This is a genomic window from Mycolicibacter sp. MU0083, from assembly GCF_963378075.1.
Taxonomy (GTDB): domain Bacteria; phylum Actinomycetota; class Actinomycetes; order Mycobacteriales; family Mycobacteriaceae; genus Mycobacterium; species Mycobacterium kokjensenii.
This window is the reverse complement of record NZ_OY726394.1, coordinates 1-114,188: the sequence shown is the minus strand read 5'-3', so window position 1 is coordinate 114,188 and position 114,188 is coordinate 1. Positions and strand designations below refer to the sequence as shown.

At 68.3% G+C, this 114,188-nt stretch carries 110 protein-coding genes, 3 tRNA genes and 1 pseudogene (1 of these 114 running past the window's edge); 52 read left to right on the top strand and 62 right to left on the bottom strand.

Annotation, left to right across the window (positions count from 1 at the left end; all coding sequences use genetic code 11):
- On the bottom strand, positions 1-370 hold the beginning of the coding sequence (locus RCP38_RS00570; RefSeq protein WP_308474778.1) for a DUF2786 domain-containing protein. The gene continues 383 nt to the left of window position 1, outside the view; the window shows 370 of its 753 coding nt (coding positions 1-370); its start codon is at positions 368-370; the stop codon falls past the left edge of the window.
- 98 nt (positions 371-468) lie between these two features.
- Positions 469-1,308, bottom strand: a complete 840-nt coding sequence (locus RCP38_RS00565; RefSeq protein WP_308474777.1) for an alpha/beta hydrolase — start codon at positions 1,306-1,308, stop codon at positions 469-471.
- Between the two features lie 48 nt (positions 1,309-1,356).
- Between RCP38_RS00565 and RCP38_RS00560 the strand changes: the two genes are divergently transcribed.
- Together RCP38_RS00560 and RCP38_RS00555 are read left to right on the top strand one after the other, a co-directional pair.
- Entirely contained in the window at positions 1,357-2,100 is a 744-nt protein-coding gene (locus RCP38_RS00560; RefSeq protein ID WP_308474776.1) for a glucose 1-dehydrogenase, read from the top strand.
- A gap of 21 nt (positions 2,101-2,121) precedes the next feature.
- Positions 2,122-2,844: a pirin family protein gene (locus RCP38_RS00555; RefSeq protein ID WP_308474775.1), complete on the top strand. Its 723-nt coding sequence runs from the start codon at positions 2,122-2,124 to the stop codon at positions 2,842-2,844.
- Positions 2,845-2,941: 97 nt separating this feature from the next.
- On the opposite strand, the gene RCP38_RS00550 is transcribed toward RCP38_RS00555, so the two are convergent.
- On the bottom strand, positions 2,942-3,613 hold the full coding sequence (locus RCP38_RS00550) for an Mce protein (protein WP_373692415.1): 672 nt from the start codon (positions 3,611-3,613) through the stop codon (positions 2,942-2,944).
- 84 nt (positions 3,614-3,697) lie between these two features.
- Positions 3,698-4,270, bottom strand: a complete 573-nt coding sequence (locus RCP38_RS00545) for a hypothetical protein (protein ID WP_308474774.1) — start codon at positions 4,268-4,270, stop codon at positions 3,698-3,700.
- Positions 4,271-4,669: 399 nt separating this feature from the next.
- On the opposite strand from RCP38_RS00545, the gene RCP38_RS00540 reads away from it, so the two are divergent.
- Genes RCP38_RS00540 through RCP38_RS00495 form a run of 10 tightly spaced genes read left to right on the top strand, consistent with a single transcriptional unit; the run spans position 4,670 to position 15,109 of the window.
- Entirely contained in the window at positions 4,670-5,539 is an 870-nt protein-coding gene (locus RCP38_RS00540) for an MlaE family ABC transporter permease (protein WP_308474773.1), read from the top strand.
- Positions 5,540-5,542: 3 nt separating this feature from the next.
- Positions 5,543-6,400: an ABC transporter permease gene (locus tag RCP38_RS00535; protein ID WP_308474772.1), complete on the top strand. Its 858-nt coding sequence runs from the start codon at positions 5,543-5,545 to the stop codon at positions 6,398-6,400.
- Between the two features lies 1 nt (position 6,401).
- Positions 6,402-7,985 (top strand): MlaD family protein, encoded by a 1,584-nt coding sequence (locus tag RCP38_RS00530; protein ID WP_308474771.1) that lies wholly within the window; start codon positions 6,402-6,404, stop codon positions 7,983-7,985.
- A complete protein-coding gene (locus RCP38_RS00525) occupies positions 7,982-9,067 on the top strand; it encodes an MCE family protein (protein WP_308474770.1) in 1,086 nt (361 codons plus the stop codon). The genes RCP38_RS00530 and RCP38_RS00525 overlap by 4 nt, the downstream gene beginning before the upstream one ends.
- Positions 9,060-10,109: an MlaD family protein gene (locus tag RCP38_RS00520; RefSeq protein ID WP_308474769.1), complete on the top strand. Its 1,050-nt coding sequence runs from the start codon at positions 9,060-9,062 to the stop codon at positions 10,107-10,109. The genes RCP38_RS00525 and RCP38_RS00520 overlap by 8 nt, the downstream gene beginning before the upstream one ends.
- Complete coding sequence (locus RCP38_RS00515; protein WP_308474768.1) at positions 10,106-11,239, top strand: MCE family protein; 1,134 nt, start codon at positions 10,106-10,108, stop codon at positions 11,237-11,239. Before RCP38_RS00520 ends, RCP38_RS00515 begins: the two co-directional genes overlap by 4 nt.
- Positions 11,240-11,241: 2 nt before the next feature.
- On the top strand, positions 11,242-12,498 hold the full coding sequence (locus tag RCP38_RS00510) for an MlaD family protein (RefSeq protein WP_308474767.1): 1,257 nt from the start codon (positions 11,242-11,244) through the stop codon (positions 12,496-12,498).
- Entirely contained in the window at positions 12,495-13,745 is a 1,251-nt protein-coding gene (locus RCP38_RS00505) for an MlaD family protein (protein WP_308474766.1), read from the top strand. Before RCP38_RS00510 ends, RCP38_RS00505 begins: the two co-directional genes overlap by 4 nt.
- Before the next feature lie 19 nt (positions 13,746-13,764).
- The gene (locus tag RCP38_RS00500; RefSeq protein WP_373692413.1) at positions 13,765-14,301 is read left to right on the top strand and encodes an Mce protein; all 537 of its coding nucleotides are present in this window, start codon (positions 13,765-13,767) and stop codon (positions 14,299-14,301) included.
- Positions 14,302-14,311: 10 nt separating this feature from the next.
- Positions 14,312-15,109, top strand: coding sequence for a mannan-binding family protein (locus RCP38_RS00495; protein ID WP_308474765.1), 798 nt, complete (start codon positions 14,312-14,314; stop codon positions 15,107-15,109).
- Positions 15,110-15,116: 7 nt separating this feature from the next.
- Here RCP38_RS00495 and RCP38_RS00490 read toward each other — a convergent pair whose 3' ends face one another.
- From RCP38_RS00490 to RCP38_RS00415, 16 genes and pseudogenes are all read right to left on the bottom strand, one after another.
- Positions 15,117-15,785, bottom strand: a complete 669-nt coding sequence (locus tag RCP38_RS00490; RefSeq protein ID WP_308474764.1) for a YoaK family protein — start codon at positions 15,783-15,785, stop codon at positions 15,117-15,119.
- A 21-nt stretch (positions 15,786-15,806) separates the two neighbouring features.
- Positions 15,807-16,532 carry a mammalian cell entry protein gene (locus RCP38_RS00485; protein WP_308474763.1) on the bottom strand — a complete coding sequence of 242 codons (726 nt, stop codon included), beginning with the start codon at positions 16,530-16,532 and terminating at the stop codon, positions 15,807-15,809.
- Positions 16,499-17,044 carry a mammalian cell entry protein gene (locus tag RCP38_RS00480; RefSeq protein WP_308474762.1) on the bottom strand — a complete coding sequence of 182 codons (546 nt, stop codon included), beginning with the start codon at positions 17,042-17,044 and terminating at the stop codon, positions 16,499-16,501. Before RCP38_RS00480 ends, RCP38_RS00485 begins: the two co-directional genes overlap by 34 nt.
- On the bottom strand, positions 17,041-17,991 hold the full coding sequence (locus RCP38_RS00475; protein WP_308474761.1) for an RDD family protein: 951 nt from the start codon (positions 17,989-17,991) through the stop codon (positions 17,041-17,043). Before RCP38_RS00475 ends, RCP38_RS00480 begins: the two co-directional genes overlap by 4 nt.
- Positions 17,988-18,596 carry an Mce protein gene (locus RCP38_RS00470; RefSeq protein ID WP_308474760.1) on the bottom strand — a complete coding sequence of 203 codons (609 nt, stop codon included), beginning with the start codon at positions 18,594-18,596 and terminating at the stop codon, positions 17,988-17,990. The genes RCP38_RS00475 and RCP38_RS00470 overlap by 4 nt, the downstream gene beginning before the upstream one ends.
- The gene (locus RCP38_RS00465) at positions 18,566-20,158 is read right to left on the bottom strand and encodes an MCE family protein (protein ID WP_308474759.1); all 1,593 of its coding nucleotides are present in this window, start codon (positions 20,156-20,158) and stop codon (positions 18,566-18,568) included. The genes RCP38_RS00470 and RCP38_RS00465 overlap by 31 nt, the downstream gene beginning before the upstream one ends.
- Positions 20,152-21,303 (bottom strand): MCE family protein, encoded by a 1,152-nt coding sequence (locus RCP38_RS00460; protein WP_308474758.1) that lies wholly within the window; start codon positions 21,301-21,303, stop codon positions 20,152-20,154. Before RCP38_RS00460 ends, RCP38_RS00465 begins: the two co-directional genes overlap by 7 nt.
- A gap of 17 nt (positions 21,304-21,320) precedes the next feature.
- Entirely contained in the window at positions 21,321-22,883 is a 1,563-nt protein-coding gene (locus tag RCP38_RS00455; protein ID WP_308474757.1) for an MCE family protein, read from the bottom strand.
- Positions 22,880-24,483 (bottom strand): annotated as a pseudogene (locus RCP38_RS00450) (MCE family protein). The gene RCP38_RS00455 and the pseudogene RCP38_RS00450 overlap by 4 nt, the downstream one beginning before the upstream one ends.
- Positions 24,480-25,508, bottom strand: coding sequence for an MCE family protein (locus RCP38_RS00445; protein ID WP_308474756.1), 1,029 nt, complete (start codon positions 25,506-25,508; stop codon positions 24,480-24,482). The pseudogene RCP38_RS00450 and the gene RCP38_RS00445 overlap by 4 nt, the downstream one beginning before the upstream one ends.
- Positions 25,505-26,716 carry an MCE family protein gene (locus RCP38_RS00440; protein WP_308477444.1) on the bottom strand — a complete coding sequence of 404 codons (1,212 nt, stop codon included), beginning with the start codon at positions 26,714-26,716 and terminating at the stop codon, positions 25,505-25,507. Before RCP38_RS00440 ends, RCP38_RS00445 begins: the two co-directional genes overlap by 4 nt.
- A gap of 5 nt (positions 26,717-26,721) precedes the next feature.
- Complete coding sequence (locus RCP38_RS00435; protein ID WP_308474755.1) at positions 26,722-27,591, bottom strand: ABC transporter permease; 870 nt, start codon at positions 27,589-27,591, stop codon at positions 26,722-26,724.
- 1 nt (position 27,592) lies between these two features.
- Positions 27,593-28,330 carry an MlaE family ABC transporter permease gene (locus RCP38_RS00430; protein WP_308477443.1) on the bottom strand — a complete coding sequence of 246 codons (738 nt, stop codon included), beginning with the start codon at positions 28,328-28,330 and terminating at the stop codon, positions 27,593-27,595.
- Between the two features lie 335 nt (positions 28,331-28,665).
- Positions 28,666-30,258 carry a fatty-acid--CoA ligase FadD5 gene (gene fadD5 / locus RCP38_RS00425; RefSeq protein ID WP_308474754.1) on the bottom strand — a complete coding sequence of 531 codons (1,593 nt, stop codon included), beginning with the start codon at positions 30,256-30,258 and terminating at the stop codon, positions 28,666-28,668.
- Between the two features lie 46 nt (positions 30,259-30,304).
- Positions 30,305-30,745, bottom strand: a complete 441-nt coding sequence (locus tag RCP38_RS00420) for an SRPBCC family protein (RefSeq protein ID WP_308474753.1) — start codon at positions 30,743-30,745, stop codon at positions 30,305-30,307.
- Positions 30,746-30,781: 36 nt separating this feature from the next.
- Positions 30,782-31,258: an acyl-CoA thioesterase gene (locus RCP38_RS00415; protein ID WP_308474752.1), complete on the bottom strand. Its 477-nt coding sequence runs from the start codon at positions 31,256-31,258 to the stop codon at positions 30,782-30,784.
- Between the two features lie 14 nt (positions 31,259-31,272).
- Here RCP38_RS00415 and RCP38_RS00410 point away from each other — a divergent pair, with 14 nt between their 5' ends.
- Positions 31,273-32,388 carry an alcohol dehydrogenase catalytic domain-containing protein gene (locus RCP38_RS00410; RefSeq protein WP_308474751.1) on the top strand — a complete coding sequence of 372 codons (1,116 nt, stop codon included), beginning with the start codon at positions 31,273-31,275 and terminating at the stop codon, positions 32,386-32,388.
- Here RCP38_RS00410 and RCP38_RS00405 read toward each other — a convergent pair.
- From RCP38_RS00405 to RCP38_RS00370, 8 genes are read right to left on the bottom strand one after another with little or no spacing between them, the layout of a single operon-like run.
- A complete protein-coding gene (locus RCP38_RS00405) occupies positions 32,369-33,277 on the bottom strand; it encodes an alpha/beta hydrolase (protein WP_308474750.1) in 909 nt (302 codons plus the stop codon). The genes RCP38_RS00410 and RCP38_RS00405 overlap by 20 nt on opposite strands.
- Complete coding sequence (locus RCP38_RS00400) at positions 33,270-34,748, bottom strand: flavin-containing monooxygenase (protein WP_308474749.1); 1,479 nt, start codon at positions 34,746-34,748, stop codon at positions 33,270-33,272. Before RCP38_RS00400 ends, RCP38_RS00405 begins: the two co-directional genes overlap by 8 nt.
- Complete coding sequence (locus tag RCP38_RS00395; protein WP_308474748.1) at positions 34,730-35,461, bottom strand: SDR family NAD(P)-dependent oxidoreductase; 732 nt, start codon at positions 35,459-35,461, stop codon at positions 34,730-34,732. Before RCP38_RS00395 ends, RCP38_RS00400 begins: the two co-directional genes overlap by 19 nt.
- Complete coding sequence (locus RCP38_RS00390; RefSeq protein ID WP_308474747.1) at positions 35,458-36,204, bottom strand: HpcH/HpaI aldolase family protein; 747 nt, start codon at positions 36,202-36,204, stop codon at positions 35,458-35,460. The genes RCP38_RS00395 and RCP38_RS00390 overlap by 4 nt, the downstream gene beginning before the upstream one ends.
- On the bottom strand, positions 36,204-37,172 hold the full coding sequence (locus RCP38_RS00385; protein WP_308474746.1) for a zinc-binding dehydrogenase: 969 nt from the start codon (positions 37,170-37,172) through the stop codon (positions 36,204-36,206). Before RCP38_RS00385 ends, RCP38_RS00390 begins: the two co-directional genes overlap by 1 nt.
- A 4-nt stretch (positions 37,173-37,176) precedes the next feature.
- Entirely contained in the window at positions 37,177-38,349 is a 1,173-nt protein-coding gene (locus RCP38_RS00380) for a cytochrome P450 (protein WP_308477442.1), read from the bottom strand.
- Between the two features lie 50 nt (positions 38,350-38,399).
- Positions 38,400-39,116, bottom strand: coding sequence for an NIPSNAP family protein (locus tag RCP38_RS00375; protein ID WP_308474745.1), 717 nt, complete (start codon positions 39,114-39,116; stop codon positions 38,400-38,402).
- A complete protein-coding gene (locus RCP38_RS00370; protein ID WP_308474744.1) occupies positions 39,116-39,670 on the bottom strand; it encodes a hypothetical protein in 555 nt (184 codons plus the stop codon). The genes RCP38_RS00375 and RCP38_RS00370 overlap by 1 nt, the downstream gene beginning before the upstream one ends.
- Positions 39,671-39,803: 133 nt before the next feature.
- Here RCP38_RS00370 and RCP38_RS00365 point away from each other — a divergent pair, with 133 nt between their 5' ends.
- The gene (locus RCP38_RS00365; protein WP_308474743.1) at positions 39,804-40,481 is read left to right on the top strand and encodes a DUF427 domain-containing protein; all 678 of its coding nucleotides are present in this window, start codon (positions 39,804-39,806) and stop codon (positions 40,479-40,481) included.
- Here the strand turns inward: RCP38_RS00365 and RCP38_RS00360 are convergent.
- Positions 40,478-41,368, bottom strand: a complete 891-nt coding sequence (locus RCP38_RS00360; RefSeq protein WP_308474742.1) for an acyl-CoA thioesterase — start codon at positions 41,366-41,368, stop codon at positions 40,478-40,480. The two genes, RCP38_RS00365 and RCP38_RS00360, sit on opposite strands and share 4 nt — an antisense overlap.
- 79 nt (positions 41,369-41,447) lie before the next feature.
- On the opposite strand from RCP38_RS00360, the gene RCP38_RS00355 reads away from it, so the two are divergent.
- Positions 41,448-42,284, top strand: a complete 837-nt coding sequence (locus RCP38_RS00355; RefSeq protein ID WP_308474741.1) for an SMP-30/gluconolactonase/LRE family protein — start codon at positions 41,448-41,450, stop codon at positions 42,282-42,284.
- A 10-nt stretch (positions 42,285-42,294) separates the two neighbouring features.
- The gene (locus RCP38_RS00350) at positions 42,295-43,101 is read left to right on the top strand and encodes a thioesterase family protein (protein ID WP_308474740.1); all 807 of its coding nucleotides are present in this window, start codon (positions 42,295-42,297) and stop codon (positions 43,099-43,101) included.
- Here RCP38_RS00350 and RCP38_RS00345 read toward each other — a convergent pair.
- Positions 43,098-43,751 carry an SDR family NAD(P)-dependent oxidoreductase gene (locus RCP38_RS00345; RefSeq protein WP_308474739.1) on the bottom strand — a complete coding sequence of 218 codons (654 nt, stop codon included), beginning with the start codon at positions 43,749-43,751 and terminating at the stop codon, positions 43,098-43,100. The two genes, RCP38_RS00350 and RCP38_RS00345, sit on opposite strands and share 4 nt — an antisense overlap.
- Positions 43,752-43,856: 105 nt before the next feature.
- Here RCP38_RS00345 and RCP38_RS00340 point away from each other — a divergent pair, with 105 nt between their 5' ends.
- Entirely contained in the window at positions 43,857-44,393 is a 537-nt protein-coding gene (locus RCP38_RS00340) for a TetR/AcrR family transcriptional regulator (RefSeq protein ID WP_308474738.1), read from the top strand.
- 6 nt (positions 44,394-44,399) lie between these two features.
- On the opposite strand, the gene RCP38_RS00335 is transcribed toward RCP38_RS00340, so the two are convergent.
- From RCP38_RS00335 to RCP38_RS00325, 3 genes are read right to left on the bottom strand one after another with little or no spacing between them, the layout of a single operon-like run.
- A complete protein-coding gene (locus RCP38_RS00335; protein ID WP_308477441.1) occupies positions 44,400-44,966 on the bottom strand; it encodes an AAA family ATPase in 567 nt (188 codons plus the stop codon).
- On the bottom strand, positions 44,963-45,352 hold the full coding sequence (locus RCP38_RS00330) for a TA system antitoxin ParD family protein (RefSeq protein ID WP_308474737.1): 390 nt from the start codon (positions 45,350-45,352) through the stop codon (positions 44,963-44,965). Before RCP38_RS00330 ends, RCP38_RS00335 begins: the two co-directional genes overlap by 4 nt.
- A 56-nt stretch (positions 45,353-45,408) precedes the next feature.
- The gene (locus RCP38_RS00325; RefSeq protein ID WP_308477440.1) at positions 45,409-46,737 is read right to left on the bottom strand and encodes an FAD-binding oxidoreductase; all 1,329 of its coding nucleotides are present in this window, start codon (positions 46,735-46,737) and stop codon (positions 45,409-45,411) included.
- Positions 46,738-46,807: 70 nt separating this feature from the next.
- Here RCP38_RS00325 and RCP38_RS00320 point away from each other — a divergent pair, with 70 nt between their 5' ends.
- The 3 genes from RCP38_RS00320 to RCP38_RS00310 all read left to right on the top strand — a co-directional run bounded on the left by RCP38_RS00320 (position 46,808) and on the right by RCP38_RS00310 (position 50,353).
- Positions 46,808-47,707 (top strand): alpha/beta hydrolase, encoded by a 900-nt coding sequence (locus tag RCP38_RS00320; RefSeq protein WP_308474736.1) that lies wholly within the window; start codon positions 46,808-46,810, stop codon positions 47,705-47,707.
- A 32-nt stretch (positions 47,708-47,739) separates the two neighbouring features.
- Entirely contained in the window at positions 47,740-49,308 is a 1,569-nt protein-coding gene (locus RCP38_RS00315; protein ID WP_308474735.1) for an HNH endonuclease signature motif containing protein, read from the top strand.
- A gap of 109 nt (positions 49,309-49,417) precedes the next feature.
- Positions 49,418-50,353: a hypothetical protein gene (locus RCP38_RS00310; protein WP_308474734.1), complete on the top strand. Its 936-nt coding sequence runs from the start codon at positions 49,418-49,420 to the stop codon at positions 50,351-50,353.
- Between the two features lie 191 nt (positions 50,354-50,544).
- Here RCP38_RS00310 and RCP38_RS00305 read toward each other — a convergent pair whose 3' ends face one another.
- From RCP38_RS00305 to RCP38_RS00295, 3 genes are all read right to left on the bottom strand, one after another.
- Positions 50,545-50,778 (bottom strand): type II toxin-antitoxin system Phd/YefM family antitoxin, encoded by a 234-nt coding sequence (locus RCP38_RS00305; RefSeq protein WP_308474733.1) that lies wholly within the window; start codon positions 50,776-50,778, stop codon positions 50,545-50,547.
- A gap of 67 nt (positions 50,779-50,845) precedes the next feature.
- The gene (locus RCP38_RS00300) at positions 50,846-51,376 is read right to left on the bottom strand and encodes a hypothetical protein (protein WP_308474732.1); all 531 of its coding nucleotides are present in this window, start codon (positions 51,374-51,376) and stop codon (positions 50,846-50,848) included.
- Positions 51,373-52,572 (bottom strand): DUF4226 domain-containing protein, encoded by a 1,200-nt coding sequence (locus RCP38_RS00295; RefSeq protein WP_308474731.1) that lies wholly within the window; start codon positions 52,570-52,572, stop codon positions 51,373-51,375. Before RCP38_RS00295 ends, RCP38_RS00300 begins: the two co-directional genes overlap by 4 nt.
- A 148-nt stretch (positions 52,573-52,720) precedes the next feature.
- Between RCP38_RS00295 and eccB the strand changes: the two genes are divergently transcribed.
- The 12 genes from eccB (at position 52,721) to eccA (ending at position 69,555) form a co-directional block, all read left to right on the top strand.
- On the top strand, positions 52,721-54,220 hold the full coding sequence (gene eccB, locus RCP38_RS00290) for a type VII secretion protein EccB (RefSeq protein WP_308474730.1): 1,500 nt from the start codon (positions 52,721-52,723) through the stop codon (positions 54,218-54,220).
- Between the two features lie 3 nt (positions 54,221-54,223).
- A complete protein-coding gene (gene eccCa, locus RCP38_RS00285; RefSeq protein ID WP_308474729.1) occupies positions 54,224-58,432 on the top strand; it encodes a type VII secretion protein EccCa in 4,209 nt (1,402 codons plus the stop codon).
- A gap of 102 nt (positions 58,433-58,534) precedes the next feature.
- The gene (locus tag RCP38_RS00280) at positions 58,535-58,837 is read left to right on the top strand and encodes a PE domain-containing protein (protein WP_308474728.1); all 303 of its coding nucleotides are present in this window, start codon (positions 58,535-58,537) and stop codon (positions 58,835-58,837) included.
- Positions 58,838-58,840: 3 nt separating this feature from the next.
- Complete coding sequence (locus RCP38_RS00275; protein ID WP_308474727.1) at positions 58,841-60,016, top strand: PPE family protein; 1,176 nt, start codon at positions 58,841-58,843, stop codon at positions 60,014-60,016.
- A 115-nt stretch (positions 60,017-60,131) separates the two neighbouring features.
- Positions 60,132-60,449, top strand: coding sequence for a WXG100 family type VII secretion target (locus RCP38_RS00270; protein WP_308474726.1), 318 nt, complete (start codon positions 60,132-60,134; stop codon positions 60,447-60,449).
- Between the two features lie 45 nt (positions 60,450-60,494).
- Positions 60,495-60,779, top strand: a complete 285-nt coding sequence (locus RCP38_RS00265) for a WXG100 family type VII secretion target (RefSeq protein WP_308474723.1) — start codon at positions 60,495-60,497, stop codon at positions 60,777-60,779.
- Positions 60,780-60,875: 96 nt separating this feature from the next.
- Positions 60,876-61,724, top strand: coding sequence for an ESX secretion-associated protein EspG (locus tag RCP38_RS00260; RefSeq protein ID WP_308474721.1), 849 nt, complete (start codon positions 60,876-60,878; stop codon positions 61,722-61,724).
- A 94-nt stretch (positions 61,725-61,818) separates the two neighbouring features.
- On the top strand, positions 61,819-62,832 hold the full coding sequence (locus tag RCP38_RS00255) for a MinD/ParA family protein (RefSeq protein ID WP_308474719.1): 1,014 nt from the start codon (positions 61,819-61,821) through the stop codon (positions 62,830-62,832).
- A 5-nt stretch (positions 62,833-62,837) separates the two neighbouring features.
- Positions 62,838-64,436 (top strand): type VII secretion integral membrane protein EccD, encoded by a 1,599-nt coding sequence (gene eccD / locus RCP38_RS00250; protein ID WP_308474717.1) that lies wholly within the window; start codon positions 62,838-62,840, stop codon positions 64,434-64,436.
- Positions 64,421-66,100, top strand: coding sequence for a type VII secretion-associated serine protease mycosin (gene mycP, locus RCP38_RS00245; protein ID WP_373692410.1), 1,680 nt, complete (start codon positions 64,421-64,423; stop codon positions 66,098-66,100). Before eccD ends, mycP begins: the two co-directional genes overlap by 16 nt.
- Positions 66,097-67,656: a type VII secretion protein EccE gene (gene eccE, locus RCP38_RS00240; protein WP_308474715.1), complete on the top strand. Its 1,560-nt coding sequence runs from the start codon at positions 66,097-66,099 to the stop codon at positions 67,654-67,656. Before mycP ends, eccE begins: the two co-directional genes overlap by 4 nt.
- A 99-nt stretch (positions 67,657-67,755) precedes the next feature.
- Positions 67,756-69,555 carry a type VII secretion AAA-ATPase EccA gene (gene eccA, locus RCP38_RS00235; protein WP_308477438.1) on the top strand — a complete coding sequence of 600 codons (1,800 nt, stop codon included), beginning with the start codon at positions 67,756-67,758 and terminating at the stop codon, positions 69,553-69,555.
- A 15-nt stretch (positions 69,556-69,570) separates the two neighbouring features.
- Here eccA and RCP38_RS00230 read toward each other — a convergent pair whose 3' ends face one another.
- From RCP38_RS00230 to RCP38_RS00200, 7 genes are all read right to left on the bottom strand, one after another.
- Positions 69,571-69,885 (bottom strand): DUF2710 family protein, encoded by a 315-nt coding sequence (locus tag RCP38_RS00230; RefSeq protein WP_308474713.1) that lies wholly within the window; start codon positions 69,883-69,885, stop codon positions 69,571-69,573.
- Positions 69,886-69,928: 43 nt separating this feature from the next.
- Positions 69,929-71,038, bottom strand: a complete 1,110-nt coding sequence (locus RCP38_RS00225) for a DUF5631 domain-containing protein (RefSeq protein ID WP_465270694.1) — start codon at positions 71,036-71,038, stop codon at positions 69,929-69,931.
- Positions 71,039-71,434: 396 nt separating this feature from the next.
- Positions 71,435-71,749: a DUF2694 family protein gene (locus RCP38_RS00220; RefSeq protein WP_308474709.1), complete on the bottom strand. Its 315-nt coding sequence runs from the start codon at positions 71,747-71,749 to the stop codon at positions 71,435-71,437.
- Positions 71,746-72,063 (bottom strand): ESX-1 secretion-associated protein, encoded by a 318-nt coding sequence (locus RCP38_RS00215; protein WP_308474707.1) that lies wholly within the window; start codon positions 72,061-72,063, stop codon positions 71,746-71,748. Before RCP38_RS00215 ends, RCP38_RS00220 begins: the two co-directional genes overlap by 4 nt.
- Before the next feature lie 3 nt (positions 72,064-72,066).
- Positions 72,067-73,422 (bottom strand): DUF4226 domain-containing protein, encoded by a 1,356-nt coding sequence (locus RCP38_RS00210; protein ID WP_308474705.1) that lies wholly within the window; start codon positions 73,420-73,422, stop codon positions 72,067-72,069.
- Positions 73,423-73,545: 123 nt separating this feature from the next.
- Positions 73,546-74,379 (bottom strand): C40 family peptidase, encoded by an 834-nt coding sequence (locus tag RCP38_RS00205; protein ID WP_308477437.1) that lies wholly within the window; start codon positions 74,377-74,379, stop codon positions 73,546-73,548.
- A 2-nt stretch (positions 74,380-74,381) separates the two neighbouring features.
- Entirely contained in the window at positions 74,382-75,152 is a 771-nt protein-coding gene (locus RCP38_RS00200; RefSeq protein WP_308474703.1) for a helix-turn-helix domain-containing protein, read from the bottom strand.
- 149 nt (positions 75,153-75,301) lie between these two features.
- Between RCP38_RS00200 and RCP38_RS00195 the strand changes: the two genes are divergently transcribed.
- The 3 genes from RCP38_RS00195 (at position 75,302) to RCP38_RS00185 (ending at position 77,407) form a co-directional block, all read left to right on the top strand.
- Positions 75,302-75,718, top strand: a complete 417-nt coding sequence (locus tag RCP38_RS00195) for a WhiB family transcriptional regulator (RefSeq protein ID WP_308474702.1) — start codon at positions 75,302-75,304, stop codon at positions 75,716-75,718.
- Positions 75,719-75,778: 60 nt separating this feature from the next.
- Complete coding sequence (locus tag RCP38_RS00190; protein WP_308474700.1) at positions 75,779-76,744, top strand: pirin family protein; 966 nt, start codon at positions 75,779-75,781, stop codon at positions 76,742-76,744.
- 363 nt (positions 76,745-77,107) lie between these two features.
- The gene (locus tag RCP38_RS00185) at positions 77,108-77,407 is read left to right on the top strand and encodes a ribbon-helix-helix domain-containing protein (RefSeq protein WP_308474698.1); all 300 of its coding nucleotides are present in this window, start codon (positions 77,108-77,110) and stop codon (positions 77,405-77,407) included.
- A gap of 30 nt (positions 77,408-77,437) precedes the next feature.
- Here RCP38_RS00185 and RCP38_RS00180 read toward each other — a convergent pair whose 3' ends face one another.
- The 3 genes from RCP38_RS00180 to fadD1 are packed head-to-tail and all read right to left on the bottom strand — an operon-like array spanning position 77,438 to position 80,851.
- Complete coding sequence (locus RCP38_RS00180) at positions 77,438-78,463, bottom strand: zinc-binding dehydrogenase (RefSeq protein ID WP_308474697.1); 1,026 nt, start codon at positions 78,461-78,463, stop codon at positions 77,438-77,440.
- Between the two features lies 1 nt (position 78,464).
- Positions 78,465-79,244 carry an SDR family NAD(P)-dependent oxidoreductase gene (locus RCP38_RS00175; RefSeq protein ID WP_308474695.1) on the bottom strand — a complete coding sequence of 260 codons (780 nt, stop codon included), beginning with the start codon at positions 79,242-79,244 and terminating at the stop codon, positions 78,465-78,467.
- Positions 79,245-79,246: 2 nt separating this feature from the next.
- Entirely contained in the window at positions 79,247-80,851 is a 1,605-nt protein-coding gene (gene fadD1 / locus RCP38_RS00170; protein ID WP_308474693.1) for a fatty-acid--CoA ligase FadD1, read from the bottom strand.
- A gap of 102 nt (positions 80,852-80,953) precedes the next feature.
- Here fadD1 and RCP38_RS00165 point away from each other — a divergent pair, with 102 nt between their 5' ends.
- The 4 genes from RCP38_RS00165 (at position 80,954) to RCP38_RS00150 (ending at position 85,049) form a co-directional block, all read left to right on the top strand.
- Positions 80,954-81,568 (top strand): TetR/AcrR family transcriptional regulator, encoded by a 615-nt coding sequence (locus RCP38_RS00165; RefSeq protein WP_308474691.1) that lies wholly within the window; start codon positions 80,954-80,956, stop codon positions 81,566-81,568.
- A gap of 159 nt (positions 81,569-81,727) precedes the next feature.
- A complete protein-coding gene (locus RCP38_RS00160; RefSeq protein WP_308477436.1) occupies positions 81,728-82,942 on the top strand; it encodes an acetyl-CoA C-acetyltransferase in 1,215 nt (404 codons plus the stop codon).
- 1 nt (position 82,943) lies between these two features.
- Positions 82,944-83,720 (top strand): enoyl-CoA hydratase/isomerase family protein, encoded by a 777-nt coding sequence (locus tag RCP38_RS00155; RefSeq protein WP_308474689.1) that lies wholly within the window; start codon positions 82,944-82,946, stop codon positions 83,718-83,720.
- Positions 83,721-83,750: 30 nt separating this feature from the next.
- Complete coding sequence (locus RCP38_RS00150; RefSeq protein ID WP_308474687.1) at positions 83,751-85,049, top strand: acyl-CoA dehydrogenase family protein; 1,299 nt, start codon at positions 83,751-83,753, stop codon at positions 85,047-85,049.
- On the opposite strand, the gene RCP38_RS00145 is transcribed toward RCP38_RS00150, so the two are convergent.
- Both RCP38_RS00145 and RCP38_RS00140 read right to left on the bottom strand, forming a co-directional pair.
- Positions 85,046-86,011 carry a phosphotransferase family protein gene (locus RCP38_RS00145; RefSeq protein ID WP_308474685.1) on the bottom strand — a complete coding sequence of 322 codons (966 nt, stop codon included), beginning with the start codon at positions 86,009-86,011 and terminating at the stop codon, positions 85,046-85,048. The genes RCP38_RS00150 and RCP38_RS00145 overlap by 4 nt on opposite strands.
- On the bottom strand, positions 86,004-86,789 hold the full coding sequence (locus tag RCP38_RS00140; protein WP_308474683.1) for an SDR family NAD(P)-dependent oxidoreductase: 786 nt from the start codon (positions 86,787-86,789) through the stop codon (positions 86,004-86,006). The genes RCP38_RS00145 and RCP38_RS00140 overlap by 8 nt, the downstream gene beginning before the upstream one ends.
- A gap of 125 nt (positions 86,790-86,914) precedes the next feature.
- Between RCP38_RS00140 and RCP38_RS00135 the strand changes: the two genes are divergently transcribed.
- From RCP38_RS00135 to RCP38_RS00125, 3 genes are all read left to right on the top strand, one after another.
- Positions 86,915-87,766 (top strand): LLM class flavin-dependent oxidoreductase, encoded by an 852-nt coding sequence (locus RCP38_RS00135; RefSeq protein ID WP_308474682.1) that lies wholly within the window; start codon positions 86,915-86,917, stop codon positions 87,764-87,766.
- Between the two features lie 68 nt (positions 87,767-87,834).
- Positions 87,835-88,164, top strand: a complete 330-nt coding sequence (locus RCP38_RS00130) for a hypothetical protein (protein WP_308474680.1) — start codon at positions 87,835-87,837, stop codon at positions 88,162-88,164.
- A 64-nt stretch (positions 88,165-88,228) separates the two neighbouring features.
- Complete coding sequence (locus RCP38_RS00125; protein ID WP_308474678.1) at positions 88,229-88,825, top strand: TetR/AcrR family transcriptional regulator; 597 nt, start codon at positions 88,229-88,231, stop codon at positions 88,823-88,825.
- Here RCP38_RS00125 and RCP38_RS00120 read toward each other — a convergent pair.
- Entirely contained in the window at positions 88,791-89,714 is a 924-nt protein-coding gene (locus RCP38_RS00120) for an alpha/beta hydrolase (RefSeq protein ID WP_308474676.1), read from the bottom strand. The genes RCP38_RS00125 and RCP38_RS00120 overlap by 35 nt on opposite strands.
- Positions 89,715-89,961: 247 nt before the next feature.
- Positions 89,962-90,044: transfer RNA gene (locus RCP38_RS00115), tRNA-Leu, on the bottom strand.
- 259 nt (positions 90,045-90,303) lie between these two features.
- On the opposite strand from RCP38_RS00115, the gene RCP38_RS00110 reads away from it, so the two are divergent.
- The 7 genes from RCP38_RS00110 (at position 90,304) to pknB (ending at position 99,883) form a co-directional block, all read left to right on the top strand.
- Entirely contained in the window at positions 90,304-91,788 is a 1,485-nt protein-coding gene (locus tag RCP38_RS00110; protein ID WP_308474674.1) for an FhaA domain-containing protein, read from the top strand.
- Between the two features lie 135 nt (positions 91,789-91,923).
- Positions 91,924-92,391, top strand: a complete 468-nt coding sequence (locus tag RCP38_RS00105) for an FHA domain-containing protein FhaB/FipA (RefSeq protein WP_308474672.1) — start codon at positions 91,924-91,926, stop codon at positions 92,389-92,391.
- A complete protein-coding gene (locus tag RCP38_RS00100; RefSeq protein WP_308474670.1) occupies positions 92,388-93,884 on the top strand; it encodes a PP2C family protein-serine/threonine phosphatase in 1,497 nt (498 codons plus the stop codon). Before RCP38_RS00105 ends, RCP38_RS00100 begins: the two co-directional genes overlap by 4 nt.
- A complete protein-coding gene (locus RCP38_RS00095) occupies positions 93,881-95,290 on the top strand; it encodes an FtsW/RodA/SpoVE family cell cycle protein (RefSeq protein WP_308474668.1) in 1,410 nt (469 codons plus the stop codon). Before RCP38_RS00100 ends, RCP38_RS00095 begins: the two co-directional genes overlap by 4 nt.
- The gene (gene pbpA, locus RCP38_RS00090; RefSeq protein WP_308474666.1) at positions 95,287-96,765 is read left to right on the top strand and encodes a D,D-transpeptidase PbpA; all 1,479 of its coding nucleotides are present in this window, start codon (positions 95,287-95,289) and stop codon (positions 96,763-96,765) included. Before RCP38_RS00095 ends, pbpA begins: the two co-directional genes overlap by 4 nt.
- A complete protein-coding gene (locus tag RCP38_RS00085) occupies positions 96,762-98,012 on the top strand; it encodes a serine/threonine-protein kinase (RefSeq protein WP_308474664.1) in 1,251 nt (416 codons plus the stop codon). Before pbpA ends, RCP38_RS00085 begins: the two co-directional genes overlap by 4 nt.
- The gene (gene pknB, locus RCP38_RS00080; protein WP_308474662.1) at positions 98,009-99,883 is read left to right on the top strand and encodes a Stk1 family PASTA domain-containing Ser/Thr kinase; all 1,875 of its coding nucleotides are present in this window, start codon (positions 98,009-98,011) and stop codon (positions 99,881-99,883) included. The genes RCP38_RS00085 and pknB overlap by 4 nt, the downstream gene beginning before the upstream one ends.
- On the opposite strand, the gene RCP38_RS00075 is transcribed toward pknB, so the two are convergent.
- Both RCP38_RS00075 and RCP38_RS00070 read right to left on the bottom strand, forming a co-directional pair.
- Positions 99,884-100,561: an aminodeoxychorismate/anthranilate synthase component II gene (locus tag RCP38_RS00075; RefSeq protein WP_308474661.1), complete on the bottom strand. Its 678-nt coding sequence runs from the start codon at positions 100,559-100,561 to the stop codon at positions 99,884-99,886.
- Positions 100,562-100,599: 38 nt separating this feature from the next.
- Positions 100,600-101,361 carry a DUF881 domain-containing protein gene (locus RCP38_RS00070; RefSeq protein WP_308474659.1) on the bottom strand — a complete coding sequence of 254 codons (762 nt, stop codon included), beginning with the start codon at positions 101,359-101,361 and terminating at the stop codon, positions 100,600-100,602.
- Between the two features lie 93 nt (positions 101,362-101,454).
- Between RCP38_RS00070 and crgA the strand changes: the two genes are divergently transcribed.
- Both crgA and RCP38_RS00060 read left to right on the top strand, forming a co-directional pair.
- Positions 101,455-101,736, top strand: a complete 282-nt coding sequence (crgA, locus tag RCP38_RS00065; RefSeq protein ID WP_308474657.1) for a cell division protein CrgA — start codon at positions 101,455-101,457, stop codon at positions 101,734-101,736.
- Between the two features lie 96 nt (positions 101,737-101,832).
- Entirely contained in the window at positions 101,833-102,264 is a 432-nt protein-coding gene (locus tag RCP38_RS00060) for a PH domain-containing protein (protein WP_308474656.1), read from the top strand.
- A gap of 20 nt (positions 102,265-102,284) precedes the next feature.
- On the opposite strand, the gene RCP38_RS00055 is transcribed toward RCP38_RS00060, so the two are convergent.
- On the bottom strand, positions 102,285-102,815 hold the full coding sequence (locus RCP38_RS00055) for a peptidylprolyl isomerase (RefSeq protein ID WP_373692409.1): 531 nt from the start codon (positions 102,813-102,815) through the stop codon (positions 102,285-102,287).
- A gap of 58 nt (positions 102,816-102,873) precedes the next feature.
- Here RCP38_RS00055 and cwsA point away from each other — a divergent pair, with 58 nt between their 5' ends.
- The gene (gene cwsA, locus RCP38_RS00050; RefSeq protein WP_308474652.1) at positions 102,874-103,167 is read left to right on the top strand and encodes a cell wall synthesis protein CwsA; all 294 of its coding nucleotides are present in this window, start codon (positions 102,874-102,876) and stop codon (positions 103,165-103,167) included.
- Between the two features lie 48 nt (positions 103,168-103,215).
- Here cwsA and RCP38_RS00045 read toward each other — a convergent pair.
- The 9 genes from RCP38_RS00045 to dnaA all read right to left on the bottom strand — a co-directional run bounded on the left by RCP38_RS00045 (position 103,216) and on the right by dnaA (position 114,140).
- A tRNA-Ala gene (locus RCP38_RS00045) sits at positions 103,216-103,288 on the bottom strand.
- A gap of 12 nt (positions 103,289-103,300) precedes the next feature.
- Positions 103,301-103,374 (bottom strand) — tRNA-Ile (locus RCP38_RS00040).
- Between the two features lie 73 nt (positions 103,375-103,447).
- A complete protein-coding gene (locus RCP38_RS00035) occupies positions 103,448-104,293 on the bottom strand; it encodes a DUF3566 domain-containing protein (RefSeq protein WP_308474650.1) in 846 nt (281 codons plus the stop codon).
- Positions 104,294-104,349: 56 nt separating this feature from the next.
- Complete coding sequence (gene gyrA / locus RCP38_RS00030) at positions 104,350-106,845, bottom strand: DNA gyrase subunit A (protein ID WP_308474648.1); 2,496 nt, start codon at positions 106,843-106,845, stop codon at positions 104,350-104,352.
- Positions 106,846-106,916: 71 nt separating this feature from the next.
- Positions 106,917-108,977 (bottom strand): DNA topoisomerase (ATP-hydrolyzing) subunit B, encoded by a 2,061-nt coding sequence (gene gyrB, locus RCP38_RS00025; RefSeq protein WP_373692408.1) that lies wholly within the window; start codon positions 108,975-108,977, stop codon positions 106,917-106,919.
- Positions 108,978-109,168: 191 nt separating this feature from the next.
- A complete protein-coding gene (locus RCP38_RS00020; protein WP_308474645.1) occupies positions 109,169-109,747 on the bottom strand; it encodes a DUF721 family protein in 579 nt (192 codons plus the stop codon).
- Positions 109,744-110,904, bottom strand: coding sequence for a DNA replication/repair protein RecF (gene recF, locus RCP38_RS00015; protein WP_308474644.1), 1,161 nt, complete (start codon positions 110,902-110,904; stop codon positions 109,744-109,746). Before recF ends, RCP38_RS00020 begins: the two co-directional genes overlap by 4 nt.
- 37 nt (positions 110,905-110,941) lie before the next feature.
- Entirely contained in the window at positions 110,942-112,138 is a 1,197-nt protein-coding gene (dnaN, locus tag RCP38_RS00010; RefSeq protein WP_308474643.1) for a DNA polymerase III subunit beta, read from the bottom strand.
- Positions 112,139-112,673: 535 nt separating this feature from the next.
- On the bottom strand, positions 112,674-114,140 hold the full coding sequence (gene dnaA, locus RCP38_RS00005; protein WP_308474641.1) for a chromosomal replication initiator protein DnaA: 1,467 nt from the start codon (positions 114,138-114,140) through the stop codon (positions 112,674-112,676).
- Positions 114,141-114,188 lie beyond the last annotated feature (48 nt).

The window sequence follows — 114,188 nt, the reverse complement described above, 5'->3', positions numbered from 1 at the left end:
TCACCAGGCTGGCGTACAGCGCATGGGTGGCGTCGATGTCCTCGGCGAATCCGTAGGCGTAGACGTAGGTCGAGTTCATCGCCACGTCGCAGCGCACATCGTTGGCCGCGGCGATGCCCACGAACAACTGAACGTAGGTGCGCAGCCCCTTGCTGCCCGCCTCGCCGATGGTGATGGTGCGCTGCACCGGTGCGGTGGCCGCCGTCCGAGTCGCCGAGTGCGCACGCGCCACCGCCAGGTCGATGGAGGTCGCGGTGGCCAGGCGTTGCGCCGCCGCCATGAACGCGTCGGCTTCATGGGCGTTGTCGGTGCCTTCGGCCTGGCGCAGCAGTGCGGCGATCCGCGCCAACATCTTGTCGTCGCTGCTCATGGCCGCCGACCCTCCGCATCGCTGCGCTCTGCCTCGTTGTCGTCGGTGCTCATGGCGGCCACGCTAACCGAACTCGGCGACAGCGCGCCGACGGTCATTCACAGGCGCGCGTCGATCCAGCCCACCACGTCGTCGAGCACCTGTGCACGCTCCGGCTCGTTGAACACCTCGTGGTACAGGCCCGGATACACGGTGCGCTGCACATCATCGGAGCCGACGCAGCCCACCAGTCGCTCGCTGCCCTCGGCGGGCACCAGGCCGTCGTCGGCGCCGTGCACCACCAGCAGCGGTGCCGTCAGCGCGGCAGCCCGCGCCGGCATGGTCTCGCCGACCTTGATCAGCGCCCGCGCCACGCCGGCCGGCACCCTCCCGTGATGCACCAGCGGATCGGCGTTGTAGGCGGCCACCACCGCCGGGTCCCGCGACACCAGGGCACTGTCGAGTTTCTCCACCGGCAGGCCGGGGGCGACGGCGCCCACCACTTTGGCGATGAACGCCAGCCCCGGCGACACCGTGTCGACCATGTCCACCGCGGGCCCGGACAGCACCATCAACCGGTAGTCGTCGGGACGGTCGACGCCGTAGCTGAACACGATCGCCCCGCCCATGCTGTGCCCGAGCACCACCCGCGGCAGACCCGGGTGCTCGCGGTCGGCGATACCGGCCAGGCTGTGGAAGTCGCCGGTGTATTCGGAGATGTCCCGGCACAGCACCCGCTTGCCACCCGAGCGGCCGTGCCCGCGGTGGTCCAGCGCGTAGGTCACCAGTCCGGCCGCACCGAAGCGCTCCGCGACATGGTCGTAGCGGCGGGCGTGCTCGCCGAAACCGTGCGAGAGCACCACCACGGCGCGGGGGACACCGTCGGGCGTCCAGGTGTCGTAGACGATCGGCACCCCGCGTACGCCTTCGAAGGTTCGCTCGGTACGGGTGACGGCCATCAGGGCAGCCTAACGGGCAGCGTCGCCGCCCAGGTAACGTCGCCGATCATGGGACGACTCGAAGGCAAAGTTGCGCTGATCAGCGGCGGCGGTCGGGGCATGGGCGCCGCGCACGTACGGGCCCTGGCGGCCGAGGGCGCCAAGATCGTGATCGGCGACGTCCTGGAGGAGGAAGGCGCCAAGCTCGCCGATGAGCTGGGCGCCGACACCGCCCGCTTCGTGCGTCTCGACGTCACCTCGGCCGAGCAGTGGCAGGCCGCCACCGAGGCCGCCGTCGCGGCGTTCGGCAGCCTCGACGTGCTGGTGAACAACGCCGGGATCGCCAAGTACAACACCCTGGAGAACTTCGACATCGCCGCCTGGCAGCAGGTGCTCGACGTGAACCTGACCGGGACCATGCTGGGTATGCACGCCGCCGTCGCGCCGATGAAGGCCGCCGGCGGCGGGTCCATCATCAACATCTCCTCGGTGGAGGGGATGCGCGGCACGGCCGGCCTGCACGGCTACGTCGCCTCGAAGTGGGGGGTGCGCGGGGTGGCCAAGGCCGCCGCGCTGGAGCTGGCGCCGCACAACATCCGGGTCAACAGTGTGCTGCCGGGCCTGGTCCGCACCCGGATGACGATCGCGGTTCCCGACGATTCACTGCAGATCCCGTTGGGCCGCGGCGCCAAGTCCGCCGAGGTGTCCACCGCGGTGATCTTCCTGGCCTCCGACGAGTCCGGCTACATGACCGGCTCCGACATCGTCATCGACGGCGGCCTGTCGGTGGGCATTCCACACAAGAACAGCTAGCCGGCCCACTAGCCTGGCGTCATGACCGGGCTGCTCGACATCCGCCGGGCTGCCGACCGGGCGGTCACCCGCGCGGCGTGGCTGCAGTCGCGGCACTCGTTCTCGTTCAACGACTACTACGACCCGGACAACACCCACCACGGCCTGCTATTGGTGAACAACGACGACGTGGTGGCGCCCGCTTCGGGGTTCGATACCCACCCGCACCGCGACGCCGAGATCGTCACCTGGGTGCTGTCGGGCGCATTGACCCACCGGGACTCGATCGGCAACTCCGGGGTCATCTATCCCGGCCTGGCGCAACGGATGTCGGCGGGAACCGGAATCCTGCACTCCGAACGCAACGAATCACCCGACGAGCCGGTGCATTTCGTGCAGATGTGGGTCATGCCCGACACCCCGGGCCGAACTCCGGGCTATGAACAACGCGATATCGGCGACGCCCTGGCCGCCGGCGGCCTGATCCCGGTCGCCTCCGGGGCCGACCCGGACGCCGCGATCGGTCTCGGCAACTCCGCGGCCACCCTGTATGCGGCGCGGCTGGAACCGGGCCAGAGCATTACGGTGCCCGACGCCGCGTACGCACATCTATTCCTTGCCGCGGGCGCCGCCGAGCTCGAGGGGGCCGGCGCATTGGCCGCCGGCGACGCGGTGCGGTTCACCGGGGGCGGAGGCCACCGGGTCAGCGCTGAAACGCCGACAGAACTCCTGGTTTGGGCGATGGCCGGCCGACTGGGCGGATGACCCGGTTGACCCTCCGCCGCGAGATCCCGTTCCCGCAGGCCCGCACTCGCACGTTTCCTACGTGGGTGGGATTTCGCGGCTTAACCGGACCAGGCGCTCAGGGCATGTCGACCTTGGCCGCCAGCCAGCGACCGTTGACCTTCTCCATGGTCATCGCGATACGACTGCGGTCGATCATCGGCTTGGGAGCGGCCTTGTTGCTCACCGACTGATCGACGAAGATCAGCACCTCGACCCTGTTCTTGGTGGCCGATTTGACCGCCGAGTCGATGACGGTGCCGTGCGCGGCCGCCTTGTTCTCGATCAGCAACCGGCGCAACTGCTCGCTCGATGCGGCGTAGAGCTCCTTGAATTCACCGGTGGCCCCGTCGAGGACCTCGGCGAAGTTCTTGTCGATATCGGCGGGGTCCACGCCGGTCAGCACCATCGTGTACTTCTCGGCGGCCTCCAGTGCCTGGGCGGCGGCCACGCTGCGCCGGTGGTGGTCGTACAGCAGCCAGCCCTCGAAGGCCGCACCCGCCAGGCCCAGCACCAGCACCGCCACCGCGATCCATCGCCGGTAGCCGCCGGCGGTCCCGGTCGCCGCTACCGCGTCGTCGGCTTCCGCGTCGTCGGCTTCGACCTCAGCGGTTTCGACCTCGTCGGCTTCAATCTCGGCTTCACCCTCGACGTCGGTCTCCGGTTCCACGGCCGCACCCGCCGAATCCACGTCCGATTCGACGTCGGACTCGACGTCGCCGGCCGCTTGTTCATCCGCAGAGTCGGACACCTGGACTACCTCTCATGGTTGGCCGCAACCAGAACTCGGCCGCAACGCACCTGCGAACCTACCGCAATCCGCACCCGTGCCCGTTCAGGTACAAGCCCCCGAATTCCGCAGCGCGTTGCCCCACCCGGCGGCGGAATCGATGTAGGTGCGGGTGAAGCCCGCCGGCTGTTTCTTGCGCATGCTGTCGGCGGTGCGGGACAACTGGAAGAACACTCCGGTGAGCTGCTCGCCGCCGTAGATCGGGGAGTAGGGGCCGAAGTTGTCCGGGGTGTTGCGGATGGTCAGCGGCTGCAGTCGTGGCGCCAGGTAGCCCGTCGCCCGGTCGATGTCGGCCGTCACCGCATCCGCGTGGCCCTGCACGGCGGCGTAGGCGTCGCGGTGCGCGGCGAGGTCGCGGTTGAAGTCGTTGATCCGCCCCATCAGCGCGTCGAACCGGGCGTCGAACCACTGACACGATTCGGACATGCCGCCGATCATCTCCGGGGTCACCCGGGAGGTGAAGGTGCTGTAGGGCCAGATGTCCATGTGCGGCGACCAGCCCGTGGCGGTCGGCGTGAAGTCTGACGTCGCCGGTGCCTGGTCCGGTTCGGCCGCCGCCGGACCGGGAGTCAGCGCCGCGAGGGCTGCCATCGTCGCCGCGGCCACCGTGCTCCGCATCCGCCGTCCCCTCATCGTCACCGCCGCAAACTACCTTTCTTTCCCACACGAACTTCTACCGATCGAGTATCGCCATCCGAGCCCGGCCGGCGACGCCGAATCCGTGAAACTTCCTGCTACTCACGGGTAACTCGGTCATAAGCGCAGTCATGTTGCTTGAACCACCCATGGCCGGGCATCGTGTCCGACATCATGTCCGGATGAAAGGTCGCGGCGAGGCCCCATGAGCTCCCAGCAAGCACTCGCGATGCGTATCTTTTGTGCCAACCCACCAGTTGGTCCGAGAACGCTGGAACCCTACCGTGGAGTAAGAACAACCGCTAAGGTGTCCGCCATAGATCATCGGCCACCGGGACCATGGGCCACGCAGAGTGATCTCCTGACCACGGACGGCGACCGATGACCACCCAGCATCAATCCGGCCCCGACGCCGAAGCCCCGCTCGACGGCACCGCCGCCATCCAGGACTGGACCGTCGGCTACGTCAACCGTCACCCGCTGGCCTCCCTGACCACCGTCGGCGAACAGTGCGTGCTGGCGGTGCGCACCGTGCAGTACTTCTTCTCCGACCTGTTCGGCGGCCGCTTCCAATGGGGCGAATTCGTCCGGCAGAGCGCCTTCATGGCCAACACCGCCGTACTGCCGACCGTCCTGGTCGCGCTGCCGATCGGGGTCACGCTGTCCATCCAGTTCGCCCTGCTGGCCAACCAGGTCGGTGCGACCTCGCTGGCCGGCGCCGCGGCCGGCCTGGCCGTCATCCGGCAGGCCGCCTCCCTGGTCGCCGCCATGCTGATGGCCGCCGCGGTCGGATCGGCCATCACCGCCGATCTGGGGTCGCGCACCATGCGCGAGGAGACCGACGCCATGGAGGTGATGGGGGTCTCGGTGATCCGCCGGCTGGTGGTGCCCCGTTTCGGCGCGGCGATCATGGTCGGCGTGGCACTGACCGGGATCACCTGCTTCGTCGGGTTCTTGGCCAGCTACCTGTTCAACGTCTATTTCCAGAAGGGCGCGCCGGGCAGTTTCGTGGCCACGTTCTCCTCGTTCGCCACCACCGGCGACATGATCGTGGCGTTGATCAAGGCGGTGGTCTTCGGCGCGATCGTCGCCGTGGTGGCCTGCCAGAAGGGCCTGTCCACCCGCGGCGGGCCGGCCGGCGTCGCCAACTCGGTGAACGCCTCGGTGGTCGAATCGATCCTGGTGCTGATGATCGTCAACGTCGGTATCAGCGAGCTCTACAACGTGCTGTACCCGCGGACGGGGCTGTAAGCCATGACCGCCTCGTCCTACGTCCCGGCGTTCGCACGCCCACTGCTGCGCGCCTACCGCACGTTCTCCGAGCCCACCATCCGGCTCGGGCACATGCTGGTGTTCTTCGGCCGGGCGGCCGCCGGCGTCCCGACCGTGCTGCGCCACTACCGCAAAGAATTCCTGCGGCTGCTCTCCGACATCGCCTGGGGCAACGGCTCCATCGTGGTCGGCGGCGGAACCGCCGGCGTGGCCGTGGTGCTGGGCTTCACCGCCGGTGCCCTGGTGGCCATCGAGGGCTACAACTTCCTGAATCTGCTGGGCTTGGGGCCGGCGACCGGCATCATCTCCTCACTGGTCAACACCCGTGAGCTGGCGCCGATCATGGCGTCCATGGCGTTCGCCATGCAGGCCGGTTGCCGTTTCACCGCGCAGTTGGGCGCCATGCGGATCGCCGAGGAGATCGACGCCCTCGATGCGATCGCCATCCGGCCCATCCCGTTCCTGGTCACCACCCGGCTGATGGCCGCGACCATCGCGGTGATCCCGCTGTACGTGGCCTGCCTGGCCATCACCTACCTGACGTGCCAGTTCGTCACCGGGATCATCGGCGGCGGATCCATCGGCCCCTACCTGCACTACTTCACGATGATGTTGTCCGGCAAGGACATCGTCTATTCGGTGCTCAAATGCGTGGTGTTCGTGTGGCTGGCCTCCACCGTGCAGTGCTACTACGGCTTCTACGCGTCCGGTGGACCCGAAGGGGTCGGGGTGGCCGCCGGCCGCGCCATGCGGGCCAGCATCACCATCGTCATCATGGTCAACATGCTGATGACCATGGCGTTGTGGAGCATCGACGCCGGCGCAAGGTTCGGTGGCTGACGTGAGCAATTCGCTGGACACCGACGGGCGCGGTCCCTCCGAACGGCAGTTGCTGGGTGCGGGTATCGCGGTGCTGATCGTGATCGCGTTGATCACCGCCGGCCTGCTGGCCAAGTCCACCGGCCGACTCAACGCCTACGTGCGGGTGGTCGCCGACCTGACCAACGTCGGCGACGGACTGCCGGCCCAGTCCGACGTCAAGTACCACGGGCTGCTGGTGGGCAGCGTCACCGACGTGATCCCGGCCGCCTACGGCAAACCCAACTACGTCCACATCAACCTCAAACCCGAGTACGCCAAGGACATCCCGAACTCCGTGACGGCCCGGGTGGTGCCGTCCAACATCTTCGCGGTGTCCTCGATCCAGTTGGTCGATGCGGGCAGCGGCGGGCCGACCATCCGCGACGGCACCCACATCGCCGAGAACGGTGACCTGTCGACGGTGATCTTCCAGACCACCGTGTCGAAACTGCGCGACATCCTGGCCGCCACCGGCCGCGGCCGCGAAGACCACAGCCTCGGCCTGCTGGCCGCCGTCGGCGCGGCCACCGACAATCGGCGCGAGAAACTGCTGCACTCCGGCGCGCACCTGTCCCGGATACTCGACCAGCTCAACGGCATCGTGGCCACCGAGCCCGGCCCGTCCACCGTCTCGGCCCTGCTCGACGCCACCCACGGCCTGCAGACCAGCGCCCCCGACCTCGTCGACGCGCTGCACGAGGCCGTCGAGCCGATGCGTGCGTTCGCCCAGAAGCGCGCCGAGTTGGCGTCCCTGGTCGCCGGCGCCCAGCACACCTTCGGCGTCTCCCGCGAAGCGCTGGACAACCATGTCGACCAGCTCATCGCGATCACCCACGACCTGACCCCGGTGCTGGGCGTGCTGGCCAACAACGCCGACAAATACGTGCCGATCTTCACCCGGGTCAACCGGCTCTCCGACAAGTTCTTCGACAACCTCTACAACGACAAACTCGTCATGAACAGCATGCGGGTCAACCTTTCGTTCACCCCGCTGCACACCTACACCCGGGCCGACTGCCCGCAGTACGGCGAGATGAAGGGCCCGAGCTGCTTCACCGCGCCGATGATCGAGGTGCGGTCGGAACTGCCCGCGTCCATGCTGCCGCAGAACTATCACTTCCCGGCCGGTCTGGAACCCCCGGAGGGCACCGAGATCGGACCCGACGGCAACCTGCGGGCCGTCGGCCCCCCGCTGGTCAACGGCCCGCCGAACCTCGAGGACAACAACCCGCCGCTGCCGTGGTGGACCGGCCCCGCGCCGCGCATCCCCACCACCGGCGACCCGCTCGACGAGGGTCCGCCGCCGCCGCCGGGCCCGCCCATCCCGGCCCAGCCGCACGCCCCGGAGTGGCAGCCGGCCCCACCGATCGCGCCGGCGTCCTACGGCGGCAACGTCGGTCCGGTCGGCAGCCAGGCCGAGCGCAACCAGCTCGGCCTGCTCACCGGCCAGCGCGAACCGGCCACGGTGGCGACCCAACTGTTGCTCGGCCCGGTCGCCCGGGGTAACGCCGTCTCGGTGGCCGTGACCGGCACCGCCGCACCGCAGGGAGGTGGCAGCAAGTGAAATTCCGTGGTCCCCTGGTCGGGCTGACGTTGTTCATGGTGGTCTCGACGGTGCTGACCTGGCTGGTCTACGCCACCCTGCGTCGCGATGTGGCCGGGCCGACGACGCCCTACGCCGCGGTGTTCACCGACGCCTACGGGTTGCGCGAGGGCGACGACGTTCGGATGGCCGGAGTCCGGGTCGGCCGCGTCGAGAAGGTCGCCCTGGACGGCAAGCTGGCGAAGGTCTCGTTCATCGTCCAGAACAACCAGCGGCTCTACACCAACACCATCGCGTCGGTGACCTACCAGAACATCATCGGGCAGCGTTACCTCGGCCTGTCACTGGGCGAAGCCGACCCCTCCGGCGACCACGTGCTGCCCAAGGGCAGCGTGATCGGGGTCGAGCGCACCGAGCCGTCGTTCGACGTCAGCGTGCTGCTCAACGGCTTCAAACCGTTGATGTCCCTGCTCAACCCCAAACAGGCCGACGACCTGACCAAGGGGGTACTGCAGTCGTTGCAGGGCGACCAGGCCTCGATCGCGACGCTGGTGGATCAGTCCTCGACGCTGACCGCCACACTGGCCGGACGCGACGAGGTGCTCGGCGACCTGATCACCAGCCTGAACAAGCTGACCGGCACCCTCGCCGCGCAGAACGACCAGTTGGACCACTCGCTGAACCAGGCGCGGGTGGCGGTCGCGGACCTGGATTCGCGCCGGCCGGCGCTGCAGTCCTCGGTCGGTTCGCTGGCCCAGGTGACCCAGCAGCTGTCGCGGATCACCGACGAGGTCTTCCCGTCCTTCGAGGAGATGATCAACCGGGAACCGGGCTTCACCAAGCACATGGCCTCGATCGAGCCGCAGCTGGCGTTCACCGGCGCTAACCTGCCACTGTTGCTGAAGGGCTTCGGCCGGATCTTCGGGGAGGGCACCTACGGCAACGCGTACGCCTGTGACGTCAACGCGACCGGTTTCATGCCCGGCTTCAACGACATCACCACGATGATCGTCAACGCCGCCACCCCCGGCAACGCCCGCCCGCTCACCACCGAGAACCTGGCCTGGCACACCCCGAGATGCAGGAACATCGTCAATGGCTAGCCTCAAACGATTCATCGGCGAGTGGCGCACCCGGCCGCTGGAGTCCTACAACACAACCTGGCTGGGGTTCGGCGCCCTGGCGGTGGTGGGCGTCCTGATCGCCGGCGCCCTGCTGTTCAAGGTGGTCGGCTTCGGCTACACCCGCTACCACGCGGACTTCACCCAGGCCGCCGCGCTGCGGCCCGGCAACCCGGTCATGATCGCCGGCATCGAGGTCGGCCGGGTGACGAGCATGCGGCTCGCCGGCGACCACGTCGAAGCCGGCCTGACCGTGCGCAGCGACATCCCGCTGGGCAAGGACACCCGGGCGAAGATCCAGGTGATGACGATTCTGGGCTCGCGCTACCTCAAGTTGGAGCCCGACGGCCCGGGCAGCCTGCCCGGCAAGCGGATCGCGCTCTCCCACACCGAGGCCCCCTACGATCTGCAGTCGCTGCTGGAGGATGCCACCACCACCTTCGATCAGGTCGACTCCGACCAGTTCGGGCAGTCCCTGGCGGTGCTCGGACGGCAGCTGAGCGGGCTGCCGCCGATCGTCCCGCAGGCGATGGCCAACCTGCATACCCTGGCGAAGATCACCGCCGACCGGCGCGACGAACTCGGCACCCTGCTCGCCAGCACCCAGCGGGTGGCCACCACCCTGCGCAACCAGCAGAGCAACCTGGGGACGCTGATCGAGCAGGGCCAGGATTTCCTCGGCGAACTGGTGGCCCGGCAGCAGACCTTCCACGGGATGTTGGCGGCGCTGACCAATCTGGTGGGCCAACTGGACAAAGTCGTGGTCAAGGACCGGAAGATGCTCGACGACATGCTGGTCAACATCCGCGCCCTGGCGGACATGGTCGGTCAGCACGACGATCTGCTGCGCAGCCTGCTGCAGGCGGCCCCGCCGCCGCTGCGGGGCCTGACCGATGCGACGGGCTACGGTCCGGCCGTCGAGCTCAATCTGACCAACGGCCTGGCGGCGGACTCCTGGATGTGCGCGATCAGCGGGCGCGCAAAGCAGTTCGGCATGATCGAGTACTTCAAGGACTGCAAATGAGCACCCCGGCGACCACCCCCACCCGACGGCGCGGCCGCAACGCGCTGTTAGCCCTGCTGATCGTCGGTGCCGTCGCACTGGCTTCGGCCGCCGCGTACTCCTACAGTCCGTTCGGCCGCGATATCACCGTGACCGCCCAATTCGACAGTGCCGCCGGCCTGTATGAGGACAACGTGGTCGCGGTGCTGGGCATGCCGGTGGGCAAGGTCCGCAAGATCACCCCGAAGGGCGAATACGTCGAGGCGGAGTTCACCGTCGACCGCGGCGTGAAGATTCCCGCCGACGTGAACGCGGTGACCATCAACACCTCGATCCTGACGGCACGCCAGATCGAGCTGACCCCCGCCTATTCGGGCGGACCGGTGTTGCAGAACGGCACCACCATCGGACTCAACCGCACCCGGACCCCGGTGGCCTTCGACCGGGTCCTGGACATGCTCGACAAGGTGTCCAAGTCGCTCGGGGGCGACGGGAAGGGCAACGGGCCGGTGGCCGACGTGATCAACGCCGGCGCCGACATCGCCGACGGCAACGGCGAGAAGATCAAGTCGGCCCTCGGCGAACTCTCCCGTGCACTGAAGCTCAGTTCCGATCACGGCGAGGTGACCGGCGACCAGTTGACCTCGATCATCACCAACCTGAGTTCGTTGATGGAGGCGGCGGACCGCAACGACGCGAAGCTACGTCAATTCGGCTCCACCACACGGCAGTTGAGCCAGATGCTCGCCGATGAGGATTTCGGCACCGGACGCACCGGACGCAAGCTCAACGAGATCGTCGCGCAGGCCACCCAACTGCTGCAGGCCAACCGGGAGAACCTCAAGCAGACCGTGCTCGACGGTGATCGCGCGACGGTGACCATCGTCGACAAGCAGCGCGACCTGGCCGAACTGCTGAACGTGCTCCCGCTGGCGTTGGAGAACGTCTACAACGCGGTCGACGCCAACAACGGGTCGGTGCGCATTCACGCGGTGACCGACAAGCTGCTCTTCGACAACCAGGGCATGAAGGAGATCTGCAACATGATGCATCTTCGCCAGTTGGGTTGCGGCACCGGAACCCTGGCGGATTACGGCCCGGACTTCGGGCTGACCTACATCCTCGACGGCCTCTCGATGATGGGTCAGTAGCGATGCCGACGATCACCCGACGCACTCGGACGGCGGTACTGGCACTGGTGTGCAGTACCGTGGTGGCCTCCTCGGCGGCGTGCGGCAGCGGGCTGGACAGCCTGCCGCTGCCCGCGCCCGGGATCGGCAGCGGCGGTTACCGCGTCACCGCCGTGTTCGCCAACGCGCTCAACCTGCCCGCGCACGCCAAGGTCAAACTCGCGGGTGCCGATGTGGGGCAACTGGAGTCGATGGAGGCCCGCAACTACACCGCGGTCACCACCCTGCGCATCATGGACGGCGTCCGCATCCCGGTGGGCAGCACCGCCGAATTGCGTTCCGCGACACCGCTCGGCGATGTGTTCGTGGCGATCAAGCCGCCCGCGGAGGTCGACTCGTCGGCGCCCCTGCTGAAGGCCGGCGACACCATCGGCATGGACTCCACCGCATCGGCGTCGACGGTGGAATCGGTGTTGAGCTCGGCGGCACTGCTGGTCAACGGCGGTGCGGTGCAGAACTTCACCAACATCGTCAACGGTGCGGGCAAGGCCACGGGCGACCAGGGCAAGGCCTTCGGGAAGCTCATCGGCCAGTCCAACGACCTGCTGGCGAAGCTCAACGCCCGTTCCGGCGAGATCGAGTCGGCGCTGCGCCAGACCAGTGACCTGGCCGACCGGCTCGATGCGCGCAGCGCCGCGCTGACCGAGGTGCTCGAAGCGGCCAGCCCGGCCACCGACACCCTGGTGGACAACACCACTGCGCTGGCCGACCTGGTCGAACAGCTCGGCGCCACCAGCCGACAGCTGGCGCGGTTCCCCTCCATCGCCGGCACCGACGACTCGGGGCACAGCTTCGTCGTCGACGCCAACACCATCGCCAAGTCCTGGAACGACGTGGCGACCGATCCCGACACCAGCCTGTGGGCGCTGAACCGGATGATGGCGCCGCTGATCAAGGTGACGCCCAGCGCGGCGATCTCCACCACCGTCAGCGTCGACCGGCTGGTCTGGGGTTCGATGCCCGATGCCGGCTTCAAGGGGGACCCGGCGTTCCACGGCCCGAAGCGCTACGACTGGGCGAAGTTGGCCGGGTCCATCAAGTACGCGCTGTGGCGGCTGCAGGAGCGTGTCGTGGGACGCGGCCCGGACTCCGACATGGGCCAGGCACCGTGGACGGCTGTTGGGCCGCCGATCCCGCCCACGCCGTCCGAGGAAGAAGTGGCCGCCCAAGAGCGGACCCGGGAGAACGCTCGGGGGAACGCACCGGGGCCGACGCCGTGATCGAGACCCTGAGCCGCTTCATCGTCCGGTCGGTTCGCGCCGGCTACCGGCGCAAGAACCTGCTGTCGAGTCTCGCACTGCTGATGACCCTGGTGCTGGCGACCGGCTACCTGTTGGTCGGCGCGCTGCGGGTCAATCCGGCACGCTCGACCTACCAGATCACCATCGCGCTGCCGGATTCCGGCGGACTGCTCACCAACCAGGACGTGTCGGTTCGCGGAATTCCGGTGGGCCGCATCGAGGCGCTGCGGGTGACCGGATCCGGGGTCGAGGCGATCGCCAACATCGACTCGAGCGTCCGGATCCCGGCAGCCAGCCCGGTTCGGGTGTCGGGTCTGTCGGCCGCCGGTGAGCAGTACATCGACTTCGAGCCGTCGTCGAACACCGGGCCGTTCCTGTCCGCGGGCAGCAAGGTCTCCCAGGACCAGGCCACCACCCCGATCCCGATGGCGACCCTGCTGGCCGACGCCGACGGCATGCTGGCCCAGACCGATCCCCGCAAACTCGATCTGGTCAAAAAGGAGTTGAGTCTGACCGGGGAGGGCCCGCAGAAGCTCACCGACCTCGTCGACGGCGGCACCTTCCTGCTGTCGACCCTGGACTCGGTGCTGCCGGAGACGGTGAGCCTGCTCAAGTCCAGCCGGGTGGTGCTGACCATGCTCAGCGACGTCGACAGCGGGCTGGTCACCACGACGGCGAACCTGGACAAGGTGTTCAAGGGCGTCAACCCGATGATCGGCGGCTACCAGCGGCTGCTGGATCAGGGGCCGGGGATGCTGTCGGCCGTGGACGGGATCTTCGACGACAACTCCGATGTGATGGTGGGCTTGCTGGGCAATCTGGTCACCACCGCCCAGTTGCTCTACGTCCGGGTACCGGCGCTCAACGCGTTGTTCCCCGACTACCGCGGGTCGTTGCTGGAGGCGCTGTCGACGACGATCCGGGAGAAGGGCCTGTGGACGACCGGGGACATCTACCCGCGCTACACCTGTGATTACGGCACGCCGCGGCGGGTGCCGTCGGCAGCGGACTACCCCGAGCCGTTCCTGTACAACTACTGTCGCGACACCGACCCGTCGGTCTTGATCCGCGGCGCCCGCAACGCACCGCGCCCACCCGGTGACGACACCGCCGGCCCCCCGCCCGGTGCGGACCTGACCGCGACCACCGATCCGACGCCCAAGGGCCGCTACACGATTCCCACCGAGTACGGCGGTCCGCCGCTGTTGATCGATCCGCCCCGCTGATGTTCGAGGAGACCACCCGGTGAGCACCGCCGACGCACCGTCGACGACCGAAGAACCCGACGCGGTGGCGCCGCGCAGCCGACGCGACACACTCACCCGGGCCGGTGTCGCCGCGGCCTATGTGGTGGTGTTCGGTCTGGTCCTGGGTCTGGGCTGGCCGCTGTGGCAGCAGCACCGGCTCACGTCGGCCGCCGCCGCAGGGCAGCATGCCGCCGTCGACTACGCGCAGGTGCTCACCAGCATCGACTCCGACAAGGTCGACGACAACTTCGACGCGGTGGTCAACGGCGCGACCGGCGAGTTCAAGGACACCTACACCAAGGCCAGTGTCCAGTTGCGGCAACTGCTGATCGACAACAAGGCCACCGCGCAGGGCACGGTGGTGGAGTCCGCGGTCCAGTCGAAATCACGTGACAAGGTGGTGGTGCTGTTGATGGTCAACCAGTCGATCACCAACACCACGCGACCGGATCCCCGGGTGGATCGGATCCGGATGAAGATGACGATGCAGAGGGTCGACGGCCATTGGCTGGCGAGCAAGGTCGAATTGCCCTAGGAGGCAAGCTATGTGGGCGAACCGGCTGTTGACCGGGCTGGTAACGGCGGCACTGACGGTCTGCGGTGTTGCGGCCGCACCCGCGGCGGGCGCATCGGCGCCGTCGTTCTGCAACGGTCTGGGCGGTGACTGGGACGGACAGTACTGCACCACCGACGTCCATTCCGAACGGCTGGCCACCCGCTACATCCGGATGGCGGTGCCCGGCGATCTGGTGGACCACCCGGTGGCCGGCCCGCCGATCCGGGACTACCTGTCGAAGCTGTTCAGCAATTGGCGCATCAAGGGCGCGTCGATGGTCGCCGACAGCTGGGGCAACGAGAACTACGAGGTCTTCCAGCACGGCAAGGCGCTGACCGTGGTGTTCCACGAGGACTACCACTCCGACGGCCCGTATATCAACAACGCCTACCGGACCTTCACCTTCGACATGGGTCCGGGCGGGCGGCAGTTGCAGTTGGCCGACATCACCAAGCCCGGGGTCGATCCGCTGGCGACGATTCCGCAGTTGGGCGAGCCCTACATCATCGAGGCGCTGGATCGGGCGTTCTGGGAGCACCGGCCCGGTGACTACCCGTTCGTCCCGGAGCGGTTCACCCCGGACAAGGTCTATTCCGGGGGCTACCGGTCCTGGGCGCTGACCCCCGACGAGCTGATCCTGTACATGCCCGACTATCCGGTCAGCCACGACAGTCCGATCCAGTACAACCAGATGCAGTGGTACATGGACGGCGGCAATGTGCAGGCCCACATCCCGCTGTCGGCACTGAGTTCGATTCTGCGGCCGGAGTACGGCGGGGTCGAGTAGGCGCTCGCTAGCCGAACCGGAACAGCAGTAATGCGGCCAGCACCACGACGGCCGCCAGGGCGATCACCGGTGCGATGAACAGATGCGTGAGGGTCGCCCCGACCACCGCGCCGGACAGCATCACCAGGACCACGCCGTAACGCAGCCCCTGCCGGTCGCCGCTGCCGCCGGCCAGCCGGCTGTCCACGCCGATCCCGACGATCGTCGAGGTCAGCACGGTGGTGTAGAGCTCCTGGATGCCGAATTGCCGGGCCGTGGAGTTCTGCACGCCGAAGGCCAGTGCCAGGCCGGCGATCAGGATCAGCTTGCTGGCGTCGTCGTAGCGCAGCACACCGAGCCCGGCGGCTCCCGCGAGCACCAGCAGCAGGGCGGCTTCGAAACCCAGCGCCGCGCAGAGCCAGCGCCGCGGGGCCCGCTCCCCGAACCGGCGCGCCAACCGGCCGCCGATGATCGCCCCGGCCAGGAACCCCGCGACGGCGTCGATCGCCGCCGTCAGGTCGAATCCGGTGTCCGGGACGAACAGGAATCCGAGGAAGATCGCGTTGCCGGTCATGTTCGCGACGAAGACCCGCCCGAGAACCAGCACACTGATCGCGTCGACCAACCCGGTCGCGAAGGTCAGCAGCAGCAGGGCCGTCACCGTGCGCCGCCGCGGCAACGGCGAGGCGATCGGCATGGTCCCGGCTACCCCCCCGGCTCAGCCCTGCAGGCGCGGGGTGAGATCCAGCGAGGTGATGGTGGGCATCCTGGTGACCACCCAGCGGTTCTGGTCCCGCTTCATGTACAGCCGATAGGTGAGGTACTTGATCTGGGGGATCGCCTTGTTCAGGGCGCTGGTGGCGGTGGTGTTCGTGTAGACGATCACGGTGGCTTCGGGGCCGTCGAGGGATTCGACGGCGGCGCCGACGATCTCGGTGGTGTCGGTGACCTGGGCCTGCTTGTTGCTGTCGGCGATCGCGTCGATGAACTTGCTGTACTGGGCCTGCAGGTCGCCGCTGAGGTATACCGCGGCCCGGTCCGGCAGCGTGTCCATGTTCTCCGGGGTGTAGTTCCACAACGTGTGGATGGCCCGCGCCGCGGTGCGGGCGACGTCGACCTTGGTCGCCACTTCGGCCCGGTCCAGAAGGTAGGGCTGGGAGGCGGCGCCCGCGAATCCGGCTGCGCCCACGAACGCCGCCGCACTGACCGCTACCGCCAACCGCATCCCGAGGCGTCCGCGGGCCCGACGTTGCGCGGGCTCGGGCTCCGGTTCCTGTTCCGGCTCGGTCTCGGTCTCGGCTCGGTCGTCGCCCTCGGTGACCTCGCCCTCCGTGCCCGCGTCCTCGGCGCCCGTCGCTTCGGCGTCCGCGTCCTCGAGGACCTCGGTCTGCTCGACGGCGGATTCCTCGGTCACAGCACCTGAGTCAGATTGCTGATCTTCCACTGGTCCCCTTCCTTGAGCGCCGTCGTCAACCAACGGGTGGCGACCTTGATCTGGTGTTTGCCGTCAGCGGTTTTGCCGCTGTTCTCCACGGCCACCAACAGGTTCACCGAGCCGTCGTCGTTCCACCGTTCGACCCCGGCCGCGGTGACGACGCCGGTGGTCGGTTCGCTGCGGGCCACCGCCACCAGGATCTGATTGGCCTTCTCCTGGTACTGCTGGGCGAATTCACCGGTGGCGTGATCGAGCACCTCGGCGAGGTAGTCGTTGGCGTGGAACGGATCGGGCGTGGTGAACATCGTCATGAAGGATTCGACCGCGGCCAGCGCCTCGACATCGCGCAATGCGGCCCGCCGGTGCTGCTCGTGGCCGACCAGGGTCAGGGCGCACACCGAGATGGCCGCCACCGCCGCCACCAGCGCACTGCCGATCACCGTCGCCAGCCGCCGCGACCGGACCGGACGGGGAACGAAGAGCGGCCGGTCGTCGGGTCCGACGCGCCGTCTCGGGCTCATTTCTCCCCCTCCCCGGCGTTCGGGTTGCTGCCGACGGTCAGGTCGTCGACACGCCAGGTCCGGTCCGCTTCGACGAATGTCACCCGCACCGTCGCGGTGATCAGCCGCCCCTTGCCGACCGTGCCCCGTTGGCCCTGCAGGAACAGCAGCATGGTGGCCCGGTGCGGGGCGGCGTCGAGCACCGCGGCGTCGGTGACCCGGTAGAGGTTCGGCACCGGCGTGGTCCCGCGGATCTTCTCCTGCTCGGGCACCAGTTGTTCGCGATAGCGCTCGGTGGCCAGCGACCGGGCGCGGGCGAAGTCGTCGTCGAGGGTCTGCGGGTCGTAGGACAGCATGTCGGCGACGATCTTGGGGCCCTGCCGCGCGATCTGGGTCCGGGCCACCTGGGTGGCGTGCTCACGCTGGTACACCAGGAAATATCCGGAGCTGGCCGCGAGCACCGCGAGCACCGCCGCGGCTACGAACACCCCGGCGGTCTTGACGGCGATATCGGCCGGTGGCCGACGGTCCCCGGCCGCGCGCACCTCGGTGCCGGTCAGGCGGTCGGCGAAGGTCCGCCGGCGCTTGTCCCGCAGCGGCCACAACCAGCCCAGTAACAGCGGCACCGTGTCGAGCAGATGCGCCGCCTCGCGCAGCATCAGTCGCACCGCGCCGACCGGCTTCCCCGGGCTGCTGCGAACCACCTCGATGCCGGTGAACGCCCGGCCGAGGCTGAACCCGGTGATCGCCGGCAGCAGCATCCGGTTGACCTCGGTGGCCAGGAACGCCACCGCCGCCACGATCGTGGTCACCCACCACCAGGCGCTGCCGAGCGGCAGGCCCATGGCGACCAGTCCCATCGACACCATGACGATCGCGCCGGGCACGATGTCGATGGCGAAGGCCTGCGCTCGGGTCCGCCACGGCACCGGTTCGCCACCGGGCTGCTGCACCGCCGAATCGGTCACCTGGCCACCTGGTCGATCTTCGCCATCCGGTACTGACCTTCGTCGCGCACCATCTGGACCCGCAGCCGGTAACCGACCTCTTTGCCCTTCGCCTCGACGTTGTCGGCCCTGATCCGGAACGCCACCAGCACGTCGACCGAACCGTCCGGGTTGTTGCGCTCGACGGCGGCACCCATCTCGGTCAGTTCGGTGTGGACCTTGGCCGCCTGGAAGGCGTGCACGATGATCTCGGCTTCCAGCGCGATGCGGGTACGCAATTCGCCCGCCGCACAGTTCAGGATCTTCTGCTGCGCCGTGGCCAGATCGGTGATATCCGGCGCCTGGTTGGCCAGCACACACTCCTTGGCCGCCGCGACCGCTTCCGCGTTCTCGCGGGCCAGCGCCCGGCTGGCCGCATGATCGCGCAGACCGATCACCCCCGCCGCCACCAGCCCGAGGGCGAGCAGCAGTAACAGCACACAAATACCCGCCTGCTGACGACGGCCAAGGCGGGACGCGGCCGGCTCACCCGTTGCCGCGTCCGCCGCGATGTCCTCGGCCGAGGTATCTGCGGTCTGCTGGTCCTCGTCCGTGCTCAGCGGAACGGTGCCAGCATCCCCTTCCATGCGTCGTCTCCTATGTTCATCGAGTTCTCGACGGAGTATTCGACGCCGTCTGGCCCCACCGCTTGGCCACTCTGCGGATTGTAGATCGCCGATGGTCCCCCGCCGGGGGTGTAGATGCAGGGGTTCGGTTGTTGACCGTTGCACTGCACGCTACCCGTCCCCGGCCGCGACAGCGGATCGTTGGCCGGCGGCGGCGACGGCGGCACCATGTCCGCCGGTAGCGGGTTCAGGCCGGTGTTGACCGACGGTGCCGGGATGACGTGGCCGGGTTCGACCGGCTGGTCGCAGCGAGCACCCAGCGCCGGGCAGTTCCGGATCTGGTTCGGGTCGCCGTACCAGGGGTTGGTACCCAGCGGCACGTAGGGCTTGTCGCTGCGGCATTCCTTCGGGGTGGCGGCCCGCTTGCCGGGGACGTCCACACAGGGGATGTTGCGCACGCCACGCACGTTGTTCGCCGGGGTGTCCTGCGGAATCCGGCAGGACACGTCCGGCAGCTCGGCGGGACTGGTGTCGGCGAACGCCCGCCACTCCGACGCCGGCAGATACCCGGTCAGACACGGCGGCGGGGTGTTGAGGCTCAGGCCGGGAACCGGCACCGGGAAGATCGGGCCGGGGAACGCGCCCAGCGCAACACCCAGCGAGGCCCGGCCCGGATAGGTCGAGCTCACCGTCTGGATGATCGAGCCGGCCTGCGGCAGGAACACCAGCACCTGTTCGGTGTTGCGGTTGTAGCGCTTGGCCATCTCGGTGAGGATCGCCATGTTGGCCATCATCTCCGGCAGCGTGTCCTTGGTGTCGTTGAACACCGTGTGCACCTGGTCGACCAGCGGCGGCAGGTCGGTGAGGATGTGCTTGACCGTCTCGTCCCGGCTGGCGGCCTGGGCGCTGAGCACGTTGAGGTTGCGCGCCCACTGGTGGATCGCATCCCCGGACTCGGTCTGGCTCTCGATGATGGGCGCCGACTTCTCCACGATGTCGTTGACGTCGTCGAGCTGGGTCTTGAAGTCACCGACGATCGCCTGGGTGGCGTCGACCAGCCGTTGCAGCGACGGCCCCAGTCCCCCGACCGCAACCGCGGTCTCGTCCAGCAGCGCCGAGATCTTGCCGGCCGGCAGGGCCGCGAGTCCCCGGTTGGCGGTGTCCAGGGCGGGTCCGATCGCCGCGGGCACGGTGCTCTCGGTGATGGTCTGGCCCGGCTTGAGGAACTGCCCCGGGTTGCCGCTGGACACCAGGTCCAGGTACTGCTCGCCGATCGCCGACACCGAATGCACGTTGGCGGTGGCGTCGGCCGGGATCTTGTACTTGCTGGAGATCTGGAACGTCGCCTGGGCGCCGGTCTCGGTCGGCTCGACTCCGGTGACCCGGCCGATGATGGTGCCCCGATAGGTCACGTTCGCGGTCTTGTACAGGCCGCCCGCTTCGGGCAGGTCCGCCTTCAGCGTGTACTGGCCGATACCCGCCAGGGTCGGCAGCCGCAGGTAGTAGACGCCCAACACCATCAGCGCGACCGCGGTCAGGACGCTGAAGATGACCAGCTGGCGCTTGATCTGTGGTTTCAGCAATTCCGGTCAGCCCTTTCCACATACGGACCGCCGGGTGCGGTGGCCGGGTTCGGGGTGTACCGAACGTCCGGAATCATCTTCTCCGGGTCGTGGCCGAAGGACTGCTCCAACGCCCGCAACATGCCGGAGAAACCGGTTCCGGTCAGGATCGCGTTGTCGATCGACGCATAGGTAAGGTCGACCACCAGCGAGGTGTTGATGAAGTCACCGCGGACGGCCTTGAAGGCACCGTCGACGTGGTACGGCGCGGTGATCATCACCTGCAGCAGCTCGGGGATGTACGGCGAGGCCTTCCGCAGTTCGCGTGCCGGGCACTGGAACGACGTCAGCACCTGGTGCAGGTCGGAGCGGATCGGGGCGATCTGCTGGTTGACCTCGTTGCCCATCCGGCCCAGGGCGTCCACCGCGTTGATGAAGATGGCCTGCTGGGTGTTGAAGTACTTGAACAGCGGCGGGAAGTCGGTCAACGCCTTCTCGATGGTGTCGTTGTGCGCGCCGAAGTAGCTCAGCAGCCGGTTGCTCGAATCGATCGCCCGGGTGATGTCCTCACGCTGGTCGTTGACGTTGTCGACGAAGGTGTCCAGCTTGGTCAGGAAGTCGCGGATCTGGTCGGCCCGCCCGTTGGACAGCGCGGCGAACTCGGTGGTGATGGTGTCCAGGTCCGACAGCCCGCCGCGCTGCAGCAGCAGCGCCAGCCCGGCCAACGTCCGTTCGATCGTCGGGTAGGACGTCGAGTTGCTCAGCGTGATGGTGTCGCCGTTGCGCAGTTCGCCCTGCGCGTCCTCGGGCGCCGTCAACTCGATGTGCTGCGAACCCAGCAAGCTGGTCTGGCCGATCTTGGCCTGGGCGTTGCGCGGCAGATGCACGTCGCGGTTCAGCTTCAGCTTCAGCGTGGCGACCCAGTTCTTCAACTCGATCTTCTCCACCGCCCCGACGAACACGTCGGCGACCAGCACCCGGCTGTTGCCGTTGAGCGCCAGCGTGTCGGGCACCTGGACGTACACGGTGTAGGCGCCGGGACCGCTGCCCGGGCCGCCGGGCAGCGGCACGTTGGCGATACCGCGCCAGCTACTGCACGACGACAGCGTCAGGGCCGCCATCAGCAGCACCAACGCCTGCCAGCCGCGTCGGCTGACCGTCTTCATCGCTGTCCTCCGTCTCATCAGTTACCCCGCGGGGGGAGCGGAGCCACCGGCCCCGGGATCACGTTCGGTCCCGGCGGCGGCGGCGCGATCGGACCCACCCCGGGCGGCTGACCGATGAACGGCAGCGGTCCGGGCGACTCGTCGTATGAGTTCGGCGGGCCGGGCGGCGTCTGGTACTGCGAGACGATCGGCTCCGGGTCGGGGCCGCCCATCAACTGGGCCAGAGACTCCGGGGTCAGCAACCGCGCGGTGTCGTGACCGGGCTCCACACCCTGCATACCGGCCGCGGTGATCCAGCCGGGCTGGGTGTTGCGGTGCGACAGCGGGGTGTCGGGCACCCAGATGCCCGGGACGGTGGTGTCCTTGTAACCGGGCGGCGGCTGCAGCCGCGGCTCGGAGTAGGCGATCTGCTTGGGCGTGGTGTACGCGCTGGTCCAGATGTTGATACCGAACGGCAGGTAGTTGAACTTGATCGCGTCGGCGATCGGCGCCAGGTATTCCGCACACAGTTCCGCGGAGTCCTGGTAGCCCAGTCGGCTGCCGGCCTGGATCGCGCTGCAGATGAACTCCATCGGGTTGGCGAAGTTCACCAGCACCGGCGAGCCCAGCACCATGCCCTGTGCCGGGTGGTAGATCTCGCCGACGGCGGCCAGCACGTTGGGCAGGATGTGCAGGGCGGTCTCGAACCCGTCCAGCGCATCTTCCTGGGTGATCGCGCTGGACACCTCGGCCATGTTGTTGATGGTGTGCGTCAGCGGTTCCGCGTTCTGGTTCAGGAACGCCTTGACGATGGTCATGGTGGCGTAGAACTGGTCGCTGGCCTTCGCCAATGCCTGGTCGGTGCTGTTCAGGTTGTTGGTGAACTTGGCCAGGTCACGGTTGAGCGCGACGAACTGCTGGTCGTTGTGGTCCAGCGCCTTGACGAACGTCGACAGGCTGCGAACCACCGCGAAGAAGTCACCGCGGCCCTTGTTCAGCGCCGTCAACGCATCCGACAGGTTGTCGAAGGCGGTGTTGATCTCGCGGCCCTTGCCGGCCAGCCCGTCGGCGAACGTCTCGATGGCGTCACCGATGGGGCCCTTGGGCGACTCGGCGGTGGGGCCGAGCTTGTTGATGATGTTGGTGACGTCGTTGCGCAGCGTGTCCCATTCGACCGGCACCTCGGTGCGTTCCTCGGGGATCACCGCCTTGTTCGCCAGCACCGGGCCACCCCGGTAGGGCGGCTCGAGCTGGATGGTCCGCGACGCGACCAGGGTGGGGTTCAAGATGATCGCCTTGGCGTCGGCGGGCACCTTGTACTTCTTGTCGTAGTGCAGGGTGACCTTCATCTTGTCGCCGGCCGGCTCGATCTTGTCGATCGCGCCGACCCGGACACCCATGATCTGCACCGCGTCGCCGGGGTACAGCGCGTCGGTCTGCGGGAAGAAGGCGACCACGGAGGTGCTGTTCAGTTTCCGGTACAGCTGCACCCCGCCGAAGGCGGCCGCCAGCGCCAGGACCAGCGCCAGCGATGCGGCGATCACGGTGTTGCGGGACCGCTCCGGCAGTCGCATGTTGCGGACATCAAAGACGGTACTCACGGCCGCTCACTCCCTCTTGCGCCACCGCCACCGCCGGGCTGACTGTTTCCGCCTTCACCGGGGGTGATGAACGGCGCCGGTAACTGGTTTCCGGGTCCGGGCGGAGCCGGCGGGCCGGGTGCCCGCGGTGCGGGCGGCGGGGCCGCGCCGGGGTTGGCCTCGGCCGGGCCTGCGACCGGGCCCATCGGCTCGGACCGCGCGCCGGGGTTGGCGTCGGGCATCGGCACCGGGGTACCGGGCACCACCGGCGGCGTCTCGCCCGGGCGGCCGGCGATGGAGATGCCCGGCGATGCGGGCAGGCCGTCCGGGTTCGGCGGCGAGACCAGGACATCGATCGGTCCGGGGTACGGGCCGCTGCGACCGAACGGTCCCTCGTTCGGGTCGAGGTTGGCACACGGCAGCGGGTTGCCCGGGGTCGGGAACAGGCCCGCGGCGGGCGCGTACGAGCACGGCGATCCGGGCGCGACGGCCGGGCCGGGGTGCTCGGGGTGCCCTCGAGCACCTGCGGGGCGGGAGGCGGAGCACCGTTGGCGAACCGCGTGCCGTTGGGGTCGGGGTAGCGGAACTCCGGCAGGCCGGCGTTGCGCCAGAACTCCTCCGGGCTGATACCGCGCTTCTTGAAGGCGGCGTCGACCCACGGCTGCAGGATCCAGAACGGGACCAGGTTCAGGGTCGAAACCTTGAAGTAGGGACCCGACGCCACCGCGTCGTTCACGATCGTCAGGTACCGGCCGAGGATGGTGAACATCTCGCTGAGGTCTTCCTTGCGGCGCACCAGCATGTCGGTGATGCTGGCGGCCTCGTCGAAGACGTGCTGCAGGTTCAGCGTCGGGTTGTCCCGGACCAGGCCCTGCACCTGCTCGCCGAAGTAGGCGATGTTGACCAGCAACGCCGAGATCGCCTCGCTGCGCTGGTTGACCGCGGCCAGCAGGGTCTGGGTGTTGCGCAGCAGCGCGTCGATCTGGTCGCTGCGGTCACCGACCACCGCGGCCACCTGGTTGGCCTGGGCCAGCAGGTGGGTGATCTCCTCGTCGCGCTTGCCGACGGTGTCGGAGAACTTCGCGACCCCGTCCAGCGCGGCGCTCAGGTGCGGGGAGGTGTGGTCGACGGTCTCCGAGAGCACCTTCAGGGACTTTTTGACGGTGTCGATGTCCCACCCGGACGCGGCCTTGGTGGCGTCGAACACCGCGTCGTAGAGCTGGTAGGGCGTGGTGCTCTGCCCCAACGGCAGCACGCTGCTCGGCGCCAACCGCCGGTCGCCCTTGGGTTCGATGGCCAGGATCTTCTTGCCGAGGATGGTGTCGGTCTTGACGCCGATCCGGCTGTCGTTGCCGATCGGGTTGGCCCCGACCGAGAACTTCACCTTCACGTGGTCACCGTCGATCGACAGGTCCTGCACCTTGCCGACGTCGACACCGGAGATGCGCACCTTGTCGCCGGCGGTCAGACCGCCGGTGTCGGCGAGCTCACCGTAGTAGCTGGGCTCGGCGAACAGCATCGGTGTGGCGGTGAAGCTCTGCCCCACCAAAGTCACCAGCACCGTCGAGACGACGCCGATGATGCCGATCCGTGCCCGGTTGGGCGGTTCCAGGGTTCTCACTGGGGCGTGCACCTCCCGGTCGGCTGCTGCCACAAGCGGACGTTTCGCACCGGTCCGCCGGGCTGCAATCCGGGAAGCTTGATGGTGGCGTCACAGATGTAGAAGTTGAAGAAGTCGCCGTACACGCCGGTGCGGCCGATCAGCTTCAGCGCCCGCGGAATCTTCTCGAACAGTTCTTCGACGTCTTGCATCCGGTCCGGCGGCTCCGGCCCCGCCTCCGGGAACAGGCTGTGCAGCTGGGTGCGGTTGTCGGCCAGCAGATCGGCCAGGTTGCCCGCGGCGTTACCGAATTCGGCGGTACCGAACGCCAAGCCCTCGGAGTGGCTGCTCAGTCCCTTGACCAGCTTGTCGAAGTTGTCGACGGTCTCGTCGAACGTCTGGCGGTGCCGGACCGCGGAGTCCAGGACCACGTTGAGGTTCTTGACCACCTCGCCGATGGCCGCGTCGCGGTCGGCGATGTGCGCGGTCAGCTGTGCCGTCTGGTCCAGGATGTCGTTGATGGTGCCGCCCTGGCCCTGGAAGACCGTGACGATGGTCGAGGCGATGGTGTTGATCTTGTCCGGGTCCAGCGCCCGGAACACCGGCTTGAACCCACCGATCAACGCGTCCAGGTCCAGTGCCGGCTCGGTGCGGGAGCTGGGAATGAAACCGCCGAGGGGCAACCGCTGGTCAGCGCCCTCGCCCTCACCCCGCTTGAGCTCCAGGTAGCGGTTGCCGATGAGGTCGTCGTACCGGATCTGTGCGGTGCTGGACTGGTACAGCGGCAGCGACCGGTCGACCTCGAAGTCGACCACCGCTCGACGACCGCTGTCGACCAGGCGGACTTTTTTGACCTTGCCGATCTCCACCCCGGAGGCGCGGACGAACTGCCCTTGGCGCAGTCCGCTGGCATTGGTGAACTCGGCGGAGTAGTGCGCGGTCCGGTCGAACCGGATCTGCCCGAACACCACGACCAAGCCGACGGTGAAGAGCAGCAGCACCGAGCCGACGGCGCCGAGTTTGATAGCGGTTCTGGTGATGTTCATGGGTTAATCGTGTTATCCCCGACTTGGCGACCCCAGACATAATCAATGGCCAGGGGCGATCCGATATCAAAGTGGTTGTACGGCGCTTGGCTGACTCCGGTGTCGGCCACCAGGTAAGGCGCCGGCCAGAAGTCGTGGGTGATCTCCTGCCAGCAACCCGGCGCACCGCCTGGGCCGCCGCGAGCGTTGTAACGCGGCAGGTTCTCGGGGTAGACGTACGGGTTGGCCGGTCCGACCAACTCGCTGACGGTGTCGAGCGCGTAGCCGTCGCCGCCGAGGAACTCGTAGACCTTGGGGGCGCCCTCGGCCAGGTTGCGGATGGCGCAGAACAGTTCCGGGCTGTACTCGTCCAGAAGCGCCGAAACCGGGACCAGGTCGGAGAACTGCGAACGCAGCGACGGACCGAACCGGTTGGTGACGTCGGCGCCGAGGTTGCCCACCCCGGCCGCACCCAGCAGTGCGGCGTCGAGTTCCTTCTGCTGGTTGGTGATGGTCTTGACGGTGACCACCGAGGTGTCCAGGAAGCCGACCAGGTCCGGTGCCCCGTCGGCGTAGACCTCGCCCAAGGTGGCGAAGCCCTTCAGGTCGCGGCGGAAGGAGGGCATCCGGGCGTTGACGTCGTCGAGGATGACGCTTCCGTTGACCAGCGATTCGCCGAGCTTGTCGCCCAAGCCGGTCAACGCCTCCGCGGCGGCGTGCAGCGTCAGGTTCAGCTTGATCGGATCGATGTGCTCGGAGAGGTTGTTGACCGTCTCGAACAGCGTGTTGAGCTCGGTGGTCACCGAGGTCGCGATCACGCTCGTCTTGCTGATCCGCTCCTTGGCCGGGTGCTCCGGCGCGGTCAGCGACACGTACTTGTTGCCGAACAGGGTGGTGGCCATGATGTCGGCTTTGACGTTGGACGGAATCAGCTTGATGTACTTCGGGTTCACGTCGAGGGTGAACTTGGCCGCCGGCTTGTTCTCGTACTCGGTCGGCTCGATCTTGGTGACCCGCCCGATCTGCACGCCGTTGTAGGTGACCGGACCGCCCGGGTCCATCACCAGGCCGGCGCGGGGCGCGACCATGGTCAGCGGTGTCGTCTTCATGAACGACCCGCGGAACTGGCCGTAGACCAGGCCCCCGATCAGCGCCAGGATGGCGAAGGTGATCACCCCCGCCAGTCGATACGGGGGGGTGTGCACTTTGTTCTGCTTGCCGGTTGCCATGCGCGTCACATCGTTAGGTTGAAGTTGGGGTTGACGCCGTAGAGCGCCAACGCTGCGAGCAACACGACGGTGGGCACCGTGATCAGCGACAGCCGCATGGACTGGCCCACCGCGCTACCGACGCCGACCGGGCCGCCGCTGGCGTTGAAGCCGTAGTAGCAGTGCGTGACCATGACGACCACCGCGATCAGGATGGTCTCGAGGAACGACCAGAACACGTCGTCGGGTCGCAGGAATGTTCGGAAGTAGTGGTCGTAGGTACCCGAGGACTGACCGAAGAAGATCGTGGTGACGATCTGCGGGGCGGCGAACGCCATGATCAGTGCGAGCGCGTAGAGCGGGATGATCACGGTGAAGCCGGCCACCACGCGGGTGGAGACCAGGTAGGCGATCGAGTTGATGCCCATCACTTCCAGCGCGTCGATCTCCTCGCTGATGCGCATGGCGCCCAGTTCCGCGGTGGCTCCGGCGCCGACGGTGGCGGCCAGGGCGATACCGGCGTTGACCGGGCCGACCACCCGGACGTTGACCAGGGCCGCGGCGAAGCCGGTGTAGGTCTCGACGCCGATGTTGCCCAGCGAGGTGAAGCCCTGGATGGCGATCAGCGAGCCGCCGGCCAGCATCACGAAGCCCATGATGGCGACGGTGCCGCCGATCACGGCCATGGCGCCGGTGCCCATGCCCAGTTCCGCGATCAGACGCAGCGTCTCGGTGCGGTAGCGGCGCAGCGCCCACGGGATGTTCCGGATCGCGGTGACCGAGAACATGCCGAGCCGGCCGGTCCGGTCGAGTCCGCGACCGGCTACCCCGACGTAGCGCTGGTAATTCGCAACCAGCCCGGGAAAGCGTCCCCGCACCACTGTCGATGTCGACATGTCAGGTCCCCGTTCCGAACTTCACGCCGATGGTGGTCAGCACCACGTTCACGGCGAACAACGCGAGCACGCACAGCACGACGGTCTCGTTGACGGCGGTCCCCAGGCCCTTGGAGCCGCCGCGGACGGTAAGTCCGCGATAACAGCCGACTAAGCCGGCGATAAGCCCGAAGACGCTGGCCTTCACCGCCGAGATGATCACCTCGGGCAGGCCGGTCAGCAGGGTCAGGGTGGACAGGTAGGCGCCGCCCGAGACGTTCTGCAGGTACACACCGAACAGGAAGCCACCGGCGAGGCCGATCACGATCACCAGCGCGTTGAGCAACAGCGCGATGACCGTCGCGGCGATCACCCGGGGCACCACCAGCCGGTGGATCGGGTCGATGCCGAGCACCTCCATCGCGTCGATCTCCTCGCGGATGGTGCGGGCGCCCAGGTCGGCACAGATGGCGGTCGAGCCGGCACCGGCGACCACCAGCACGGTGACCAGCGGGCCCAGCTGGGTGACGGCGGCGATCCCCGCGCCGGCACCGGACACATCGGCGGCGCCGAACTGCGCCAACAGGATATTCAGCGTGAACACCAGGAGCACGGTCAGCGGGATGGCGACCGCGATGGTGGGAATGATGGCGACACTGGTGATGAACCAGCCCTGCTGGAGGGTCTCGCGCCATTGGAACGGACGTACGAAAAGTGCGCGCGCCGTGAGGGCACACATCTTGAAGAAACCGCCGACCATGATCAACGGCGGCAGCAACCGATCCCGGAGGAAGTCGGCGATACGGGGACGCGCTGGAGCCGTCACACCACCCCCCTCACCAGAGACCCTGCCGCACGACTCAGCAAGGAACCGCGTCGCACAGTGTGTTCTCCTGTCCTTCGTTCAGCGAGACCTGCGTCACCTTATCGGCCCAACGTGCCCTTGGCGACCACCGGACCATACCTGATGGATCGGTGAGAAGAACATCGATCGGGCGGAACCGGCTGTTGATTCCTACCGGAGAGTAACGTGCTGCGACCTCCCCCATCGACGTTTTCCGCGGTGGCCGGGGCCGCAACCACCCGGCCGCGGCCCTAGCCGGATTCCGGGGCGGCACCGTAGTGAATCCGCAATTCGGTCTTCAGCACTTTCCCGGCCGGATTCCGCGGCAGCGCGTCGACGATCTCCAGCGCCTTCGGTTGCTTGTAGCGCGCCAACCGCTCGTTGAGAAATTCGTCCAGATCAGCCAGGGTGAGGCCCGGCCGGGTGACCGCGGCCACCGCCACCGGCACCTCGCCCCACCGCTCGTGCGCGCGGCCGATGACGGCGACCTCGGCGATATCGGGATGATCGGCCAGCACGTTCTCCACCTCGGCGCAGTACACGTTCTCACCGCCGGAGATGATCATGTCCTTCTTCCGGTCGACCACCCAGACGTAACCCTCGTCGTCCATCCGCACCAGGTCCCCGGAGTGGAACCAGCCACCGGCGAAGGCCTCGGCGGTGGCCTCCGGGTTGTTCCAGTAGCCGCTCATCAAGGTGGGAGCCCGGTAGACGATCTCGCCGACCTCGCCGATCGGCACGTCGTTCATCTCCTCGTCGACGACCCGGGCGGCGACGATCGGGATGACGGTCCCCACCGAGCCGAGTTTCCGGATGGCGTCCTCGCCGAGCAGCATGCAGGTCACCGGCGACATCTCGGTCTGGCCGAACGCCGCCAGGATCTTGGTTCCCGGGAACGTCTCGGCCATCTGGCGCAGCAGGGCGTCGGACGCCGGCGACGCCCCCCACGACATGGTCCGCAACCGGATGTCCCGCGGGTTGGCCTGCTGCTCGTTGCAGACCGCCTGCCACTGGGACGGGACCAGGAAGATGCCGGTGACCCGCTCGGCGGCCAGGACGTCGAGGAGTTGGCCGGCGTCGAACGCGCCGAGTGGGTTGATGACGGTCGGAATACCCAGCCACATGCCGGGCAGCAGGTTGCCGACGCCGGCGATGTGGAAGAACGGCACCCCGATGAAGGCGACGTCGCCGGTTCCGGTGCCCGCGGTGTACAGCGCGGTCATGGTCTGGCCGAACAGGTTGGTGTGGGTCAGCACCGCGCCCTTGGGCAGGCCGGTGGTGCCCGAGGTGTACATGATCAGCGCGGGTGCGTCGTTGGGGATGTCCACCGGCGGGTGCGGTGCGCCGGTCTCGGCGATCAGGTCCTCGTAGCCGATCAGGCCCTCGCCGGCGGTGTCACCGGGGCCCTGCGCGACCACCACGGTCTCCAGCAGGTCGGTCAGCTCGCGGACCCCGGTCGCCACCGGCACCAGCGCCGGTTCGGTGATCAGCACCCGCGCCTCGCAGTCGGTGACCAGGAAGGCGATCTCCGACGGGGTGAGCCGGAAGTTGACCGGGACGGCGATGCCGCCCAGCATGTTCGCGGCCAGGACCGACTCGACGAACTCGGTGCGGTTGAGCATCAGGATCATCACCCGGTCGCCGGCCCCGACCCCGCGTCGGCTCAGGGCGTCGGCCAGCTTGCCGACCCGCTCCCGCAACTGCGACCAGGTGGTGGTCTGCCCCAGGAACCGCAGCGCGGGCGCATCCGGTTTCATCAGCGCGTGCCGGTCGAGCTGATTGACCCAGTTCTGTCGGCGTGCGCGATAGGGCTGCTCGGCGGGATCGACGGGTGCGTGGGTCAATTCGGTTCTCCCGCTTCGGTTCGGCTACATCCGGGGCAGCCCGAGGCTATCCCGACGCCAGTTCTTCGGCGCGTCTTTTCAGATTGTCGGCCAGGTAGTCCAGCGCGTTGTTGAACGCCTTCTTGAGCATCGGTTTGGGCACCGACATCTGCGTCTCGACGTTCATGTCGACGGTCAGCAACGAGGTGGGGCCGATCTCGACCACCGAGAACAACTGCTCCTGCTTGCTGAACAGGTCGCCCTGCTGCAGCACGGTCTGGATCTGGGTGGCGCTGGGGTAGTAGACGGCCTGGATGAAGGTGCCCTCGAACCCCGAGTAGGACGCGTCCAGCCGCAGTTGGCTGGGACGGCCGTCGTCATAGCGGGCCAGCACCCAGAGCCCTTTGATCTCTTCGTTCCACTGCGGGTACGCCTCGAAGTCGGCGACGATCCCCATGATGGTGGCGGCGTCGGCGGCGACTTCGACGGTCTTGCTCACGAGCGGCATCCGCCGAGCATAGCCATCGCCGGAACGGCGGCCCCGTCAAACCTGGGCGGTGGCCAGCCGGGTGCGGATGCCCGCGGGGATCGGCACCGGTCGCCGGCTGGTGCGGTCGATATAGACGTGCACCCAGTGCCCGAGCGCGGCCACCGGTGCTACGCCCGTGTCGCAGTCCTGCGGATCCCGGAACACCGCGAGCCGGTAGGTGACGCTGCTGTTGCCCAGCCGGGTGACGGCCAGGCCGACCGCGAGCCGATCCGGGAAGCCCAGCTCCCCCAGGAACCGGCAGCCCGATTCGGCGACCACACCCAGTTCCGGCATCGTGACCGGGTCGACGCCGTCGGCGCCCGCGGCGATCCAGCCGTTGATCGCGGTGTCGAACAACTGGTAGTAGACCGCGTTGTTGAGGTGGCCGAACATGTCGTTGTCGGCCCAGCGGGTCAGCACCGGCCAGTGCACCGGGAAGTCGGCGCTGGTCAACCCTTCCGGTGCGGGCGGGACCGCGGCGGACGAACTCATGGTTGTATTCCAGCATGACCACGATCCGCGGGGCGGTGCTGGAGCGGATCGGGGCGCCGCGCCCGTACCGCGACTCCCGGCCGTTGACGGTGACCGAACTACACCTGGACCCGCCCGGTGCCGGGGAGCTGCTGGTGCGGGTGGAGGCGGCCGGGGTCTGTCATTCCGACCTGTCGGTGGTCGACGGCAACCGGGTGCGCCCGGTGCCGATGCTGCTCGGCCACGAGGCGGCCGGGATCGTCGAGGAGGTCGGGTCCGGTGTCACCGGGCTGCGGCCGGGACAGCGGGTGGTGCTGGCCTTCCTACCCCGCTGCGGCGACTGCGCGGCGTGCCGCACCGACGGCCTGGCGCCGTGCGAGCCCGGTAGCGCCGCCAACGGTGCGGGCACGCTGCTCGGCGGCGGTTTGCGCCTGCACCGCGGCCAGCAGTCCGTCTACCACCACCTCGGGGTCTCCGGGTTCGCCACGCACACGGTGGTCAGTGCGGTCAGCGCGGTCCCGGTGCCCGACGATGTGCCGCCGACGGTGGCCGCGCTGCTGGGGTGTGCGGTGCTGACCGGTGGTGGCGCGGTGGTCAACGTGGGCCGGCCGGCGGCGGGTGACACCGTTGCGGTCGTCGGCCTCGGTGGCGTCGGGATGGCGGCGGTGCTGACCGCCCTGGCCTATGACGGCGTGCAGGTCATCGCGATCGACCGGGTGCCGGAGAAGCTCGCCGCGGCGACCGCGTTGGGGGCGCACCGCACCTGCACCCCGCAGCAGGCGCTCGACGACGGCGTCCGCGCCCCGGTGGTGATCGAGGCGGCCGGGCATTCCGCCGCCCTGGAGACCGCGATCGGCGTGACCGCTCCGGGCGGGCGGACCATCACGGTCGGACTGCCGCCGCCGGACGCCCGGATCAGCGTGTCCCCGCTGGGGCTGGTCGCCGAGGGCCGGTCGCTGATCGGCAGCTATCTGGGTTCGGCGGTGCCCGCCCGCGACATTCCCCGATTCGTCGAGTTGTGGCGGGCGGGACGGCTGCCGGTGGAGCGTCTGGTGTCGGCGACGGTGCCGCTGGAGGCGATCAACGAGGCGATGGACGCACTCGCCGACGGCCTGGCGGTGCGCCAGATCATCACGTTCGGCGACCGCTGAATCCCCGCCGCAGCGCGGCGGCCTGCATCTCGAACAACCGTTGGGAGATCACCCAGTCCGGCAGCAGGGAATCGAATCCGTGGCAGGTGCCGGCGAACAGGTGCAGTTCGGTGTCGACGCCGGCATCCAGCAGTCGCCGGGCGTAGTCCAGCGCCTCGTCGCGCAGCGGGTCGAGCTGCGAGCAGCTGATGAACGCCGGTGCCAGGCCCGTCAGGTCGGCCCGCCGGGCCGGTACCGCGGCCGCCGTCGGCGCGGTGTCGCCCAGGTAGTGCCGCCACATCTGCCCGGCGGCGACGCCGTCGAATCCGGGCGCGGCCGCAAAGTGCTGCTTGGACGCGGTGACCCGGTCGTCCAGCACCGGCTGGTGCAGCACCTGCATCACCACCGGCGGCGCCTGTCCGTCGGCGGCGTGCGCGGCCAATCCCGCGGCCAGCGCTGCGCCGGCGCTGCTGCCGGCCACGGCCAGCCGGCCGGGGTCGATGTCGAGTTTTCGGGCGTTGTCGGCCACCCAGCCGAGCACCGCCAGCGCGTCGTGCAGGGCGGCGGGGTGGCGGTGTTCGGGGGCGAGCCGGTAGTCCACCGAGATCACCGAGCACCCGGTCCGGCGGGCCAACTCCAGGCACTGGAGATGGTCGGTGTCGAGGTCGCCGAGCACGAACGCCCCGGCGTGGCAGTAGACGACGGCGGGGTCTGCGGTCCCGGTGCCGCCCCGGTAGATCCGCACCGGTACCCGGCCCGCGGCGGCCGCACTGACGCGCACCCCGACCGGGTCGATGGCCTGGGCCGCCGCCCGCCGACGCTGCGCCAGCGAGGCCCGCACCGCGGGGATCCCCTGCGCCGACAGGTCCGTGCTCGTCGGCGCCACCGCGGCCAGTGCCGGGTCAAGCATCCGGGTCCCCCTGGGTTTCGAAGGTGTAGTCGGCGGCCCGGAAACGTCGGGTCATCGCCCAGAAGGCCCCCGCGCTGCGCGGCCACTGGGTGACCACCCGGCCGTTGGCGGCCCGGAAGTAGTTGCTGCACCGGGTGGTCCACACCGTGCCCTGCATCCACCGGTCGATCTTGGTGAGGTAGGCGGCCAGTGCGGACGGCCGCACCGCGACATAGGTCTTACGGGTGCGCCGCAGATGCTTGAGCACCCGCACCACGTAGCGGGCCTGGGCTTCCAGCACGAAGATGACGCTGTTGGAGCCGACGTTGGTGTTGGGTCCGTAGAGCATGAAGAAGTTCGGGAAGCCGGGCATCGCCATGCCCAGGTAGGCCCGCGGCCCGTCCCGCCAGGCCTGCTTCAGGGTGGTGCCGTGCTCGCCGGTCACCTCGATCTGGCCGAGATAGTCCGCGGCGGCGTATCCGGTGGCGCAGACCACCAGGTCGACGTCGCATTCGGTGCCGTCCTGGGCGACCACCGATCCGGCGCGCAGGGCACGGGCGGGGCTGGTCACCACCTGCACGTTGGGCCGGGCCAGTGCGGGCAGGTAGTCCGAGGAGAACACCAGGCGTTTGCAGCCCAGCGGGTGATCCGGGGTCAGCGCCGCCCGCAATCGTTCGTCGGCGATGGTGGTGTCGAGCAGGTTCCGGGCGATGTCGGTGAACTCGCGGGTCTTGTCGCTGCCGTTCTCGATCACCGAGATGTTCGCTTCGCTGCGCAGCCACAGCCGGGTGCGGTACAGCCGTTTGGCGCCCGGGATGCGGGCGAAGGCCCAGCGCTCCCGCGCGGTGTAGGGGCGGTCGGGTTTCGGCAGGATCCAGGTCGGCGACCGCTGCAGCGAATACACCTTCTCGGCGACCTCGGCCAGTTCCGGCAGCAGTTGCGCCGCCGTGGATCCGGTGCCCAGTACGGCGATCCGCTTCCCGGTGATCGGCACCGAGTGGTCCCAGCGCGCCGTGTGCATCACGGTGCCGGTGAACGGTTCCTCTTCGATTAGTTCGGGCAGCACCGGCTGGGTGAACAGTCCGACCGCCGAGACCACGATGTCGAAGCGGTGCTCGGCGCCGTCACCGGCGGTCAGGCACCACTGCCGCCGGTCGGGTTCCCAGCGTGCGGAGCGGATCTCGGTGTGCAGCCGCAGGTGCTCGGTCAGCCCGTGCTCGGCGGCGCAGCGCTCGAAGTAGGCCAGGATCTCCGGTTGGGCCGACCACTGCCGCGACCACCGCGGGTTCAGGTCGAAGGAGAACGAGTACAGGTGTGACTTCACGTCGCAGGCCAGGCCCGGGTAGGTGTTGATCCGCCAGGTCCCGCCGACGCCGTCCTCCCGGTCGAAGATGGTGAAGTCTAAGAATCCCGCGCGCCGCAACAGGATTCCCAGGGCCAGGCCGCCGGGTCCGGCGCCGATGATCCCGATCTTCATCGGATCTGCAGGCATTGTCCGCCGTCCACGGCCAGTTCGGCGCCGGTGATGAACGACGCGGCGTCGGAGACCAGGAAGGCCACCGCGTCGGCCACTTCGGCGGGCCGGCCGAGCCGGCCGCCCGGCGCCCTCGCGGCCAGCCGCTGTTGGGTGACGTCGTCGAGCATCGGGGTGGCGATCGGCCCGGGGAACACCGCGTTGACCCGGATGCCGGTGCCGGCGAGCTCGGCGGCGACGGTCTGGGTCAGGCCGCGCAGCGCCCACTTCGACGACCCGTAGGCACTGTGGTGGGGAAACGGCCGGATCGCCCCGGTGCTGCAGGTGTTGACGATCGCGGCCCCGGCGGCGGCGCGCAACTGCGGCAGGGCCGCTTGGATTCCCAGGAAGGCACCGAGGCAGTTGACCCGCCACGCGTTCTCGAACGCCTCGGGCGTCTCGTCGGCGATCGCCGCCCGGTGCAGGGTGCCGGCGTTGTTGACCAGTGCGGTCAACCCGCCGAACCGGGCGACGGTGGCCGCCACCGCGGCCTGCCACTGCGGCGCGCTGGTGACGTCGAGCGCCACCCCGATCAACTCGTCGTCGCCGCGGGCGCTGACCGCGGTGTGCAGTCCGGTCTCGTCGACGTCGCAGGCGACCACGGCGAAGCCGTCGGCGCGTAACTTCTCGGCGATCGCCCAGCCCTGCCCGCGGGCCGCACCGGTGACCAGCGCGACGCGTGTTGCGCTCATCGGCGCCTCGCCTCGTCGAGGTGTGCCTGCGCCCCGCGCCGCAGGGCCTGCGACTCGGCGGCCAGCGTGATCATCTGGTAGTCCAGGCCGGCCAGCATCGCCCCGACGGTGCCCGATCCGCCGTGGACGGCCGCGATGACGCCGGCGTCGGCGGCGGCCTGCCGGATCCGGGTCAGGGCGGCGAGCATGTCGGGGTGGGAGGTGGAGTCGGCGACGTCGACGCCCATCGAGATCGCCAGGTCGGCGGGGCCGACGTAGACGCCGGCCAGGCCGGGCACCGCGCAGATCTGGGCCACGTCGTCCAGGGCGGCGGCGGTCTCGATCATCGCGAAGACGGCGGCACGCGACTCCAGGCCCGCCAGGTCGCGGCCCAGGCCGGGCCGCAGCGGCCCGAAACTGCGGTTTCCGGCCGGCGGGTAGCGGCTGGCAGCGACCGCGGCGGCGGCCTGTTCGGCGGTCTCGATCAGCGCGATGATGACCGCGTCGGCGCCGGCGTCCAGCACCCGCCCGATGGGCGCGGGGTCGGCGTTGGGCAGCCGGACGGCGGTGGCGATCGGCAGGTGTTCGCTCTGGCGCAGCAGGGTGGCGATATCGGCGTCGTCGAGGTAGCTGTGCTGGGCGTCGAAGCCGATGTAGTCATAGCCCGCCCGGGCGAATTCCTCGGGGCCCAGCACGGTCGGGCCGGTGATCCAGCCGCCCCACAGCGGTGCCCGGCCGTTCAGGGCGGTGTGCAGTGCGGACATCAGGCCACCATCGCGATCTTGACCCGGCCCGGTTCCGGTCGGGCCGCCAGCTCGAACGCATCCTGCGCTTGGTGATGCCCGAAGACGTGGGTGACGTAGTGCCCCAACAGATCCGGATGCTGCGCGGCGAACCGGTCCGCGGCCGTCAGCATCCGCCGCCGGTCCTGGGTGACACCGGAGATCAGCGTCAGGTTGTTGCGCAGCATGGTGCGCATGCTGATCGGGTAACTGTCGTCGTCGGGCACCCCGAAGTAGAAGACGGTACCGCCGGGCGCGACGGCTTCGATCGCGTGGCTCAAGGTGGCGACCTGGTGGCCGACCGCTTCGATCACGATCTCCGGGCGGTCGTCGGTATCGAGGTGGCGCAGCCACCGGTCGCTGGTCGACCGCACCGCGGTGTCCACCCCGAAGGAGGCGGCGACGCCGGCACGGTCGACCGGGTCCACCCCGGTGACCCGCCGTGCCCCCGCCGCCTTGGCGACCGCGCTGAACAGCAGTCCGATCGAGCCCTGACCGATCACCGCCACATGCCGGCCGGCCAGGTCGGGCAGCTGTTCGACGGCGTAGAGCACGCACGCCAGGGGTTGCAGGCCGACGGCCTGGGCGGGTGTCAGTGCGGGGTCGTAGCCGGCGAGTCCGTCGCCGTCGCTGACCACCTGCTCCATCAGTCCGTCGAATCCCGACGCCCAGCCCACCACCCGGTCTCCGGGCCGGTGCTGCGGATGCCGGCTGGCGGTGACCTCACCGACGATCTCGTGGATGGGGAAGCCGGCCTTCTCCGCCGCGCCCGCGCCGTCGTCGCCGGGCAGCCGGCCCTGGGCGCCGCGGAACGCGGGCATATCGCTGCCGCAGACACCGGCCGCGGCAAACCGCAGCAGCACCTGCCCGGCCGTCAGCCGGTCTTCGGTCGGTTCGGGAACCTCGATCTGCTCGAAGCGGTAGGGGGCGATCAGGCGGTGTGCCCACATGGTTTCAGACCTCCACCGGGATGGTGTTCCAGCCCCATTGGAAGCTGGACGGCAGCCGGGTCGCGGCGTCGTCGACGATCCGGTAGTCCGGAACCCGGCGCAGCCATTCCTGCGCCAGGACCGTCACCTCCAGCCGGGCCAGGTGGTAGCCGATGCAGAAGTGCTGTCCGCGCCCGAACGCCAGAGATCGTTTGATCGGCCGGTCCCAACGGAATTCGTCGGGGTCGGGGTATTGGCGTTCGTCGCGGTTGGCCGAGGCCAGCAGGGTGATGATGCGCTGGCCGGGGTTGATGGTGGTGCCGTGCAGGGTGAACGGTTTGCGGGCGGTCCGCGCGAACCATTGTGCGGGGGCGCAGTAGCGGATCATCTCCTCGCGCGCCTGCTCGACCCGGGCCGGATCGGCGCGCACGGCGGCCAGTTGCTCCGGCCGTCGGGCCAACTCCCACAATCCGTGCGCGACGATCTTGGGCACGGTCTCGGTGCCCCCGATGAAGATGCACAACAACTGGGTGGCCGCTTCGACGTCGTCGAGGGCGCGGCCGTCCGGCAGCCGGTAGTCCAGCATTCCGTCGACGATCGGCAGCTCGCCGGGCCCGCGTTGGGCGCGCCGGCGCTGCACCGCCGGGGTCAGGTACTCCAGGTAGTTGGGCCGCGCCGCGGCGGTGTCCACCCCGGCGCCGGCCTGGGCGAGGCTGCCGGCGTTGACGGCGGCCAGCACGTCGGGTGCGCAGTCCAGCGGAATCCCCAGTAGTTCGCAGACCACCTGTGCCACCACGATTCCGCCGTAGTCACAGGTCAGGTCGAAGCGGCCCTGCGGCAGCAGTTCGTCGAGCCGCTCGTTGGCCAGGGTCCGGACCCGGTCTTCCCAGTCGGCCACCGAGCGGGGCCGAAACGCCGGGGACTGCAGTCGGCGGATGTCGTCGTAGATCGGCTTGTCGAAGACGGCGTGGAAGGGCAGCGGCTGCAGCGGCGGGTCCGGGACGGGCCCGCTGTTGTGCTGCGCCAGTACGCCCGCCGCCGGCAGGGTGCCCTCGGAGGCGACGAAGGTGCCGTCGCTGACCGCCAGCACCTCCCAGATGTCGTCGAACCGCGACAATGCGTAGAGGTCCCACTGCGGCACGTAGTACATCGGATGGTGATCGCGCAGGATCCGATAGTAGGGCAACGGATCTGCCATCACCGCCGGATCGAACGGGTCGTAACGGAACTGCTCGACGGCGGTCGTCGTCACGCGGGGTCCACCTGCAGCGGCGACGGCGGCAACGCCTGCAGGATGGAGTCCTCCCAGCCGTCCCGCAGCGCGGGGGCCACGCTCATCCAGGTGACGATCTCCGCCGGCGGGTGGTCCTTCCAGGACGGGTAGTGCTGTGCGAAGCAGTCCCAGCCGCCGTCCAGCGCCCAGTAGTGGATGACCTCGTTGAAGCGGAACGTGGTGGTGAACGAGCCGAGCCAGCGTTTTCCGGTGCTCTCCGACCACGGCACGTACAGCCGTTCGAGTTCCCGGATGTAGTCGTCCTGGCGGCCGGGCTTGGTCTGCATGATCTCCTGGATCACCACGGTCGCGTCGTAGTCGGCCGCGGTGAGCTGGGCGAGCGTCTTGTTCTGCGGGGCGGGGTACATGATGCGGCCCTCCCCCGACGCGCCGATCCCGGCGAGGTACGCCGACCAGTCCGCGGCGTGCCGGGCGTGGCTGCCGCCGCGGGCCTGTGCCCGGCCGATCCGGGCGTAGTCGGCGAACGCGTCGATCTCCCAGATGATCGTGACCTGCGGCCAGTGCCCGTTGTAGGGGCTGGTCTCCCACAGGGCGAACAGCCGGGCCCCCAGTTCGGTCATCATCGGCTGGTAGACGGTGGTGAAGGCGTCGGTGAAATCGTCGCTGCGGCCGCGGCCCAACTCGATCGTCTCGTGCAGATACAGCAGGGTGTGGTTGTAGTGCTTGCGCATCAGTTCACCGGGACCAGGTCGGAGTTGAGCGGCAGGCAACACTTCTGGTTGCTGCGGAAGATCTCCGGTCCGCCGCACACGGCGTCGCCGCCGGCGGCCGCGGTCAGCGCCTGCCGTTTAAACGCGCGGCCGGCCACGGTGGGCAGGTGCTGCACGGTGTTGAGCCGACGGTCGACCTCGACCGGCCAGCCCCGTCCCCAGAGCACCACCTCGGTCATGCCGCACCGCAGCGCACGGTGCACCCGCTCGCTGATCCGCGGGTCGGCGGCCAACGCGTCGGCGACCACGGCCAGGCCGTGTCCGGCCGGATCGCTTTCGGGCGCTGCCAGTTCCGTCTCCAGGTCGGCGGTGCGCAGCCCGAGGATCTGCAGCGGTCGTAGATCCTGCTCGGACGGCACCAGCACGTGGACGTCCCAGCCGATCGCCGCACGGTGATACAGCCACCCGCCGGCGTCGCGCACCAGGGCCGCGACGTCGAGTGCGATGACGTCGAGGCGGTAGCGCAGATCCTGGTCGCCGGCCGGCGGATCCAGCGCCGCAGCGGTACTCGTCATCGCATCATCCCAGCTCGTCGTGAGAATCCCGGACGGTGCCACCGGCCGGACGACCTGGTCCGACCGAGCAGCACAACTTCCCCGAGATATTACAGTTGAGGGCGAATTTGTAAAGCCATGATCGGAGGGGCCGATGAGCCTGGTCGCCGGACGGGGTCCGCTCAGCACCGAACGCGCCGGTTGGTTCACACCGGAGATCACCGGCGCGCTGACCTACATCGAGCCCCATCCGCGCCGGGTGCGGGCCGTCCAGGCCGGGCGCGAGGTGATCGACACCGAGCAGGTGCTGCTGGTGCATCGCCAGGGCCGACCGCTCAGCTATGCCTTTGCCGCCGATGCCGTGGGCGACCTTCCGCACAAGGAACTTTCAGAGGCCCCCGGTTTCGTCCAGGTGCCGTGGGACGCCGTCGACGCCTGGTTCGAGGAGGGCCGTCGACTGGTGCACTACCCGCCGAACCCGTACCACCGGGTGGACTGCCGGCCCACCTCGCGCCGCCTGCGGGTCGAGGTCGCCGGGGTGGTGCTGGTGGACACCACCGACACGGTGATCGTCTTCGAGACCGCCCTGGCGCCGCGCCTGTACGTCGCGCCCGCGTTGGTCCGCACCGACCTGTTGCAGCCGTCGTCGACGTCGAGCTACTGCAACTACAAGGGCTACGCCAGCTACTGGTCGGTGACCGCGGGTGACGCCGCGGCGGCCGACATCGCCTGGAGCTATCCCGAGCCGCTGCCCGAGACCACGCCCATCGCCGGGTTCTTCAGCTTCGACATGACCCGGGTGGACGGGATCGCCGAACTGCCGTCGGCCTAGATCCGGGAGTGCTCGGCGATCTTGTTGTCGGTGGTGCGCAGCGGGCGGATCAGCCCGTCCTGGGCGAACGACGCGAGCAGTTCGCCCTCCTCGGTGTGCACGGTGCCGCGCACATAGGACATCCCGGCGCCCACCTGGGTGCTCTCGTGGCCGTAGAGCAGCCAGCCGTCCCAGCGCACCGGCTCGTGGAAGCTGACGGTCACCGTCATGGGCGCGGTGGACACCGTCAGATGCGACTGGGCGGTACCGATACCGGCGTGCGCACGCATGGTGGTGGAGATCCCCAAATGCCCGGTGAAATAGGCGATCAGCGCCTTGGCGAGGTCGTCGCGGGCGGGAATGGGGTCGTAGTGCAGCCAGGCGTAGAGCTCGGGCGGGCCGACCTCGTCGGGGCTGTTGACGTCGACGACGTCGACCAGGCGCACCTGGCGTCCGGTCATCGGCATGATGCACGGGTTGGCCTGGTCGGGGCCCACCACGTCGGGCCGCGGCAGGTGGTGGGTGATGACGTCTTCGGACGGGACGTCGGCGAGCACGGTCATGGTGGCGCAGCGTTTTCCGTTCTGCGTCACCGAGATCACCGCGGTGGCCGTGGAGCGGCCTTCGTTGACGACGTCGATGCTGTATTCGGCCGGCGGGCCCACCAGTACGGCCCGGGCGAACACCGCATGCACCGATCGGATCGACTTGTCGGCGAAGCGTTTCGCGGTCCCGACGATGGCCTGCGCCAGCAGTTGGGTGCCCTCGACCACCTGACGCTCGTCTTCACCGGCGAGGCCGGTGGCCCCGGTGAATCGGTCGGGGCCGTCCGCGGTCACCTCGAACAGGTCGAGGAGGCCGCTGACGGTCCATTGCGTGGCCGGCGAGGTCTCGGTGGTTTCAGACATTCCGCGAGCGTGACATTCAAGCCGTATTTTGTAAAGTGTGGCTGGTCGCGTTCGCGACTCCCGGACAGGAGGCTGCGCAGTGCCGAGTACCGCCCAGACCACACCGGCCCCGTTGGCCGGCGGTTTCTGTTTCGGCGAGGGACCGCGCTGGTCCGAGGGTCTGCTCTGGTTCTCCGACATGCTCGGCGAGGCGATCCACACCGTGGATCTGCAGGGCTCGATGACGACGGTGCCGCTGCCCGGACACAGCCCCAGCGGGCTGGGGTTCCGGCCGGACGGCACCCTGCTGATCGCCTCGACCGCCGACCGCCGGGTGCTGTCCTACGACGGTGACACCGTCACCACGCTGGTCGATCTGAGCGATCGGGTGCCGGCCGACCTGGGCGACATGGTGATCGACGCCGCGGGCCGCTGCTACGTCGGTTCGCAGGCCTACACCGGCGGTGTGATCGTCCGGATCGACCCGGACGGCACGATCCACACCGTCGCCTCCGATCTCGACTTCCCCAACGGCATGGTCATCACCCCCGACGGTGCGTCGTTGATCGTCGCCGAATCGATGGGCCGCCGATTGACCCGCTACACCATCGACGCCGACGGTGGCCTGGGTGAGCGCCGGGTGTTCGCCGACGGACTCGACGGTCCCCCGGACGGCATCACCCTGGATGCCGCGGGCGGGATCTGGACGTCGATGACGCTGGCCAACCAGTTCGAGCGCATCACCTCGGGCGGCACGGTGACCGACCGGATCGAGACCGGCGGCCGGGCGGCGATCGCATGCACGCTGGGCGGGCCGCAGCGCCGCACCCTGTTTCTGCTGTCGAGTACCGGCGCCTACCCGAAGCGGTTGATCGGCACCCGTGACTCGCGCCTGGACACCGTGACCGTGGAGATTCCCGGCGCCGGACTGCCCTGAAAGGGACGTGATGACCGACTCCTACTACGAACTGCTCGACACCGCCGACCCGCGGGGCGAGAAATTCGCCGCGACGGATCTGGTGCGCGGTACCTGGTCGGCCGAGATCCAGCACGCCGCACCGGTTTCGGCACTGTTGGTGCGCGCACTGGAACGTCTGGAGGCGCGCGACGACACCCGGCTCAGCCGCGTCACCATCGACCTGCTGGGACCGGTTCCGGTGGCGGGGGCGCTGTGGGTGCAGGCCCGCGTCGACCGGCCCGGGAAGCAGATCGAGCTGGTCAGCGCCGAACTGCTGGCCCCCGGCCCGGACCTGGAGCCCCGGCCGGTGGCCCGGGCGACGGGCTGGCGGCTGCAGACCCTGGATACCGCCGAGGTGCAGCACGCCTCGGCCGCTCCGCTGCGTCCGGTCGATGAGGCCCGACGCAACGACATGAAGCAGAACTGGGACCGCAACTATGTGCACAGCCTCGACTGGCGGTGGCTGACCACCCCGCTGGCGCCCGGCGACGGCGAGGCCTGGATCTCCCCCGTCGTGGATCTGGTGGCCGGCGAGCCGATGTCGCCGCTGCAGCGGTTGTTCGCGGTGGCCGACGACGCCAACGGGGTGGGCACCAAGCTCGACATCCGGAAGTGGACGTTCCTCAACACCGATCTGGTGGTGCACATCCACCGGATTCCGGACGGGGAGTGGATCGGGATTCGCGCCGAAACCAACTACGGCCCCGACGGTATCGGCTCCACCATCGGCACGCTGTTCGACCAGCACGGCGCGGTGGCGGGAATCCAGCAGTCGGTGCTGGTGCGCCGGCGTTAGCTCGCCGGCGCCACCGGTGCGAGCAGCTCGACCAGGCGCAGCCGCGGCCCGCTGACCATCCCGGCCACCAGGCGGCCGACGTCGTCGGTGGCGGCGACGGTGCCCGGCAGGGTCGACCGCACGATCGACGCCCGCACCCCGGTCCCGACGAATTCGGCGTCCAGGGCTTCGAACCACGCGTCGAGCTTGCGTGCTGCGGTGGGGCACTGCGGCCCGCCCAGTTCCGGGCTGACCAACACCACGTCGCCGGTGCCGCGCGCGACCATCGCCGGAATCACCCGGGTGGCAAGGGTTTGCGCCCCGACGCAGGCACCCTCGGCGTCGGCGTGCGACGGCTCGACCAGGCCGACATCGGTGATGAGCACGTCCGGAGTGCCGATGAGGTAGTGGGCGGCGGCCAGGAACCCGATGACCGATCGCGGGTCGGCAAGATCCAGGTGTGCCGCGAACGCGCTGTCCCCGCGGTCCCGCAGCCGCGCGGCGAACCGTTCCGCCTCGCCGACCCCGCGCCCGCCGATCAGCACCAGATGCCCCTGGGCGGCCAGGCGTGCCGCGACGGCGGAGCCGATCCCGGACGTCTCCATGACGATCATCACCGCACGCGTCGGCTGGACGCATTCGGAGAATGTGACTTGTGGCGCTTCGATCACGATAATTGCCCTACCGCCCGATCCGGGGCGCCCGCGACGCTGAGGAACTATGTCCAGGCACCAAACCAGCGTGACACTCTCGCTATTTTTTGTAAAGTCTCCGCTATGACCCGCAGCACGGTGGACGCACCCGACAGTTCGACGCGGCTGCGGATCCTCGCGGCGACCGCCGAAGTACTCGGGCGCAGCGGGGTGACCAAGCTCAGCCTGTCCGAGGTGGCGACACAGGCCGGGGTCTCGCGCCCGACGCTGTATCGGTGGTTCCCCTCCAAGGAGGAGCTGATCTCCGCGTTCTCCCGCTACGAGCGGCATATCTTCGACAGCGGTATCGCGCGCGTCACCGAGGGTCTCAAGGGCGTCGAAAAGCTGGATGCGGCACTGCGTTTCATCGTCGACTATCAGCATTCATCGACCGGGGTGCGGATGATCGACATCGAACCCAAGGCGGTGCTGGGCGACTTCTCCCGAATCATCGTGCCGATGCGGGAGGGCCTGCAGGCGATGCTGTCCGGCCCCGACGCGGCGGTGAAGGCCGCAGCGGCGGTTCGAATCGCCATCTCGCACTACATCATTCGTAGCGATGACTCCGAACAGTTCCTGGCCCAGCTGCGCCAGGCGGTGGGAATCCGGCACCGGGATTAGTCACCCCTATCGGACCAGCGCCGCGGGCGTCCACGCCGGCCAGTCGAGCTCGCCGACTTCGGCGCCACCGGCGAACTGGGCCACGATGCGGGGTCCGGAGGCACGGGAATTGTCGTAGACCGTGGCGATGTCGGCCATGTCGATGGCTCGCGCGACCAGCGGCCACAGCCGTCGATACCGTTCCCGGATCTTGTCTTCGGGTACCTCGTGCCCGCCGGCGGCCACCCGATACCGCACCCGGTGGACGGCCAGCGCTTCGGGGATCAGCACCACATGCAGCACCACGGTGTATCCGTGATCGAGGGCGACGCGGATCAACTCCAGTTTGGATTCGTGGGAGAACACCGTCTCGGCGATGAACGACCGTCCCTGCTCGATCAGCGCGGATCGGGTCTGCGCGGCCAGCTTCGCCGCCTCGTACGCGTGCTCGACGGTCGCGCCGGGCCACCGGTTCTTGGCGATCTCGTCGGCGTTGACGAACACCGCGGCCGGCAGCAGCGGCGCCAACGTGAACGCGACGAACGTCGACTTCCCCGCGCCGTTGGGTCCGACGACCAGATCGAGCCGCTTCAGCGGGTGCCCTCGATGGCCTGCGAGCTGCCGTCGGGCCGACATTCGACGATCCGGCCGTCGTCGTCGAGCGCGACGGTGGTGATGCCGCCCGCGGCAAGGCGGTCCCCGTAGTCGGTGTGCACCAAGGACTCTTCGATGGCGGCGGTGATCTCCGCGTTGAAGACCACCCCTTCCTCGGCGCTCAGGGCCTCGGTGTTCAACTCCCCTGCCAGTGCGGCCTCGACCCGTCGGCGTGCCGCGCTCTGTTGCGCCGACACCGCTCGGCCGACCCGTACCCAGTGGTCCAGTTGCTGTTTGGCGGACCTGCTCTGCCGGGCCCCTTCGGCGGCGGCGCTGTCCACCAGGTCCGCGGCGAACCGGGTGACACGATCGGCGGTCTCGGTCATGACGGCACTCCCCGGTTTGTAGCATTTTGTAACGTAGCTGGTCATCATGCTACGCGTCAGGCGAACAGCACCGCCGCGTTGAGATAACCGGTCGGGTCGAACGCCGCCTTGAGGGTCCGCATCGCGGCGATGTCGTCGGGCCCGCGGGACATCGACAGGTAGGCCCGCTTGCGGCTGCCCACCCCGTGCTCGGAGCTGACATTGCCGCCGTGTTCGGCGATGAGCTCCATCATGGCCGCGTACAGCGCCGGCTCTTCCGACGCCGCACAGCGCAGCACGTTGAAATGCAGGTTGCCCTCGCCGATATGACCGAACAGCACCGGCAGCGCGTCGGGTGCGTGCCGGTGCACCACGGTGGTCGCGGCCGTCGCGAACCGGGCGACGGCGGCCAGCGGCAGTGCCACATCGAATTTCAGCGGCGGCCCGAACGCACCGAGGACGTCGGCGACGGCCTCGCGTACCCGCCACAGTCGCTGCTGGGTGGCGGGGTCCACGCCGACTGCGGGCTCGCCGTCGGAGCGCACCGCCGACAGCAGCTCCGCCAGCCGCTCGGTCTGGTCGGTGTCGCCGGTCAGCTCCACCAGCAGCATCCAGTCACCGGTCACCGGGGCGGCGACCCCGAGTCGCTCGGCGGTGAGCACGGCGACCCGAGTATCGAGCAGCTCGAGTGTGCCGATGCCGTCCAGGTCGCGGAAGACGCGGGCGGCCTCGACCAGGGCGTCAAGGTCGGTGAAACCGCAGATCGCGGTGATCCGGTGCGCGGGGCGCGGATGCAACCGCAGGTCCAGCGCGGTGATGACGCCCAGGGTGCCTTCGGCGCCGACGAACAGTGCCGGCAGGTCATATCCGGTGTTGTCGGCGCGCACCATGCTGTGCCGGTCCAGCAGCGAGCCGTCCGGCAGGGCCACCTGCAGGCCCAGCACCTGTTCGCCCATGTTGCCGTAGTGCACGGTGTACAGGCCGCCGGCGTTGGTGGAAGCCATCCCGCCCACGGTCGCGGTGTCACGCGCGGTCAGATCGACGCCGAAGACCAGCCCGGCCCGCGTCGCCGCGTCCTGCACCGCCGCCAGCGTCGCACCCGCACCCACCCGCACCCGGCGTTCGACGGTGTCGACCTCGCCGACGGTGTTGAGCCGCTCGGTGGACAGCAGCACGTCGTCGTGTTCGGGGACGGTGCCGGCCACCAGCGAGGTGCGCCCGCCCTGGACGGTGACGTGCACGCCGGCGTCGCGGCAGAGCCGCAGGACCGCGGCGACGTCCTCGGGGCAACCGGGGCGCGCCAGGGCGACGGCCCGGCCCCGGTAGCGGCCGGTGTGGTCGACGCTGCGGGCGGCCAGCACGTCGGGATCGTCGGTCACATGGCCGGTTCCCACCACGTCGGTCAGGGCTTGGAGAAAGCTCGCGGTCACCGCGGTCACGACGCCCGGTCTATCACACCCCGCGCTACCTTTAGGCATGACTACCCGCGAAGACGTCTCCTTCCGATCCGGCGCGGACACCGTCAGCGCCTGGCTGTACCGGCCCGACGAATCCGACCCGTCCGGTGCTCCCCTGTTGGTCATGGCGCACGGCCTGGGCGCGGTGCGCACCATGCGACTGGACGCCTACGCCGAGCGGTTCGCCGCCGCCGGCTACGCCTGCCTGGTCTTCGACTACCGCAATTTCGGGGACAGCGGCGGCGCTCCCCGCCAGTTGCTGGACGTGAACATGCAGCTCGCAGACTGGGGTGCCGCGGTCGATTACGCGCACACCCTGGCCGGGATCGACCGCAACCGGATCGGGCTCTGGGGTACCTCGTTCGGCGGGGGGCACGTCATCGCCACGGCCGCCCGGCTGCCGGTCGCCGCGGTGGTGGCGCAGTGCCCGTTCACCGACGGGATCGCCTCGGCCCGCACCATTCCGCCGCTGACCACCGCGAAGATCAGCCTGCTGGCGATGCGGGATCTGGCTGCGGCCCGGCTGGGCAACCCGCCGGTGATGGTGGCGACGGCCGGCCGCCCGGGTGAGGTGGCGTTGATGAGCACGCCGGATTCCTACCCGGGCTACCTGAACCTGGTTCCCGACGGCCAGACCCTGCGCAACGAGGTCGCCGCCCGGTTCGGGATGAAGATCTTGGCCTACCGGCCCGGACGGCAGGCGGCCAAGGTCAGTTGCCCGATCCTGTTCTGTGTCTGCGACGACGATTCGGTGGCGCCGCCGGGGCCCACCCTGCGCTACGCGGCGCAGGCGCCCCGCGGCACCGTCAAGCGATACCCGGAGGGTCACTTCGACATCTACGTCGGCGACGCCTTCGAGCGGGTGGTCGCCGACCAGCTGGAATTCCTGGACCGCAACCTCAAGACCGCGGGCACCTGAACCTGTCGGTCGGCCCCGCTATACTCGAACACATGTTCGATACATCGTTGGCGGGACCGACCGAACTGGCCGGTCTCGACGACGCCGCCCTCGTCGAGACCATCACCCGCTGGTCCCGAATGGAAGCCACCGCCGCCGCCCACCGCCTAGCCGCCATCGGCGAACTCGTCGCCCGACGCACCACCGGCAACGCCTTCGACCGCTCCCGCTGGTCCTGTGACAACTGGGATGGTGCCGCCGCCGAAATCGCCGCCGCCGAACACACCAGCCACGCCCTGGCCTCCTCCCAGATGTATTTAGCCAGCGCCCTGCGCGACCGCATCCCCACCGTCGGCGCCCTGTTCTTGACCGGCCGCATCACCGCCCGCCTGGCCTCCACCATCGCCTGGCACACCACCTTGATCACCGACCCCACCATCCTGGCCCACATCGACACCGAACTCGCCGACATCGCCACCAGCCTCGGACCCCTCTCCGGCCCCAAAACCGCCACCGCCATCGACGCCCTCATCGAACGCCACGACCCCGCCGCCGTCCGCCGCTACCGCGACCGCGCCCGCAACCGCGACTTCATCATCGACACCCACAACAGCCACGACGGCACCACCGACGTCTGGGGCCACCTGTTCGCCGTCGACGCCACCGCCCTCGACCAACGCCTAACCCAACTCGCCCACAGCGTCTGCGACAACGACCCCCGCACCCTGGCCCAACGCCGCGCCGACGCCCTCGGCGCCCTAGCCACCGGCGCCACCACCTTGGCCTGCACCTGCGGCGACACCGACTGCCCCGCCACCACCAACCCCGACACCCGCGCCACATCCGTAGTCGTGCACGTCCTCACCGACACCACCACCAATAGCGCCACCCCCGACCCGCAACTGTCCGGCGACCACACCCCCGAACCCGAACCCGACACCGGCGCGGACACCACCGGCACCGGCACCCACTCCACCGCGGAACCCACCGCGGACACCACCGAGTCGAAGCCAAAACCGGCTCACGCCCGCCCCGCCCACCTCATCGGCGGCGGCACCATCCCCCCAGGCCTACTGGCCCAACTCATCGCCGGCGGCGCCCACATCACCCCCCTGGGGCACCCCGACGACTTCACCACCGAACACCACTACCGCCCCTCAAAAGCACTCGCTGCCTTCATCCGCGCCCGCGACCTGACCTGCCGCTTCCCCGGCTGCGACCGCCCCGCCACCCACTGCGACATCGACCACGCCATACCCCACCCCCACGGACCCACCCACCCCGCCAACCTGCGTTGCATGTGCAGAAAACACCACCTACTGAAAACCTTCTGGACCGGCCCCGGCGGCTGGAGCGACCACCAACACCCCAACGGCACCATCGACTGGACCTCCCCCACCGGCCACACCTACACCACCCGACCCGGCAGCCAACTGCTCTACCCCACCCTCACACTGCCCACCCCACCACCACCAACCACACCCACACCACCACCGGCAACCACCCCCGAACGCGGCCTCATGATGCCCACCCGCACCACCACCCGTGCCCAAAACCGCCAACACCACATCAACACCGAACGCACCCACAACCTCACCCACCACAACAAACCACCCCCATAAGGGATCAACGGCAATCCAGGCGTAAACACGATCACCATCATCGGGGTTAACATCCGCAGTGCGGCCTGACCGCGGCAACCGCCGCGGCACGGCATGGAGGTGCCCCGCCATGACAGAACCGATCGAGGTCCACGTCCCGGACTACCTGCAGATCGCGGGAAGTCCCCCACCGATGCCGATCCAACCGGGACCGGTGCATACCGGCGGATCATCGCCGGTGGACGCCACGTTGGCTGCCTTCGGCGTCGCCACGAACCTGGATCTCCCCGAAACGAACGCCGAACTCGCCGCAGACCACGTTGATCGCACCGAACAGGCAGTAGATGCGGCACAGAAGTTCACCGCTAACGAAGCCGACGCGGTATCGCGGTTCGAAGACGTAGCCGCAGAAGCCGCTCCGGCGGCCGGTTCACAGCAGGAGGCCATGGGCTCTGCGATGCAGGGCATCAACGGGGCGATGCAGGGCATCACCAGCGCCCTCAGCGGCGCGCTCGGCTCGGTGGGCCGACTGCCGCAAGGATTGATGCAAGCCGGCCAGGGAGCGTTATCGCCGTTGATGAGTGCAGTGCAGTCCCTGGGCAAAGCGGGACTGGGCGACGCCACGCTGGCCTCGGATATCGACCCCGAACTCGGCCTTGGCGGCGGTGACACCGGCGGCGGTGGCGCCGGCCTGGGATTGGGTACCACCCCGGCCAGCAACCTCGGTCCTCCGCCGGTCCCGGGAACCTCGACACCGACGACTCCCGCCGGCGCCATGACCACGCCGGGCGCGTCCGGCCCGACCGGTGGCACTCCCACAGGCGGTGGTGGCGGCGGCGGAATGATGCCGATGGCACCCGGCGGCGCAGCTACCAAGGGTGGCAAAGACGACAAGGTCAGCGAGAAGAGGATTGCGGCGCCGGGCGTGCCCAACGGTCAGCCCGTCAAAGGCCGCACTACGACACCGCCGAACGTTCCCGTCACGAAGTCGGTCACCACGGCCCCCGGCCAGCCCGGCATCACACCGCTGAAACGCATTGTGGACAAAAAGGATCCCTCGAGCTGACTTACACCACGAACCGCTGGAGTTCCTTACGCCTTGAGGGTCGGTGTGATGGCCGAATCGAGGATCTTCGCGTCACGGGTGACGATGGTGAGATGGCGGCGTAACGCCTGGGCGACGATGACCCGGTCGAATGGATCCCGGTGATCCCACGGAAGTCGGCCGGCAAGTGTTTCCGGGGCGATGACCGACCGCTACGCGTCGGCGACTTCCCAGACCGCAAGTTCGGATTCCGGCAGTGCATCATCGAAGTTCTCGGGTACGACGAGACCGGGCAATTGGCCGAACCTGCGTGGGCCCGCCTCAGCCGGCACAAGTTGTGCGACAGGCCGGCCATGCTTGGTGATGATGAATGACGCCCCAGCCGTGACCTCGTTTAGAAGCCGGTTGAGTTGATTCTTCGCATCCGTGCTGGTGATCCACTCCATGCGACAAACCTCCTCATCCGAAGCTAATCTCGCCAGCGTATCTAGCGTGCTCGCGGGCCGCGCGTCCTCAGCGCCCGCCATCCTCCTTCGCCGGATCTGCCGTGCAGATCCCCAGAAAGGTCTTTCCGTCCTGCTCCGCTACCTCGGCAGGATTCAGCCACCCGACATGTCGGAACCAGTACGTGTCATCCGGGTGCTGCTCTGAGCCCTCGATGACGGCGGCAAGATCAACACTCGTGCCCCAGCGGCTGGCACCTCCGGAGGTGAAGAGGTCCAACGTCTTTTCGTTGCGCCATTGAAAATCCGGCGGCAACGGCTGCGACACCGTCAGGCCCGGCGGATAGGGCCCACCGAGCGAGAGATGATCGAGATTCACGCCTTCCGTCGACGTCAGAACCAACTCGGCCCGACTGGGAGTGAAATAGAACGCGACGCGGGTAATACCGACGCAGGGCGACCCCGTCCAGACCTGCAACTGTCCATCGCCCACACGGGCGCCGAAAGCCGGTGGCAACGACGGGGCCCACGGGGCTTTGTTCGGGCACCCCGCCAGCAGCACGACGACCAACGCGGCCAATATGCCGAGCCGACGAATCATCGGTATCCCCCGTCCCGTAGGCCCGCATCTTTCTCGAACCAGTTGTCTCCGCCGAATAGGCCGGTCCGGAGCGCCTCCTCGCCGTATGCGATGCCCATCGCCACCGGCCCCAACCGAGCGTATTGCTGGGAGTGACGTTCCTCGTGGTGCAGAACCCGATCCAAGTCGAGTCGCTCGTTTCTGGCCGGATCGCCGGTGTTGTCGGCACCCTCGGCCACACCAGAATGGACAATCGTGCGAAGTTGGTCGGCAGGAGCGGCCGCGTGGTCGACGTTGACCATGAAGACGTCCCCGTAGGTCGTGCCGCCCTGACAGCTCAGGGTGTCCTGAATCCTGCCGCCGAGCCCCATCAGCATTCCGTTGGGAGTGGAGACCAGGCTGCCGCCGGTGCTTTCGATTGCCCACGCCCCGCCGTAGCTCCAGAGGTTGTCCGCCTGCCGCGCGGCGATCCGCTGCACTTCAGCAGCCGAATACGGCGTCTCCGCATAGTCTTTGATTCCGGGAGCTGCACCATAGTCGGTGCCGGCGTTGAGGATGTAGGTCATCAGCGTCGCCTTGCGTATGTCGGCGAGGCTCGCCCCCTTCGCGATCAGGAAGAACGACTTGCCATCGCGGTCTTTGATCTCTTCCATGCCGTCGAAAACCGCGAAGCTGTCCGGCGTGATGCGCTGCTGCCGCGCAATCTCGACCATTACCTCCGCCGGAATCCCCCGTCGCGCAGCGTTTTCCAGCCACTGCCGGTAATAGCCCTCGGGGCTCGGCCCGCTGAGCAGGCCGGCGGCTCGCAGTGCCCGCTCGTATTCGTCCACCGGGTCGCGGTCACCAGACATCGGCAGCTCGGGCCCTCCGCCCAGCGGGTAGCGTCCGGTCAGCCCCTGAATCCACGCCGCCCGCTGCCGACTGTCAGACACGGCCTCGGAGACGACCCGGTGAATCTCTCGAGTCTTGCCCGCCAGGAACGCCTGGAATTGCCGGGCGCCCGCCGAAGTGTCCAGACCAGACCGGGCACCGGCGGCCTGCCGGACCTGAGCGTCGATCGTGTCCAATCGCTGCCGCGACCGCACGTTGGACCGGTGCGCTCCGCGCAGAATCTCCTCAAAGCGACGATCGAGTTCTGTCCCCGTCGCCAGCCGTCCCACCAGTTGCTGTTCCCGCGCCCGAGCGGCGTCGGCGTAAGCGCCCAACTGGTCAGGCATAGTCAAAGAACGTACGCGCAGCGCCGCATCGCGTCACTTCACATGACTGGTTCCCGCAGGCCAACCGCAGTAATGTCGTCGCGGTGCGGTAGTCGCGACGAAGCGACACGCAGCACCGCCGCGCATGCGCCGTAGGGGGTCGCAGAGCATGCCGCTGAGTCTGTCGAACCGGGACCAGAACTCCGGTCATCTGTTTTACAACCGACGATTACGCGCGGCCACCACCAAGTTCTCGGTGCGGATGAAGCACGACGACCGCAAGCAGACCGCCGCCATCGTTCTCTCGATCGTGCTGATCTTCATCGGCATGGGCTGGATGCTGTTGCTCAACGTACTACGGCCGGCCGGCATCGTACGCACGTCCTCGATCGTCGGAGACCGCGATTCCGGTGCAATCTATGCGCGCATCGACGGGCGCCTGTATCCGGCGCTGAACATCACTTCGGCACGGCTGGCCGTCGGTCATGCGGAGGCGCCCACCTGGGTCAAGCCCGTGGAGATCGCCAGGTATCCGACCGGCCCGATGATCGGTATCCCCGGCGCCCCGGCCTCCCTGACCGCCAGCACGGGCGCGCCCTCGGCGTGGGCGGTCTGCGATACCGCGGGCGCCCCCCGGCGCACCGAAGCGCCCGTGGTGACGTCGATCGCCGGATCGCTGAGTCCGGCAGGCCGGGCCGCACCGCTGGCCGCCGACGCCGCCGTGCTCACCCGCTTCCACGGCGCGACGTACGTCATCTGGGGCGGCAAGCGTTCCCAGGTGGACCCTGCGGACCGCGCGATCACGCTCAGTCTCGGTATCGACCCCGGCATCACGACGCCGGTGGAGATGTCACGGGCCCTGTTCGATGCCCTGCCGAGCACCGAACCGCTGCGGGTTCCGGTGATTCCGCTGGCGGGAACACCATCGGAGTGGGTGCCCGGCTCACAGGTGGGAGCGGTGTTGGAGACCCGGACGGCCGGGAGCGGTTCGCAGTTCTATGCGCTGCTGCCCGACGGCGTCCAGAAGATCACCAGCTTCGTCGCCGATCTGATCCGCAGCGCGAACTCGTTCGGAGCGGTCGCGCCCCTGGTGGTCAGCCCGGACAAACTGGTCAACATCCCCGAAGTGGGCACCCTGCCCGTCGAGTACTACCCCGACAGCAGACTCCGATTCGTCGACACCGCCGCCGACCCGACGACATGCGTGGGCTGGGAGAAGGCCACCGGTGACCGCCAGGCCCGTGTCACCGTCTACAACGGTCGCGGCCTGCCGGTGCCCGGCGAGATGGATAACCGAATCGTCCGGTTGGTGCGCGATGATCGTGGCCCCGACTCGGTGGTCGCCAACCAGGTGTTGGTGTTGCCCGGGGCGACCAACCTGGTCACCTCGACCAGCGAATTACTCGACTCGGATTCACGTGAAACCTTGTTCTGGGTATCGCCCAATGGGGTCCGCTTCGGGATCGCCGCCGAGACCGAGACCCTGCAGGGCCTCGGCCTTGATCCCGGCTCCGCACAGCAGGCTCCCTGGCCACTGTTGCGCACCTTCGCCGCCGGTCCGGCACTGTCGCGGCACTCCGCCCTGCTGGCACGCGACACCGTGGTGGCATCCGGTGCGGTACAGCCCGTAACCCCCAACAATCAGCAGGGCGTCCCGGGAGGCCACTGACCGATGTCCAAGCGAGCATTCGTCCCGAACCGGTTGCAGATTCCCGAACCCAAGCCGGTGCGCGTCGCCCCCCGGGCTCCGGACGCCCTGCCGGAACGCGAACCTCGCAACCTCTGGGTGATGATCGGCATGCCGGCGCTGATCGTGGCACTGCTCGGCACCATCGTCATGCTCTACGTATCCGGGGTCCGCAGCCTCGGGTCGGGCATGTTCCCGATGGTCGGTATGGCCGGGCTCGGGATGCTGATGTTCTCCGGGCGGTTCGGCCGGGCCCGCAAGATCAGCTGGGGCGAGCAGGAGAAGAACCGGCGCAGCTACCTGCGGTCCCTCGACGGCGAACGCGACGAGATTCAGAAGGCGGTCTGCGCTCAGCGTCAGGCCCAGGAATCGGTGCACTCCAACCCGCAGGGCCTGGGTGCGGTCATCGGTGGACCGCAGATGTGGGAGCGCCGCCGCTCCGATCCGGATTTCCTGGATGTGCGCCTGGGCGTCGGCGTGCAGCACGCCCCGGACTCGGTGTTGTCGGTGCAATGGCCCGAGATCCCGATCGATGAGGAACTGGAACCGGTCACCGGTCAAGCCCTGCGCGACTTCATCCTCGAGCAGCGCAAGATCCGCGACATCGCCAAGGTCGTCAACCTGCGGTCCCGGCCGGGGTTCAGCTTCGTCGGCGAGGACCTCGACGGGGTCCGCTCCCTGCTGCGCTCGGTGCTCAGCGGACTGGCGGTGTTCCACAATCCGCTCGACGTCAAGTTGCTGGTGGTGACCCGGCACCCCGAGCTGTGGTCCTGGATGGTCTGGTTGCCGCACAACCAGCACGACGAACTGTTCGACGCGTGTGGCTGGCGACGACTGGTGTTCACCAGCCCCGCCGATTTGGAGGCGACGATCGGCGCCGACCTACACATGAAAGGACGGCGCGGCGCATGGCGACCGCAATCTGCGCCGAGCCCGACCACCATGGGCTCGGCACTGGAGACCGGCGCGGACGGGCACGACCTCGGGCCGCACTGGGTGATCGTCGACGACAACACGGGCAGTCCCGAGGCCTGGGAGAGCGTGGTCGGTCGGGTCGGCAAAGAAGGCATCACGGTGCTGCGGGTGGCATCGCGGCGCGGTACCGGTGTCGGATTCGCACGCGACGAGATCTTCGAGGTGCTCGATCACCCGTCCCGGCACCACCCGATCGGAGGTTCCGCACCGGCCCATCGCCGGGACGGTCGCGGACCCGGACCGACGCCCCGGCCCATGCTGCGCGCCGGCGGCAGGTTCTTCGCGCATGCCGACCAGCTGTCGGTGCCCCGGGCCTACCGTTACGCGCGCGCGATGGCGCGGTGGTCGCCGACGGCCAGCGTCGATGTCGCCGACGCCGGCAGCGGTGCCCTGGAGCTGTTGCGCGCGCTGGGTATCGACGACGCTCGTGACCTCAACGTCGACCGGCTGTGGGCGGAACGCCGCAGTCGAGGCGACGAGCGCTGGGCCGAGATTCCGGTCGGCGCCAAGCCCAACGGTGAACTGCAGAACGTCGTTCTGCGGGCCAAGGATTTCGGTGGCTTCGGCTTCCACTCGGTGGTGATCGGCACCAGCGGTTCGGGCAAGTCGGAGTTCTTCTTGTCCCTGGTCTACGGAATCGCGCTGACGCACTCACCGGAGACCTTCAACGTGATTTTCGTGGACATGAAATTCGAGTCCGCGGCGCAGGACATCCTCGGTATCCCGCACGTCTCCGCGGCGCTGTCCAACCTCGGCAAGGACGAACGGCACCTGGCCGAACGGATGCGGCGTGCCATCGACGGTGAGATCGCCCGGCGCTACCGGCTGTTCAACTCCGTCGGGGCACGCGACGCGAACGACTACGAAGAGATCCGACTCGCCGGCCGCGATCTGGAACCGGTACCGATCCTGCTGGTGGTGATCGACGAATACCTTGAGCTGTTCGCGAACCACAGCAAATGGATCGACCTGATCATCCACATCGGGCAGGAGGGTCGCGGCGCCAACGTGTTCTTCATGCTCGGCGGACAGCGCCTGGACCTGTCCTCGCTGCAGAAGGTCAAGTCCAACATCGCGTTCCGGGTGGCGTTGCGCGCCGAATCAGGTGACGACAGCCGCGAGGTGATCGGTTCGGACGCCGCCTACCACCTGCCTTCGAAAGAGAACGGATTCGGCCTCCTGAAGGTCGGGCCTCGCGACCTCGATCCGTTCCGCTGCTTCTACCTGTCGGCGCCGTTCGTGGTGCCCAAGCGAAGAACGTCTACGGGCAAGACCCTCGACATGACCCTGACCAAGCCACGTCTGTACACCTGGGAATACCAGCCGCTGGACTCCGCGGACGCCCAAGCGCTGCAGGATATGTCGCTCACCGACGCCGAACCCGACGAGTTCCTGCTGCACGCCGATGGTTTCAAGAAGAAGAAGATCGTGGACGTGCTGCGCGAGTCGTTGATCGCCGCGGGACGCCAGGCCCCGCACCTGCCGTGGCTACCTCCCCTGGAGATCTCCGAACCGGTCGACGCGCTGGTCGCGCTGTACCGGGGCAAACCCTGGGATGTCGATTACGGCCGCAATTCCGGGCTGGTCTGGCCGCTGGCGGTCAAAGACATCCCCGAAGACGCCCAGCAGTCGGTCCACTGTGTGGATGTGTTGCGCAGCAACATCATGGTGGTCGGGGCCAAGAGCCGAGGCAAGACGACGGCGCTGATGACACTGATGTGTTCGGCGGCGCTGATGTACACGCCGGCCAGGTTGACGTTCTTCTGTGTCGGCGGCGCGACGCTGAGCTACGCCGAAACCCTGCCGCATGTGGCCGACATCGTCTCGCCGGCCGACCGCGAAGGCGTGGAGCGCACCGTGGCGACCATGGCGGCGTTGATCAGCTCCCGTCAGGACACCTTTCGGCGAGACAAGATCGACATCAACGAATTCCGGGAGCGGCGCTTCGGTTCCGGCGGCGACGGCCTGGCCGGCACCGACCCGAACGATCCCTACGGGGACGTGTTCCTGGTCATCGATGATTTCTCCGACCTCTACGCGGCTGACACGGTGCTCGGCGACCGCATCATCGCGCTCAGCGGTGTCGGTCCGGAATACGGCGTCCACCTGATGACCAGCGCCTCCGGCTGGATTCACGGCCAGCGCCAGACGTTGCTGCAGAACTCCGACGTCCGCATCCAGTTGCGCTTGCAGAACCCCGGGGAGAACGAGATGGGCACGGCGTCACTGGACGCCCGCGACGCGGCGAAGCGCACGGTGAACCGACCCGGGTTCGGCCTTACCGAGTCGCTGCACGAAATGCTGGTCGGTATGCCGGAGCTGGCGGCCGACGACGGCGGTCGGATCGGGACCCGCGAGTTGGGCACTCGGGTCGCCGAGGTCGCGGGCGTGACCAAGCACGCCACGCTCAAGCGGCTGCCGCCCGCGGTGGCGCTGTCGGAGATCATGGCCTACGACGTCACGCAACGCCCACCCGCCCAGACCGCCCCGTCGATCGCGTTCCTGATCGGCGAGCAGCACGAGTTGCTTCCGGTACCGCTGATGCTCGCCGAACATCCCGGGATGATGATCCTGGGGCGGGCCCGGTGCGGAAAGAGCGCCACGCTGGCCGCAATCGGTGAGGCGGTGATGGCTCGGTTCAGCCCGCAAGAAGCACAGATCACCATCATCGACCCGAAGACCGGGCCGCTCCGCGACCTACAAGGCGCCGGATACGTCAACGCCTACGCCTACGACCAGGACGAGATCGATGAGGTGCTCACCGGGTTGGCCCAGCAGGTGCTGCTGCCGCGACTGCCCGCAAGGGGTCTGAGCCAGGACGAACTGCGGGCACTCAAGCCGTGGGAGGGCCCACGGCACTTCGTCCTGATCGACGACGTGCAGGACCTGCGTCCGGCCCAGATACATCCGGCCAAACCACCGGTCGGGGCGGCGTTGTGGAAGCTGATGGAACGGGCTCGCCAGATCGGGCTGCACGTGTTCACCACCCGCAACTCGTCGAACTTCGGTCAGTTGGAGATGGATCCCTGGGTGAAGGCCCAACGGGCCGCCAAGGTGCCCGCGCTGTTCATGGACAACGATCCGCAGAACAAGGTCAACCGCATGGTGCGCGCGCAGGCACTGCCCGCCGGCCGTGGCCAGCTCGTCAACGACTCCGAGGTCGAAGGTGTGCTGGTCGGGGTGCCGTCCTCGATGATCCACGATTTCGAGCAACAGTAACGCTCATTTACTTGATGAAGTGACGCCAGGCGATATATAGGTTTACGATCGTCTCCGACCTGCAAAGCCGGTAGCCCGGCGATGAGGCATCGGGAGGAAAGCATGTTCTCTGTAGAACCAGAAGCCGTCCTGGCATCCTCGGGCGTCGAAGCCGGAATCAGCGCTGAAACCGAGGTCGCCGCCGCCGCTGCCGGCCCCGCCCTGCTGGGCGTACTACCGATGGGCAATGACCCGGATTCCATCGCATTTCATGCCGCTCTACTGGCGTCCGGAAGCGAATACCTGGGCATCGTCGCCGAGCATTCGGCCCAGCGCGGGTTGTTCTCCGGCGCCCAGGCAACGGCCTCGGGCGTATACGGCGCCACCGAGGCACTGCGCGCCGCCACCGTCGCCCTCGGCGGCTAGCCGGTGGCCGATCCGGGGTGGGCAGCCCGAACGCCGGAGACCAACGACCTGTTGATCAAATCCGGCGCGGGGGTCCCGACCATGCTGACCAACGCGGCGGCGTGGACTGCCCTCGGTGTCGCCCACCACGCTTCGGGAATCGCTTCGGCGGTCAACACCGCCTTGACTTCGATCGGCTGGGTCGGCGCCGGATCGGAGGGTTCCGTGTTCAATGCGACGTTGCTCAACGTGGCCCTGCACGGACTGGCCGGCTGGGTAGACGTCAAGGCGCCCATCGTCGCGGCGGCAGTCGAGGCCTATCAGTTGGCCTACGGCAGTATGCGCACCGCCCAAGAGTGCGAGGAAAACCGCATCGAGACCGCCGTCGACTACGACGTAAACCCGTCGGTCCTCGGTGCGTTGAGTCCTCGGATCGTGTCGCTGGAATACCAGTACTTCGGCCTGTTCTGGCCCAATAACGCGGCGGTGGGCGCCTCATATGGCGCGACGCTGACCGCGCTCACCTCCAGCCTGATGGTTCCCGCACCGGTGGCCGGGATGGGCGCATCGCCCGCGGCACCGGCGGCGGCAGTCGGCGCCGTCGGAGAAGCGGCGTCCCGGGCCGCTGCCGGAGGCGCTATGCGTGCGGCCTACACGGGCACATCCATGGCGAGCAATGCCACCGGGCAGGGGGCGTCCGCCGCTCAGGGCATGGGAAGCGAGCTGAGCTCGATGCTGGGTCCGGTTCAGCAGATCGGCTCGACGCTGACGCAGGCGCCGCAATCGCTGATGCAGATGCCGCAATCGATGATGAGCCCGATGCAGTCCCTGATGGGAATGTTCATGAACCCGAACATGCTCGGCGGCGCACTGCAGCCCGCCGGAGCCGGCGGCGTGCCGGCCTCGGCGATGCTGGCCAACGCCACCTCCGGCTCCGGTGCCGGCTTCGGCGGTGGGGGTGCGGGCGCACCGGTATCGGCGTTCACCCGACCGGTGAGCGCATTCGAGTCGGCCGGCGGCCGGCCGGTGGGATTGCGGCCCAGCGGGGCCCTGGGCTCCGTCGAGTCGTCACGGGCGACGACCACCGGCGCTGGGGGAATGGGGGGAATGCCCATCGCCCACGGTGCCGCCGGCAAGGGTCCGGGCGGCCGGCCCGCCGACCGGGCGAACACAGTGCGGGTCATCGACAACCGGACTTGACCTGGCAGTTTGCTGAAAACAGGGTGAATCGACACATCAGAAGGGAGCAAATACACTACCGCCAGCCATATCCCGCCGGGTCCCGGGGGGTTGTTCTACAACCGAGGAGGAAACGATGGCAGCCATAGTTGTCACGCCCGAACTGATGCGGAACACCGCGTCGAAGTTGTCGCAACACATCGAACACGCTCAGGCGATCGCCAATCAGTACTTGGCCGACCACGAAAACATCCTGAGCGCGGCGACCTGGGATGGCGCGGGATCGCAAGCCTCGTACACCACCGCGGCACAGATCCACGACGACATGCAGAAGGTGCTCATCGGCGGCAGCCGCCTGACGGAGGGCCTCAACCAGGCCGCTGCCCTCATGGAATCTCATGAATCCCACTCCGAGCACGCATTCCACGCGCTGTTCGGCGGACAGTCCGCCTAGAGAACTGAAGCCCCGACCCTAATCTCCGAAAGGACACCGATTCTCATGGACGGCATTACCTATCACCCCGGCGCCGTCAGCGATCACGCTCACGGCGTGATCAGCAGCGCCGGCACTCTGGACCAGATCCACGCGGATTCCAACCAGCTCACTCAGATGCTGACCGAGTACTTCGGCGGCCACGGCGCCACCGGATTCTTCGAAGCGCAGGCGCAGATGCTCTCCGGCCTGCAGGGGCTGATCGAGACCATCGGTCAGCACGGCTCCACCATCGGGTCCGTGCTCGAGGGTGCCATGCAGACCGACCAGACGATCAACAGCCTTTTTTGATCCCCATCGAGGTGGGGTGTCTGCGCGGCAGGCGCGGATGCCCCACTTCGTATGTCAGAACGGGTATCGGAATCACGGGGGTGCGGCGAGGGTGATGTGCTGACGACGACGCTCGACGGCCTGTGGGTGCTACAGGCCGTCACCGGGATCGAACAACTCTGCCCGGAGTTGGGCCTTCGGCCGCTGCTACCCCGCTTGGACACCGCCGAGCGGGCACTCGGTCATCCCGTCGCCCAAGAGTTGATGGAACTCGGCGTACTCGACAGCGGGGGCGAGGCGGACCCCATGGTCCGGGAATGGTTGACGGTGGTCATGCGGCGCGACATCGCGCTGCTGGTGACCCTGAATTTTCCCGGGCGACCGTACGGCGACCCGCAGCACATGACCCGGGTCTCGATCAGCCGATTCGCTTCTTGGTGGGTGGTGCTGGAACGGCACGATCAACAGATCCGGCTCTACCCGGCCGGCAGTGCCATCGATCAGGCGGCCGCCGGTGATCTTCTCGTCGGTCAGGTCGAGCGGTTGTGCGGTGTCGCCGAAGCGGCGGCACTGCGGCCGGTCACGCTGGACACCGAAGAACTGCTCGCACAGGTTCGTGACCGCGATAGCCTGCAGCGTTATCTGGCCGCGCAACATCTCGACGTCGACCAGCAACAGATCGTGGCGACCGCCGCCGACCCGAAACTGTCGGGGCAGGCCGACATCGTTGCGTTCCAGCCCGGCGCAGGCCCTGAGGAATTGGCCCGAACGGCCATCGGGGATACCTCGGTACTGATCTCGGACACCCCCTCGGGTCGGGTCTGCGTCGAGAACATCGACAACGGGGGCCGGCGCTACCAGATCGTCTCCCCCGGCACCCGCGCCGACCTCGCCCACGCAATCCTGCGGCTCATCGCTCGGCTCCCGGCCGGAGCGGACTGGCATTCACATAGGCGGGTCGTATGACAACAAATTCACATCGTCACCATTGCAATCCATTTACTACCATCGGGATGAATTATGCGATCAGGACGACATCGACCATGTTAGCGTCGCGCGCGTGACGAGCCCATGGAATGGCCCTAATATGCCCGAAGAAGGCGCCGCGCGGCGGGAACCGGCGACAGGTCACCGTTACCGGGATTCCGTATCGGATTCCATGCGCATTTCCGACCTGGCGACGCCCCGCAAGATTCCACCCGGTTCGGGCTGGCGCAAACTGGTTTATGTTGCATCTGGGAAAGTCATCAACCCCGGGGAATCTCCGCACGAACGCCATTACCGCGATTTGCGTAATCGAATTCGCCGACACATCCGCCGTCAGTACGTGATCACGCTGGTCTCCGGGAAGGGCGGTACCGGTGTGACAACCCTCGCGGCGGCAATCGGCAGCGTATTCCGGGAATGCCGACCGGAGAATGTAATCGCGATCGACGCCGTCCCGGGATTCGGAACCCTCTCGGATCGCATCGACGAACATCCACCCGGTGACTACTCGGCCGTACTCAGCGACACCGACGTGCAGGGATACTCCGATATCCGCGAACACCTCGGGCAGAATGCGGTGGGCTTGGACGTACTGGCCGGAAACCGCACCTCCGATCAGCTGCGCCCACTCGTCCCGGCCATGTTCAGCGGGGTGTTGTCGCGCTTGCGGCGGACTCACAACGTGATCATCGTCGACACCGCGGCCGACCTCGAACACCCCGTCATGAAGCCGGTGCTGGAGAACACCGACACGTTGGTATTCGTTTCCGGAATCACCGCCGACCAGTCCCGTCCGGTATTGCGTGCCGTCGACTATCTGGCGTCACAGGGCTACCACGAATTGGTGTCGCGCTCGACGGTGATCCTCAACCACTCCGCGCCCGCCCAGGACAACGCCGCCGTGGCCTATCTCTCCGAGCGCTTCAGCAAAACCGGTGCGACCGTGGAAGTCATGCCCTATGACGCACATCTGGCCAAAGGCGGCATCATCGACGTTCAGAACGAGGTGAAGAAGAAGACCCGACTGCGGCTATTCGAGATGACCGCCGGTCTGGCGGATAAATTTGTGCCCGACACCGAAAGGTGAATGCGGTGACCTCCCCGACATCGGCCAAAGTCGCTTTTCCGGCACGCTGCGCGGTGAGTCTCGCCTACGACAAACATCTGGTATCCCAGGTATTTCCAGCCGGAATCCCGGTCGAGGAGTTCTTCGAGGGAATGGTCGAGTTACTCGACGAGGATCTGCGTCAGCACGGTTTCGACGGCGTAGCACTCCCCCCGGGAAGTTACGAACTACATAAAGTCAACGGCGTTCGACTCGACATCACCCGCAGCCTCGACGATCTGGGCGTGCAAGACGGCGACACCCTGGTCCTGGTACCGGTGGTCGGGGGCGAATCGTTCGAGCCACAGTACGAGTCGCTGTCGAGTGCGCTGGCAGCCACCGCCCGGCGGCTCGGCACCCAACCCGAGATCCAGTGCCTGGAGTGCGGGCACAAAGCCGACGAGCAGACCGTGACCCGCCTGCTCAATGCCCGGGTAGATCGGATGTTCGCACCCGTCACCGCGGTGACCGCTGCCCATACCGCGATCGGGTTACTGGCGATGGCGGTGATCACGCTGTCACTATTGGCCGTGCGGGCCCGAACCTTCAGCGACGGTTGGCCTCCCGCGGCCGTCCTCGCCGGCCTCGGGGGAATCCTGGCGCTCGGCGCCACCGTGACACGGCGTAACTGGCCCGCCCGCGGTGATCTGTTCAGCGGCTTCGGCTGGCTGGCGGTACTCGCCCTGTCGTGCGCGGCGCTGTGCTGCGCCCCCGGGCCGCTCGGTGCGCCGCACCTGACGATCGCCGTGACGGTCCTTGCGCTCGGCGCGATCGGGATGAGCGTGTTGCTGCGGTCCCAGACAGCCGTGGCGACCGCCCTCGTCACCGCGGCGGGAATCGGCGGAGCGGTCGCCGGGGCACGCATGTGGTATCCGGTATCGCCGCAGGTGATCGGCATCTGCATGCTGCTGGGCCTGCTGATCCTGATCCGCATGTCGCCGACGGTCGCGCTGTGGATCGCTCGGGTGCGCCCACCGTATTTCGGTTCCATCACCGGGCGCGACCTGTTCGCCCGGCGCGCGAACATGCCCATCGACACGGTCTCCCCCGTCATGCCCGAACACGGCGAGGACGACGAGGACGACCTGATCGACATCTCGGCGCGGGGTGCTGCGATCGCCGCATCGGCGCGGTTGATCAACGCCGTCCAGGTGGGGATGTGCTTCGCGATTTCCGCGGCACTGCCGATCGCGGTGTGGCTGGTACTGGCCCCCGGCGAGCCGCGACAGCGCGGCGCGGTGGTGCTGTGCGGCCTGGTTGCGGGTCTGTTCCTCACCCAGGGCCGCGGTTTCGCCGGGCGAGTGCAGGCGATCGCCCTGGTAGTCGGGGCCTGCTCGGCAGTACTTACCGGGATCGTTGAATACGCACTGGCGAACCCGGGTGACACCGCGGCCGGATTCTTGTGGCCGGCGGCCGCGATCGCCGTTTTTGCCGGCCTCGGGGTGGCCGCCGGTCTGCTGGTACCCGAGACCAAGTTCGTGCCCTGGATCCGGCTGGCCGTCGAATGGCTCGAAGTGCTGGCGTTCATCGTGGTGGGGGTGCTCGGCGCATGGCTGGGAGGACTGTTCGTGTGGGTGCGCAACTGATTCGACTCCCCGCCCGCGTATCCGCGACCGTCGCGGTGATGCTGTTGGTCGGTGTGTCGGGGGTGCCACCGACCGCGCTGGCCATCGAACCGCCGTCCGTCGATCCTGGGCTGGTCCCGGCTGACGACACGCCCGGCCCGGATCAGCCGATGCGCCGGTCGAACTCGTGCAGCGTGCCGATTACCGTCGGCAACCCGGATGTGGCTCAGGTGGCACCAGGATTCGACATGTTGGGGATCACCGCGGCGTGGCAGTACTCCACCGGCAACGGCGTACCGGTCGCCGTCATCGACACCGGAGTAACACCGAACCCCAGGCTCCCCGCGGTAGCGGGAGGTGACTACATCATGGGCGGCGCCGAAGGCCTCGACGGACTACAGGACTGCGACGCGCACGGCACGATCGCGGCGTCGATCATCGCCGCGGCCCCCCTGGGCGCGTTGCCGATGCCGCGCCCGATGCCCGAGGTACCCGCGTTTCCGCCGGCAGTGGGTCCACCACCGAGTATCGATGTGCCCCTGCCGCCCGCCGACGTTCCCGGACCGCCCGCCCCGCCGCCGCTTCCGGCGCCGGTCACCATCACCCAGATTCCGCCTCCACCTCCTCCCCCGCCACCGCCGCCCGACGAGGGCGCCGTGGCACCGGCGTCGGGACCTGCCGATCCGCAGAACGAGGACGAACCTGCGGTACCGCCGCCACCACCCGGCGCCCCCGACGGCGTGGTCGGCGTCGCACCGCACGCCACGGTCATCTCGATCCGCCAGTCCTCCCGCGCATTCGAACCGGTCAACCCGCAACGGTTCGGCTACGACGATGAGCGGGTGAAGGCCGGAACCCTGGCAACGCTGGCCAAGGCCGTCGTCCACGCGGCGAATATGGGTGCCAAAGTCATCAACATCTCGGTGACGTCGTGTGTGCAGGTTGCGGCCGGACTCGACCAGCAAGTACTGGGGGCGGCACTGTGGTACGCGGCGAACGTCAAAGATGCTGTGATCGTCGCGGCAGCCGGCAACGTGGGCGAGGCCGGTTGCGCCGACAACCCGCTGTTCGACCCGCTGAACCCGAGTGATCCCCGGGACTGGAATCAGGTCAAGGTGATCTCGAGCCCCTCGTGGTTCTCCGACTACGTGCTTTCTGTCGGCGGAGTAGATGTCACCGGAGCACCGATCGACAAGAGCATGGCCGGCCCCTGGGTGGGCGTCGCCGCGCCGGCCACCCACGTGATGGGTCTGTCACCGCAGGGCGGGGTGCCGGTCAACGCCTACCCCCCGGTCCGGGTCGGCGAAAAGAACATGCCGTTCTGGGGTACCAGCTTCTCGGCCGCCTACGTCAGCGGCGTAGCGGCCCTGGTCCGCGCCAAATATCCGCAGCTCACCGCATATCAGGTGATCAACCGGATCATGCAGACCGCGCACAATCCACCGGCCGGGGTGGATAACCGGGTGGGCTATGGATTGATCGATCCGGTGGCGGCGTTGACGTTCAACGTCCCGGCCGGCGCACCGCTGGCCCCCGGATCGCAGCAGCGGGTGATCACCCCGGCACCGCCGCCACCACCGCCGGACCACCGGGCGCGGACCGTCGCCGTCGGATTCCTCGGCGCGATCGGCGTCGCTGTGCTGGCTGCCGCTATCGCCGCACGGATCCGGAGAGCCCTCCGATGATTCCGAACCGAATCCGACTGACCGGGTTCACCCCGTCCAGCAATCGGCGGTTGCTGTGCGGGACGACGATCGCGCTGTGCGGGCTTGCGGGTTGGGCACTGGGCGGAACGATCGGCGTCGCCGTGGCGGTACCTCTGGCCGTACTGGCCGTCCTGGTCCCATGGTGGGGGCAACCGGCCTGGTCCTGGGCCCTCCTGCGGCTGCGGCGTCGCTCGACGCGGGGCTGGGCTGATCCCATCACAGTGGCCAACAACCGCGCCGGCGGCGGTGTCCGTATCCACGACGGGGTCGCGGTGGTGGCCGTACACCTGCTCGGCCGGGCGCATGCCGCCACCGTCGCCACCGGATCGGTGAACGTGCAGACCGACAACGTCGTCGACGCCGCCGCCCTGCTGCCGATGTTGCGGCACGCCCTCGGGCTGACGCTGGAATCGATGAGCGTGATCAGCATGGGGGCACGCCGCGCCACGACCGGCGACTACCCACGGGTCTATGACACCGAGATCGGGACACCGCCCTACGCCGGGCAGCGTGAGACCTGGTTGGTGTTGCGGTTGCGGATGATCGACAACACCGCTGCGCTGCGCTGGCGGACCACTCTCGGTGCGACTGCGGTCGCCGTTGCGCAGCGGATCGCGGGCTCACTGCGCTGCGTGGGCCTCCGAGCCCGCGTCGCCACCGCCAGTGATCTCGTCGAACTGGACCGCCGGTTCGGTGGTCGCCCGGTTCGGGCCGGTGCCGAACGGTGGAAGGCGCTTCGCACCGACGACGGCTGGGTCACCACCTACGCCTATCCCGCGGGCCAGATCAGCGGGGCTCTGCTGGCACAGGCGTGGACGCTGCCGGTCGACGCGGTGATCCAGAACGTAACGGTGTTCCCGGACGGGACGGGCACGGCCACCGTGACCCTGCAGACCCCACAGCCCGCCCCCACTCCCCCGGCGGTGGTGTTGCGTCGGCTCAACGGCGAGCAAGCCGCGGCGGCGGCGGCCAATATGTGCGCCCCGCGACCCCGGCTGCGCGGGTTGCGTCCCGGCCGACTGCCCACCGCCCTGCCCATCGAGATCGGACCGTCGGGCGTGCTCATCGGCAAGCTGGCCAACGGGGATCGGCTGATGATGCCGCTGACGGACTCCGGGGAGTTGAGCCGGGTATTCATCGCCGCCGAGGATCTGATCGCCAAGCGGATCATCATCCGGGCAGCCGGGGCCGGGGAACGGGTCTGCGTGCACACCCACGACCAAGCCCGCTGGGGCAGTATCCGGATGCCCGACGTCGCGCTGGTCGCCGAATCGCGGCCGACCTCCCGCACGACCGTCAGCGTGGTCGACGGGGCCATCACGCCGTCCCCGCGGCCGGCCACGGTGATCACGGTGGCACCGCCCGGCACACCTCCGCCGCCGCCGGATGCGGTCGAAGTCAGCATCGAGCAGCGTGACCGGACCACGGTCCGTGTTACGTCCGGCGGGAAATCGTGGCTGGCTACGGTCGAGTTGTTCCGAGCCGAAAACCGTTACTGCACTAGCGAAGCGCCGGCGGCGATGTCGTTGCGGTGACGACGATCTTCGAACCCCGTTGGGAGAACATGGACAGCAGACTAAGGACGACAGACATTGAGTGACCTGCCGGCGGCCCGTCGTCACTTCGATCGGGCCATGATGAGCATGGACAGTCAGTACGGCTCCGCCGACGCCCGAGCCGATTTCGTCGCGGCGACCGAGGCGGACCCTTCGATGGCCGACGCCTGGCTGGGCCGAATCGCCTGCGGGGACGACGAGCTGGACACCCTCCAACGTCTGTACGCCAACAGCGACTGGCTACACAAGGAGACCACCCGGCTGGGTCGGCACCTGGCCGCCCAGATTCCGCTGGGACCCTACCTGTCGATCACGGTGACCGATGCCTCGCACGTCGGCCTGGCTCTGGCGTCGGCACTCACGGTGGCCGGGGAATACGCGCGCGCCGACGCCCTGCTCGCGGACACCGGCCTGCTGGACAGTTGGGTCAACCACCAATGGCACCAACTCGGCCGCGCGTATCTGATGTTCGTCACCCAGCGGTGGCCGGACCTGCTGACGGTCGCCGCCGAAGAGCTACCGGACCGGGCGATCATCATGCCTGCGGTCACCGCATCGGTGTGCGCACTGGCCGGTTATGCGGCCGCACACCTGGGCCAGGGCAGGGTGGCCCTGGACTGGCTGGACCGCGTCGATATCGCCGGGCAGACACGTTCGTCGGAACGTTTCGGAGCGGGCGTGCTGACCGCATCGATCAATCCCGGCGAGATCCCGCTGCTGGCCGCCGATCTGGCCTATCTGCGCGGCATGGTTCACCGTCAGCTCGGGGAGGAGGACAACGCGCAGGTCTGGCTGTCCAAGGCCGCCATCAACGGTGTGCTGACCGAACCGGCGAAAGCCGCGCTGGCCGAGCCGCGGCTGCGACTGGTGGTGACCGAGGAGCAGATCATCGACAGTCGCAGCGATCGCTGGGACGCCGAGTCGGCGAAGAGCCGCGCCGAGCTCGACGAGGACGACGCGTTGGATCGCCGCGCCGACCTGTTGGCGCAGGGCCGCGCCGAGCTGGCGAAGCAAGTCGGGCTCGCGGAGGTCAAACGCGCCGTCCGGGCGCTCGAGGACCAACTCGAGATCCGGGCCATGCGGTTGGAGCACGGGCTGCCGGTGGAGGGCCAGACCAACCACATGCTGCTGGTCGGACCACCCGGCACCGGCAAGACGACCACCGCTGAGGCGCTGGGCAAGATCTACGCGGGCATGGGCATCGTGCGCAATCCGGAGATCACCGAGGTGCGGCGCTCCGACTTCTGCGGTGAACATATCGGCTCATCCGGTCCCAAGACCAACGAACTGATCGAAAAGGCTTTGGGTGGAATCCTTTTCATGGATGAATTTTATTCCTTGGTGGAACGGCACCAAGACGGAACCCCGGACATGATCGGGATGGAAGCGGTCAACCAGCTGCTGATCGCACTGGAGAAGCATCGCTTCGACTTCTGCTTCCTCGCCGCCGGCTATGAAGACCAGGTAGACGACTTCCTGACCGTCAACCCCGGGCTGGCGAGTCGCTTCAATCGCAAGATCCGCTTCGAGTCCTACACTCCGGAAGAGATCGTTGAGATCGGCGAACGCTATGGTTCCGGCCGCGCAACCGAATTCGACTCCGCGGCCCGCCGACGATTCCTGGAGATGGTGACCACCATCCGTGGCTACGTGAGCCCGCAGGGCGAACACGGCATCAACGTCATGCATAACGGCCGGTTCGCCCGCAATGTCGTCGAGGAGGCCGAACTGGCCCGCGATACCCGGGTCGCCGCCCAGAAGCGCGCCGGGAATCCCGTCACCGTGGAGGACCTCAAGACCATCACCGTCGCCGACATAGACGCCGCAGTCCGTGCAGTCTGCGACACCAAACGTGAGATGGCGGACCTGAGCTGGTAGGCGGCAGATCCGCCGTCAGAGCGGACCGCCGTATCGGGCCGCGAAATCGGCGACGGCTTCTTCGCGCAATGCGCTGAAGACCGCGTTCAGGCGATCCGCCAGCTCACTATGGGTGTAATCGCTGACCACACAGGGATGCAGGGTCAGTTCGAGCAATCGGCCGTCGGCATTGGCGACCGCACGGATATCACCGAGATCGACACTGTAAGTGGTGTTCTCGGCCTCGGCTACCAGCGCTTCCCATTTCTCGGCCGCTGCACGCAGATCCCGTAGCACCGACTCGACGACGTCCCTGTCGCTGAGTTCCGCGTGGCCGTCCGCCCCCGACATTGGCTAAGTATGTCGAGCCGGTGTGAGCAGCGTCAATTCAATATCAATATGACTTCTGCGAATCCCCTTGTCCGGCGCTCCCGGAACTCCCGGCACTCAGCGCCAGATACCAGCTGTAGTGGTAATTGGCCGAAACCGTGTCGCCGGTCGCGATACCCTCCGCGGCCGACAGCAGCATGCAATTCAACACCAGGGCGCTATCCACGTCCGGATACTGCCCCAGCAGCTGGTATCGCATGGTGTCCAGATAGACACGCAGGAGATCGATTTCAGCTTCGGCCACACCGGTTCCGGCGGATCCGGCCCTCACTAGCGTATTGGCTATCCGAGGCAACCCCTCTCGCCAATGGGTGACCTCACCGAGTTGCCAACCGAGGTCCTCGACGGGCGGCAGCGAACGGGGCTGCACCGATACCTCTGTCACGGCAAAGTCGCTCGCCCAACCAAGTCGATCACCGGGACTGTAGGCGGCCGATGCCATGGCGACGCCGAGCATCTCTGCGGCGGTACCGGTCCGCGGTACCGGGTCCAACAACTCCACGCCGGCCGGTAGATCGATCCCCGGCGGAATCCATCCCCCGGCGATATCGGTGGCCAGCCGGGTGACTCCGTCCGGGTAACGACCGATGGCCCATCGCAGTCCGGGCTGCTGGCGAGCGACGAAGGCCAACAGGCGTTGCAACCGCTGGTCGTCGGATTCGGTGACCTCCGGAACGACGGGTGGCGGTGCCGGGGCGGGATCGAGCCCGACCGGAACCGGATCCGCCTTCACCTGCGTCACCGGCGGATCGGCGGGCCCGGCGCCGACCGGTTCGGGCAACCTATGGCGAGGTTGTTCGGCAACAGCCTCGGTCGATTCCACCGGAGTCGGGACCGGATTCAAGCCGAGGTACTCGGTGCCGAGGTCCAGCGCTTCCCGGTGAAGCTGGCGCACCGTGGATTCCACCCGGAGGACCGCGAACGCCCGGGCCACGTTGACGACCCTGGCTTCTGCGACCTGGCGGTCCTGTCCGGCCAGACCCGATCGGCCTATCGCATGTAGCTTTTCGTTGGCCGAATCTGCGATCCTGCGTAGATCCGCGTTGAGGTAGTCGGCGAGCAATGCCGTTTCCGGGGTGACCTTCGCCAATTCCGCGGGCCAGAGGCCACCCAAGACCCAGGAACTGCAATCGACTGGAGCACCGAAAGCCGGGATCGCCAGTGATTCCCGTGCTGCGCTCCGTAGACGCCGCCGTGCCGACCGCCGACCGAAGAATGCCACCGCGCAAGCCTACCGTCGCCTCATCCGGGTTCCGCCGCATTCGCCCCGGTCGCAGGCTGTCTATGTAGGCGCGTCAACAAGTTCGACGTGTGGTGAATTGTCAGCTCCAGAGGCTGTCGGTAACGTGCGAATCGTGGCCGACCAAGGACTTCCCGCAACCGGGTGTGCAGCGCAGTTGAGCGAAGTGCTCGCACTATTAGACCGGGCGCGAAAGCTATTCGGCGACAAGATCGTTGAACCACCCGACGACATTGCGCCCGACAGCGGTGCGGCCGGGACGTGGGTGCGTTAAGGCCTGGGGTTCGGACCGGGGTGCAGCTGATGCTTCGCCAGCCGTTCGGTCGCCAGTCGCAGGTCGTCGTTGGTCGGAACGGCCGCCGAGGGCGCCTGGCCACTCGTGACTATCTCGCCCCGCACCTCTAACGCCGCTCGGAGAAACGAGACGTCGGCGGCCAAGACGATCGCCTCCGCCAACCGATGCGCGTCGGTCTGCATCACCGACTCGGAAAGCACCACGCTATGCAGATAGCCACCGCGGCAGGAACGGAACAGGACGTCTCCGCTGGGATGGATCGCGTCGAACGCCGGATTCGGATCGGTCATCGGTGCCCATCGGTCAGGCCTCGGAAGGTGTTCGCCGCGGCGTCTTCGTGCTCGTCCCACATCGCGACAGCACGCTGCAGGTTGTCGGACATCTCCGCGTGAGCGTCGGCCTGGTCGTCGTAACAGTTCTTTCGCGCATCGAGCAGCGCGACTGCTGCCTGCCGAAACTCACTGTAGATCGGGCCGAGGGAGTTCAGTGTCGCCTCGATATCGGCGTGCGATGCGGTAGCCGTGGACAGGTATTCCGAGACCTCGCGGTGGTTACCGGCGGCGTTGATCAGAACGTCCGGGTTGACGTGGATTTTCTCGGGCATGTTCTACCTTCCTCGCCTATCGACGATGCCGCTTGTAATCGGGTTTTTCAAGCTCAGTCGGCGATCCGACCAGTCGGCAGGACGGGTCGCTGCGGGCTCGTCGAGCGCAGCCTGTTCGTCGCCTCCTCGCAACAGATGTTGCCAACCAAGGAATCCGGGGCCCTGCAGATTTGCGGCGGCGTGCAACTGCCCGTCTAGCAGCGCTCGCCCGTTGCCGACGGCGAGGGCGTGTCGATCCGTGAAAACTCCGATGTCCCCCGGGCGCAACCGGTCGACATCGATCGGTGCGGTGACCGGCATTCCCGGCGGCGGTATGGGGATCCCCCGGTCTCCGAATGCTTGGGCTACCGGTTGGCCATCGGCAACGGCCTGCATCGCGGCAGCCAATTGCGGATCGGCGACGCTGGTCGTCTCACCATCGGGCAGTCGCACCGGAACCGGGTCGTCGGCACCGGGATCGTGGCCTGGTGATTCTGGATCGGGACCGTCATTCGCCGCGTCGCCGGCGGCGACATCGTCGGGCGAATAGTCATCCTCATCCGGCATCGTGTCACCGCCCCAGTCCGACGCTGATCCTTGCCAGGGTAGGCCGGGAACCGGTCCAACCGGCATTGCCCCGAATCCGGGACCGTCTCCACCGAATCCCGGGACCGCCGACAGCCCGGGCAGTGCTGGCATCGGCCCGGCGGGGTCGGGGAAGCCGGTCTCGGGTTGATCGGCGGCAGGCAGATCCGGGTAGGGCTCGAGGTCTGAGTCATCCGCGAACGCCGGGTCGAATCCGGCACTCGGTATCGCGGTGTCTTTGGTCGACACCGGATCAGCGTCGGAGGGAACGGCATCTTCCCGCGCCGGTTCTGCCGCATACAGTGCCGCCAACGCGATGGCCAGCGCTTGTTTGGAGGTGTCGTCGTCATTGGTCTCTTGAACTACCCTGACGATCTCTCCGAGCTTGGCTATCAAATACTTCCGGAACTCCCGCGCACCCGGTGCGGTGCTGAGATCCCATGCCGCTGCGGCACCGGCGATCTCAGTCTGCAGATCGTCTAGGTTGCGTCTGCCCTCCAGCGACGTCTTGTGTGTGCGTCGCAGCGCTTCGATCACCTGCCGGTCGAATTCCGCGGCATGGGAGAGCTGTTGACTCAGCGCGAGCTCGGCCCGCCTCATAGCCGCTGCCGCCGGTCCCTGTTGTTGCTCAGCGAAAATCTGTCCCGCCGAACGCAGCTGGTCCAGGACTCGGTCATAGCCGGACGGCGGGAGCGGTAACGTCAGTGCCGCTTCCGCAATTCGGGTCGCCTCTCCCCCGCCACCAGACATTTCAATGCGGCCGATCGCATCGAGGACGTCATCGCGGGTAGCCATCTGATCAGACCAACGCGTTTGGGCCGAAACAGGATTCCAGGTCTGACCGCTCCATGGCCGGTGACTGTACCGATGCCACCGCAGCCCGACAATTCACCCGGACCGCAGGTGTGAAGTATCTGTTCACGTCACCGGCCGTCGAATCGCGACGTGTGCTCCCAGTGGGCTGATCTGAACCGTGGCTCCGGCGTGCGGTGCCTCGATCACCCGATTGCCGCCGATCGCGAGCTGGACGTGACCGACGCTGGGGAACACCAGGTCGCCGGCCCGGATCTGCGAACGCGGCACGGCGATTCCCTCGTGAATCTGCGTATAGGTGGTTCGCGACAGCGGTACACCGGCCTGTCGGTACGCCCATTGGGTCAGACCCGAGCAGTCGAATCGGTCGGGCCCGGTCGCACCCCACACGTAGGGCCTGCCCAGCCGGGACAGCGCGGCACGGACGGCGCGGCCGGCACGGGTATTGGGCAGCCTCAATCGATCCGCGGCGAGTCGGTGCGGCCGAGTACGGCGGTAACGCAACCGGCGCAGTCCGGTGCGATGGGCTCGGGCACGGTGGCGGGCGCCGACCACATGGGCATGTTGTGCGCGAAGACGTCCCGCCCGGCGTCGCATCGCCTCGCGGTACGCCAGTGGTGTGTCCGCCGTCGACGCGGCGTCGGCGCGCGCTGCCGCCACGGTTGCCGCCGTCTGCCGGCGGGCATCGGCGTGGTCGGCGACGGCCGCGGCCAGCACCGTCGCGGCCGCGCCATCGGTGCGGGCGTTCGCCAGCAACCGATCCCGCTGTACCAGCACCGCCCGGCGGTACCGGTCATGTCCCGTAGCCGTCTCGACAGAGGCATTGCTCCACAGCAGATCGGCGTAGCGATCCGGACCCGGCGCCGGTGACACGGATCGCGGACGGCCCGCAAACAGCTCGTTGGCGCGCTGTAAGAACTCCACCTCGCCGTTGCCCACCGTCATGCCTCTCTATCGCCACCAACTGTCGGATCTGCGGGTGCATCGGCGAAAGCACGAATCCGCGCCAGCGCCCCCGGCGGGATCACCCCGGTGTTGCGGATATCCCACAGGTCCTCGGCACTGATGCCGAGCAACGCGGCGATGACGGGTTCGGGCAACGCCGACCGGGTACACGCGTGGTCGAAACGTGCGGCCAAACTGTCGGGCATCCGTTGCAGCAGATCGCTGCGAATGGCCTCCAATGCCCGTAGATGGGACATCAGCCGCAGCGCGTGCTCGGCACCCGCATTGACGGCCACCCGCCAAGAGCTGGCCGCCAGCATCTCCGCCTTCACGCACTGCGTGATCACGGAACGAATATACGTCTCGTATTCGTCTGATGCTTCCGACGGCAATCGGGCTATCACCGAACGCAGTGCATCGAGCTGCGCCTCGGCGTATCCCTCCAACACCTCGGTGTCGCTATGGCGATCCACGACGATGGCCCCGGCAGGCCGAGTCGGTGCCGTCCGTGTTCCCGCCGCAGACAACACCTGGACCAATTCGGCGTCGGCGTCTTCGGCCACCAGGAGTCTTGAATAGGTGCCGGGTGGCAGTCCCAACCCGTTTTCAACCTTTTGAACAGTGCCTTTGTGCGGCTTGCGTGCGCCACGTTCCAAGTAGCTGAGCCCCATGATGCTGACGCCGGTCGCCGCGGCGAGGTCCGCCAGTGACCAGTCCCGAGCTTCTCGCAGGGCCCGAATAGCCGCACCCGCCGCCTCACGGCTCATCGTTGCGCCCCGCCCATGACGGGATCCTACACAGCGCACGCCCTCGCTAGTTACATATATGTTTTTATCAACTTCTCTTGCGTCCCCCGTATTCGTAGATATACGTTGCTATCTACGTTATCCGGTCTGGCTCCGAGGAGGTCGTTCCTATGGCACCCCCCTGCTCCACAAATCCCGAACTGTGGTTCGGCTACCCCGACGCCGATAGCTCCGATGGGGCTGCCAAGGCGCGGGCCTACGAACAGTCCGCCACCGAGGCGCGCCTCCTATGCCTGCGGCGCTGCCCGTTGGCGCAACAGCGTCGGTGCGCTGCTTTGGCCGTGGAACGCGGCGAGGAGTACGGGGTGTGGGCAGGCGTGAAGCTTCCCGGCGGCCAGTACCGGAAGCGTGCCGAGCTCGCCCGCGCACACGAAATCCTTCGGGCCATCGCCGTCGGCGAGATCAATACCCGCGAGCTCGCCGACAATCAGGAGCTGCTGGCCAACCACGAACGTTCCCGGCTGCCGGTGACCGCGACGGTCTTTCACCTTCCGACCGGCCCGATCGGCAGCACATCGGCCGCATGAATCCAAGAGCAGTCGCTAGGATCGCTACCAGCGACCAGGACCGCGGCTCGGAGGTGGACGGTGAGCAACCTGGAGAGCACTTCGGGTGAGTTCGCCTGTGCAGCAACGCCCGCCGATCACATCGAGGTCATCCGGCCTCGTGAGGTCCCGCTGGGCGGGCCGCGTGCGATGCGGGTAGAGCGCACCCTGCCGCAGCGGGAGCGCTCGCTGATCGGCCCCTGGTGCTTCATCGACCGCTACGGCCCGCGGGACGTCGTCGCCGATGGCGGGATGGATGTGCCCCCGCACCCGCACACCGGACTACAGACCGCTACGTGGCTGTTCAGCGGGCGGGTCGAGCATCGCGACAGCGGCGGGGTGCGAGCACTGGTTCGCCCCGGCGAATTGAACCTGATGACGGCCGGTGCCGGCATCTGCCACTCAGAGGTCTCGATCGATCCGCGGGAGGCGCCGGTCCTGCGCGGCGTGCAGCTGTGGATCGCCCTGCCCGACACCGCCCGCCAGACCGCGCGCGGACTCAATCACTTTGCACCGGAACCGGTTTCCCTTCCCGGTGCTTCGGCGCTGGTGTTCCTCGGCGAGCTGGCCGGCTACCGCTCCCCCGTTCCGACCTTCAGCCCGTTGGTGGGCGCCCAGCTCGACCTGGATCCGCGAACCGAGCTGGACCTGGACATCGACCCGTCGTTCGAGCACGGCGTATTGGCCGATCAGGGCGCCCTCGCACTCGGTGATACCGCCCTGCGCGTCGGCGACCTCGGCTACCAAGGCCCCGGGCACCGGATGTTGCGGCTGGGCAATACCGGGGACGATCCCGCCCGCATCCTGCTGCTCGGCGGCGCGCCGTTCGGCGAGGAGTTGGTGCTGTGGTGGAACTTCATCGGCCGCAGCCACGACGAGATCGTCGAGTTCCGGCGGCAGTGGAACGCTGGCGATTCCCGTTTCGGCCGCGTCGAGGGCTACCGGGGCCGGCTGGAGCGCTTGCCCGCCCCGCCGATGCCGCCGGTGCGGTTGCGGCCGCGGCGGTAGCGGGCCGGAATCTAGCCCTCACCCCGAAAGGGCATTACACTAAATTGCGGATAGCAATCCAACCGAGCGCCAGACAACACGGTATTACCGACACCGAAATCCGTTCCGTCGTCAGTCACTACGCCCTTACTGTCCTCCTGGCTCCTCGGCGGTACGGCTCCCGGCCAGTCCTTTACATCGGGCCCGCCGCCCCCAACCATCCCTGGATAGAAGTGATCGCCGACTTACGCAATCCCACGACTGCTGACGTTTTCCACGCGATGATGCTGCGACGCAGCTTGGTCGCCGCACTGGACATTTCCGGCCTGATCGATCCCCAATACGGACCTCAACGGTCCTAACGACAGTGCAGAGGACCCTGGTATGACGAGCCCCCGCCCCATTGATTACAACTACGCCGACCTGGCCGCCGACTATGCCGCCAACCCTCCACACGCAGCCGAGATCGTCGGTCCGGTCGAGGTGAATCCGGCGTATCTGCCCACCGGGCGACCGGCCAGGGGTAAGCCGACATCCGGCAAGACGCCCGCCCTGCCGGTCCGGCTACCGGAACCGATCCGCTCTGAGCTGCGTCGTCGAGTCGGGAACGGGGAAGCCGGGTCCGAATCTGAACTCGTGCGGTCGGCGCTTCTCGAATACTTCGAGAACCACCCCCGCAACTAGCCGCTTCCCGACGCCCCGGCCACCCACCGGCTACGGCGTCAGCAGCACCTTCACCACGTCGCCGGTCCGGGCGGCCACCGCGCGGTAGGCCTCGGCGGCGTCGTCCAGGGCCATCTCGGTGGTGAAGATGCCGTCCACCGACAACCGGCCGGATTGCAGCAGCGGAATCAACTGCGGCCAGGTCTGCTGCACCGGGGCGGTCGTCATGCGCAGGGTGATGCTGCGCAGCAGCGCCGGCAAGGCGGGGAACGGGAAGGGCTGCAGGTCATGCACCCCCACCACCGACACCGTCCCGCCGGCCCGCGCCGCGTTCAGGGCGTCGGCCATGGTGGTGTCGGTGCCGACGGCATCGATCACCGAGTCCACTCCCCTGCCCCCGGTCAGTTCCATGGCCGCGGTCGTCGCCGCCGGCTCCGCCGGAGTCACCCCCATCAGGGCGGCCCGCTCCCGGCGTTCCCGCACCGGGTCGATCCCCAAAACCGTTGCCGCACCGAGGAACAACGCGCTGCGGGCCGCGCACAGACCCACCGCGCCCAGCCCGACCACGGCGACGGTCCCGCCCACCGGGATGTCGGCGCGCAGGGCCGCCGCCCAGCCGGTGGCGAGGTTGTCGGTGAGCAGCAGCGCTTCGGCGTCGACGATGCCCTCGGGGATGCGGGCCAGCTGGAAGTCGGCCCCCGGGACCGCCAGCAGCTCCGATTGCGCTCCGCCCAGCACTCCGGAGCCGAAGATCTGCGGACCCGAGTGACAGCGGATGGGGTCGAGGGTGCCGCAGCCGGCGCAGTGCCCGCAGCCGGCCACCGAGGACACCATCACGCGGTCGCCGACCCGCACCGAACCCACCTGCGAGCCCACCTCGACCACGGTGCCGATCGCCTCGTGGCCCATCGCCACCGGCTCGAAGATGGGGAAGTCGCCCTCGTAGCTGTGCAGGTCCGAACCGCAGATGGCGGTCGCAGTCACCTGGACGATGGCACCGTCGGCGCCGGGCAGTTCGGGGTCGGGCCGGTTGTCGACGCGGACCGAGCCGGGCGCGTCGATGACGACAGTGCGCATGTCATGTTCCTTCGGTTAGGGCCTGTACTTTGCCGAGCACGTCCGGGTAGCGCTTGAGGTGCGCGCCGCCGTTGACGTCGAACGCCGATCCGGTGATCCAGCCGGCCCGCTCGGAGGTCAGAAACTCCACGGTCGCCGCGATGTCGTCGGGCACCCCGGAGCGGCCCAGCGGGGTGTTCTCGATGTATTCGTCGGTCAGGCCGGGCACCATCGCCAGCCCGGCGACCAGGGGAGTGTCCACCAGGCCGGGGGAGACCGCGTTGACCCGGATTCCGCGGGGCCCCAACTCCAGGGCGGCCACCTGCACCAGCATCAGCACCCCGGCCTTCGCGCTGCAGTAGGCGGCCATGGTGCTGCCGGGCTGGCGGCCGTTGAGCGAGGAGATCGCCACCACGCTGCCGCCTTCCGCCATGGTGCGTGCGGCGTGCTTGATCACCAGCATGGTGCCGGTCAGGCAGACGTCGATGGTGGTCTGCCAGCCGGCCAGGTCGATGTCGGCGATCGGGCCGATGATCGACAGTCCCGCACAACTGACCACCGACCGCACCGGACCCGCGGCGGCGGCGACCGCGAAGGCCGCCTCGACGCTGGCCTCGTCGGTGACGTCGGCGAAGACCGCGGTCGCGGCGTCCCCGAGTTCGGCCGCGCGGGCGCGGGCGGCCTCTTCGTCGAGGTCGGCGATCACCACGTGATCACCCCGGGCGACCAATGCACGCGCGGAGGCCAGACCGATCCCGGAGGCGCCGCCGACGATCAGTGCCACGGGTGTCCGACCGGTCATGCTCACGCTCCCGTCGTGGTGGTGGCTCGGTAGCTGCGATCGCGGTCCGGCCGCGTCCACAGGGTGTCGTCGCCGACGTCGGTTCCGTCGGTGACCAGCACGCGCTTGAGGATCTTGTTGGTGGCCGTGGTCGGCAGCGCCGCGGTGATCCGCACGTAGCGGGGCCAGGCCTTGGGGGAGAGGTCCTCTTGGGCGGCAAGGAATTCGGCGAGACCGGCTTCGGTCAGCTGCGCACCGTCGCGCAGCACCAACGCGGCCATCACCTGGTCGCCGACATTGGCGTCCGGTACCGCGTAGACGGCGGCCTGATTGATGTCGGGGTGGCGCATCAGGATGCGTTCGATGGGGGCGGCCGCCATGTTCTCGCCGTCCACCCGCATCCAGTCGGCGGTACGTCCGGCCAGGTAGATCCAGCCGTCGGCGTCGGCGTAGGCCAGATCCCCCGACCAGTACATGCCGTCGCGCATCCGGTCGGCGGTGGCCTGGGCGTTGTTGTAGTAGCCGGTGAAGAAGCCGGTGCCGGCGGTGTTGACCAGCTCGCCGATGGCCTCCTCGGCGTTGAGCAGCGCGCCGTGCTCGTCGAAGACCGCGGGCGGGCATTCGCGGACGGGGTCGCTCTTGTAGATCGCGACGCCGGGGAAGCCGCGGCCCACCGAGCCGGGCGGGGTGCCTTCGTCACGGGTGATGGTCACCGCGTTCTCGGTGGACCCGAAGGCGTCCACCACATGCACACCGAACCGGCGGGCGAACTCGCCGATGTCACGCTCGGAGGCCTCGTTGCCGAAGGCCACCCGCAGCGGGTTGTCGGCGTCGTCGGGCTGCTCGGGGTGCGCCAGGAGGTAGGCGAAGGGCTTGCCGACGTAGTTCATATAGGTGCCACCGTAGGCGCGGATGTCGGCCAGGAACCGTGAAGCGGAGAACTTCGCCGGTGCCATCGCCGCGCCGGCGGCCACCGCGGGCCCGAACCCGGCGGCGATCGCATTGGAATGGAACAGCGGCATGGACAGATAGACGACGTCGTCGCTGCCCAGTTCGAAGCGTTCGGTCAGTGCCTGTCCGGCGACCAGCACCATGAAGTGGCTGACCAGCACGGCTTTCGGGTCACCGCTGGTACCCGAGGTGAAGATCAGCATGAACGGGTCCAGCGGGGCGACCTGCCGGTGCGGCCGCAGTTCTCCGGCCGACGCGCATTCGGCATCCCAGGCGGGGTCGTCGACGTCGATGACGGTGACGCCGGGCAATTCCAGCCCGTCGAGCAGGGCGCGGTGTTCGGTGTCGACCAGCAGGATCTGGACGTCGGCGGTGCGCAGGTCGCCGGCCAACGCCGATCCGCGGCGGGTGTTGTTGACCCCGCAGAGGACGTAGCCGCCGAGCCCGGCGGCCGCGAGCGCGGTCAGCATGGCGGGGGTGTTGCCCAGCAGGGCGCCGACGTGCATCGGGCGGGCGGTGTCGGCGCGGGCGAGTACCGCGGCGCCGTGGCGGGCCGCGCCGTCGAGGTATTCACGCCAGGTCCAGCGGATCTTCCGACCGTCGGCGCTGTTGTGGAGCACCGCCAGGCCCGGCTGGTCGGTGCGTTCGGCGAGCAGTTGCTGCATCGTCTCGGCCACCGCGACCTCCTACCCCGTGGGTCTACACGACGCGACGCAATAGTACACAGATCGGATAAAGTGTCTACCGGATTGTCCGGGTTGTCGCCGAGGGGGTGCGCCGTGAACGCGACGTCGACAGCGCCCTCGTCCCCGTCCACCATCGACCGCCTGCTCGACGCCACCGAGAAGCTCTTGGCCGACAAGGGTATTCGGTCCACCACGATGATCGACGTGGCCCATGAGGCGGGGGTGTCGCGGGCCTGGCTGTACCGGAACTTCCCCGACAAGCCGACGCTGGTGGGTGCGGCGATCATCCGGCTGATCGAGACCAGTTGGGCGCAGACCCGGGCCGAGCTCGACACCATCGCCGACTTCGAGAGCAAGCTGGTGGCCGGTGTGCAGATCGGCCGGCGGGCCTACGACGACCCCGGCACCCTGCTGCGGCGGCTGCGCACCTCCGAGCCGGAGGAGTTCACCGCCTGCGCCGGGGCCGGCGTCAGCGGCCTGGTCCCCGATCTGGCGGGGTTCTGGTATCCGTTACTGGAGGCCGCGGCCGTCGACGGTGACATCCACCCCGACACCGACCTGCCCGAGGCCAGCGAATGGATCGCCCGGGTGATGATCAGCCTGGGCAGCGTCCCGGGCAATCACATCGACCCCGACGACCCGGATTCGCTGCGGCGGCATCTGCGGCGGTATGTGTTGCCGGGGTTGCGGGGAGCGCCGGGGGAGTGAGTGCCGGCCTGAATGGAAAGCACATTTCCATCTTTTGATAATGGTAGCGTGCGCTGAGACGAACCACCTTCTCATTTCGGTGTGCCGACCCGGCCCGTACCACTGCGGTGACGCGGCCCGGCAGGCTTGCGCGACGGGAGTGCCATCATCGACGCCTGGATTCTCGACGCCGTGCGGACCCCGCGCGGCAAAGGCCGCCCGGACGGTGCGCTGCACGGCATTCATCCCCAGGCTTTGCTGGCGCAGTGCCTGACCGCCCTGGCCACCCGCACCGGCTTCGACCCCACCGACGTCGACGACGTCATCGCCGGCAACGGCATCCTGTCCGGTGATCACGGCGACGACATCGCCCGGCTGGCGGTGCTGCTGGCCGGCTGGCCCGAATCCGTGCCGGGGATGACGCTCAACCGGTTCTGCGGGTCCGGACAGCAGGCGGTGACGGTGGCGGCCACCGCGGTAGCCGCCGGCGCCGAGCACCTGATGCTGGCCGGCGGCGTGGAGTCCATGTCGCGCTGGGACGCACGCGTCGGGGTGCCGACCATCGACGGCGACAACCCGGTGCTGCGCCGCCGCTATCCGACGGTGCCGCAAGGTATCTCCGCGGATCTGATCGCCACCGTCGAGGGCTTCAGCCGCGCCGATGTGGACGCCTACGCCGCGGAGAGCCAGCGCCGCGCCGCCGAGGCCATCTCCCAGGGCCGCTTCGACCGGTCGCTTATCCCGGTGACCGACGAACACGGCACCGTGGTGTGCACCCGCGACGAGCACCCCCGGCCGGGCACCACCGCGGAGAAGCTCGGCGGCCTGCCGCCGGCCTTCGCCAAGATGGGCGGTGCCCGGGTGCCGGGTGAGGACCGCACCTTCGACGAGATCTGCCTGGACCGCTACCCCGGCCATGCCGCGATCGACCACGTGCACCACGCCGGCAACTCCTCGGGTGTGGTCGACGGCGCCGGGGCCGTGGCGGTGGTGTCGCAGACCTGGTTGAGCACTCACGGCGCCACACCGCGGGCCCGCATCCGGGCCACCGCCGCGCTGGGCAGCGAGCCGGTCATCATGCTCACCGCGCCGGGTCCGGCCGCGCAGCGCTGCCTGGCGCGGGCCGGGATGAGCGCCGCCGACATCGACCTGTGGGAGATCAACGAGGCGTTTGCCGCGGTGCCGCTCAAGACGATCCGTGACCTGAACCTCGACCCGGAGCGGGTCAACGTCAACGGGGGCGCGATCGCGCTGGGCCATCCGATCGGCGCGACCGGGGCGATGCTGATCGGCACGGTGCTCGACGAGCTCGAACACCGCGACCTGACCACCGGGCTGGTCACCATGTGCACCGGGGGCGGCATGGGGACGGCCACCATCATCGAAAGGGTCTGACGTGACCGACACGCTGCTGATCGACCGCTCCCGCGACGGCATCGCCGTGGTGACACTCAATCGCCCGGACCGGCTCAACGCCGTCAACGAGGAGATGCGCGACGCACTGATCCAGACGTTCACCGCGCTGGGTGCCGACCGCTCGGTGCTGGCGGTGGTGCTCACCGGCGCGGGCCGCGGTTTCTGTTCGGGCCTGGACGTGCGCGACTTCGGGGCCGGCATCCCCGAGGCCGACGACCCGGCGATCGACCGGATGCGTTTCCAGGAGTCCATGGCCGCACTGCCGCAGGCGATCCGGGCCATGCCGCAACCCGTGATCGCAGCGGTCAACGGCGCCTGCGTGGGTGCCGGGTTTGCGATGTGTCTGTCCTCGGACATCCGGATCGCCTCGACCGCAGCCAAATTCGGTAACGCCGCCATCCTGCTGGGCCTGTCGGGCGCGGAGATGGGGATGAGCTATCACCTGCCGCGGATCGTCGGCACCAGTGTGGCCGCCGACTGGATGCTCACCGGCCGCACCGTGACCGCGCAGGAGGCCGACCAGCGGGGCCTGGTCAGCCAACTGGTGGAGCCCGACGCCCTGGTGGACCGGGCCATCGAATTAGCCGCTCTCATCGCGGGACTCGCACCCCTGGGGGTGGAGCTGACCAAGCGCGCGCTGCAGGTCAACACCGACGCCACCGGCCTCGACGCCGCGCTGGAGCTGGAGAACCGCAACCAGGTCCTCACCCATGCCACCGACGACGCCGCTGCCCGCCGGCAGAAGTGGGCCCGGTAACCGACCGCTCGACCGAAAGGACACCCGACGATGGCGTGGGACTTCTCCACCGACCCGCAGTGGGCCGAACAGCTGGCTTGGGTCGAAGATTTCGTCCGCAACGAGTGCGAACCGATCGACATGGTGGTCAAGGAATCCCACGACCTCACCGACCCGGTACGCCAGGCCCTGATCCCGCCGCTGCAGAAGATCGTCAAGGAACGCGGACTGTGGGCCACCCACCTGGGACCGCACCTGGGTGGTCCCGGCTACGGCCAGGTCAAGCTGGCGCTGCTCAACGAGATCCTGGGCCGCTCGGAATGCGCGCCCATCGTGTTCGGTTCGCAGGCACCGGATTCGGGCAACAGTGAGATCCTGGCGCACTACGGCACGCCAGAGCTCAAGGAGCGCTACCTCGAGCCGCTGTTGGACAACCGGATCATCTCGTGTTTCTCGATGACCGAACCGCAGGGCGGTGCGGACCCGAAGGTCTTCACCACCACCGCCACCCAGGACGGCGACCACTGGATCATCAACGGCGAGAAGTGGTATTCGTCGTTCGCCTCCAAGGCGTCGTTTTTGATCGTGATGGCGATGACCGACCCGGATGCGGCTCCCTATCAGCGGTATTCGATGTTCGTGGTGCCCGGCGACACCCCGGGCATCAACGTGCTGCGCGATGTGGGCCTGGGCTATCAACCCGCCGACGGTGGGGGACGAGAGGGCTACGTCCGCTACGAGAACGTCCGGGTGCCGAACGATCACATGCTCGGCCCGCGCGGCGGGGCGTTCGTGGTGGCCCAGACCCGGTTGGGCGGCGGGCGGATTCACCACGCGATGCGCACCGTGGGGCTGGTGCGCCGGATCTACGACATGATCTGCGAACGGGCGGTGTCGCGCCACACCCAGGGCACCGTGCTGGCCGACAAGCAGATGGTGCAGGAGATGATCGCCGACTCCTGGATGGAGATCGAGGCCTACCGGCTGCTGACCTTGCAGACCGCGTGGAAGATCGACCAGTACAACGACTATCAGAAGGTGCGCGGCGACATCTCCGCGGTCAAGGCGATGATGCAGAAGGTGCTGCACGACGTGGCTTCGCGCGCTCTGCAGATCCACGGCTCGCTGGGCACCTCGCATGAGATGCCGTTCGTGCAGTACCTGACCGAGTCGTTCGTGCTGGGCCTGGCCGACGGGCCCACCGAGGTGCACAAGGTGACGCTGGCCAAGCAACTGCTCAAAGGTGTTGCGCCGGCGCCGGATCTGTTCCCGTCCGAGCATCTGCTGCGGCTGCGGGCGGCCGCCGAGGCGAAGTTCGCCGACAAGCTGGCCGGCATTCCACGGGACTAGGCCAACAGCGTCCGGGCCCTGTCCAGCAGGCTCGGCAGGGCCGCCGCCATCGCCTCGAGTTCGGGATTCGGGGTGGCGCGGCGGCGGTTGTGCTTGACGATCAGCGACCAGGTGGCGGTGGATTTGAAGCACGCCAGCGCCATGAAGTAGGCCAGGTCGGCGACGTGCGCATCCCGGGCGTCGGTGTAACAGGCTGCCAGCTCGTCGATCCCGGGGACGAGCGCGTCGTAGGGAGTGCCGCGGCGGTAGGTCTGCGGGTCTGAGTTGATCAAAAACCAGCCGGCGTCGATGCGCGGGTCGCCGATCGACCAGATCTCCCAGTCGATCACCGCGGTGATCTCGGTGCCCACCGCCAGCAGGTTGCCCAGCCGAAAGTCGCCGTGTATCACTGCCGGGGCGACCGGGGCGGGTAGCGCGGCGCGCAGCGCATCGCCGACGGCCTGCCAGCCGGGCGCCAGTTCCGGGTCGACGGTTGCCAGGGTGGCACTCCACCGTTCGATCTCGCTGGCCGCGTCACCGACGGGTTCGTCGGCGCAGCCCAAGGCCGTCGGGTCCAGGCGGTGCAGCCGGGCCATCACCCGGGCGGCGGCGCGGTAGCGGTGCGGGACAGCGGGATCGGTGGGTTGATCCGGCGCGTCGAACAGCGGCTCGAAGGAGTCGCCGTCGATCAGCGTCATCGCGAACAGGGGCGGCACCTCCGGCGGATCGCCGTCGTCGCACCAGAGCAGGCCGGGTACCGGTACGTCGGTGTCTGCCAGGGCGGCGATCATCCGGGCCTGGCGCAGCACGTCGCGGTGGCCGACCGGGGCGTGTCCGGGGGGTGCCATCTTCACCACGATCGGCCGGCCGTCCTGGCTGCCGCGGAAGGTCAGGCTCGAGGCCCCACCGGCCAGCGGTGCGATCGCGGTGACGCCACGTGGTTCCAGTCGGTGCCGTAGCGCGGTCAGGGCGGCATCAGTCACGCAGCCAACCGACCTCGCGCAGGAACGCCTGGGTTTTGACGATCTGGCCGGTCAGGGTCTTCGGGTCGGCGGTGCACAACCGGTGGGCCGTCTCGGTGATCAGTGAGATGTCCTCGGTGTCGACCTTCGCCAGGTCCAGCGTGCCCGCCCCGGGCGTGGCCACCGGGTCGGTCGGCGCGGCGGCGTTGACCGCGATCCCGTCGCTATAGAGTTCGGCGGCAAGGCTTTTGGTGAGCCGATTGAGGCCGGCTTTGACGGTGCCGTAGATGCCGAAGCCCGCCGAGGTGTCGAACTCGGAGAACGGGGGACCGGGCGGCAGATCTCCGCCGACCGATGTCAGGTTCAGGATCCACCCGGCGCCGCGCTCACGCATCGCGGGAATCGCGAGTTGGCTCAGATGCAGGGGTGCCACCACGTGCATCTCGAGCATCAGCTTGACCCGCCGTTCCGGGAAGCCGTCCAGCGGGCGCAGGAACGTCACCGCGGCGTTGTTGACCAGGATGTCCGGTGCGCCGATCTGCTCGGTGACCTCGGCGAACAACCGCTCGCGGTCTTCGGCGGACGACAGGTCGGCCTGCACGGCGATGGCGCGGCCCCCCGCGGCGACGATCTCGTCACGGGTCTGGCTCAGCGACCCGTCGTACTTGGCGTCGGGTTCCAGGGTGCGGGCGGTGAGAGCCACGGTGGCGCCTTCGGCGGCCAGTCGCTGGGCGATGGCTTTGCCCAGCCCGCGACTGCTGCCGGTCACCAGTGCCACTTTGCCGTCGCAGGTTGCCATCCGACGCCGTCCTTTCCTGGTTTGATAACGCACTCTCTAAAACCGAGAACATGGTTACCATCTGTGTTGGAGTATAGGGACGGCCAGCCGGCGCCACCGCCGATTGGGGTACCGGAAGGGATGCAATGACGGAGTGGTTCCTCTACCTCCCGCAGAGCAGGATCGGTCTCGATGACCTGGTGTCACGGGTGCAGGTCGCCGAGGCGTCCGGGTTCGACGGGGTCGCCTTCCTCGACCACCTCGACACCCCGATGGCGCCGACGGCACCGCTGTGGGAGGCCATGACCATCGCCACCTGGGTCGCCGCGCACACCGAACGCATCAAGGTCGGTCACGTGGTGTTGTGCGACGCGTTCCGCCATCCCTCGGTGCTGGCCAAGCAGGCGACCACGCTGGCCGAGGCCAGCGGCGGCCGGTTCGAGCTCGGGCTGGGCTCCGGTTCGATGCCCGACGAACTGGCCAAGTACGACATCAGTACCGCGACCGCGCGCGAACGCGTCGACGCCCTGGGCCAGACGCTGGACGCGCTGGGGGAGTTCTGGAGCACCGACGGGCAGCGCGCCCAGGCGCCGGCGCCGTCGCAGCCGATTCCGCTGGTGCTCGGCGGAGTCGGCCCGCGGATGCTGGATCTGGTGCGCCGGCACGCAGACTGGTGGAACCTGCCGTGTACGCACCTCGACAGGTTCGCCGAGCTGCTGCCGGCGATCGGGAACGCCCGGCCGTCGATCCAGCAGATGGTCGGCTTCGCCCGCCGCGATCAGGATCTCGCGACGGTATCGGAGACCGCTCAACGCCGCTTCGGTCATCTCGGGACGGGACTCAAGTGTGGGGAGGCGACCGAGCTGATCGACCATTTCGGTGCGTTCGAAGCGGCCGGCGCACAGCGCTTCTACGTGTGGTTCGCCGACTTCGCGCCGCCGGAGTCCATCGCGGAGTTCGGTGAGACGGTGATCGGGGCGGGCAGCTCCACAAGCTGACCTGAGGGGCTGTGGATAACTTCGCGCGAGGGCGGCGCGGCGCACCAGTCCGGGGCTAGGCTGCCCTCATGCAGCCGAAGGATCTGGAGGCCCGCGTCACGGCCCTGGAGAACGACGTGGCGGAGCTGCGGGGGCAGGTCCAAGCGTCTAGGGAGGACTCCGTGGCGGCCCGAGTGCTCGCCGGAGGGGCCGATCGCGACGTCGGTGAGCTTGGCAAAGAGATGCGCGCCCTCCGCCGGGCGACCATAAGCAGCTTCAATGCGTTGCGACAGGACATGAACGACGGCTTCGCCGAGATGCGGGCCAAGTTCGACATGACCGCCGCCGGTCAGCAGCGTATCGCCGAACTCATCCAAACCGTCGTCGACAACCAGGGTGACGACAAGCCGTCGACCTGATCACCGACTTGCCGGTGAACTGATCCGGACCCGCGAGCCGAACCCGGCCCGGCACAATGGCGTCATGGGTTCCTCGCGACGAGAGCCCCGGCAGGCCCGGTCACGCGAAACCGTCGAGACGCTGCTCGAAGCGGCCGCCCAGGTGTTCTCCCGCGAGGGAATCGCGGCCACCACCAACCGCATCGCCGAGCGCGCGGGTGTTTCGGTCGGCACGCTGTATCAGTACTTCCCCGACAAGCACGCCATGCTGCGCGCGGTGGCCGGCCGGCATCTGCGCTCCGCCGAGGACCGCCTGACCGAGGTGTTCGACCGGCTGCGCAGTGCGGCGCCGCCGTTCGACGACACCGTGGCCGAGGTGCTCGAACTAGTGGTGGAGCTGCACCGGGACCGACCGCAGTTGCATGCGCTGCTGCACCGGGTCGCCGCCGTCGCCGACGACGTCGCGGCGGTGTCGGCTTTCGAGGATCGGATGGTCGCCGAGGTGGCCTACCACCTCAAGCGGTGCCGCCGCGGCGGCGAAGCGCCCGAACTGACCGCCCGGACCATCGTGCACGCCGTCGACGCGCAGGTGCACCGGGTACTGCCCCGACACGGCTACGGCTCGGACGCTGCCGCGCAGCTGAAGGTCATCGTCGATCGGTGTACTCCACCACCGCCGTGACGGTCTCGCGGATGACATCTTCGAGCTGGGTCAGACCGGGCTCCTCGATCGGGTAGTGCCCGCAGTTGTCCAGCAGGACGGTGCGGGTAGGCGCCGAGATCCGTTGCAGGAAACCGATACTGCGCTCCGGCGGGGTCCAGGCATCGGCGGCCGGGTGTACCAGCGTGACCGGTGCGCCCCGATAGTTCTCAGGCGCGGTGTGCCGATAACGCAGCCAACTCGACAAGAAGCCCAGCGGCACCTTGACCCCGCCGCCTTTGGGATCGGCGGCGCACAGCTTCGCCAGCGCGGGGTTGCTGCTCATAGCGGACATGTCGGCGATCCAACGGATCGGGACCCGAACCGATCCCGCGGCGGCGCCGGCCAGGCGCACGGCGAGGGCGAGGGCGCCGCCGTGCACCTTCCACCGCGAGGCCGCCGCCAACGCGGCCGGGTCGGAGAGATCCAGCAGGCAGGTGGCGAGCAGCGCGGCGACGTCGCGGGTCCGGGCCGCGGCCTCGTAGGCCACCCTCCCGCCCATGCTGGCGCCCAGGAGAACGATGGGGCGGTTGTCGCGGCGGCGCTCGGTGGTCACGATGTCGCAGAGCAGATCGATCCAGTCGTCGTAGCGGACCGCGCCCGGCGCCGGTTCTTCGGTGTCTCCGTACAAGGGCATGTCGGGAGCGAGTACCTCCAGGCCTTCGGCGGCTGCCAGTTGTGCCAACGGCCACAGCGCGCCGGAGTACCCACCGCCACCGTGCACCACGATCAGCCGCGCCGACGCCGACGGGTTGCGCGCGCGACCGATATGGATGCGTCGGCCGCGCCACGGCATCCAGGTCGGCTCCATCGGTACCTCGCCGTGGCGGTGTGCGGAGGGCAGGAACGCGGCGTATCGGTCGGTGTCCATACGTCGATCGTCGGGCCCGCCCGCGGATCCGACAACTCGCCTTTCCGGGCGCTGTCTTCGCAGGTCGCAGGCTTGCGCCGGGAGGCTGCTCAGTTTCGTCCCAGCCGCATCGGTGCAGTCAAGCCGGACCCGATCGATCCTCGGACGGCACGTGGACTTCGGCGACCAGCACCGCACAAAGCACAAAGGTCACGAACCCTTTCGAGTTCGTGACCTCATGCGTCGCGGTTCGTAGAACCGCTCTCTGTGGGCGAAGGGGGACTTGAACCCCCACGTCCCGAAGGACACTGGCACCTGAAGCCAGCGCGTCTGCCATTCCGCCACTCGCCCGAGCAACCGGGGGAGCCTATCACGGTTCCCCCGGGGGTTGAAAAATCGGCTCCGGACCTGCGCGGCTTCGCCGCCGAACCGGGCCGCGGCCGCCGTGACCCCTTCGTGACCTGGTCTTATCCGATTCTCCGCCGTCTAAGGGTGCCGTCTCGGCATACCGGGTCGATACCATGTCCAGGGCAGATGCAGTTCGGCGACACGCCGCGGCGACATCCCCGGCACGGGCTATGCAACGGCGACAGAGAAGGCGGGTAAGGGTTTGGACAGCCAGCGTGGGCTGGTTCATCGCATCGAGCGCAAACTCGAGGTCGCTGTGGAGGATGCGATGGCCCGGGTCTTCGGCGGGGAAGTCGTTCCCGAGGAGATCGAGGCCGCCCTGCGGCGCGAAGCCGCCGACGGTGTGCGGGCGTTGGCCGGCAACGAACTTTTGGCACCCAACGATTACGTCATTACCCTCGGTGAGGACGACTACGCCAAGGTAGGCGCCGACCAGGAACTGACGTCGAAGGCCTTCGCCCGGCACCTAGCGGAGTACATCGGCGAACAGGGGTGGCAAACGTATGGTGATGTGGTTGTCCGGTTCCAGCAGTCGCCGAGTCTGCGCACCGGCCAGGTTCGCGCCCGGGGCTCGGTCAATCCCGATGCCCGCCCCCACCAGACGGTCAATGAATCCCGCCCACCACAATCAGTTCATGCGCGTTCCGCAGAATCAGGAGTCCCACCGATGACCGATAACCCGAGCTACCGCGGCACCCACGGGCAGGATCGTCCCGGCGACGACTACTACGACCCGCGCTACGGCCGTCCGGCCGACGACGCTCGCGGCGGTCAGGACCCGCGCGGGCCCTACCCGCCCGAGTCCGGCTACCCCCAGGAACCGCAGGGCGGCTACCCCGACCAGGGCGGTTACGCGCCGCCGCCCCCGCGACCGGAACAGGGTGGTTATCCCGACCAGGGCGGTTACCCGAGCCAGGGTGGCTACCCGGCGCAGGGCGGCTACCCGGGCCAGGGCGGCGGCTACGGGCAGCACTACGAACAGCGTCCCCCCGCCGGTTACGGCCCACCCGCCGGCTACGAGCAGGGCTACCCGCAGCATCAGGCCCCGGCACCGGGCTACCCAGCCGGTGGCGGCCAGCCCGGCTACAGCGAGTACGAGCGCCCGCCGGCCCGCCACGAGGACTACGCCTACCCCGAGCAGGGCGGCTACGACCAGGGCGCGCCGTCGTACGGCCGGCAGGACTACAGCCAGCCCGGGCACGGCTACGGCGACGCACCGGCAGCCCCGGCGGCCCCGGCCGGCTATGACTACGGCCAGCCCGCATCGGGCGGCTACGGCGAGGCCCCGGCGGCCCCGGCCGGTTACGACTACGGCCAGCCCGCGCCCGGCGGCTACGGCGAGGCCCCCGGCGGCTACGGCGACGCCGCGGGTGGCTACGGCCAGCGCGGCTACAGCGCACCCGCATCGGTCACCCTGCACCTCGACGACGGCAGTGGGCGTACCTACCAGTTGCAGGAAGGCGCCAACGTCGTCGGCCGCGGCCAGGACGCCCAGTTCCGGCTCCCGGACACCGGCGTGTCCCGTCGGCACCTGGAGATCCGCTGGGATGGCCGGGTCGCGTTGCTGTCGGACCTGAACTCCACCAACGGCACCACGGTGAACAACGCCCCGGTCCAGGAATGGCAGCTGGCCGACGGTGATGTGATCCGCCTGGGTCACTCCGAGATCATCGTCCGGGTCTACTGACGACGTAGCCCCGCCCGAGTCAGCAAGCCCGGCAGGTTTGCCCTACGGCCCGCCGCGCCCAAGTATCGTGACTTTGCCGATGTGCTCGCCGAGGCGAGCACGCCAGGGGCGGTGCGAGAGCGGAGAGGACGCCGGATGCAGGGACTGGTACTGCAGCTGACGCGAGCCGGTTTTTTGACGTTGCTGTGGCTGTTCATCTGGTCTGTGCTGCGGATACTGCGGACCGACATCTATGCGCCGACCGGCGCGGTCATGGTCCGCCGGGGCCTGTCGATCCGCGGGGTACTGTTGCCGCCCCGCCAGCAGCGGACCACCGCGCGGCACCTGGTGGTGACCGAGGGTCCGCTGACCGGTGCCCGCATCGCGCTGAGCGATCAGCCGGTGCTGATCGGCCGGGCCGACGATTCGACGCTGGTCCTCACCGACGATTACTCCTCCGCTCGCCACGCTCGGCTGTCCCAGCGGGGCACGGAATGGTATGTCGAGGACTTGGGATCGACCAATGGCACCTACCTTGACAGGGTGAAGGTAACTACAGCGGTACGGGTTCCGGTCGGCACGCCGATACGTATCGGCAAGACCGCGATCGAGCTCCGCCGGTGAGCCTCGTCCTGCGGTACGCCGCCCGCAGCGATCGCGGCCTGGTGCGCTCCAACAACGAGGACTCCGTCTACGCCGGGGCTCGGTTGCTGGCGCTGGCCGACGGCATGGGCGGGCACGCGGCCGGTGAAGTCGCCTCGCAGCTGGTGATCGCCGCGCTGGCCCACCTCGACGACGACGAACCCGGCGGCGACCTGCTGGCGAAGCTGGAAAGTGCGGTGCAAGAGGGCAATTCCGCGATCGCCGCCTATGTCGAGGAGCATCCCGAGCTCGACGGCATGGGCACCACCCTGACCACGATCCTGTTCGCCGCCCCCCGGCTGGGCCTGGCCCACATCGGCGACTCCCGCGGCTATCTGCTGCGGGACGGCGAACTCACCCAGATCACCAAGGACGACACCTTCGTCCAGACCCTGGTCGACGAGGGCCGCATCACCGCCGAGGAGGCGCATAGCCACCCCCAGCGGTCCCTGATCATGCGGGCCCTGACCGGCCACGAGGTGGAACCGACGCTGACCATGCGCGAGGCGCAGGCCGGTGACCGCTACCTGTTGTGCTCCGACGGTCTCTCCGACCCGGTGAGCACCGAGACCATCCACGAAGCGCTGCAGATTCCCGACGTCAACGAGTGCGCACTGCGGCTGATCGAGTTGGCGTTGCGCGGCGGCGGCCCCGACAACGTGACCGTCGTGGTGGCCGACGTCGTCGATGTCGACTACGGGCAGACCCAGCCGATCCTGGCCGGCGCGGTCTCCGACGCCGACGACGACCACACCATCGTGCTGAACACCGCCGCCGGGCGGGCGTCGGCGATCGCGCCCCGTAAGACCGTCGCCAAGCGGGTCCTGCCGCGGATCGAAACCACCGACCAGCAGCCCAAGTCCCGGCGGCGCAGGATCCTGATCGGGGTCCTGCTGCTCGCACTGCTGGCCACCGCCCTGTTCGTGGGCCGCGCGGTCATCCGGACCAACTATTACGTCACCGCCGACGGCGACCGGGTCGCGATCATGCGCGGCGTGCAGGGCTCGATCCTCGGATATCCGCTGCAGGAGGCCTTCCTGCTCGGGTGCTTGGACAGCGACGGCGAGCTGGTGCAGATCAGCGTCCACCACTCCGGCGACCCCGGCTGCCGGTTGATGACCTTGCAGGACCTGACTCCGCCGGCCCGCCAGCAGGTCAGCAACGGCCTGCCCGCCGGCACCCTGGACGACGCGATCAACCAACTGCGCAGCCTGGCCCGCAGCTCGCTGCTGCCCCGCTGCCCGCACGGTCCGGCCCGGCTCAAAGACGACGACCCCGACTGGTCGCCCGGCCCCGCGCCGTCGACGTCCGCGTCGCCCACTCCGTCGCGCCAGCCGTCGGCCGGACTCGGGCCCACCGGCCCGCTGCCGGGTCCGCCCCCCACTCAGACCTCGGGCCGGCCCCAACCGCCCGCCCTGAGCGACCTGCCACCCGCCCCGCCGGTACCGGGGACCGACTGCCGGGCGGGATCATGACCACTGAGCCACAGCCACCGGTGGCAGTGACACCGGTGCTGTCGGATCGGCGTAACGCCGAACTACTCCTGCTGTGCTTCGCCACCATGATCATCGCGGTGGCCATGCTGATCGTCGAGGCGGGCCACGAGCAGGGGCTGCGCTGGGATCTGGTCGGTTACGGGGTGGCCTTCCTGGTGGTGTTCACCTTCGCGCATCTGGTCATCCGCCGTTCGGCACGCTACGCCGACCCGCTGCTGCTTCCGGTGGTCGCCCTGCTCAACGGGCTGGGCCTGGTGATGATCCACCGCATCGACCTGGGCGTCGCCGCGGACGGCGCGGACGCCCACCCCGGCGCCGGCGCGCAGATGCTGTGGACCCTGGTCGGCGTCGGCGTCTTCGCCGCGGTGCTGATCACCCTCAAAGACCACCGCCAGCTCTCCGGCAACGGCTACATCTGCGGCCTGGCGGGCCTGATCCTGCTGGTGATCCCCGCGCTGCTGCCCGCGTCGCTGTCCGAGCGGGGCGGCGCCAAGATCTGGATTCGGTTGCCGGGCTTCTCCATTCAGCCCGCCGAGTTCTCCAAGATCCTGCTGCTGATCTTCTTCGCCGCGGTGCTGGTGTCCAAGCGCCGGCTGTTCACCAGCGCGGGCAAACACGTGCTGGGTATGAACCTGCCCCGCCCGCGGGACCTGGCCCCCCTGCTGGTCGCCTGGGTGATCTCGGTCGGGGTGATGGCCTTCGAGAAGGACCTCGGCACGTCGCTGCTGCTGTACACGTCGTTCCTGGTGGTGGTGTACCTGGCCACCCGCCGGTTCAGCTGGATGGTGATCGGCCTGCTGCTGTTCGCGGTCGGCAGCACCGCGGCGTACTTCATGTTCGGCCACGTCCGGGTCCGGGTGCAGACCTGGCTGGACCCGTTCGCCGACCCCGAAGGCGTCGGCTACCAGATGGTGCAGTCCCTGTTCAGCTTCGCCACCGGCGGCATCTTCGGCACCGGCCTGGGCAACGGTCAACCCGGCTATGTCCCCGCGGCGTCGACGGACTTCATCATCGCCGCGTTCGGCGAGGAACTGGGGCTGGTCGGGCTGGCCGGCGTGCTGATCCTCTACACGATTCTCATCGTCCGGGGCATGCGCACCGCGATCGCCGTGCGCGACAGCTTCGGCAAGCTGCTGGCGGCCGGGCTGGCCGCCACCCTGGGCATTCAACTGTTCATCGTGGTCGGCGGCGTCACCAAGCTGATTCCGCTGACCGGGCTCACCACCCCCTGGCTGTCCTACGGGGGTTCGTCGTTGCTGGCCAACTATGTGCTGCTGGCGATCGTGCTGCGCGTCTCGCACGCTGCGCGCCGACCGCTGAGCACCGAGCCCCTGCACCCGACCCCGATCGGTGACACCGGCACGGCGGTGATCGAGCGCGTATGAACACCTCGTTGCGTCGCGTCACCATGACGCTGATGGCGCTGATCGTGCTGTTGTTGGGCAACGCCACGTTGACCCAGGTCTTCGCCGCCGACGGACTGCGCGCCGACCCGCGCAACCAGCGCGTGCTACTCGACGAGTACTCCCGCCAGCGCGGCCAGATCACCGCCGCGGGCCAACTGTTGGCCGACTCGATCGCCACCGACGACCGGATCAAGTATCAGCGCATCTACCGCGATCCCTACGTCTATGCACCGGTGACCGGGTTCTATTCGCTGCGTTACTCCAGCAGTGGGCTTGAGCGGGCCGAGGACAGCGTGCTCAACGGATCCGATCCGCGGCTGTTCGGCCTGCGGCTGGCCGACTTCTTCACCGGCCGCAGCCCGCGGGGCGGGACCGTGGAGACCACCCTGCGGCCGCGGGTGCAGCAGGCCGCCTGGGACGCGATGCAGCGGGGCTGCACCGGCGGGTGCCGGGGCGCGGTGGTGGCGCTGGAGCCCGCCACCGGCAAAGTGCTGACGATGGTGTCCGCACCGTCGTACGACCCCAACGAGTTGTCTTCGCACGATTCGGCCCAGCAGGGGCAGGCCTGGCAGCGGCTGCGCGACGATCCCGCCTCGCCGCTGACCAACCGTGCCATCAGCGAGACCTACCCGCCGGGGTCGACGTTCAAGGTGATCACCACCGCCGCGGCGCTGCAGGCCGGGGTCGGCGAGAACGAGCCACTGACCAACGCCGCCCGTATCGGCCTGCCCGACAGCACCGTGACCTTGGAGAACTTCGCGGGCCGCACCTGCGACGGTGGCGAACCGACCGTTTCGCTGCGGACCGCGTTCGCCCGCTCCTGCAACACCGCCTTCGTTCAATTGGGTATCCGCACCGGCGCGAAGGCGCTGCGCACCACCGCCCAGGGATTCGGCTTCGACCTCACTCCCGAACCGATCCCCCTGCAGGTCGCCGAATCCACCATCGGCCGGATCCCCGATAACGCCGCACTCGGGATGACCAGCATCGGGCAGAAGGATGTCGCGGTCACCCCGCTGAAGAACGCCGTGGTCGCCGCGACCATCGCGAACGGGGGCGTCACCATGCAGCCCTACCTGGTCGACGGACTCGAGGGCCCCGACCTTGCCGGAATCGCGACCACCCAACCCCACGAACTACGCCGTGCGGTGTCCCCGCAGGTCGCGGCTAAGCTAACTGAACTAATGATCGACGCCGAAAGAATGACCCAGCAGGAGGGGGCCATCCCGGGCGTACAGATCGCGTCGAAGACCGGTACCGCCGAACACGGTTCCGATCCGCGGAACACACCGCCGCACGCGTGGTACATCGCATTCGCCCCGGCCAACGCCCCGAAGGTGGCCGTCGCCGTCGTGGTGGAGGACGGTGGGGACCGCCTGGCCGCCACCGGTGGTGCGGTGGCCGCGCCGATCGGGCGTGCCGTCATCCAAGCCGCACTTCAGGGGCGCTCATGAGTCCGCAGGTAGGCGCAGCGCTGGCCGGGCGGTACCGGTTGCAGCGGCTCATCGCCACCGGTGGCATGGGTCAGGTCTGGGAAGCCGTCGACAATCGGCTGGGCCGCCGGGTGGCGGTCAAGGTCCTCAAACCGGAGTTCTCCTCCGATCCCGAGTTCATCGAACGGTTCCGCGCCGAAGCCCGCAACACCGCCATGCTCAATCATCCGGGCATCGCCAGCGTGCACGACTACGGCGAGAGCGACCTGGACGGCGAGGGCCGCACCGCATTCCTGGTAATGGAACTGGTCAACGGGGAGCCGCTCAACTCGGTGCTCAAACGCACCGGGCGGCTGTCGCTGCGGCACGCCCTGGACATGCTCGAGCAGACCGGCCGGGCGCTGCAGGTCGCGCACAGCAGCGGGCTGGTGCACCGCGACGTCAAACCGGGCAACATCATGATCACGCCCACCGGTCAGGTGAAGATCACCGACTTCGGTATCGCCAAGGCCGTCGACGCCGCCCCGGTCACCCAGACCGGCATGGTGATGGGTACCGCGCAGTACATCGCCCCCGAGCAGGCGCTGGGACAGGACGCCACGGCGGCCAGTGACGTCTACTCGCTGGGTGTGGTCGGCTACGAGGTGCTGTCGGGGCGGCGGCCGTTCATCGGCGACGGCGCACTGACCGTGGCAATGAAGCACATCAAGGAGCCGCCGCCGCCGTTGCCGGCCGAGCTGCCGCCCAACGTGCGCGAACTCATCGAGATCACCCTGGCCAAGAACCCCAACATGCGGTACCGCAGCGGTGGCCCGTTCGCCGACGCCGTCGCCGCGGTGCGGTCGGGGCGCCGGCCCACCAGGCCCAGCCAATCGCTGCCCGCCGGGCGTGCCGCCCCGTCGGCGATCCCGTCCGGCACCACCACCCGGGTGGCGCAGCCGGTGGCGCCGGTGTCGGCCCGGGCCACCGCCGCCCGACGGGCCCGCCCGGCCACCGGCAACCACCGCACCCCGGCGCCGCGACGCGCCTTCACCGCCGGTCAGCGGGCCCTGCTGTGGGCGGCCGGGGTGCTGGGCACGCTGGCGATCATCATCGCGGTGCTGATCATCGTCGGGAGCAACTCCGAGGGCCCCCGAACGGTCATCGACACCGGGCCGCCGCCGAGCAGCGCCACGTCGGGTTCCGAGGCGCCCGCGTCCGAGCCGCCCGCATCCGAACCGGCCGCCCACGGCTCCGGCTGGTCCCACCAGCACAGGGCGGCCCAATGACCACCCCGCAGCGGCTCTCCGACCGCTACGAACTCGGCGAGATCCTCGGCTTCGGCGGGATGTCGGAGGTACACCGCGCGGTCGACACCCGCCTGCACCGTGAGGTCGCCGTCAAGGTGCTGCGCGCCGACCTGGCCCGCGACCCCAGCTTCTATCTGCGTTTCCGGCGGGAGGCCCAGAACGCCGCGGCCCTGAACCATCCGGCGATCGTCGCCGTCTACGACACCGGCGAAGCCGAGACGCCGGCCGGGCCGCTGCCCTACATCGTGATGGAACTGGTCGAGGGCGAGACGCTGCGCGACATCGTCCACAACGACGGGCCGATGCCGCCGATCCGGGCCATCGAGGTGATCGCCGACGCCTGCCAGGCGCTGAATTTCAGTCACCAGCACGGCATCATCCACCGCGACGTCAAGCCCGCCAACATCATGATCGACGTGCGTAACGCGGTGAAGGTGATGGACTTCGGCATCGCGCGTGCCGTCGCGGACGCCGGAAACAGTGTCACGCAGACCGCGGCCGTGATCGGCACCGCCCAGTATCTGTCGCCCGAACAGGCCCGCGGCGACACCGTCGACGCCCGCTCGGACGTGTACTCGCTGGGCTGCGTCCTCTACGAAATCCTCACCGGCGACCCGCCTTTCGTCGGTGACTCACCGGTCGCGGTGGCCTATCAGCACGTCCGCGAAGACCCGATTCCGCCGTCCCAGCGGCTGCCGGGACTGCCCGCCGACCTGGACGCGGTGGTGCTGAAGGCCCTGGCGAAGAACCCGGACAACCGCTACCAGACGGCCGCCGAGATGCGGGCCGACCTGGTGCGGGTGCACAACGGCGAGACCCCCGAGGCGCCCCGGGTGCTGACCGAGGCCGACCGCGCCTCGCTGTTGGCGCACCGGGGTGGGGACGGCGCCTCCCCGCACACCGACCCGCTGCCCCGCCAGGATCTCGACTTCGTCCACGATCGGCCCGGTTCGGTGGGCCGCTGGCTGACCGCGGCGATCGTGCTGGCGGTGCTGACCGTGATCGTCACGGTGATGATCAACACCTTCGGCGGCCGGCCGCACCCGATCCAGGTGCCCGATGTCAGCGGTCAGGCCTCGGTGGACGCGATCGCCGAACTGCAGAACAAGGGCTTCAAAACCCGCACCGAACAACGGTCGGACTCCCGGGTGCCGCCCGACCACGTGATCGGCACCGACCCGCCCGCCGGGGCACCCGCCAACAAGGGCGACAAGATCACCGTCGACGTGTCCTACGGACCCGAGCAGCGTCAGCTGCCGGATGTGGCGACATTGAGCTACGCGGACGCGGTCAAGAAGCTGACCGCCGCCGGATTCGGGAAGTTCAAGCAGGTCGACTCGCCGTCGACGCCGGAGCTCAAGGACAAGGTGGTGGGCACCAACCCGCCGGCCAACCAGACCACGGCGGTCACCAACGAGATCATCATCGTGATCGGCTCCGGTCCGGCCACCAAGCCGGTACCCGACGTCACCGGCCAGACTCTGGAGCTGGCGCAGAAGAACCTGACCGTCTACGGCTTCACCAAGATCACCGAGGTGACCGCGGACAGCCCGCGGCCGGCCGGTGAGGTGATCGCCACCAGTCCGCCCAGTGGTGAGGATGTTCCGCTGGATGCGGTGATCGAACTACGGGTGTCGCGGGGCAATCAGTTCGTGATGCCCGATGTGACCGGGTTGTTCTGGACCGATGTCGAACCGCAGCTGCGGGCACTGGGCTGGACCGGGATCCTGGTGAAGGGCGCCGACGTCGACGCCGGCGGGGCGGGCCACAACCGGGTGCTCTACCAGAGCCCGGCGGCCGGCCAGGGGGTCAACACCGACGGCAACATCACGCTGCGCTTCGGCCAGTGATCAGCTCGCGGTAGGGCTCGGGGTTTCGGCGCGGGCGGTCTGCACGGTGGCGGCGATCTCGTCCTCCAGCCGCCGCACCACCGCGTCGTCGCACGGGTAGCCGCAGTAACCGAGCCAGTTGGCGAGCATCCGGTGGCCGCCCTCGGTCAGGATCGACTCCGGGTGGAACTGCACCCCGTGGATGGGCAGGTCGGTGTGCCGCACCGCCATGATCACCCCGCCGCGGGTCCGCGCGGTGACCTCCAGGGTGTCGGGCAGCGTCTCGGGCAGGATCGTCAACGAGTGGTAGCGGGTGGCGGTGAACGGGTCCGGCAGGCCCGTCAGCACGCCGGCGTCGGTGTGAAAGACCGTGCTGGTCTTGCCGTGCAGGAGTTCCGGCGCGCGGCCGACCGTCGCACCGAAGGCGACACCGATCGCCTGGTGGCCCAGGCACACGCCCAACAACGGGATCCGCGCCGCCGCGCACGCCCCGACCAGCGCGATCGACGCGCCGGCCCGTTCCGGGGTGCCCGGCCCCGGACTGAGCAGCACCCCGTCGAATGCGGCGACGGCCGCGGCCGGGTCCGCCAGACGTGCGTCGTCGTTGCGCCAGACGGCAGCCTCCACACCCAACTGGCCCAGGTACTGGACCAGGTTGAACACAAAGCTGTCGTAATTGTCGACGACGAGGATCCGCACGCCCATCAGGCTACCGCCGCACGTCGGGAACCCCGAGGTCAGTAGTCGACCGGTCCGGCCGGAACCGCATACCGCATGCGGGCCACCGCCGGCGCCTCGGCGACCTCGAGGTCGGCGCCCACCTGCTCGCTGTAGCCCAGGCCGAACCGGATCACATACTGCTTGTACAGGCTGACCAGGGGATCCGCGGCCAGCGCCGCCTGCATGGCGGCCGGGTCGCCGATCGCGGTCACCACATACGGGGGACTGTAGGTCCGGCCGTCGAGCAGCAGCGTGTTGCCGACGCAGCGCGGGGCCGAGGTCGCGCTGATCCGCTGGTCCTGCATCTGGACGGCTTCGGCGCCGGCACTCCACAGCGCGTTGAGCACCGCCTGAATGTCTTGCTGGTGGACCACCAGATCGTCGGGGGAGGCGTCCCGGGGGAAGCGACCGTTGGCGTCGCGCTGGGCATCGGTGAGCGTCACCACCAGTCCCGGGCCGCGCATGGCCGCCGATCCGCCGAGGTCGGCCAGTTGGTCGATGCGGTTGCGCATCGCCGCCAGGGCCCGTCCGGCGCCGCGCCCGTGCACCGATCCGACCTCGTCGGCCAGCGTGTCACGCTGCACGGTCAGCCCTTCGACGGTGCCCTGGGTGCTGCGGACCAGGTCCACCAGCCGGGGGGCGTCGCCGCGCCGGATCTCCTTGCCGCCCGACACCCCGTGGGTGGCGGCCAGCAGCAGACCGGCCAGCAGGCACACCAGCGGGACACCGAACCGCCAGGGGGAGCGGCGGCCGGGGGCCGGCGGCTCGGTCTGCTCCATCGGCTCTCCCGTTCTCGACTGGCGATGCACCTGCGTTAATCTCGTACCCGACCCATAATCGCAGCTTCACGCCGCAACCGTCCCGAGGTACCGATGCCCAAGTCCAAGGTCCGCAAGAAGAACACCTTCTCTCCCTCGGCGGTGAGCCGTACTCCGGTCAAGGTCAAAGGCGGGCCGTCGAGTACCTGGTTCGTCGCCCTGTTCCTCGGGCTGATGCTGTTCGGCCTGGTCTGGCTGATGGTCTATCAACTGGGTGCGACCGGCTACGACTCGCCGGCCGCGCTGAACTGGATGGCGGATCTGGGCCCGTGGAACTACGCGATCGCCTTCGCCTTCATGATCGCCGGGTTGCTGCTCACCATGCGGTGGCACTGAGCCGCCGAAGCAGCGGTGCGATAGCCAATCACACCGATGTTATTTATCCCCACTGTGGACAACTCCTGTGGATAACTTCGACGGGCGTCGGTTCAGATGACTGAGACCGGGTCCGGGCGGTCGCAGTGGGCGCCGCCCCGGGAGGGAATCGCCGCGTGCGCCGTCATCGGCGCCCTGTTGGGCGTCGCGGCGGTGACGGTCGCCACCGATCTACCCGGGCGGGTGCTGGCCGGCGTGGCCGGCGTGGGATTGCTGATCTTCGCCGCCATGTCGTGGCGGGCGAGCCCGAAGCTGGCGCTGACCGCCGACGGGCTGATGGTGCGCGGCTGGTTCGGCCGTCATCTGGTTACCGCGGAGAGCATCACGCGGTTACGGGTGACCGAGTATCAGCGGATCGGGCGGACACACCGACTGCTGGAGATCGAGACGCGCGACGACCTGATGCTGATCTTGTCCCGATGGGATCTGGGGACCGACCCCCGCGATGTGTTCGAAACGCTGTCAGCGGCCGGCTATACCGGCCGCTGACGCGTTTCGGCTGTGCTCCGCTAGGAGATGGTGATCGACTCGATGACGACGGGCTCGGTCGGCCGGTCGCCACGGTCGGTCGCAGTGTTGGCGATGTTGTCCACAACTCCCTGCGAGGCGGCGTCGACGACCTCACCGAAAATGGTGTGCCGACGGTTGAGGTGCGGGGTCGGGCCGACGGTGATGAAGAACTGCGAGCCGTTGGTGGCGGGGCCGGCGTTGGCCATCGCCAGCAGGTAGGGCTTGTCGAAGACCAGTTCCGGGTGGAATTCGTCCTCGAACTTGTAGCCGGGGCCGCCGCGGCCGGTGCCGTCCGGGTCACCGCCCTGGATCATGAATCCACTGATCACCCGGTGGAACACCGCGCCGTCGTAGAACGGGCCCGACGAGCCGCCGGAGGCGTTGGTGGTGGAGTACTCCTTGGTGCCCTGCGCCAGGCCGACGAAGTTGGCGACGGTCTTCGGCGCGTGGTTGCCGAACAGCGCGATCTTGATGTCGCCGCGGTTGGTGTGCAGCGTGGCGGTTGCGGTGGCGATAGAGCTGGAGGTCATGGGACCACAGTGTGCCATTCCCGGCTGGGTGGGCTGCGTCACGGGTAGCGTTGCACCCATGCGCCCCGCCGCCCACACTCCACTGACCCATCGCGAACGGCTGGCCCGCGGCCTGGCCCGTACTGCGGCGGGCCCGGTGGACGTGACCCGCGGCGCCGTCGGCCTGGGTGCCACCGCGCTGCGCGAGGGCGTGGTGAAGCTGTACCGGTGGCGTGGTCCGTGGGTGATCGTCGGTGGCGTCGCGGCGGTGCTGCTGGCCGGTGGCGCGGCGGTGGCGGCGGTCCGCCGGACGAACCGGCCGCAGGAGCCGTCTCCGCGGCCGCCGAGTGTGGAAAGCGCCCCCCGGATCTAGCCGGTCGCCCCGTCGATGTCGGGTGTGGACGCGTCGCGATTTGTCTTGTGGAGCCTAGGAGATTCGAACTCCTGACATCTGCCTTGCAAAGGCAGCGCTCTACCAACTGAGCTAAGGCCCCTGGTGGGACTCGTGGGCCTAGGAGGACTCGAACCTCCGACCTCTTCGTTATCAGCGAAGCGCTCTAACCGCCTGAGCTATAGGCCCGTAGTCGTCTAACGACCGAGCGAGATTACCGCACCGGACGCCCACTAACCAAAATGGCTGCGCAGACGACCGATCAATCCCGGTCGGCGAGCGTCACCTCGACCCCTCCGACCACGTCGGTGCTGAGGTTGTAGATGATCACCCCGAGCGTGATCAGCGCGGTCAGAACCACCACGTTGACCAAGCCGATCAGGGCCGCCCCACCGAAAATCGAGCCGGCCGAGACCAGTTCGGCGGCGCTGTTGTTGGTCAGCAGATCCCCGACGTTGCTGTTCAGCTTGCTCCACACCCCCATCGCGCCCAGCGCGACGTACAAGATGGCCACGGCGATCATCCAGACGAAGAACAACGCCGTCGACAGCAGCAGCGACACCTTCAGGGCGCTCCACGGGTCGATCCGCCGGATCTGCATGCTGGCCCGCAGCGGGCCACGCGGTCCTGCCGACACCTTCGGCGCACGGGCCGGATTGCGGCGCGGCGGCGGTTCGGACAGGTCCGGTAGTTCGCTGGCGTAGGCGTCTTCGGACTGCGCGGGTTTGGCCGGGGCCGCTTTGGCCGCCGGCTTCGCCTGCTGAGCCGACGGGGCCGACGGCTTGGCGGGCTGGGCGGCCTGCTTGGCGGGCTGCGCCGGAGGCTTGGCCTGCTGCGCCTGCGGTGGCTGCGGTGGCTGCTGCGCCTGCGGTGCCGCACCGGTCGGTGCGGCGCTGCCGGAGACGAACCGGCGCAGTCGCTCGTCGACGCCGGCCGAGTGCGCGCTGGGCCGGGATTGGCCGCCACGCTGCCAGGGCGGGGCCTCGCCGGACTCGGTTATCCGGCCCGCCCGGCCCGCGGACCGGTGACCGGCGTCTGCCGGACCGTTGCCCGCGGGTTCCGGCTTGCCTCCGGTGCCCGGGTGCCCCGGCTCGTTCGGTGCGCTCACGCGCGGCTCCTTACCTGCATCTCCGAACCGCGCAGCGGCCGGGTTTCCCGTCGGGTTCAGCTACCCGATTCTTCGTCGGCGGCTTCTTCGTCGGCGTTTCGTGCGATCGCTATCAGTGTGTCGCCATCGCCCAGGTTCATCAACCGAACACCCTTGGTCTGCCGGCCGGCCTTGCGGACCTGGCGTGCCGCGGTCCGGATCACACCGCCGCCGGAGGTGATCGCGTAGAGCTCACTGTCGTCGTCGACGATCAGCGCCCCGACCAGCCGCCCGCGGCGGGCGTCGTACTGGATGGTCAGGATGCCCTTGCCGCCACGGCCCTGCGCGGTGTACTCCTCGATCGCGGTGCGCTTGGCGTATCCGCCGGCGGTGGCGACCAGCAGATAGGTGTCGTCGCGGACCACGTTCAGCGACAACAGGCGATCGTCGGCGTTGAACCGCATGCCCTGCACACCGGAGGTGGCGCGGCCCATCGGCCGCAACGCCTCGTCGGTCGCCGAGAACCGGATGGACTGGCCGTTGGCCGACACCAACAGCAGGTCCTCGTCGGCCGAACACAGCACCGCACCCACCAGCTCGTCGCCGTCGCGCAGGTTGATCGCGACGATGCCGCCGGACCGGTTGGAGTCGAAATCGGTGAGCTTGGATTTCTTCACCAGCCCGTTGCGGGTGGCCAGCACCAGGTAGGGCGCGTCCTCGTAGCTCTTGATCTGGATGACCTGGGCGATGCGCTCTTCGGGTTGGAACGCAAGAAGATTCGCGACGTGCTGGCCGCGCGCGGTGCGCAACGCCTCGGGCAGGTCGTAGGCCTTCGCCCGGTAGACCCGACCCTGGGTGGTGAAGAACAGGATCCAGTCGTGGGTCGAGCACACGAAGAAGTGCGCGACGATGTCGTCCTGTTTGAGTCCGGCGCCCTGCACGCCCTTGCCGCCGCGCTTCTGGCTGCGGTACAGGTCGGTCTTGGTTCGTTTGGCGTAACCGGTCTCGGTGATGGTGACGACGACGTCCTCGCGGGCGATCAGGTCCTCGTCGGCGACGTCACCGTCGGCGGCGATGATCCGGGTCCGGCGGTCGTCGCCGTACTTCTCGGCGAGCTCGGCGAGTTCGTCCTTGACGATCGCCCGCTGCCGTTCCGGCTTGGCCAGAATGTCTTCCAGATCCGCGATCTCGGCTTCGATCTTGGCGAGGTCGTCGATGATCTTCTGGCGTTCCAGGGCGGCCAGCCGGCGCAGCTGCATGTCCAGGATCGCCTGCGCCTGAATGTCATCGATGTCCAGCAGCTCGATCAGGCCCTGGCGTGCGATGTCGACGGTCTCCGACCGACGGATCAACGCGATGACCTCGTCGAGGGCGTCGAGGGCCTTGACCAGACCGCGCAGGATGTGGGCGCGTTCGTTGGCCTTGCGCAGCCGGTAGGTGGTGCGCCGGATGATCACGTCGAGCTGGTGGGCGACGTAGTAGCGGATCATCTGATCCAGTCGCAGCGTGCGAGGCACCCCGTCGACGATCGAGAGCATGTTCGCGCCGAAGCTGGTCTGCAGCTGGGTGTGCTTGTAGAGGTTGTTCAGCACCACCTTGGCCACGGCGTCGCGCTTGACCTCGACGACGATCCGCAGGCCCACCCGGTCACTGCTCTGGTCTTCGATGTTGGCGATACCGGCCAACTTCCCGTCGCGCACCTGCTCGGCGATGGACGTGATGAAGTTGTCGTGGTTGACCTGGTACGGCAGCTCGGTGATGACCAGCAGGGCCCGACCGCGCGAGTCCTCCTCGATCTCCACGACGCCGCGCATCCGGATGGAGCCGCGGCCGGTCCGGTAGGCGTCGTTGATGCCCTGCGAACCGACGATCAGGCCGGAGGTGGGGAAGTCGGGTCCCTTGACCCGCTCCATCACCGCCTCCAGGGTGGCCTCTTCATCGGCTTCGTGGTTGTCCAGGCACCAGAACACCGCTTCGGCGAGTTCGCGCAGGTTGTGCGGGGGGATGTTGGTGGCCATACCGACCGCGATACCGCCGGAGCCGTTGGCCAGCAGGTTCGGGAACCGGCTGGGCAGCACCGTCGGCTCCTGCACCCGACCGTCGTAGTTCGGGATGAAATCGACTGTCTCCTCGTCGATTTCACGCAGCATCTCCATGGCCAGCGGCGTCAGCCGGGCCTCGGTGTAACGCATGGCGGCGGCGGGGTCGTTACCGGGGGAACCGAAGTTGCCCTGCCCGTCGACCAGCGGGTAGCGCAGCGACCAGGGCTGCGCCATGCGAACCAGGGTGTCGTAGATCGAGGCGTCACCGTGCGGGTGATAGTTACCCATCGTCTCGGCCACCGAGCGTGCGGATTTCGCGTGACTGCGGTCCGGACGGAACCCGGAGTCGTACATGGCGTAGAGCACCCGGCGGTGCACCGGCTTGAGGCCGTCGCGGACCTCGGGCAGCGCACGGCCCACGATCACACTCATCGCGTAGTCGATGTAGCTGCGCTGCATCTCCTGCTGGATGTCGACCGGTTCGATCCGGTCGACGGAGTCGTCTCCGGGTGGCAGCGTGGTGTCTGTCATCTATTCCTCGTTCTGTGAAGAAGTCCGGCGGTCAGAGATCGCAACGGCTCGCGGCGGGTGCGACGGCTCGCCTAAACATCTAGGAAGCGAACGTCTTTGGCGTTTCGGGTGATGAAGCTGCGGCGTGCCTCGACGTCCTCGCCCATCAGGATCGAGAACAACTCGTCCGCGGCCGCGGCGTCGTCGAGGGTGATCTGGCGCAGCACCCGGACACTGGGATCCATGGTGGTCTCCCACAGTTCCTTGGCATCCATCTCGCCCAGACCCTTGTACCGCTGGATGCCGTCGTCCATGTTGATCTTCTTGCCGGCGGCCTTGCCCGCCTCCAGCAGTCCGTCGCGTTCCCGGTCGGAGTAGGCGAATTCGGCGTCGTTGCCGCGCTGCCACTTGAGCTTGTAGAGCGGCGGCTGGGCCAGGAAGACGTGGCCGTGTTCCACCAGTGGGCGCATGAACCGGAACAGCAGGGTCAGCAGCAGCGTGGAGATGTGCTGGCCGTCGACGTCGGCATCGGCCATCAGCACGATCTTGTGGTAACGCAGCTTGGTGATGTCGAACTCGTCGTGGATTCCGGTCCCCAGGGCGGTGATGATCGCCTGGACTTCGTTGTTCTTCAGCACCCGGTCGATGCGGGCCTTCTCGACGTTGATGATCTTGCCGCGCAACGGCAGGATCGCCTGGAACATCGAGTCCCGGCCGCTCTTGGCCGAGCCGCCGGCCGAATCACCCTCCACCACATACAGTTCGGATTTGGTCGGGTCGTTGGACCGGCAGTCGGCGAGCTTGCCGGGAAGGCCGCCCAGATCGGTTGCGCTCTTGCGGCGCACCAACTCTCGTGCCTTGCGTGCGGCCATCCGGGCCTGCGCGGAGGACACCGCCTTGTTGATGATGGTCTTGGCCTCGGCGGGGTTGGCCTCGAACCAGTGGCCGAGTTGTTCGTTGCAGACCTTCTGCACGAACGATTTGACCTCGGTGTTACCGAGCTTGGTCTTGGTCTGCCCCTCGAACTGCGGCTGGGCCACCTTCACCGAGATGACGGCGGCCAGGCCCTCGCGGATGTCGTCACCGGTGAGGTTGGGGTCCTTGTCCTTGAGCAGCTTCTTGTCTTTGGCGTACTTGTTGACCACGCTGGTCAGCGCCGACCGGAACCCTTCTTCGTGGGTGCCGCCCTCGTGGGTGTTGATGGTGTTGGCGAAGGTGTGCACCGACTCCGAGTAGCCGCCGTTCCACTGCATGGCGATCTCGACCTCGTGACCGGTGCCCTTGCCGTCGAAGTCCACCACGCTCTGGTGGATCGGGGTCTTGCTGCGGTTGATGTGGGTGACGAAGTCGCGCAGTCCACCCGGGTAGTGGAAGGTCCGGTGCTTGACCCTCTGCGGTGCCTGGGCTTCGGCGGCCTGCTCCTCGGCGGTCTTGGGTGCTTCGGCGGTGTCGCTGACGACCTCGTCGACGACTTCGTCGACACGCACCCGTTCGTCGGTGAGTTCGATGGTCAGCCCCTTGTTGAGGAAGGCCATCTCCTGCAGGCGCCGTGCGACCGTCTCGAAGTCGTAGGTGGTGGTCTCGAAGATGTCCGGGTCTGCCCAGAACCGGATGGTGGTGCCGGTCTTCTTCGTCTTGTCACCTTGGCGCAGAGTACCCGGCACCGACTTGTCGTAGCACTGGAACCATTCGAAGCCGTCCCGGCAGATGTCGGCTTCCAGGCGGGTCGACAGGGCGTTGACCACGGAGACGCCGACGCCGTGCAGACCGCCGGAGACGGTATACGCGCCTTCTTCGAACTTGCCGCCGGCGTGCAGAACGGTCATGACGACGTCGACGGTGGGGACGCCGGTGGCGTGCATGGCCACCGGGATGCCGCGGCCGTCGTCGGTGACCTCGACGCCGCCGTTTTCGAGGATGCGCACGGTGACCTTGGAGGCGAAGCCGGCCATCGCCTCGTCGACGGCGTTGTCGACGACCTCCCAGATGAGGTGGTGCAGACCGCGTTCACCGGTGGAGCCGATGTACATACCGGGTCTTTTGCGGACGGCTTCGAGGCCTTCGAGAACCTTGATGGAATCGGCACCATATTTGTTTTGGGCAGCCACGGTCGGGAAGCTCTCCTCAGGTTCGCAAGGCAGTGTTCGACGCATCACTGACGTGCATGCGCGAGATACCTCGACAGTCTACCGTGAGGCAGCGCCCGGGGGCATTTTCTTCGGGTGTTTCCACCTATCTGATCGCGCCGTGGCGTCGATATCGCGGTTCACGGAGTATCCGGCCGCTCGCGAAACCCATTTTCAGCCTCGTAGCGCCATTCAGACGGCCGATTGCGGCGGTCGGCTCAGCCGTAGGTGTCCCGCGGGCCACGACCGGAGACGTGCAACGGCCCCTTGCGCCACGACGGCGCGGTGGGTCCGGTGATCTTCAACGTCTTGACCACACCGTCCCCGACGGCCGCGGCGATCTTGGTCAGCAACTGCGCCTGCACCAGGCGCAACTGGGTCGCCCAGGCGGTCGATTCGGCCGAAACACTCAAGACGCCGTCCACCAGTCGGGTCGGTGTCGCATGAGAGGCGATGTCGTCGCCGACCACCGAACGCCACTGGCCCAGCACGGTGCCCTCGGCGACCTGAGTGGACCAGCCCCGGGATTGGGCCAGGTCACGGGTCGCTGCGCCAAGGGTCTGCGGATCGCGGCGGTCCGGTCCCGGGCCCGACCAACTGCGGCGACCGCCCCCGCCGGCGGGGGTGCGGCGGCGCAACGGCGCCCGCCGGCCCTGCCCGACGTCCTTGCCCTGACTGCGGGCGGCCTCGCGCGCTTCGGCGAGGGTCCGGCGCACCAGGTCCATGCCGGTCAACCCGGCCAGATGCTCCGGCGGCCCGAGCTGAGGCTGCTCCGCAGATTCGTCGGTGTCGCTCACGGCAGCTCTCCGACCAGTTCGGAGATCCGGCCGTCGTCACCCTCGGTGACGTCGATCCGGATTCGCCGGGCCTGCCAGTCCGCGGGTACGTCGTCGGGGACCGCGGCGGTGATCAGAACCTGTTCGGCAGACGCCGCGACGTCGGCCAGGGCCCGCCGTCGCGCGCCGTCGAGTTCGGCGAACACATCGTCGAGGAGCAGCACCGGTTCGGCCCCTTCGCTGCTGAGCAGGTGATAGGCGGCCAACCGCAGCGACAGTGCCATGGACCACGATTCCCCATGACTGGCAAAGCCTTTCACCGGCCTTTCACCCAGCCGAAGCTCCAATTCGTCGCGATGCGGCCCGACCAGGCAGACGCCGCGGTCCAGTTCGGCACGTCGCCGACGCCCGAGTTCCTCCAGGAGTGCGGCTTGCAGGTCCGCCGGCTGCAACGCACTCTGTGCCAGATCGATCTCGAGTTTCGGCCGGTAGGCGACGCCGGCGCTGCGGGTTCCCGGCGCCAGCAGCTGGTAGGCCTTCTCCACTTCCGGTGCCAGCTGGTCGACCAACTCGATCCGGGCGGCCATCAGTTCCGCACCGTGCGCGGCCAGTTGCTCATCCCACACATCGAGGGTGTCGAGCACCGACTTGTCGCCGCGGTGCAGTGCCCCGGGGGCACTCTTGAGCAGGGCGGTGCGTTGCCGCAGCACCTTGTCGTAATCGGCGCGCACCCCGGCGATCCGCGGCCGCCGCACACTGGCCAATTCGTCCAGGTAGCGGCGTCGTTCGCCGGGATCCCCGCGAACCAGGGACAGATCCTCCGGCGCGAACAGCACGGCGCGCAGCACCCCGATCACCTCGCGGGCGTGCCGCACCGGTGAGCGGTTCAGCCGGACCTTGTTGGCCCGCCCCGCGGCGATCTCGAGGTCCACGGCCAGTTCCCGGCCCTCGTTGACCACGATCGTCGAGACCACCGCCCGATTGGCTCCACCCCGGATCAGCGGCGCGTCGGTGGCTACCCGGTGAGATCCCAGAGTGGACGAATACCACAGGGCCTCAACAAGATTGGTCTTACCGTAGCCGTTCGGACCGACCAGTACCGTCGCACCCGGTTCCAGTTCCAGGTCGACCTGCGCCCAGGACCGGAAATCCCGTAGGCCCAGATGGCGGACATACACCGAGAACCAACCCCTCCTGCCGTCACCGCCGTGCCGATCAGCCCGGGAGGCGGACCGGCATCAACAGGTAGACGTAATCCGACGGCACCGCGGGGAACGGACCCGGGCCGATCAACGCCGGGTCGTCGGCACCGACCGGCCGCAGCACGGCCGGCTTCTTGGGATCGGTGAATCCCATCGACACCTTCTCACTGTGCAGCGAGCCGAGGCCGTCGGTGAGATAACTCGGATTGAACGCGATGGTCAGCGGCTCGCCGACGAAGTCGATCGGCAGGTCTTCCTCGGCCCGGCCGACGTCTTCGGCACCGGCGGAGAGCCGCAGCGTTCCTTCGGACAACTCCATCCGCACCTGCGCGCCGCGATCGGCGACCAACGCGACACGTTTGATCGCCTCGGTCAGCTCCGCGACGCCGATGGTCGCCACGGCCAGGTGTTCGCTGGGCAGCAGCTGGCGGAACTTCGGGAATTCGGCGTCCAACAGCCGCGTCGTGCTGCGTTTGCCGGCGCTGGTGATGCCGAGCAGGCCCTCGCTGCCGACTGCCGCGCCGGCTCCGAGCGCCAGGTGGACCTCGTTGCCGTCGCTGCTGGCCTTGGCCGCCTCCGACAGCGTCTTGGCCGGTACCAGTACCGCGGCTTCGGTGCCCGGCGCAGCCGACCAACTCAACTCGCGGACCGCCAGCCGGAACCGGTCGGTGGCCGCCAGCACCACGGAGTTACCCGAGATCTCCACCCGGATACCGGTGAGCATCGGCAGCGTGTCGTCGCGGCCGGCGGCCACCGCCACCTGGCTGATCGCTTCGGCGAAGACATCGGAGGCCAGCACACCGGTCTCGTCGGGCAGGGTCGGCAGGGTCGGGTAATCCTCGACGGTCATGGTCGGCAGTGAGAAACGTGCATTACCGCAGATCAGCGAGACCCGGGTGGATTCGACCTGGACTTCCACCGGCTTGGCCGGCAACGCCTTGGTGATATCGGAGAGCAGCCGTCCGGAGACCAGAACGCTTCCCGGAGAAGCGATTTCAGCTGCCAGCTCAACCTCGGCGGAGACCTCGTAGTCGAAACCCGACACGGTCAGACGATCCTCGGAGCCGCTGAGCAGCACACCGGCGAGCAACGGCACGGTGGGCCGGGCGGGCAGTGACTTGGCCACCCACGCCACGGCGTCGGCGAAGTCGTCTCGGTCCAGGCGGAATTTCAAGTCGGTCAGACCCGCGTTCGTGGTCGCCGCGTCCATAGTGTCCTCTCGTCACCCCGATATCGGGCTCTATCCCGCGGCAACCGGTGAACATCCCCACCTGCAGCCGGACAACGCCCCACGCCGAAGTGTAAGAGCGGTAGGCCCCCAACCGTAGAGCCTGGGGGGCCGTCGTGAAAGTCAAACATCAGACTCCGACCGGTACGGCGCGGTGTAGTTCACCGGAGGAACCAGCGGGTTGTGAACAGGACATCGTGAACCGAATCCCCAAGGGCCTGTTTTTAGAAGGAATCGAGGAAGAGATCCCAGTATTAGTAATAAGTCCTGTGGATGCTGGGTACAAGGTCGCATCGTCGCAGTTGAGCGCGGTGACCCGGTTGGGGACCGACGGTGAACGACACGCCGGGCCGGGTGGGAGCCACTGTGTATGACCCGGCGGTTGTGTATGGCCGGCGCGGTGGTTCCACGACGGTGGACAGGTTGTCCGCAACGCTATCCACAGGGCGGGAGCGTGACCGGTGGTACGAGAGATGCCAAAGTTTTTTGTAATGACCGACGGGTGAACACGCCGGAATCAGCGCTTGGCGCGCTGCCGAATCCTGGTGGTGAGTTCCTTGACCTGATCGAAGACCTCGCGTCGCTCGGCCATCTCGCCACGGATCTTGCGTTCGGCGTACATGACCGTGGTGTGGTCACGGCCGAACGCCTGGCCGATCTTGGGTAGCGACAGGTCGGTCAGTTCACGGCAGAGATACATGGCGATCTGTCGGGACTGTGCCAGCGGACGAGTCTTGCCCGGGCCCCGCAGCTCCTCCACGGTGGTGTCGAAGTACTCGGCGATGACGGCCATGATGATCGCGGCACTGATCTGCATGGTGCTCGCGTCGGCGATCAGATCGCGCAGCACGATCTCGGCCAGGGCACGGTCGATCGGCGTCTTGTTCAGCGAGGCGAAGGCGGTGACGCGGATCAGGGCACCCTCGAGCTCGCGGATGTTGCGTTCGATACTGGTCGCGATCAACTCGAGCACGTCACCGGGCACGTCGAGGCGCTCCATCTGCGCCTTCTTGCGCAGGATCGCGATCCGGGTTTCCAGATCCGGCGGCTGGACGTCGGTGATCAGACCCCATTCGAACCGGGTTCGCAGCCGATCTTCCAGTGTCGCAAGCTGTTTCGGGGCGCGGTCGGAGCTGATGACGATCTGCTTGTTCGCGTTGTGCAGGGTGTTGAAGGTATGGAAGAACTCTTCCTGGATACCTTCTTTGCCTTCGATGAACTGGATGTCGTCGATCAGCAGGACATCGATCTCGCGGTAACTGCGTTTGAAGGCGACCTTGCGGTCGTCACGCAGCGAGTTGATGAAGTCGTTGGTGAACTCTTCGGTGGAGACGTACTTCACCCGCATCCCGGGGAACAGCCGTTGGGTGTAGTTGCCGGCCGCGTGCAGCAGGTGGGTCTTGCCCAGTCCGGACTCGCCCCAGATGAACAGCGGGTTGTAGGCCCGGGCGGGAGCTTCGGCGATCGCCAGCGCGGCCGCGTGGGCGAAGCGATTGGAGGTGCCGATGACGAAGGTGTCGAAGGTGTAGCGACGGTTGAGGCTGGCACCGTCGGCGGTGGTGGAATCGTCGCTGGGCCGCTCGGTGAAGTAGTTCGGCCAGTCGTACTCGACGTCGGTGGTCTCGTCTTCGTCGTCATCGGGTCGCTGCTCGGGGGCATCGGGGGCCGGCGCGGGCGGTTGATCGTCGGCGGGTTGCGGTGCGATGCGCACGCCGAGTTCGATGTCGTGCCCGAGGCGTCGGCTCAGGGCCGCGGTGATCTGGGTGCGGAGATGACGTTCGATCTCGTTCTGGACGAAGCTGCTCGGAACCGCGAGCAATGCGAAGCCCTCGACCAGGGCCAACGGGTGGACCAGGTTGAGCCAGGCCTTCTGTTGGCGGGTCAGGGACGGGGCGACGCCGTTGGGGGGAGGTGTTTCACCGTTGAGTTCGGCGACGACTTCGTCCCAAAGGGTGAGGAACGCCGGTCCGGGCTCATCACTCACAGCCCAACCCCCCTGATTCGCCGCGGTTCGATGGTGTTCTGGGACGCA

Coding starts and splice junctions, on each gene's coding strand:
- RCP38_RS00295 (WP_308474731.1), bottom strand. CDS start 52,572: ATGCCTGACCAGTTGGGCGCTTACGCCGACGCCGCTCGGGCGCGGGAA.
- RCP38_RS00565 (WP_308474777.1), bottom strand. CDS start 1,308: ATGGCCGTCACCCGTACCGAGCGAACCTTCGAAGGCGTACGCGGGGTG.
- RCP38_RS00175 (WP_308474695.1), bottom strand. CDS start 79,244: ATGACCGGTCGGACACCCGTGGCACTGATCGTCGGCGGCGCCTCCGGG.
- RCP38_RS00185 (WP_308474698.1), top strand. CDS start 77,108: ATGACGAGCCCCCGCCCCATTGATTACAACTACGCCGACCTGGCCGCC.
- RCP38_RS00390 (WP_308474747.1), bottom strand. CDS start 36,204: ATGTCCGCACTGCACACCGCCCTGAACGGCCGGGCACCGCTGTGGGGC.
- RCP38_RS00400 (WP_308474749.1), bottom strand. CDS start 34,748: ATGCCTGCAGATCCGATGAAGATCGGGATCATCGGCGCCGGACCCGGC.
- RCP38_RS00280 (WP_308474728.1), top strand. CDS start 58,535: ATGTTCTCTGTAGAACCAGAAGCCGTCCTGGCATCCTCGGGCGTCGAA.
- RCP38_RS00560 (WP_308474776.1), top strand. CDS start 1,357: ATGGGACGACTCGAAGGCAAAGTTGCGCTGATCAGCGGCGGCGGTCGG.
- RCP38_RS00340 (WP_308474738.1), top strand. CDS start 43,857: ATGACCCGCAGCACGGTGGACGCACCCGACAGTTCGACGCGGCTGCGG.
- RCP38_RS00490 (WP_308474764.1), bottom strand. CDS start 15,785: ATGCCGATCGCCTCGCCGTTGCCGCGGCGGCGCACGGTGACGGCCCTG.
- RCP38_RS00305 (WP_308474733.1), bottom strand. CDS start 50,778: ATGGAGTGGATCACCAGCACGGATGCGAAGAATCAACTCAACCGGCTT.
- gyrA (WP_308474648.1), bottom strand. CDS start 106,845: ATGACAGACACCACGCTGCCACCCGGAGACGACTCCGTCGACCGGATC.
- RCP38_RS00055 (WP_373692409.1), bottom strand. CDS start 102,815: ATGACCTCCAGCTCTATCGCCACCGCAACCGCCACGCTGCACACCAAC.
- RCP38_RS00510 (WP_308474767.1), top strand. CDS start 11,242: ATGCCGACGATCACCCGACGCACTCGGACGGCGGTACTGGCACTGGTG.
- RCP38_RS00220 (WP_308474709.1), bottom strand. CDS start 71,749: ATGACCGATCCGAATCCGGCGTTCGACGCGATCCATCCCAGCGGAGAC.
- RCP38_RS00415 (WP_308474752.1), bottom strand. CDS start 31,258: ATGAGTTCGTCCGCCGCGGTCCCGCCCGCACCGGAAGGGTTGACCAGC.
- RCP38_RS00270 (WP_308474726.1), top strand. CDS start 60,132: ATGGCAGCCATAGTTGTCACGCCCGAACTGATGCGGAACACCGCGTCG.
- RCP38_RS00440 (WP_308477444.1), bottom strand. CDS start 26,716: ATGGCAACCGGCAAGCAGAACAAAGTGCACACCCCCCCGTATCGACTG.
- RCP38_RS00405 (WP_308474750.1), bottom strand. CDS start 33,277: ATGCTTGACCCGGCACTGGCCGCGGTGGCGCCGACGAGCACGGACCTG.
- RCP38_RS00230 (WP_308474713.1), bottom strand. CDS start 69,885: ATGTCGGGGGCGGACGGCCACGCGGAACTCAGCGACAGGGACGTCGTC.
- RCP38_RS00105 (WP_308474672.1), top strand. CDS start 91,924: ATGCAGGGACTGGTACTGCAGCTGACGCGAGCCGGTTTTTTGACGTTG.
- RCP38_RS00380 (WP_308477442.1), bottom strand. CDS start 38,349: ATGGCAGATCCGTTGCCCTACTATCGGATCCTGCGCGATCACCATCCG.
- RCP38_RS00315 (WP_308474735.1), top strand. CDS start 47,740: ATGTTCGATACATCGTTGGCGGGACCGACCGAACTGGCCGGTCTCGAC.
- RCP38_RS00410 (WP_308474751.1), top strand. CDS start 31,273: ATGACCACGATCCGCGGGGCGGTGCTGGAGCGGATCGGGGCGCCGCGC.
- RCP38_RS00460 (WP_308474758.1), bottom strand. CDS start 21,303: ATGAAGACGGTCAGCCGACGCGGCTGGCAGGCGTTGGTGCTGCTGATG.
- RCP38_RS00375 (WP_308474745.1), bottom strand. CDS start 39,116: ATGCGCAAGCACTACAACCACACCCTGCTGTATCTGCACGAGACGATC.
- dnaN (WP_308474643.1), bottom strand. CDS start 112,138: ATGGACGCGGCGACCACGAACGCGGGTCTGACCGACTTGAAATTCCGC.
- RCP38_RS00555 (WP_308474775.1), top strand. CDS start 2,122: ATGACCGGGCTGCTCGACATCCGCCGGGCTGCCGACCGGGCGGTCACC.
- RCP38_RS00215 (WP_308474707.1), bottom strand. CDS start 72,063: ATGCCCGAGAAAATCCACGTCAACCCGGACGTTCTGATCAACGCCGCC.
- RCP38_RS00535 (WP_308474772.1), top strand. CDS start 5,543: ATGACCGCCTCGTCCTACGTCCCGGCGTTCGCACGCCCACTGCTGCGC.
- RCP38_RS00195 (WP_308474702.1), top strand. CDS start 75,302: ATGGCACCCCCCTGCTCCACAAATCCCGAACTGTGGTTCGGCTACCCC.
- RCP38_RS00495 (WP_308474765.1), top strand. CDS start 14,312: ATGTGGGCGAACCGGCTGTTGACCGGGCTGGTAACGGCGGCACTGACG.
- RCP38_RS00385 (WP_308474746.1), bottom strand. CDS start 37,172: ATGTGGGCACACCGCCTGATCGCCCCCTACCGCTTCGAGCAGATCGAG.
- RCP38_RS00470 (WP_308474760.1), bottom strand. CDS start 18,596: ATGGAAGGGGATGCTGGCACCGTTCCGCTGAGCACGGACGAGGACCAG.
- RCP38_RS00430 (WP_308477443.1), bottom strand. CDS start 28,330: ATGGTCGGCGGTTTCTTCAAGATGTGTGCCCTCACGGCGCGCGCACTT.
- RCP38_RS00445 (WP_308474756.1), bottom strand. CDS start 25,508: ATGAACATCACCAGAACCGCTATCAAACTCGGCGCCGTCGGCTCGGTG.
- RCP38_RS00520 (WP_308474769.1), top strand. CDS start 9,060: ATGGCTAGCCTCAAACGATTCATCGGCGAGTGGCGCACCCGGCCGCTG.
- RCP38_RS00150 (WP_308474687.1), top strand. CDS start 83,751: ATGGCGTGGGACTTCTCCACCGACCCGCAGTGGGCCGAACAGCTGGCT.
- RCP38_RS00300 (WP_308474732.1), bottom strand. CDS start 51,376: ATGATTCGTCGGCTCGGCATATTGGCCGCGTTGGTCGTCGTGCTGCTG.
- RCP38_RS00125 (WP_308474678.1), top strand. CDS start 88,229: ATGGGTTCCTCGCGACGAGAGCCCCGGCAGGCCCGGTCACGCGAAACC.
- RCP38_RS00540 (WP_308474773.1), top strand. CDS start 4,670: ATGACCACCCAGCATCAATCCGGCCCCGACGCCGAAGCCCCGCTCGAC.
- RCP38_RS00545 (WP_308474774.1), bottom strand. CDS start 4,270: ATGCGGAGCACGGTGGCCGCGGCGACGATGGCAGCCCTCGCGGCGCTG.
- RCP38_RS00350 (WP_308474740.1), top strand. CDS start 42,295: ATGACCGACTCCTACTACGAACTGCTCGACACCGCCGACCCGCGGGGC.
- cwsA (WP_308474652.1), top strand. CDS start 102,874: ATGCGCCCCGCCGCCCACACTCCACTGACCCATCGCGAACGGCTGGCC.
- RCP38_RS00310 (WP_308474734.1), top strand. CDS start 49,418: ATGACAGAACCGATCGAGGTCCACGTCCCGGACTACCTGCAGATCGCG.
- RCP38_RS00085 (WP_308474664.1), top strand. CDS start 96,762: ATGAGTCCGCAGGTAGGCGCAGCGCTGGCCGGGCGGTACCGGTTGCAG.
- eccA (WP_308477438.1), top strand. CDS start 67,756: ATGATGAGCATGGACAGTCAGTACGGCTCCGCCGACGCCCGAGCCGAT.
- RCP38_RS00360 (WP_308474742.1), bottom strand. CDS start 41,368: ATGTCTGAAACCACCGAGACCTCGCCGGCCACGCAATGGACCGTCAGC.
- crgA (WP_308474657.1), top strand. CDS start 101,455: ATGCCCAAGTCCAAGGTCCGCAAGAAGAACACCTTCTCTCCCTCGGCG.
- pbpA (WP_308474666.1), top strand. CDS start 95,287: ATGAACACCTCGTTGCGTCGCGTCACCATGACGCTGATGGCGCTGATC.
- RCP38_RS00480 (WP_308474762.1), bottom strand. CDS start 17,044: ATGAGCCCGAGACGGCGCGTCGGACCCGACGACCGGCCGCTCTTCGTT.
- RCP38_RS00070 (WP_308474659.1), bottom strand. CDS start 101,361: ATGGAGCAGACCGAGCCGCCGGCCCCCGGCCGCCGCTCCCCCTGGCGG.
- pknB (WP_308474662.1), top strand. CDS start 98,009: ATGACCACCCCGCAGCGGCTCTCCGACCGCTACGAACTCGGCGAGATC.
- eccB (WP_308474730.1), top strand. CDS start 52,721: ATGCCGCTGAGTCTGTCGAACCGGGACCAGAACTCCGGTCATCTGTTT.
- RCP38_RS00120 (WP_308474676.1), bottom strand. CDS start 89,714: ATGGACACCGACCGATACGCCGCGTTCCTGCCCTCCGCACACCGCCAC.
- eccCa (WP_308474729.1), top strand. CDS start 54,224: ATGTCCAAGCGAGCATTCGTCCCGAACCGGTTGCAGATTCCCGAACCC.
- gyrB (WP_373692408.1), bottom strand. CDS start 108,977: ATGCGTCGAACACTGCCTTGCGAACCTGAGGAGAGCTTCCCGACCGTG.
- RCP38_RS00435 (WP_308474755.1), bottom strand. CDS start 27,591: ATGTCGACATCGACAGTGGTGCGGGGACGCTTTCCCGGGCTGGTTGCG.
- RCP38_RS00135 (WP_308474682.1), top strand. CDS start 86,915: ATGACGGAGTGGTTCCTCTACCTCCCGCAGAGCAGGATCGGTCTCGAT.
- RCP38_RS00140 (WP_308474683.1), bottom strand. CDS start 86,789: ATGGCAACCTGCGACGGCAAAGTGGCACTGGTGACCGGCAGCAGTCGC.
- RCP38_RS00370 (WP_308474744.1), bottom strand. CDS start 39,670: ATGACGAGTACCGCTGCGGCGCTGGATCCGCCGGCCGGCGACCAGGAT.
- RCP38_RS00095 (WP_308474668.1), top strand. CDS start 93,881: ATGACCACTGAGCCACAGCCACCGGTGGCAGTGACACCGGTGCTGTCG.
- RCP38_RS00060 (WP_308474656.1), top strand. CDS start 101,833: ATGACTGAGACCGGGTCCGGGCGGTCGCAGTGGGCGCCGCCCCGGGAG.
- RCP38_RS00395 (WP_308474748.1), bottom strand. CDS start 35,461: ATGAGCGCAACACGCGTCGCGCTGGTCACCGGTGCGGCCCGCGGGCAG.
- RCP38_RS00130 (WP_308474680.1), top strand. CDS start 87,835: ATGCAGCCGAAGGATCTGGAGGCCCGCGTCACGGCCCTGGAGAACGAC.
- RCP38_RS00265 (WP_308474723.1), top strand. CDS start 60,495: ATGGACGGCATTACCTATCACCCCGGCGCCGTCAGCGATCACGCTCAC.
- RCP38_RS00180 (WP_308474697.1), bottom strand. CDS start 78,463: ATGCGCACTGTCGTCATCGACGCGCCCGGCTCGGTCCGCGTCGACAAC.
- RCP38_RS00210 (WP_308474705.1), bottom strand. CDS start 73,422: ATGGCTACCCGCGATGACGTCCTCGATGCGATCGGCCGCATTGAAATG.
- RCP38_RS00320 (WP_308474736.1), top strand. CDS start 46,808: ATGACTACCCGCGAAGACGTCTCCTTCCGATCCGGCGCGGACACCGTC.
- RCP38_RS00420 (WP_308474753.1), bottom strand. CDS start 30,745: ATGCCGCTCGTGAGCAAGACCGTCGAAGTCGCCGCCGACGCCGCCACC.
- RCP38_RS00200 (WP_308474703.1), bottom strand. CDS start 75,152: ATGAGCCGTGAGGCGGCGGGTGCGGCTATTCGGGCCCTGCGAGAAGCT.
- RCP38_RS00330 (WP_308474737.1), bottom strand. CDS start 45,352: ATGACCGAGACCGCCGATCGTGTCACCCGGTTCGCCGCGGACCTGGTG.
- eccE (WP_308474715.1), top strand. CDS start 66,097: ATGATTCCGAACCGAATCCGACTGACCGGGTTCACCCCGTCCAGCAAT.
- RCP38_RS00515 (WP_308474768.1), top strand. CDS start 10,106: ATGAGCACCCCGGCGACCACCCCCACCCGACGGCGCGGCCGCAACGCG.
- RCP38_RS00365 (WP_308474743.1), top strand. CDS start 39,804: ATGAGCCTGGTCGCCGGACGGGGTCCGCTCAGCACCGAACGCGCCGGT.